The organism is Corynebacterium sp. MSK047, from assembly GCF_030232285.1.
GTDB lineage: Bacteria > Actinomycetota > Actinomycetes > Mycobacteriales > Mycobacteriaceae > Corynebacterium > Corynebacterium jeikeium_D.
Genome location: NZ_JASPJI010000008.1, coordinates 1 through 109,267, shown reverse-complemented (window position 1 = coordinate 109,267; position 109,267 = coordinate 1). Strand labels below are relative to the sequence as shown.

Genomic DNA, 109,267 nt, shown 5'->3' with positions numbered 1-109,267 from the left:
GAGCATATACTTTCCGGAAACCTACAGGTCAATCCGTGAAAATCCGCGATTCCGGACACACTTTTTGACCCTTAACCCGATGCTGAGCTGACGTTGTTGGCTTGTCCTTTAACTCTCCTTTAACCCTGTCCGGCACTTATGGCCAGGTTTCGGGGACTTGTCGATGTATTCCCCTGACTTATCGATGGTTTTTCGGCACTTATGCGCACGCTGTGAGCCAGGCTCTCTCACTTGTCGATGCGCTATTCACTTGTGGATACGCTGTAGCGCATCGATAGGTGAATAGCGTGGCCATAAGTCGTCGGATGCGTCGGCCAGCGGGCATTGCAACTGGCTCGCGAGAAGAAATGTAGAAATCTCAAAACTCATTTTGTATTGAAAGTAGAAGAAAACTTGAATAGTTTTGAGATGTGCATGAGGGCAGTCGGCCCCCATCTGGGGCATTGATATAGCGGTGTTCAGTCATGAGCTTGGCTCACGGCCATATTTTGACGATCATTTGGTACCTGTTTATATCGTGAAAAAGCAACTCAAGAATGTGTAAGAAGTATTAAGAGAGAGCTTGCATGGTGAGGAATCTTCTTCCGAGGAAAACCTGCCAATTCATAATCGGAAGGCAAACATGAAAATTGTATTTAGAGCAATGCTGGGTGCCGCAATTATTTTTGAAGGAGTTCTTTTCCTTCTTATGAATGTGGTATCTGGTTTGCCGGGTTGGGTATTCCTGTTACCACTTGCCGTGGTGGTTGCGGCTTTTCTCTTACTGTTTGGAGGTATGTGGCAAGACTATCTCAGAAATGGCAGGTCATGGGCTTCTTCGCTGTCCGAGACGTCAAAGAAATTTGGCGTACCTCGAAAAATACTAGCGTTACTCGTTTCGGAAGTTGGTTCGCTGCTAGCTGCTTTCACCTTTTTTAAGCCTCAGAGAAATGTCGACAGTGAAGTCAGGTCCTTCACAGCATATAGAAACCTTCGAACTGTTGTTTTTATGATACTGGCGCTGAGCGTTGCAGAAATAAGCATAGTGCATTTTGCTATTTCTAATGCGTTTTGGCGATATTTATTTCTGGTAATTAGTGTTTATGCCGTAGTTCTTTTATCTGGATTTTACGTAACTGTTCGGGATCATCCACATCTAATGACACCGCAAGGACTCGTACTGCGAAATGGGCGAAGGCTTATTTGCGAAATTCCGTGGTCACACTTACGTCATGCGAGCTCCGTAACGGCAGGTGAAGGAGGGGACGTAGCAATTGACGAGCACGGCAATCTCAGGGTGCCTGTTTTGAGTGAAGTGAACGTCAAGTTAGAAGTCGATTCGCAGGTCGTGGCAGAAGATCTTTACAAGGGACCAATGATGGTTTCCTCGATTGAGATTTACTGCGACGACAAAGACACATTCCTGCGTGATCTCGCTGAGGAAAGGAATGCTCATTAAGTGCTTGGCAGCTTCCAGGGCTGGTAATCAACCCCGACCTACCGCCAGAACTTGGTCATCCCGCGCTTGTCCTCGATGTTGAACTCAATCATTTTGGCCAGCAGGTCGAGCGGCATGGACTCGGCCTTGCCATCCTTTGGCCAGGGGAAGCGGACCATCATTTTTCCGTAGGAGAGGCCGCGGGCATCGAACTCGTCGGAGAACTTTTCAATACCTGCGCGGGTCGAAGATGGACGGCCTTTATTGATGAGGATGCCCTGGCGGATTTAGCGATGTAGGTAGGGGCTAGCGCTTAGCGTACTTCTCCAGGTGAGCTGCGAAGCGAGCGGCGAAATGTTCAATTGTCTCGACCTCAGGAAGAAAAGTAATCCGGACATATGTCCCGCCTTTCACATTGAAAGCGCTGCCTTGGACGATGTGAATGTGTTCTGCTTCCAGAAACGAGAGAACGAAGTCCTCATCCTTATCAATTTCGTAAATATTGCCGTCTAGTCGAATGAAAATGTACAGCGCCCCTTGCGGCTCGATGAACGAGATTCCGGGAATCTTGCTGAGTGCTGTAGTGGCAGCAACTTTTTGTTCGAAGAGGCGGCCACCGGGTCGTACTAAATTGTCGATGCTGTGTTCTTTGCCCAGCACGGCAGCAATCGCGTGCTGGGCTGGAATTGAGGCGCACATCCGCATTGAGGCCAGTAGTCGAATTCCTTTAAGCAGGGTGTCCTGTTCGCGAAATCCAGTTGCAGTCACCCATCCAGCTCTCAATCCGGCCAAGCGATGCGTCTTGGAAAGGCCGGAGAACGTTAAGCAGGGGACATCCTGCGCTAGGCAAGCTGTTGGAGTGAACGAGGCTCCAGGGTACACAATGCGGTCGTAGATTTCGTCGGAAAGCAGCACTAGATTGTGCTCACGTGCGAGCTGGGCAATCTGGGAGAGAGTCTCCGGTGAGTAGATGGCGCCTGTGGGATTGTTTGGATTGATGATGACAATCGCCCGAGTTTTGGCTGTGATGGACTCGCGTATGGCATCGACGTCTGGCTGCCAATTATTTTCTTCTAGGCAGGAATAGTGCACGGGGACTCCGCCGGCGAGGGTGGTGGATGCGGTCCAGAGTGGATAGTCGGGTGAGGGGATGAGGATCTCATCACCGTCGTTGATGAGAGCTTGTAGACATAGGTTTACCAGCTCCGAGACACCATTTCCGACAAGAACGTGATTGCTATCGAGGTCGGGGAAGTCCTCATTCTGCGAGTAGTAGTCCACGACAGTCTGACGGGTGTCGCTCAGGCCGAGGGAATTTGAGTATCCAGAAGTTTCCTCGAGGCCACGGTGCATAGCGGAAAGTACCTCTGCAGATGGCCGGAAGCCGAATGGGGCAGGATTTCCGACATTGAGGGGAATGACCTTTACGCCCTGGCGCTGTAGCTCGTCGGCCTTGTCCTGAATTGGTCCGCGCAGGTCATAGAGAACATTATCGAGGTGATGCGAAAAATGGATTGGGCAGGATAGCACTGCGCGCTTCGATACGATAGCGCTACTATGTATATTCATGGTTAACAGTAGCACGTCTATGTTGGTCGGCGAGCTGGAAACGTGGATTGCGCAACACAAAGCCGGAGAAAAGCTGCCATCCAGCCGTGAAATCACACGGTCGTATTCGGTTAGCCCGGTGACAGTGCGAAACGCTATCCACGAACTGGCTACCCGCGGACTGGTAGAAGTGCGAGTCGGCGTGGGGGTATTCGTCAGGCATCGCCAACAACTCCCACGGGCGGACTTTAGCTGGCAAGTCGGAGCGCTGGGACCTCAGCCCAATACCGGAAGGGTTCTGGCCGCCACCCAGAGAGCTTCCACTGATGAGGCAATCAGTCTGCATTCCGGTTATCCGGATGAATCTCTGCTGCCAACGAACTTGGTACGAAGAGCGCTTACCAGAGTCAGTAAATCGTACGATGCCTATCGACGAGCACCGGTGCGGGGGATGGCAGAACTGCGGCAGTGGTTTGCTTCGCAACTGGTACGGGCAAATGAGCGCGATGTGGTTATTGTTCCGGGCACACAGAGCGGGCTCGGTGCCATTTTTCGTGCCATTTCACCGAAGGAACTCATCATTGAGTCGCCTTCATATTGGGGTGCAATCCTGGCTGCTCGGCAGGCTGGGATTTCTCTACTACCAGTGGAAAGTGATGATGAGGGGCCAATCCCCGAGAGTTTGGAGAGGCTGCTACGAACGAGTTCTGCACGAGCTTTTTATGGTCAACCCACGTTCGGTAACCCTCATGGGAAACGGTGGTCGACAGCTCGTCGTAAAACAATTATTGAAATCATAAGAGCGTTCAACGCTTTCCTCATTGAGGACGATTGGGCACATGATTTCGCATTCGACGCACCTGATGTTCCGATAGCGGCGGATGATGCCGAAGGGCATGTCATCTATCTGCGATCGCTGACAAAGGTGATTTCGCCTGCAGTTCGGGTAGGGGCAGTAATTGCCAAGGGGCCGGTTCTTCAGCGGATACTCGCAGAAGTTTCAGCCGAAGCGTTGTACACCAGTGGAATTTTGCAGGCCGTGGCGCTGGACGTCGTCAAGCAAAGTGCGTACGCGACGCACCTCAAAAATATGCAGGTCGCACTGCGACAGCGACGAAATGATTTGCTTGAAGCTTTATCCAGATATGCGCCGTCGGTGGAAACTCCACACGTGCCTCAAGGAGGACTCAACTTGTGGTGCAGGCTTCCCGATGGCACAGACCCCCAAGAGGTTGCCGAACGTTGCGAAGGACGGGGACTGATAGTTGCGCCAGGACGGGACTGGTTTCCCTCCGAGGAAATCGGCCCGTATTTACGCCTGAACTTCGCGGGTCCCCATCCCGAGAGATTTGTTGATGCTGCGATGATTCTGGACAGCGTGGTTTCGGGCTAGCCACTAAATTCGACGGAGACCTTCCTACCGCCAAAACTTGGTCATCCCGCGCTTGTCCTCGATGTTGAACTCAATCATTTTGGCCAGCAGGTCCAGCGGCATGGACTCGGCCTTGCCATCCTTTGGCCAGGGGAAGCGGACCATCATTTTTCCGTAGGAGAGGCCGCGGGCATCGAACTCGTCGGAGAACTTCACAATGCCGTCGCGCTCTGGGGCGATGGACATGTGTTTCTTGGCGTAGGAAAAACCGATGATAAAAGTGCCATCGAGCGTGAACATCGGCTGATTCCAGGCAATGCGAACGCCGAGTTCCGGGTACTTTTCATGAACCCATTCCAACACCTCGAGAGCGACAGCGCGCTGCGTGTCATCATCTACCCGCGAGAGGTGATTGGCGAAGAACTCGGCGATGGTTTCATCGGTCATATGCTGAACAGCCATAGCCTGGATTTTACTGTGCCATCAACTAACACCCGAGCCATCAACTAACATAACTCCGAGTGGCTACAGATTTGAATACTCAGTTTGATCCCAAAAAGGCGTGGCCAGCGCTATGGACCGTGTTACTCGGCTTCTTCATGATCCTGGTCGACGCCACCATTGTCACCGTTGGTATCAACACCATCCAGCATGAACTGGGCGGTGAGCTCAACCAGGTCATGTGGGTGACCAGTGGTTATCTGCTGGCCTATGCCGTGCCGTTGCTCATTACTGGCAGGCTCGGTGACCTCTGGGGAGTCAAGCACACCTATGTAGCGGGCCTGGTTATCTTCGTGTTGGCGTCGCTGGCGTGTGGGTTGGCGCCGTCGTTAAGCATGCTGATCATTGCCCGCGTGGTGCAGGGACTGGGGGCCGCGCTGCTGACGCCGCAGACGATGGCGCTGATTACGCAGATGTTTCCGCCGGCGCATCGCGGTGCGGCGATGGGCCTGTGGGGTGCGGCGGCCGGAATTGCCTCGCTGACGGGGCCGCTGGCCGGTGGCGTGTTGATTGAGCTGCTGAGTTGGCGCTGGATTTTCCTCATTAATGTGCCGATTGGGCTGATCGGGCTCGTTTTTGCGTTCCGCTATCTGCCGACCTTTGAGACGCACCGCAACAAGATTGATTATCTCGGTGTTGTACTCAGCGCGATTGGTATGTTCCTGCTGGTCTTCGGCATTCAGGAGGGGGAGAGTGCCGACTGGTCCGGTTGGATCTGGGCACTGATTGCCGGTGGCGTGGTGGTTCTTGGACTATTCACCGCGTGGGAGGCCAAGACCACGGCCGAACCGTTGATGCCGCTGTCCCTTTTTAAGGATCGCAACTTCACCATCTCCTCGCTGGCGATTGCTGTGACGGGGGCGCTGGTGGTCGCGGTTGGTTTCCCAATCATCCTCTTCGCCCAGAATGCCCGCGACCTATCGACCATCCAAGCCTCACTACTGCTCGTGCCGCAGGCGGTCATCTCCGGTGTCATGGCACCGTGGACTGGGCGAATGCTAGACCGGCTGAAGTTCCGTGAGTTCGCGCTGATTGGTTTTGGGTCCTCACTGGTGGGCATGCTCGGGTTCCACTACCTCATCCACGAGGACCTTTCCGTGCTGTGGCTGCTGCTGCCGGGCGCCGCATTCGGTGTGGCAAACGCGTTTATTTGGGGCACGCTGTCGACGGCTGCCACCCGCAACATCGACCCGTCCCTCGCCGGTGCCGCCTCTGGTGTGTACAACACCATCCGCCAGATCGGCAGTGTGCTGGGTAGCGCGCTGATTGCCACCGTCATGGCTGCGGCGCTTAGCAGCAACCGTGGCGACTTCACCACCGCCATGAGTGACGCGATGTGGTTGCCGGTGGCACTGTCGGCCGTGGGTGTCGTGGCGGCGCTGGGGATTAAGAATCCGAAGTAAAACGCTCCACCATGTAGTCCGCGATGCCGACGGGATCGGCTAGGAAGTCCCTGGTTGCCCGTACCGCGAGGGTGTCTTCGAAGTGGGTGGTGTCGGCGTCGTCAAGCGAAATAATCGTTGCTTCTGGCGCGGCGAGCAGGATGGGGGAATGCGTCGCCATGATGATCTGTGCGCCGGCTTCCGCGAGCGCGCCGAGGCGGCCGAGGAGCTCCAGTTGGCGTAGGACCGACAGGCCGGCTTCGGGTTCGTCGAGGAAGATCAGTGATTCGGCGCTGAGGCGGCGTTCGGCTAGCGCCATGATGGATTGGCCATGGCTCATTTGGGTGAGGTCGGCCAAGGAGGGGTCTCCAAGCGACTCGTAATAGCGCGTGAGGTTCAGGTGCGCGTCGCCGCGAAAGAAGAACGTGTCCGGGGGATTGCGCCTGGTCAGCACCAGCGGGACCGGGGAGGTACGCTCTTGCGTCTTGTACCGCGAGCCGCCGTCCGTATCGACGCCCATCGCCGATGCCAACGCCTCCAGCACCGTCGACTTTCCCTTGCCGTTTTCGCCGGTCAGGATGGTGATCGGCGTGGTGAAGGTCATGGGGAAGGGCAGGGCGAGCTTTACGACGTACGCCGGGAGCTCGGCATCATCGTGAATACGGGCATGGCGGAGGTAGATCATGGTTGCAGCAGCTGGTCAATCTGTTTGAGCAGTTCATAGCCGTCGGCGCCCTCGATGAACGGGACCTCCTTGTTCTCCAGCTTTTCAATTGGCACCGCCGTGCCGTGAGAGAGCACGTGCTCGCTGGGAGTGAGGTTGCGGATTGCGATGGCCGCGACCTTGTCGGGATGCTCCGCCGCGGCCGTGCCGTAGATGAGCGGGTCGTACTGGCCATCATCGCCGACGAGAATCCAGTTGATTTCGGGGAAGTCAATAAACAGGTCGCGAAGTCGCACCTTCTTGTGTTCCTTGCCCGAGCGGAACAGGCCGGTGGGCGTTGGCCCCCAATCGGTGAGAAGCAGTGGGCCCTTCGGCAGGTTGTTGCGGTGTAGGAATCTTTTTAGTGTGCTGAAGGTGTTCCACGCTCCGGTGGAGAGATAGATGACGGGAACGTCCGTGTCCTCGTCGGTTTTGCTCGCGTAACGACGGCGAAGCTGCGCATAAAACTCGCTGAAGCCAGCGACGGCCTTGCGCTCGTCTGTCTCCTTGACCCAGGAGTTGTAGGCGGCGATGAGGGCGCGCGGCAGCATGGTGACCAACACGGTGTCATCAATATCGGAGACGATGCCGTATTTGGTCTCCGGGGAGAGGATGAGGACCTCTGCAGGAGTGTCGTTGATGGTAATTTCGTGCCAGCCGGGTTCGAGGCCGTGATTCCTGATTAGTACCTCGATATAGCCGTTGCTATCCGTGGTGGTTTCCACCGTGCGGTCGCCGGCAGTGATGGTGACGGGAAAGTCCGCGAGTTCGACGGTAAAGAACTGCCAAAATCCGCGTTTTTTGTTTCGTTCTTCGTCTCGTTTTTTGGCCGGATCCTTCAGGAGGACACGGCCGAATACGCGCACGCGCTCTGCATTTCCGTACCCGGTGAAACCGATGATTTCCGGTTCCCAACCAGCGTTTTTGGAACGCTTGGCGGCCAGCGCGTTGATCCTTCTCTCGGTCTTGCGGACGACATCTGCCACGGACATGCTTTCCAGGATACGGGTTGACAGGACGGGGGAGGGTGCGCGTAGGTTGGTCGCCCAAGAGAAAAGTCAACCCTTTAGGAGTGTTCTCTTTTTATGCGTTTTTCCGGTAAGTTCATCGCATCCGCCGCTGTGGCAGCAGGCATGATTGCTGCCCCGACCGCCGCCGCTAACGCTGCATCAGTCAGCGCCTGGGATCAGGTTGCGGCATGTGAGTCCGGCGGAAATTGGCAGACCAATACCGGTAACGGCTACTACGGCGGACTGCAGTTCTCGCAGCAGACCTGGAGTGGCCACGGCGGTGACCAGTACGCACCGACAGCTGACCAGGCCACTAAGGAGCAGCAGATTGAGATTGGCGAGCGCGTGCTTGCCTCCCAGGGTGCTGGCGCATGGCCGAACTGCGGTGGCCCGCTGGGTTAATCCTCCCCATCATCAAAGACCAGATCTGGCACAGCCGCGAATGACAGCCACCACTTCATGTAGTGGTCATGGCGTGCTTTCGTCTTCTGGGTAGCGCGTTTGTCAAATGTCTGTCGCCCGAACCCGGCTAATGGTCCGGCCGGGACGGTCGCCGCGGTAATACCGTCGGCAGAGGACCACACCTCTGAGCCGTCCTCATAAGCGGTGATATCCCAGAGCTTGTGGGTTTTCAGGTTGTGGTGCTTCCTGCATAGGCAGTGCAGATTCTGTGTGTCGGTGGGGCCACCGGCTTCGGGGTCTTCCTGGTTGTACGGCGCGATATGGTCAATATCGCACTTGTACGCTGGGACTTCGCAGCCGGGGAAGCGACATGTTCCATCGCGACCGTGGACGCGGGCGACCTGCGCTGGAGTTGGACGGTAACCATTGGTGGCGCTGTCTGCTGAGAGGCGGACATGCGTCACTTTTTGCATCCACTCCTCCGTGACCAGCGCGCCTAGCCAGCCGGCGCCGTCCAGCCAGGCGTCATCACTGTGGGGCTCGCGGAAAACATTGAGCACAACTTCCGCATTGGTGCGCTGGTGGATCAGTTCCACAAATGCATCCGCCTGCGTCATTTCCTCATTCGTGCGGAAGACCGTTTCAATCGCGCACATGGCAAAATAGGCGCGGTCCGGCCGCAGTGTGAGAATGATTTGGGAGCAGCTGTCGGGACGTTCCACCAGAGTCACCGATTCCGTGTCGGTGATGGTGGGAATTGTGCCGTCGGCGCGAGCACGGTCATCCAAGTCCGCAGCAATATCACCAATTTTGGTGGTGAGAGTGCGAGGACCAATCATTGTTTGACGACGCTTCCGTGGCGTAACCAATGCCAGAATCTTCTTCTCTGCATCGGGTATTTGATCAGGCTCGATGCCGACTACGCCATGTGCAATGATGCCGAGTTGCCGCATGGACAATGCGCAGCTTTCCCGGGCATATTCCGCCAACTGTGGCATTTTCTCCAGCAACAGGCCAATGTCACAGATACGCAGTGCCTCACTGCGAGTGATTCCCAACCGAACGCTGATGCGAGCGGCATGGTTTTCAACGTCATCATCACCTGCAGGGCAGCAGGCTTCAAGTAACTCAAGTTGGGCGCGGTTGGTAGCCCGCGCGAGTGCTGAGAGCTCATCTTCAGGATTTTCGTGAGCCCAATATGGTTCGGGTACTTGTTCGGACTTCATTGGATCCCCCTGGTGCTCCAATGGTTGTCGGTTTTCTTTCGAACTTACTTGCTATCATACGGGCGCTTTTCTGGCTTGTAAAGAGGAATGAAAGAGAATTTTGAGGAGTTTTCGAAGATGTTTAGCCGACTATAAAAGCACATTTTACCTGGGTGTTTGTGGGTTGTTCGCGGGGTGGCGTACCAAAATACAAATAAAACACCCGTTCGAAAACGAAAGCTTGGTAATCTCGCTTTCATAAAAGCGGAGCTGTAGAAAACAGCACAGAAACAGCGCAGACAATGGGGAGCAAAACCGTGATCATCCGGCACGCAACGCGGGAGGACGCCGCAGCAATCGCGGAGATCTACAACGAGGCCGTGATCAACACCGTCGCCATCTGGAATGATGACACTGTCAGTGCGGAGGATCGCATCGCATGGATGGCGGCGCACTGTTAAGCGCGACCATCGATGCTGCTCGCGAGGCGGGAAAGCATGTCTTGGTTGTGGCGATTGAAGGCAGCAACGAGGGGTCGATTGCGCTGCACAAAAAGTACGGCTTCCAGCGTGTTGGGCTACTGCCGCAGGTGGGGACGAAGAACGGGCGCTGGTTGGACATGATGCTAATGCAGGTCATGCTGACAGACGGGCAGCCACCCGCTCGGCCGCGCGTTTGGCGAAGGGGCCAACACCCATGATCGTGGCGGCGCCGGGGCCAACCCAGTCGCCGTAGCCGACGAACTCGATGAGGTCCGAGTCGATGCTGCGGAAAGGGCCGAGCGCTGGGCGGAAACCGGTGCACCAGATGAGGTGGTCCGCGTGGACGTCGTCAAGCGAAGAAAACATGGGCGTCCAGGTGAGTGCGCCGGAGTCGCGGGCTTTGCGGACGGGCGGTAGGACGACGATGTCGCCGATGCTGTCGGTGGAGCCCTGGCGGTAGCGTTTGAACAGGACGCGGCCGTCGACGTCGTTGGGCATCCAGCGTGGTTCGTGGCGGGTGAACCAGGTGGTGTCGATGTTGGAAAGTACCAGTTCAGAGGCTATTTGTGCGCCGGAGTTCGCCGCACCGACAACGGCAACGCGGGAGCCTTCGAAGGGCTCGGGACCTGGGTAGTTGGCCGAATGCCACTGTTTTGCGGCGGTCGTGCCGGGGTAATACGGGACGAAGGGCCGGTTGCCGGTGGCGGCGATGAGCTGGCGGGATTCGAAGTCACCGGCATCGCTGGTGAGGTGGAAGGTGCCGTCGTGGGAGACGTCCGTGACGGCGACCGGGCGCTGAACGCGCAGTTCGTAGCGCTTTTCGTAGGAGCTGAGGTAGTCAATCACGTGGGAAGCGGGCGGGAAACCGTCATAATTGGGCATCTGGATGCCCGGAAGGTTGGAAAAGTCCGGGGTGGAAAAGAGCGTCAGTGAGGGCCAGACATTGCGCCAGGAGCCGCCGGGAGCGGGCTGATTGTCCAGAATGAGCGGATCAATGCCGCGTTTGTGCAAGTAATAGGCGGTAGCGAGGGCAGCTTGGCCGCCACCGACGATGATGACATCCTCAAGCATGCTCCCAGCTTAACGACGAGTGCCGCACCTCGAGCTGTACTACCGTGGAGCACCATGAGCTCGCTGTTTGATCTTTCGGACAAGCCCATCGACGAACTACCCGGTTACCAGCGCACATTCGCGCCGGGCCGACTCACGGTAGGGCTGAGTCTGCCCATCGAGCAGGACGCCGAAGCCGAGCCCAAGGACGCGCTGAGCAACCAGATTCGGCTGATTCAGAAAGTCGAACGCGCAGGCATCGCGGCGGTGTGGGCACGCGACATCCCGCTGCGCGTGGAAACATTCGGCGACGTCGGCCAGGTCTACGACCCCTGGATGTACCTCAGTTACATCGCTGCACACACCACCGATATCGCGCTCGGCACCGGTGCAGTCGTCGTGCCCTTCCAGCATCCGCTGGTGATGGCCAAGCGCGCTGCCACGCTGGACAGGCTTTCCGACGGCCGTTTCCTCTTTGGCGTTGCCACCGGCGATCGCCCCGAGGAGTTCCCCGCCTTTAACCAGGACAAAGGCAAGCGCGGTGAGCGTTTCCGCGAGCATATCGGGGTCTATGAAAAGGCCCTCAGCACTAGCTACCGGCCCATCCGCTGGTCCGAGGGCAAGATGGGCGGATCCGATGTGGTGCCCAAGCCGCTGGCCCGCCGAGTTCCGCTGTTGGCCACCGGCTCCTGTCAGCAGAGCCTGGAGTGGAAGGCCGCGAATACCGACGGGTGGTTCATGTACCACAAAGGCCTGGAGATGCAGAAGAAAAATATCGCCAACTGGCAGGAAGCGGTGGCCCAGGAGTGCGGCGAGGGCGTGTTCAAACCCTTCCTGGAATCACTGTGGATTGACCTGCATGAAGACCCCGACGCCCCCGCGCAGGGCGGCCACTTCGGGTACCGGCTTGGACGCAACAAGCTCATTGAACTGCTGCAATCCCAGCGACAGCTCGGCATCAATCATGTCAGCATCAACTTCCGCACCTCAAAGCGGGATGCGGAAGAGCAGATTGATGAGCTGCTTGAGTATGTGCTGCCGGCGCTCGATGAGTCACCTACACAGACTCCGTAGCCCCCTGCCACTGATTGATCCCGCGGTCAACGGCCCACTTGTCAATCTCTGTGAGTTCTTCATCGCTAAACGGCGCAGCCTCCAAGGCGCCGAGGCTGTTCTTCAGCTGCTCCACCGAGGATGCACCAATCAGGGCGGAGGTCACTTCGTCACGGCGGAGCACCCACGAGATGGCCATCTGTGCCAGGGACTGGCCTCGTCGTGAAGCAATGGCGTTGAGCTCGCGGATGGCGGTGAGCGTGTCGTCGTTGAGGAACCCCGAGTTCATCTTGTGCGCCCCGAGACGCGAGGACTCCGGCACGCCATCCAAGTAGCGGTCGGTGAGAAGCCCCTGCGCAAGTGCAGAAAAGGCGATGACGCCCATGCCTTCGTCGGCGCAGGTTGCCAGCAGTTCGTCCTCGATCCAGCGGTTGAACATGGAGTAGCTCGGCTGGTGAATGGTCAGCGGTGTGCCCAGCTCACGGGCAATTTTCTGCGCGCGGCGAGTGAGCTCGGGGGAGTAGGAGCTCACGCCGACGTAGAGCGCGCGACCCGACCGGACGAGGAAATCGAGGGCGGCGACGGTTTCCTCGATAGGCGTATCCGGGTCGGGGCGGTGGTGGTAGAAAATGTCCACATAATCCAGGCCCATGCGCTTCAGCGAGGCATCGCAGCTGGCCACGAGGTACTTCCGCGAGCCGCCGAAGCCGTAGGGGCCATCCTGCATGTACCAACCGGCCTTGGAGGAAATAATCATTTCGTCGCGGTAGGGAGCGAAATCCTTGGCCATGATGCGACCGAAATTCGCCTCCGCAGAGCCCTGCGGTGGGCCGTAATTGTTGGCGAGGTCGAAGTGCGTGACGCCGTGGTCGAACGCGGTGCGCAGGATTTCACGCTGCGTCTCGAGCGGTCGGTCATCACCAAAGTTATGCCAAAGTCCCAGTGTAATGGCTGGAAGCTTCAGCCCTGTACTGCCGGAGCGGTTGTACGGCATCGTCTCATAGCGGTTTTCATCGGCGCGGTACACGTCTGGGTAAGCCATGTCTACGAGGGTACGCGTGCTTAACGACGGGTAGTTGCGCACAAGGTGGCCGACAACGAGGCGCGTGGCCGAATGGCTACCCCTGGAAGTAATAAAAGTGAGCTTGCTGGGGAACAACTGAGGCAATTCGTCCGACTAATAAGGCATGACTTCAATAGCCACAGGCGATGCCGCTGGAACGCCAGCCGCAAACCCCGTCGCACAGACTCAGAAAAATGGTGGGCCACGAGCATTACTGCACCGAATCCATGTCGTTGCAGGCATCCTCGTTGCGCCACTACTCGTTATTGCAGCTATCACAGGCGTGGCGTATGCCCTCGCCCCGAGCATAGAAAAGGTGGTTTACCACGAAGAACTAACTGCAACATCAAGCCTTCCCGCACAACCACTGGAAAAGCAGGTTGAGGTCGCGCAGCGTGTGCACCCTGACCTGCCGGTGACCGCAGTGCAGGTCCCGGAAAAGCCGGGGCAGACAACGCGAGTCATGTTCAATGACGAGCAGCTGAAGTCGGAGTCCTACCGACATGCGGTGTTCGTTGACCCAGGCGACTTGAGCATCAAGGGTGACCTGGTGCAATACGGTTCCTCGGCGGCGCTGCCACTGCGGGCGTGGATCTCGGAAGGGCACCGCAGGCTCTGGATTGATAGCAACTTTGGTCGCCTCTACTCCGAGACGGCAGCATCCTGGATGGGCGCACTGGCTATTGGTGGCCTCTGGCTCTGGTGGGACCGTTCGCGTCGCAAGCGGACACAGGGAACAAGTAAGAGGGCGCATCATATGCGTCGTCACGCGAATGTTGGCGTGGCGGTTAGCGTTGGACTTCTGTTCCTGACTGTCACCGGCCTGACGTGGTCGTGGGTGGCTGGAACGGGCATCGCAAAGCTGCGCGAGACGATGGACTGGTACGCACCGAAACCAGCCATGACTGCGACTGCACCAGCGAATTATGACTGGTCAGAGGCAGATAGTGTTATGAACCTCGCACGTGCCGAGGGGCTGGCCGGGAAAGTCGAACTGACTCCACCGGAAGCTGGCACGGTGTGGATGGCCAAGGAAGCCCGCGAGGAGTGGCGGATGGGTATTGAGACCGTCACCGTTGACGGGTCGACCGGAACGATGGTTGATCGGATTCACTTTGCGGACTGGCCGCTGCCGGCGAAGCTGACCGAATGGCTGATCAACGCGCACATGGGCATCCTGTTCGGGTGGGTGAATCAGCTGATCCTGGCGCTGATTGGTGTCGCTCTGTTGGCGATGATTGTGCGCGGTTACGCCATGTGGTTTGGGCGCGGTCGAGGTGGCCGTCCTGGCAGGCTCCCGGCGCCGACGCGTTGGCGGGACATTCGCCCGGGAGTTGCAGCGGCCGTTGTGGCGCTGCTGATTGCCTACTCGGTGGTTGCACCACTGTTCGGTGTGACTCTCGTTGGCTTCGTGATCGTTGATTGGGTCTGGCGGAAGCTGCGGAGAGGTTAGTGTAGGTTCTGTCGCCTTCGGGTTCCCTGTACCTAACGGCGTGGTAAGACCCATGAAAAACACTCAGGAGGGTAAACGCATGACAAGGTATTGGGATCACAGTGGCAGTATCTACAAAGACGACGGCCAGGAAGACTGGTGCGTTTACAATCCGTCTTTGCGTGATTGGGAGCGCACCCCGCGCGCTAAGGAAGCCTACGACAAGGCAGGACAAGACTCGTTCGACCCCATCACCGAGCAGCAGGCACTCGCTGAGATCGCAGAGCAGCAGGAACGCTACAACAAAAAGATTGAGAACAAAGTCAAGGAACTGCGCGCGAGAATGAAATCGGTCGGCGCGCAGGCCAGGCAGGCTGACGAACAGCCGTATCCAACTTTTTCTCAGCAGTCCGCCGCATACCGTGAGGGCGCGCAGGCCTACAACGAGGGAAAATCTTGGCGCGATAACCCGCATGCCCCCGACTCAGGTCTAGCCGCCCCGTGGCGCATGGGTTTCAATACCCGCAAGCAGCAGGTAGCGGAGATTAGGGCACAGCGAGCCGCCGCTGCGAAACAGGAATTGGCGCAACAGGAGAACTAGGTCCTGGCCGCAAAAACGCTCAACCAAAGCTCTAAATTCCCCGCAAATTCCCGGTTCCAGCCCCGCTCAATCTGTTACACTTAGCAAAACGAAACTCAGGAGCTTGGTGTGCAGTACTTTTTCACGGTCCATGGCCGCAGAGATATCAACGCGTATGACTCTGATGAGGAAATGCACGCTGCCTTTGAACGGATTGGGCGCTTCAATCAGAAGCTTCAGGACGAAGGCCACTGGGTTATGTCCGGCGGGCTGGTCCCACCAGAGGATGCCATGACGGTGCTGCCGGATGGTTCGCACAGCGATTTGCCGTACTACAACGCGATGACGTTCCCGTCAGCTTTTTGGATTGTCCAAGTCGCAGACGAGCAAGAGGCCATCAATCTAGCCCACGAAGCCGCGGAGGCGTGCGCGCAGGCAGTCGAAATGCGCGCCGTCGCCGATTAACTCACCGCAGCCCGTGCACCCGGCGCATGATGGTCAACATCGCTTGCGTCGGGATTCGCCGCATGAAGGGCACTGCAACGCTTGCCGACGACCCCCGCGCCACCAGAGCCAAAGGTCGCTCGGCGGTCACCTCGCGCATAACCACCTCCGCAATCTCAGAAGCGGGAATGCCGCCTTTCTCATTGGCGTTCAACTTCGTCAGCATGCGGTGGACATCAGCAGCGTAAACGGAACCCTCATCGCCATACGTTGTCCGACGTGTAGAAATCCCCGTGTTGATGGCACCCGGTTCGACAACCGTCACTCCAATACCGAACTGCGCGACTTCACCGCGCAACGAAAGCCCAAAGCCGCGGATAGCGGCCTTCGTCGCCACATAGGAAGAACGGTAGGACAGCGGCAACCCGCCGAGCATCGATCCAACCAGTACAATTCGGCCACGACCGGCCTCGCGTATGCCGGGCAGCAGCTGCTGTAACAGCTCCACCTGCCCCAGAACATTGACTTGGAAGAGACGCTCAATCGCCTCGCGGGGTAGCTCCTCGAAAGCGCCCGACTGGCTCTCACCGGCGTTGGCGACGACGACGTCGTAAGGCCCGTGGGCGACCACAGCAGCGATGTCGTCGGCGCTGGACATGTCGAGCGCCACCATCTGCACGCCCTCGGGGTGCGGCGCCTCCGCGCCCCTGCGGGACGTACCAACGACCTCGAAACCGGCCTTGACCAGTGCCTCTGCGCATGCCCAGCCGATGCCGGAGGAAGCGCCGGTCACTAACGCACGGCCGCCACCTACACTCGGCAGTTTCGGTCCGCGGGTGAGATTCGCAAAAGCACCGGTCAGGCCGCCAATCATCGAGCCTGCACCGCCTCAATGGTCATGCCGCCCGCGCGGAGACGGCGGGACAGGGCGTCGCCAAGCGCGACAGTAGGAGTGAGCACGCCGGTAGCGTCCGGCAGATCGTCGTGGACGAGTGCGAGGGCGGCGCTGGAAATCATAATCGCGGTGCCTGCGTACCCCGGGTCTTCCTCGAGAGACACCTTGGAACGCCAGTGAATGCCGGAGGTATCGACAGTGTAGGCCTCGATGGTGAAGCGACCCTCGGCCTGTTCTTCAGCGCTCGGGCCCTCACCCGGCTTCGGCAGCTTCTTATCAATGAGCTTGGCCGTCGGCCCGAACGCCATCGCCGCCAGCGCCAACCTGCAGACAGCCGCGAAAATATTTGCGCGCACGAAAGCCCTCGGACCACGGCCGACATTGAGTAGCTCGCGGTAGCGGAAGGAATCACCGTAATCCGCCAGCATCGCCGAGCGCTGAACAATGCGGGTGTTGAACGGCGACATGAAGAAGGGCGCTCGCCAGTGGCGGCGGAAGCGCGCCGGGCGCAGGTCGACGCCAAACTTACCCTGGTCGGGACCCGGCTCAGCCAGGGCGTACTGATCCGCGATGATGCGACGCAGCTTGGGGTCCTTCTTGGCCTGTGCAAGCTGGACGCGGACCGAATCGATAGTGCCGCCGGAGACCCCGCCCTTGACGTGCTTGAACAGCAGGGTTGTCTCACCGAGCTTGGTGTGGGCCGCCTCGTGGAGCTCGCGGACAGCGACGTCGGAAGGAATCGAGTCGAAGCCGCAAGAGTGAACAATCTTCGCTCCGGTCTGCTGTGCCACCTCGTGGTTATTCGCGATGGAGTCGTGGACGAACAGCACCTCGCCACACAGGTCGACGTAGTGAGTACCGGCCTTGGCGCACTCGGCCACCAGGGTGCGACCGTACTTCGCATACGGCCCCACAACGGTCAGCACCACCTTTGTACTGGCCGCAAGCTGAGCCACCGCCGGCTGGTCGGCAGCATCCGCAACAATGACCGGCCAGTCCGATACGCCTGCGTTCTCCGCGACGTCGGCAAGCTTCTGAGCGTTCCTGCCTGCCAGCGCCACCTTCGTCTGACCGGCGTGTTTAGCCAGATAGTCCACAATCAAGCGGCCCACGAAACCCGTGGCACCGTAGACGACGATGTCGTACTCGCGGTCGTGGTTGCGACTCTGTGGCTGTGCGGAAGAAGTAGTCATGCCTACGAAACTAATAAAACGAAAGCGATACCGCGGGCGAATTAAAAAGGTTTTCTGAATCCGTGTATTCAGCGAGGGGTTTGGAGGGAGGGCTAACGTAGGACAAGTGACTAGCGCTAACGAAAACCCCGAACAGATCGAAGGACTGCGGCCAGAAGATCCCGGATTCCGTCGCGCGCTTATTGCTGTGCTTTTCGCTGGCCTGGCATCGTTCCAAGCGCTCTACGCAACGCAGGCGCTACTGCCCACGCTTTCCGACGAGCTATCGGTCGACCCCGCCACCGCCGCGCTGACGGTATCCGCCACCACCGGTGGCTTGGCCTGTGCGATTATCCCGGTGTCCATTTTGTCGGAACGCTTTGGGCGCAGGCGCGTCATCGTCATCAGCGCATTTGTGGCAACGCTACTGGGGCTCGTGGTGTCAATCGCGCCGGGCATCGGTTCGATGATTGCGCTGCGCCTGTTGCAGGGCATTGTCATTGCCGGTGTGCCCGCAGTGGCTATGGCGTATGTCAGTGAGGAAGTCCACGCCGACCACGTCAGTCGCGTGATGGGGCTGTATATCTCGGGCACGACGGTCGGTGGCCTGCTCGGCCGTATCATTCCGTCCATTGTGCTGGAGTTCGCCTCCTGGCGGGTGGCGATTGCGGTCTCGGCGACGGTGGCGTTCATCTTCGCCATTCTGACCTGGTACTTCCTGCCGCAACAGCGCAGGTTTAAGCCGAAGAAACTGTCGTTTGCAGGGGAGGGGCAGGCCATTGCGCGACACTTGCGCGACCCGCGCATCCTGGCGCTGTGCGCCCTGGCGTTCCTGTTTATGGGAGCGTTTGTCTCCCTGTACAACTACCTGGGCTTCCGGCTGGGCGATAAGTTCGGGCTCTCCCCGGCACTGGCAGGGTTCGTATTTATTCTCTACCTGTCGGGCACGTGGTCGTCGGCACGCGCGGGTGTGTGGGCGAAGACGGTGAGCCGCCGTCGCCTCATCGCCATTGCGACTCTGGCGGCGTGCATGGGCCTGGGGCTGGCGCTGCTGCCGTGGCTGCCCGCGCTGATCGTGGGCGTGCTCGTGTTCACGGCATCGTTCTTCGTGGCCCACTCGCTGTCCTCGTCCGGTGTGGGGCTGGTGGCGCAGCGCGACCGCGCCGAGGCATCATCGATGTATCTGTTCAGCTACTACGCGGGCTCGTCCATTGTCGGTTGGGTATCCGGCATGGTGTTCAGCCGCTTTGAGTGGGCAGGGCTGATTCCGTGGCTGGTGGCGCTGTCCTTCATCGCGGGCGCGTGTGCCGTAGCGGGGTTGAAGCCGAGGCGCTAAGGGTAACGCGGTAGGGGGAAAATCGCCAGCAAGGTACATTTAGACACCAAGAAACGAACCCTTAATGTAAAAAACGGTGATTTTTTACATTAAGGGTTCGTTTTTAGGGCACTATATGTAGAAAGCATCATGTAAAAAGCATTGGAAACAGAAGGGGGAGACTCGCCGTGAAGCGCTATCCGCTTAAGAGGATCTTCCACATGGCTGCACACGATGCGGAGCAGGCAGTGGAGAGCGAGTACCAGTCACGCAAAGACTCCCCGTCGACGATTCAGTGGCACTTTCCGCTGGGGCAGTGGCCACTCTTTTGCTGCATTACAAGCGATCTCGCAGCCAGGGTTGAAAAGATTCTGTCTCTAGAGCTGCAGATTTCACAGTTGTGGAATCGTCTGCCGGGTGCCGCGCGGACTCACTATCTCTTCAATCTGCTCCTGGCCGAGGTGGTAGCCACCAATGAGATTGAGGGGATTCACTCCACACGGCGAGAAGTCGCCGAGGCGTTGGACAACACTTCGGGAACCCAGCACAAGCGCTTTCATGAGTTCAGTCAGCTCTATTTCCGGCTGGCAAACGATGAGCGGATTGAGTTTCCGACAACGCTCACAGGGATCCGGCAGCAATACGATCAACTTCTCGGCGATGAAATTGGCGCCGAGGATGAGTTAGACGGTGAACTCTTTAGAGCATCAACGGTCACAATTATCGATGGGCAGCGACAGATTCATCGCGGTGTTGAAAGTGAAGCTGCCATTCACCAACTTCTCAATGAGTTCCTGGAAACGGTGAATTCCTCAGAGGACAATCGGCTTATTCGAATTCTGGCAAGCCATTTCATGTTCGAGTTCGTTCACCCGTTTTATGACGGCAATGGTCGGATGGGGCGTTTTCTGCTGTCAGTGGCTTTGCGGGAGACACTCTCACCTGCCACAGCGCTGACTATTTCTCGCCAACTCGCTGAGGATAAAGCGAAGTATTACAAGGCTTTTACCACTACGGAAGACCCAATGAACCGGGGCGAAGTCACGTTCTTCGTCGAGGTGATGGCTGATGTCATTCTGAATGCTCAGCAGTATTTGCTGGAAGAGCTGCAGATGAAGTCCCACCAGTGCGAGAAGCTTGAACAGCGGGTAGCTGAGCTAACCAACTCGCCCGAGCAGGCACTGTCCGTGTCGCTGACAGACAACGAAATCGGGACGCTTTTTGTCCTGGCACAGGCTCGGTTGTTCGGACCTGATTATGGAATCAAGCTCGAACACGTCGCCGACACCATCGGCAAGGAGAAGCGGACAGCGCGAAAGTATCTCGCCGAGTTAGAGGCTCAAGGACTGGCAACGCCGACGAGCCGCCGCCCGCTGCGATTCCAGCTGGCGCCGGCTGGCGTAGACCTTCTAGGCCTTGAACCCACCGAACACTAATCTGCTTCCGGAACCTACTTCTGGCCCACAATCAGCTCAGTGCCTTCGGCTGAAAGCGATGCCTGGCCAGCGGGCTTACGCGAGGGGCCAGAAACAACCTCACCAGTAGCAATGTCAAATTGGGAGTTGTGGTTCGGGCAAATCATCACACCATTGCTGACCTCAGTGATGCGACCATTCTGGTGCGGGCAGGAACTGGAGAAAGCGGCGAACTTGCCTTCCTCCGGCTGCGTGACGACGTAATTGCCGATCACCACACCGCCGCCAACCGGAATGTCGGCAGCGTCAACCTTTTCCACCGCAGACTTTGGTGCACAAGCGGCTACGAGTGCGCCAGCTGCAGTGGCGGCAGTTCCCAGGAGGAAACGACGACGGGAGCACGGGGAGACATCAGAACTCATGGCATTGAGATTACCTCTATTTCGCGACCTTTATTTCTGATAGGAGCGCTCACCGAAGATGGCGCGTCCCACACGGACGGTGGTCGCCCCCTCGGCGATGGCTTCGCGGTAGTCGCCGGACATACCCATTGACAGTTCGTTGAGGCTGACACCGTCCGGCAAATCCCCGAGCAGACTGTCCCGCAGCTCCCGCAGCTCCGCGAAGGTCTCGCGCACATTCGGATCATTCTGGGCCGCGATGGTCATAAACCCGCGCAGACGCAGGTTCGGGTATTCGCCATCGGGGCCAAACATGCGGACAAACTCCGCCGCGTGACTCGGCGCCAGACCCGACTTCTGCGGCTCGCGGGAGGCATTGACCTGAATCAACACATCGAGCGTGCGCTCGGAATCGGCCAAGCGACGCTGCAGCGCCCCGGCCACCTTCGGGCGATCCAGCGCCTGAAACTCATCAGCACAGCTGACTAAGTGGCCGGCCTTGTTCGTCTGCAGTGGACCAATGATGGCCATATGTGGTGCCTTGTCGCCGAAGGCCTCCCGGAATGCCTCCGCCTTGGCCACCGCTTCCTGGACGCGGTTTTCCGCCAGGCCAGCGCAGCCGGCTGCTGCGAGCTCCGGCCAGGATTCCACCAGGGCGTCGACAGGCACAGTCTTGCTGACGGGCAGCAGGCGGACCTCGGAGGGCTGGCGCCCAGCTCGTCGGCAAGCGTCGTCGATCTCGGAGCGAACCTTGCGATAGTTTTCCACGAACATACCTCCCACTCTAAGGCCTGAGTAGGAAGAACTGTGCGGTAGTGTCGAATCATGCTCATGGACAGACTCTCGACGCTTTCCGTCATGCAGAGACGGATCTTGGCAATTGTATTTGGGCTGGTGTCGCTGGTCGTTGTCATCGACTTCATCTATCTTGCGGCAACTGCCTACATGATGGACCTCGAGGTCTTCCAAGACGCCGGCTGGGCACTACGACGAGACCAGGATCTCTACTCACCAGAGTTTCCCACCAGATCGGGTTTCCGCTTCATCTACCCACCGTTTGCGGCGCTGCTGTTTTACCCGCTGACCTGGGCGGGGCCGGTGACCCTGCAGATCATCTGGACGTTCGCCACGCTGGCGGCGGTGTGGGCGATGCTGTGGATGGTCTTCACTCGTCTCGGCTCTGAGCGTCCGAAGCTGATGGCTACCTGCGTGCTCGGTGTTGTGATGCTGCTCGACCCGCTGCGCGCCAACGTGCTCTTCGGGCAGATCAACGTCTTCCTCGCGCTGCTGGTGGTCTCCGATGTGCTGGGCTTTTTGCCCAAGAAACTGCGTGGACTGGGCGTGGGTATCGCGGCGGGAATTAAGATCACCCCCGCGGCATATGCGCTGGTGTTCCTCATGCGCCGTGACTTTGCGGCCGTGGCCAAGAGCTTCTGCTGGTTCCTGGTGACCGTCGCTATTGGTTTCGCCGTGCGCTTTAAGGAGTCCATCTACTTCTGGACCGATGAGTTCTTCGCCGGCAACCGCGGTGGCGCCCCGACCTATGAGGCCAACCAGGCGTTCAGTGGTCTGCTCGCCCGCGCCGGGGTGGAGGGTACCGCGCTCGATATTGGCATCTACGGTTTCTTCCTCATCGGTGCCATCGCTGCTGCTTTCGTGGCGTGGATCTACCACCGCAACGGCTATGATGTCGCAGCCCTTGGTTTCGTTGCGCTGGCGGTCAGCTTCGCCGGGCCATACGCGGTCAGCCACCACTGGTCGATCGTCATGGTCTTCGTGCCGCTGGTGCTCTTCGTCCGCGAGATCGGGCACATTATTGTCGGTGTCCTGTTCATGATCGCCCACTGGTGGGCACCGTACGAGGTGTTCGTGGGCAATGACTTCGGCCACGCTGCCAATGTGGGGCAGTGGTTCTACGGCAACATGCAGGGAATCATGGGCGGCGTGCTCTTCTTCACCTGCCTGGGCTACGCAATCTACCTCTGGCGCAAGCCCAGTCGCGTGCGGGCACAGGCAGCTGCTTAACGACGGGCTTGCTTAACGACGACGCTTCGTTCTCGCAGTAGCCTGCTCCTCCCACGGGTTCTCCGGCCACGGGTGCTTGGGGTAACGGCCCCGCATCTCGGAGCGAACCTGTGCGTAGGCGCCATTCCAGAAACTTTCCAAGTCCTGAGTGACCGCGAGTGGTCGCTGAGCCGGTGACAGCAAATGCATTGTCACCGGCTTTTCCAATACCTGCGGGGTCTCCGCCAGGCCGAAGCACTCCTGCAACTTCACGGCGAGCACAATCTTTGCCTCAGGGTTCGTGGGGTCCTCCGGGTACTCCAGGCGAATCTTCGAACCGGAGGGGACCTCCAGGCGTTCGGGCACCAGCCGGTCGAAGTCCGTGGCCTCCGGCCAGGGCAGCAGGCGGCGGAGGTGTTCGGCATCTAGCTTGGGTGGGGTCGGGCGGTCCAGCTCGCCAGCAAAGAGGAGCTCGGCCTGGGCCGCCAGCCCTGCGGGGGAGACATCCGGCCATGGGGCACCGCGATGAGTGTGGAGAAAGGCCATGCGGCGGCGGAGCTGTTCGGTGTCGCGGTCGAGGTTGGGGGAGGCGTCGGTAAGCGCGGTGGCAAGCCAAGCGGAGTTGGCGGCGATGCACTGCTCGGGCGTCGGGGAGACCTGGCGGGAGGACAGTTCGATGGCACCGAGCAGGTCGCGCGCGCGGGCGCGAACGCGGCCCTGTTCGACGCGCGCCGTGGTCTCCGTGCGGGCGAGGTGGCCGGCGGCGAGCATGGCGATTTCCAGGTCGATCGCCTCGCCGGTGCGGATGAGCGCACGACCGTGGGAGAGCCGCGAGATGTCGGCGGCCGCAATCCACTCGTGGCCGTGTAGGTCAGAACCGCGGGCGAGTTCCGCTGCGGTGCCGCCGGTGAAAAGGTACTCGTCGGAATTCGCACTGCGCCGTCGCCCGATGAAATCCGGCCACGCCAGGGCCGTGACCAGCGCGGAGATGTCCGAGGGCAGCAGGTTGGCGGGGGCTTCAGTATCCAGCTCAATGCGGCGCACCTGCTTGGCCAAGCCGCGGGCGTCGGTGAGTTTCTCCACCGCGCGTGCGACCGCGCCCGCGTGCTGCGGCATCATGGCCGTGGCGGTCAGCAGCGCGCGTCCCATGCGCGGATGCACCGGCAGGGTAGCCAGGGTGCGGCCGAGTTCCGTGATGTCACCGGCCTCATCAACAGCGCCCAGGCCAGCGAGAATGCGGTTTGCAGCCTCGGCGTGGTGGGGTGGTGGGGCGTCGAGAAGCTTCAGTCCCTGCATCCCCGGCGTGCCCCACGCGGCGGCGTCGAGGAGCGCTTGGGTCAGGTCGGCGACCTCGATTTCCGGCGCGGGCCAGGCGGGAAAGGACGCGAATTCCGACTGGGAGACGCAGCGCACCACGATGCCTGGGCCCTCACGTCCCGCTCGGCCTGCGCGCTGGTTCGCCGAGGACTGTGCACACGAGCTGGTGACCAGGCCGGAGAAGCCACGCGCAATGTCGAGTCGCGGTCCGCGCGCGAGGCAGGCGTCGACAACGGCGCGCACGCCCGGCACGGTCACGGATGATTCCGCAATCGCGGTGGACACAATCACGCGCCTACCGTCCGCTTGCCGACGGAACACGCGGTCCTGCTCCTCGGAGCTCTGCTGGCCGTGCAGCGTCAGCACCGCCACCTCCGAGGAATCCGCGATATAGCCTGCGCAGCGTTCCACCTCGCGGATGCCGGGGAGGAAAACCAGCACATCACCGGCGGCTTCTTCCGCGAGTGTGCTGGCCTGGGCGGCAACGTGCTGCAGGAAGTCGTCGGTCACACCGCGTGCATCCAGCCGCTGCGGAAAGGGCGCGTAGCGGATGTCCAGCGGAAAGATCTCCGCCTCCGCCGCCACAATGGGGGCCGGGGTGGAGGCGCCGAGCAAGGCCGAGAACTTCGGCGCGTCCACCGTCGCCGACATAGCGACAAGGCGCAGGTCATCGCGGATATCCCGCAAGTCGCGCACCATCGCCAACACCAGGTCGGTGTCCAAGCCGCGCTCGTGCACCTCGTCGATGAGCACCGCGCTGGCATCCACGTCGCTGTCGCGCAGCAGTCGGCGCAGCAGCACACCGGGAGTGACAAACTCAACGCGGGTGGCGCGGGAAACTTTTGCGTCGCCACGCACCGAGTAGCCAACTTCCTCACTGAGCTTCGTGCCCGACAACTGCGCCAACCGCCGCGCCGCCGAGCGCACCGCCACGCGCCGGGGAGCCGTGACCACAATGCGGCCGCCCAGGGTGTTGGCCACCGCCGGTGGAACCAAAGTGGTCTTGCCGGTACCCGGTGGGGCCTGGACTACTACGTCGTGGTCGCGCACGGCGTCGGCAAGCGAGGCGAGCTGCGACGCGAACGGCAGGCCTGCAGAAATGTTCTGCAAATTGAACTGGAAATCGGTGCTCATAGAACTGGTAGTAACTCCGGAAAGGCGGGTAAAATGCCTGCATATGCAGGACTTATCTCGTTTTGGTTGGCTTTCAGTGGGGGCGGCGGTCGTCACCATCGCGCTGAAGTTTTGGGGCTACACTCTGACCGGATCGGTGGGCCTGCTTTCCGACGCGACGGAGTCGATTGTCAATCTGGTTGCGGCAGTTGTCGCAATTATCGTGCTCAAGGTTATCGCGCGGCCCGCAGACCGCGACCATGAGTTCGGCCATTCCAAGGCAGAGTACTTCTCGGCCGGGCTGGAAGGTGCCATGATCTTCGTGGCGGCGGCGGCCATTATTTATGTCTCCATCGAGCGGTTGGTGAACCCGCAGCCGATTGAGCAGATTGGCCTGGGCCTCATCGTGACCGTGATTGCCTCGGTGATCAATGGTGCGGTGGCGCTGATTCTGCTTAAGGCCGGGCGCCAACACAACTCCCTGGCTCTGACCGCCGACGGCAAGCATCTTATGACCGACGTGTGGACCTCCGCCGGCGTTCTGGCGGGTGTGGCGCTGGTGTGGGCTACCGACCTGTGGTGGCTCGACCCGATTATCGCGCTGGCCGTGGCTGTAAACATCCTGGTCGCTGGCTACAAGCTGCTGCGCGATTCCGGTAACGGCCTGATGGACAAGGCCATGGAGGGCGACGACCGCGTGGCGGTGGATGAGATTTTGGCCTCGCACCGTGACCGGAGTCGTGGCATTGACGTCCACGAAATCCGCACTCGCGAGTCGGGGCATCAGAAGTTCATTGAGTTCCATGTGCTGGTGCCGGGCGCGTGGAGCGTGGAGCGCGGTCACGATGTGCTTACCGCGATGGAAAATGAGCTGCGGGAGCGTTTTCCAGGTGTGCATATCTCCTCGCATCTGGAGCCAATTGAGGACGAACGCGCCTATGGGGATGTGCAGTTGTAGCGCGAGTGAGGCAAATTCCACGAAAGCGCTGAAAGTGATGAGCCTTACACTTTAAGATTGTGTATACAAAATCATGCACTGTTTAAGTCCACTCGAAGGAACTGCATAAATGACCTCCGAAGCCTCAACCACTTCCACTGGGGATAGCCGTTTTTCCGCGAAGAGCCCGAAGTTGCCGGAGCCGTGCCCTCGGCAGGACATCATTATTCCGGCTAATGACCGCGTCCTGCTGCGCGGAACCATGTTCCGCCCGAAGGAGAACCCAGAGAACATTCCCAACGGCATCATCACCGTTCACTCCGGTACCGGTGTGCCGCAGGGTTTCTACCACCGTTTCGCTGAGACCGTGGCAGAAAAGGGCTACGGCGTTATCACCTATGACTACCGCGGAATCGGCCAGTCCGCTCTGAAGACTGACCAGAACAATGAAGACATCCGGATGTCGGACTGGATTACCAAGGATATTCCGGGTGTGATCGAGTGGGCCAAGGAGACCTACCCGGACGTGCCGCACTTCGCTGTCGGCCACGCGGTTGGTGGTCACGGCATCGTCTACGCCGGCTCCGAGGGCACCTATGACGCAGCGGCGTTGGTCAACTGCCGCGGTATGCGTATTTCCAAGGTGCCGTCAGTGGCGGGCAAGGTCCGCGCATTCTTCATCTTCAATATTCTCGGCCCGATTAGCGGTTTCATTACCGGCCACATTCCGGCGTCGGCGTGGCGTCTGGCTGTTGAGCCGCCGAACGGTGTCATGCGTCAGTGGGCTCATTGGGCTCGCAAGGAAGGCTACTTCTTCGACGATTCCGAGTTCGACTTCGCTAACCGCTTCTCCAAGGCTCCGCAGCCGTTCCTGTCCATCCGCGTTCCAGATGATTACTGGACTGAGGAGTCCTCGGCAGACCTGATTACCAATGTGATGAGCTCTGCTGAAAAGATTGAAAAGCGCCAGGCTCAGCCGGCTGGTGGCAAGGGCGTGGGCTACGGTGGTTACTTCCGCTCCGGTCACGAGAAGGAATGGGACGAGCTGCTGGCCTGGTTCCAGGCCAACAAGGGCTAAGTAGGAGGTTTCATGGCGGTTGCCCAGGTAGAAACGCCCTTCGGGGCGCTTGGAATCGCCACCTCCGCTCGCGGGGTCGTCGAAGTCAATCTCTTAGGCCCCGTGCTTGACGACGACCCCAGCGCCGCCGACCCCGAAGCGCAGGCGGTGGCGGAACAGGCAGCGCAGCAGTTCCGCGAGTACTTTGCCGGGCAGCGCCGCGAGTTTGCGCTGCCGCTGGACTGCGACATATTCACCCAGGATTCTTTCCGCGCTCGTGCGCTGACGGCACTGCGCGACGTGCCGTATGGCCAGGTTGTGACCTACGGTGAGCTCGCTGAAATGGCCGGCTCACCCCGTGCCGCCAGAGCTGCCGGCTCGGCCTGTGCCACCAATCCGCTGGGCATTCTGATTCCCTGTCACCGCGTGGTGCCCGCCAGTGGGGGAGCGGGGTCTTTCGGATCTTATGCCGGCGGCCGCGAAATGAAGCGCTGGCTGCTCGAACTCGAAGGTTGGCAAACAGTTATTCTTTAATGCATGACTTCGCATTCTCCGCGTGACCAGTTCGCCACCGAATTTGAGAACATCATCCGCAACCGCCGTGCCACGCGCGTCTATGCTGACGAACCGCTTGACGACGCTGACGTGCGCCGCCTCCTGGAGCTATCTCTGGAAGCTCCCAGCGCCTTTAACATTCAGTCTCGGGCTATCGTGCGCATCGAGGACCCTGAGGTGCGCCAGCAGGTAGTGGAAGCTGCCGGTGGTCAGAAGCAGGTTGCCAATGCGCCGCTGCTGCTCGCCTTCATTGGTGAGCCGACCGGCTGGAAGCGCGGTATTCCACGCCTGGTTGAGGCCAACAAGGCGACTGGCCTGTGGGACGAAGTTGCCGCTGCCGATCGGGAAGCCTCGATGACCTCCTTCCATAAGGCCCGCGAGGAAAAGGGTCTCTCCCGCGAGTTCGCAATCCGCGACGCCATGATTGCCGCTTCTTTCGCTATGGTCACTGCCAGCGCCTTTGGTTGGGCTAGCTCCCCGATGACGGGCTTTAGTGAGCAGAAGGTCAAGGAAGCTATCGGTGCTGGTGACACCGATGTGGCGGTAGCGCTGTTGCTGGCCATCGGTGTCCCGGGTGAGTTCCCGGCTCACCCGGGACGTTTCGAGTTCGAGCAGCGCGCCTACACCGACCGCTACGAGGCGTAGCAGCCCTAGCCCTACAGCGCGAGCGCTACCTCGACGGCCTGGCGGATGGCACGCTTAGCGTCCAGCTCAGCGGCCACGTCCGCGCCACCGATGATGGTGACATTGGAGTTATCGCCGGTGACGCTCTCGCGATCCTTGCCGCCCAGGCAGTCCAGATTGGATACCTGACCAGTACAGACAATCACGTTGTCAACTGCGATGACCTGTGGTTTTTCATCGATGGTGATGTGCAGGCCCTCGTCATCGATACGGTTGTAGGTGACGCCGGTGTACTGCTTGACACCGGCCTTCTTGATCTCCGCACGGTGAACCCAACCAGTGGTCTTGCCCAGGCCCTTACCGATGCGGGAGGTCTTGCGCTGCAGCAGGTGCACCTCGCGCTCGACCTCAAACTCCTCAGCTGCGCCAGAGACTGTGCCCGGCTTGGTCAGACCCGCGCGGAACTCCGCAGGGTCACCGACGCCCCAGGCGTCCTTCCAGGCTTCGATGGTCTGGTTCGGTTTGCGAGTGAGGTATTCACACACGTCCACACCGATACCGCCAGCACCGATGACGGCCACCTTGTTGCCGGCCTGCTTCGCACCCGAGAGCAGTTCGTCGTAACGAATGACCTTCTCGTGGTCGATACCGTCAATGCCCGGGATACGCGGGGTAACACCCGTGGCCACAATCACGTGGTCGAACTTGGCCTTGAGCTCGTCGACGTCGGCACGCGTGTTCAGGTGAACCGGAACTTCGAGCACCTCCAGGCGACGGGAGAAGTACTTCAGCGTCTCGCCGTAGTCCTCCTTGCCCGGAATCTGTGCGGCGAGGTTGAACTGGCCACCAATCTGGTCGGCGGCTTCGAAGATTTCCGGGTGGTGACCGCGCTGAGCTGCGGCTTCCGCGAAAGCGAGTCCGGCCACACCAGCGCCGATGACGGCGACGCGCTTGGCCTTGTCCTTTGACACCGGCACGGATACCAGCTCGGTTTCGTAAGCCGCCTTTGGGTTGACCAAACAGGTGGAGCGCTTGGCCGCGAAGGTGTGGTCCAAGCAGGCCTGGTTACAGGCGATACAGGTGTTGATCTGGTCAGCTCGACCATCGCCCGCCTTGATGGCGAAGTCTGGGTCAGCCAGCAGTGGGCGGGCCATGGAAATCAGGTCCGCATTGCCGTCAGCGAGGATCTTCTCCGCAACCTCGGGGCGGTTGATTCGGTTGGAGGCTGCCACCGGGACGTCGACAAGCGAACGGAGACGACCCGTCAGGTCCGTGAATGCGGCGCGCGGCACGGACGTAACGATGGTGGGGACGCGTGCTTCGTGCCAGCCGATACCGGTGTTGAAGACATCGACGCCAGCCTCGACCAGACGCTGCGCGAGTTCAGTGGTCTCTGACCAAGTCTGGCCGTCTTCCACCAGGTCAAGCAGCGAAATGCGGTACTGCAGCAGGAAGTCCTCGCCCACCTCGGCGCGAATGCGACGGACAATTTCGATGGGCAGGCGCATGCGAGCCTCGGCGCTGCCGCCCCAGTTGTCCGAGCGGTGGTTAGTGCGCTCGGCCAGGAACTGGTTGAGCAGGTAACCCTCGGAGCCCATAACCTCGATGCCGTCGTAACCAGCACGTTTCGCGAGCTTCGCGGCGCGGACATAAGCGCCGATAGTGCGCGAGACATCAAAGCCGGTGAGGCGATGAGCCTTAAACGGGCTAATCGGCGACTGACCGGTATTGGCGGAGCGAGCCAGCGGGCTGTAGCTGTAACGACCGGCGTGCAGCACCTGCAGCACGATGTGGCTGCCGTGGGAGTGCACGAGGTCAGTAACGCGGCGGTGATTGTCCGCCATGCGCTTCGACGCCATCATCGAACCGGCCGGAGTCAGCCAACCTTCGATGTTGGGAGCATAACCGCCGGTGACGATGAGCCCCACGCCACCTTCGGCGCGTCGACCCAGGTAGGCAGCCAGCTTGGGGATATCACGGGTGCGATCTTCCAGGCCGGAGTGCATTGAGCCCATGATGATGCGATTGCGCAGAGTTAGAGGACCGACGTCGAGAGGGGAGAGAAGATGTGGGAAGTGAGGCTGGTCAGACATGCAACCAGTATCGCGGTTTTAGCGGCTGTGTATGAGGTGAATCGGAAAAATTCCGGCACAGTTTTATATACGTTTCACGTGGAACATCAGGTGTAAAGCACACGCAGTCTTCGGCGCAGGAGGGTGTCGTATGACTACAGTCGGGGATATTAGTAGACGCATGTAGCAAGGAGTTGAGCCCCCATGACCTCTGAAACTTCAACTAATGGCAAGAAAGTAGCTGTAGTTACCGGTGCTTCTTCCGGTATTGGTGCAGCCACTGCCAAGCAGTTCGCAGCTGAAGGTTTCCGCGTTGTGCTGGGAGCCCGCCGCGAGGACAAGCTGGAGGCTGTCGCGGAGGAGATTCGCGCTGCCGGTGGTGAAGCGACGGTCTACAAGGTTGACGTCACCTCTGACGCCGATGTGGCGGCGCTGGCTAAGGCCGAACCGCGCGTCGACGTGCTGGTTAACAACGCCGGTGGCGCCTGGGGCATGGAATCGGTTGAAGGCGCTGTCGAGGAAAAGTGGCGCTGGATGTACGAGGTCAACGTGCTGGGCACCCTGCGCGTCACCCGCGCGCTGCTGCCCGCATTGAAGTCCACCAGCGGCATTGTGCTCACCGTCGGCTCGATTGCCGGCCGTCAGGTCTACACCGGCGGCGCCGGTTACAACGCAGCCAAGCACGCTGAGCGCGCGCTGGTGGAAGTCCTGCGTCAAGAGGTTGCTGCCGATGGCGTGCGCGTCACCGAAATCGATCCGGGGCGCGTCCACACCGACTTCTCACTCGTGCGTTTCGACGGCGACGAGACCAAGGCCGCAGCGGTCTACGATGGCGTTGAGTCGCTGACCGCCGATGATGTTGCCGACATCATTGTGTTCGCGGCCACCCGTCCGAAGCGCGTCAACATTGACTTCCTGCAGGTGACCCCCATCGACCAGGTGGGTGGCGCGAAGCCGAAGAAGTAAACCCAAAACCAAAGTCACGTACATATCGACTAAATAAAGGAGCCGTGCATGAGCATCGATATTGCCGCTGATACCAAGATTGCCCTGGTCACGGGCGCAAGCCGTGGTATCGGCCTGGCGGTTGCCAAGGATCTCTCCCGTGATCACCACGTCATTGTGGCCGCTACCAGTGCTGAGTCTGCTGAGAAGGTGGCGTCGCAGTTGCCGTCGGCAAGCGTATTCGTTGCTGACCTGGGTGATGCCGACGCCGTAAACGCGGAAGTGGCAAAGCTGTTGGAGGCGCTCGGTGGGCGCGGGCTGGATGTGCTCGTGCACTCGGCGGGTGTGTACGTCGATGGGGACGTGGCGGAGGTTTCGCGTGCGGACTGGTCGCGGATCATGGACATCAACGTCGTCGCCGTCGCCGACCTGACCCGCCAGCTGCTGCCGGCGCTGCGCAAGGCGGAGGGCACGCTGGTGACCATCAACTCGGGCTCGGGATTCCGCGCTTCAGCTGGTACTTCGCCGTATGCAGCGTCGAAGTTCGCGCTACGGGCGTTCACCGATGCGCTGCGCGAGGAAGAGCGTGGCGCGGTACGAGTCAGCTCCGTGCACCCCGGGCGCGTCGACACCGATATGCAGGTTCAGCTGCAGTCGAATTGGCACCGCGATGATGCGGATTGGCGTTACGACGGCACGCAGTTCATGCGGCCTGAATCGATTGCAGCCGCAGTACGCCTGGCCGTTGATACCGGAGCGGATGCCAACGTGGATGAAATCCAGGTGCGCCCGCGCAAATAGCCGTGTAAAAGGTAGCGAAGATAAGCAAAAAGTGTGCCCACGCGGCGGAAAGCCGGTGGGCACACTTTCGTGTACACGCTTCTTACTGAGCGTCCAGGTTCAGGCGCTCGTGCATTGCCTTGACCTCGCGCGGAACAACCTTGCCGATGGCGTTGCGCGGCAGGGAGTCGACGAAGAAGACGCGGTCCGGAGTGGAGTGCTCGGCCAGAGTTTCACGGACGTACTCGCGCAGCATGTCCTCGGTGAGGTTCTTGCCGGCCTCATTGTTCTCGCGGACAACGTAGAGGAACAGGTCAGCGAAAATCTCGTCGTTTTCGTTGCTGCCGTGGCAGAAGACGTCGGCGATGCCCGGCACCGGGCCGAGAATTTCTTCGACCTCGCGTGGGAAGACGTTCTCGCCGCCCTTGATCACCATGTCGTCGGAGCGACCACAGATGTACAGGTAGCCGTCCTGGTCGATACGGCCGAGGTCACCGATCTGGAACAGGCCATCGACGGTGGTGAACTTGTCCTTCTTGTTCAGGTAACCGATGAAGGAGAGCTCCTGAGCGGTGTGGATCATGCCAACCTCACCCGGCTCGACTTCCTTGCCGTCGTCCCCCAGGATGCGAACCTTGGCGCCAATTGCCGGGCGACCTGCGGAGTCCGGGCGGGCTGCGAGGTCCGCGCCGGATGCGATGGAGCACAGGCCGGCCTCGGTGGAGCCGTAGAAGTTACAGATAACCGGACCGAAGCGGTGAGTCAGCGCGGAGACGAGCCAGCCCGGGATGGCGTTACCAGAGGAGACAATGAAGCGGAACGGGCCAATCTTGCGGTTCGGCTCCTCATCCAGAACATCCTTGATCTGGCGCAGGAAGAAGGCCGCGGAAATCATGCCGTTACAGCCGTACTGTTCACACTGGTCAACAGCCTTCTTCGGGTCGAAGACACGCATGGTGACAATGGTGGAGCCGGTAGCCATGCCAATCAGCACATTTGCCCAGCCCCAGGCGTGGAACATGGATGCGGACTGGTGAATGACCATGTTGCGGCGCCACGGAATACGATCGGCGATTGCACCCACGGTTGCCGGTGTCTTGGGCTCATTGCGCAGGACACCCTTCGGGATGCCGGTGGTGCCGGAGGACATGATGATGATGCGTCCCTGCTCCGGCTTCGGATCTAGCTTGGCGTTCGATGTACGACCTTCTTCAATGAGGTCTTCCATGAACACGAAGTTCTTGCCCGCGTTCTTGCGGGTCTCCGGCTTGGTCACGGAGGTAATAACGACGGTGACATCGTCGAGGTCTTCTGGCAGGTTGCCCAGGAACTCGTCATCGACGAACAGGAACTTGGCCTTATTCTGGTCAACGACGCCGCGAATCTGAGTCGGGCCGGAGCCGATGTTCATCAGCATAATTTCGGAGCCGATGAAGCCCTTGATAGCCATCGGCAGAATAATGCCGCGGCCGTTACGTGCGATAACACCGAAGCTGGACTTCTGAGTCATGCCACGGTCCATCAAGGCACGAGCCAGGGCGTGGGCGTTGTCCAGCAGCTGAGAATAGGTCAGTTCGCCGTCATCATCGACAAGGGCGAGGCGATCCGGGTAGCGCAGCGCACCCATGGAAATCAGGCTGGCGACGGAGAACTTCAGGCGACGCAGGTAATCGAGGACCTTCGGCGCCGTCTTCGGAGTCATGTACAGGGCGCCGGTACGCAGGAGCGGTGGAATCGACTGGGCAAAAGCCTTGATTTGCAGCCCAAGTGGTACTTGCGGAGCCTTCATTTCAGCTGCCATGGGTGAGAATCCTCCAAGGTGATGGACAAGCGGCTAATAGCGCCAAGCGACTCTTCAGTCACATTGACACCATCAGTCACGGTAGTGCGATTTTGTAACAACCAGACTTTAACAAACCTGTGCCGCGTCAAAAAGTAGTTTCCACGAAGAAAAGTAAAAAATACGCAGTCGGCGTGCGCAATGCTTTACGACGGGTACCTTTTCGCGTACGGGCTAGAGGATACAGTGTTATCAAACAGTTATAAACCGACAGAAAGCAGTGAATATAACGAAATGATAACACTGCGGTAACGAATTCAATTCTGATATTGACGTATATAACTCTATGAACCCAGGGGTTTTCGGTTGGTTTGTTTGACGGGGCGGGCAGTAGCTGAATGGCGGTCGCCCCCAGAAATTAGGGGGCTAGGAATCTTCAGAAAAATAGAAATGTTCGCGACTAGGAGGGGCGGAGGTTGCGAACACGTAGCTAAATAGGTGACATATTCGCCGGCTTGAGCCTCGGTGTGTGGCATCGGTGAGCGCCTGAGGAAGTTGCCCTAATTCAGGGTTAGGGCGGCAAGTGCGGGCTCATCCTCTGGTGTGCAGGTGGAGAGCCAACGGTCGATGGCATCGTACTCCGCCTGTGTGAGCCACAGGTGGTATTTCTGTTTTACTGCCACCTGGCGAGCGACATACTGGCAGCGAAATGGCTTATTGGCGGGTACCCAGGATGCGGCATCGCTATCCCGCTTCTGTTGATTGGCGGGGCCATCGACGGCCAAGAGGTTGAGGGGGTCATTGGCAAAGTCCTGCCGAACCTCGGGCGGGAGTTGCTGTGCCCCCTTTTGCCAGGCGTCGCTTAAGGCTACGACATGGTCGATTTGAACGGCAGAAGAGGTATCGCGGCCACGCTGGAACTCAATCATCGTGCCGGTATAGGGATCCAGTAATTGCCCTGAAAGCACGACGCAATCGTGGCTATTTGGTTTGTACTCCTTATTAATAAGGTCACGATTCAAAATATCGTTTCGCGTGTCACATCCGTTGTGCCCAAACTCGGCAGAGACGTCGTCACTCCAACGTTGTCCGAACTCATCGCGCGCATAGCCGGTTTTCGGTGCGCGCCCTTTTACCTCCAGCTGGTTGAGGGCGCTACGGATGCCGTCGATAGGCGATGTGCCGGGCGCTGGGGTGTCCGGGACGGCGGGGGTGTGGGGCGCTTCGGGGATCTCGGGCGCGGGTTCCTCTGGCTCGGGCGTAAATGCGGGTGCCGGTGCCGGGCTGTACGACTGGCTCTCTGGTGTGGGGGCTGTGGGAGCCGTGCAGCCGCTGAGGATTGTCGCTGCGCCGATAAGGAGGGCGAGGCCCTGCAGTGGCGAGCGGAAACGACGGTTGGCGAGCATGGAGCTAACCATAGCGGTGGGGGCGGATTGGGTATGGAGGGAGGTTTGCTAAAGAATCGAACAATTGTGCGTAGTTAGCGGGGGTGGTAGCTCGATTAGGGGGTTATGGCGTTAAAGCGGGTAGTAAAAGCCCGGTTTTAGTCGAACGGGAAGGGTGTTCTAGCTCCTTCGGGGGTGGGTAAATATAGCTAGTTCCCTAAATACGTATTGCAATACGCCTAGATGAAAGTGCATTGTTAAAACAGTTGGAAATATAGATAACCCGTGTCCCCCAATTGGCACATTGCACCTACAAGGGGAAAACAGCCATGACAGCTAAGACAGCCATGACTCTGACCGAAACAGCGACCACATTGCCTCGTGGTCCTCAGAGGGAAGGTCTCTACCACCCGTCGAACGAACATGATGCGTGTGGCGTGGCCTTTGTTGCCGACATTTACGGTCGCCAGACCCATGACATTGTGGAAAAGGGCATTCAGGCACTGGTCAACCTCGACCACCGCGGTGCTGCCGGCGCTGAGAAGACCACCGGCGACGGTGCCGGCATTCTCATTCAGGTTCCGGATGCCTACTACCGCGCTGAGCTGAGCAAGGAAGGCGTCATTTTGCCGCCGGCTGGCACCTATGCCACCGGTATTGCATTCCTGCCGCAGTCGCGCATGGCCACCCTCGATGCCATCCGGGCTATTGAAGACATCTGCGCCGAAGAGGGCATCGAGATCTTGGCATGGCGCGATGTGCCGATTAACGCTGACGGGCTTGGTCAGATGGCTCGCCAGGCTATGCCGGTGCTGCGTCAGCTCTTCGTTACCGCGAAGAACTACGAGGGTCGCCAGCTCAGCGATATCGATCTCGACCGCAAGATGTTCTTCCTGCGTAAGCGCTGCGAGCGTGAGCTGGGTGAACAGGGCGCTGGCGAGGGCTCTGGTGGCGACACCGTGTACTTCCCGTCGCTGTCCAGTCGCACGATTGTCTACAAGGGCATGCTGACTACTCCGCAGCTGAAGGATTTCTACCTTGACCTGCAGCAGAAGGAAGTCACTTCCGCGCTCGCCATCGTGCACTCACGCTTTTCCACGAACACTTTCCCGTCCTGGCCGCTGGCACACCCGTACCGCTACGTCGCTCACAATGGCGAAATCAACACCGTGCGCGGCAACGAAAATTGGATGCGCGCCCGCGAGTCGCTGATTCGCTCTGGCAAGCTGGGCAACATCGACCGCGCGCTGCCGGTGTGCGATCCCAACGGTTCTGACACTGCGCGTTTCGACGAGGCCCTGGAGTTACTGCATCTCGGTGGTCGTAGTCTCCCGCATGCGGTCATGATGATGGTTCCGCAGGCCTGGGAGCACGACGACAATCTCAGCCCGCAGGTGCGCGCGTTCTACGAGTACCACGCCTGCCTGATGGAGCCGTGGGACGGCCCCGCTGCCATCTGCTTTACCGACGGCCAGGTCATCGGAGCCACCCTGGATCGCAATGGCCTGCGCCCGGGGCGCATCTGGGTGACCGACGAGGGCCTGGTGGTGATGGCCTCCGAGGCTGGCGTCCTGGATATCCCGCCGGAGCAGATTGTGCAGCGCACACGCGTGCAGCCGGGGCGCATGTTCCTGGTGGACATGAAGGCCGGTCGCATTATTGAGGACAAGGAGATTAAGTCCACGCTGGCCGCCACCGGTCCATACGAGGAATGGATCAAAGAGGGCCTGGTCGACATCACCGACCTGCCACGAGAGCGTTACCAGTACATGCCGCACGCCCGCGCGGTGTTGCGGCAGCGCGTCTTCGGCATCACCGAGGAAGACGTTGACCTGATCATCCGCCCGATGGCACTCACCGGCGCGGAGGGCCTGGGTTCGATGGGCTCGGACACGCCAATCGCGGCACTGTCCAACCGCCCCCGCATGCTGTTCGACTTCTTCTCGCAGCGGTTCGCACAGGTGACCAACCCGCCGCTGGACTCGCTGCGCGAAAAGTCCATCACCAGCATGAATACGTTGCTGGGGGCAGAGACCAACATCCTGGAGCCCACTGCCGATGCCGCGCGTCGCATCCGGCTTGAGCATCCAATCCTGGACAACCACGACTTTGTCACCCTGTGCCAGGCGGGCAAGAACGAGGAGTACTCCGAGTTCCGCGCCGAGGTCATCTCTGGCCTGTACCCGGTCGCCCGCGGTGGCCGTGGCCTGCGCAACGCTATCCGTCGTGTTCGCCGTGAGGTCTCTGAGGCCATTGACCGTGGTGCCCGACTGATTGTGCTGTCTGACCGTGAGTCCAACGAGCGCTTTGCCCCTATCCCGTCGCTGCTGCTGACCTCCGCGGTTCACCACCACCTGGTGGAGGAGCGCACTCGCACGCGCGCCAGCCTCATCATTGAGGCTGGCGACGCCCGCGAGGTGCACCACATGGCCATGCTGCTGGGCTTTGGTGCCGATGCCATTAACCCATACATGGCTTTCGAAACCATCGATGAGCTGCGCATGAAGGACCAGCTCGGAGCTCTGACGTTGGATCAGGCCTGCTCGAACTACTGCAAGGCTGCCTCCAAGGGCGTGCTGAAGGTCATGTCCAAGATGGGTATCGCCTCACTGCAGTCCTACCGTGGCGCTCAGCTGGCCGACACCGTCGGTCTGTCGCAAGAGTTCCTGGACGAGTACTTCACCGGCGCTGTTTCTCCGCTGGAAGGTATTGGTCTCGACGAGGTCGCAGAAGATGTTGCCGCCCGTCACCGCAGCGCATTCCTGCCGCGTCCGGAAGAGCAGGCACACCGTGAGCTGGATCTCGGCGGCGAGTACAAGTGGCGTCGCGAAGGCGAGTACCACCTATTCAACCCGGAGACAATCTACACGCTGCAGCATGCGACCCGCACTGGTCAGTACGCGGTCTTCCGCGACTACACCAACAAGGTTGATGAGCAGACCAAGCAGCTGGCAACCCTGCGCGGCATGCTCGAGTTCGCCTCGGACCGCGAGCCAATCGACATTGATGAGGTCGAACCGGTCTCGAGCATCGTCAAGCGTTTCTCCACCGGCGCAATGAGCTATGGCTCCATCTCCGCGGAGGCACATGAGACGCTGGCCATCGCTATGAATCGCCTGGGCGCCATGTCCAACTCCGGCGAGGGCGGCGAGGACCCAGACCGTTTCGAAATGGAGGCCAACGGCGACTGGAAACGCTCTGCCATCAAGCAGGTCGCATCGGGCCGCTTCGGTGTGACCAGCCACTACCTGTCCAACTGCACCGACATCCAGATCAAGATGGCCCAGGGTGCAAAGCCCGGCGAGGGTGGCCAGTTGCCACCGAACAAGGTCTACCCGTGGATCGCGGAAGTCCGCATCACCACCCCGGGCGTGGGGCTAATCTCGCCGCCACCGCACCACGACATCTACTCAATCGAGGATCTGGCACAGCTCATCTACGACCTCAAGAACGCCAATCCGCGCGCCCGCATTCACGTCAAGCTCGTCTCCGAGCAGGGCGTGGGTACCGTCGCCGCTGGTGTCTCGAAGGCGCATGCCGACGTCGTGCTGATCTCCGGCCACGATGGCGGCACTGGTGCCTCGCCACTGACCAGTCTCAAGCACGCCGGCGGTCCGTGGGAGCTGGGGCTCGCTGAAACCCAGCAGACCCTGATGCTCAACGGGCTGCGCGACCGCATCCGCGTGCAGTGCGATGGCCAGCTCAAGACCGGTCGTGATGTCGTGGTCGCGATGTTGCTGGGTGCTGAGGAGTTTGGTTTTGCCACCGCTCCGCTGGTGGTTGAGGGCTGCGTCATGATGCGCGTCTGCCACCTGGACACCTGTCCAGTCGGTATTGCCACCCAGAATCCGAAGTTGCGGAGCAAGTTCACCGGCCGTGCCGAGCACGTGGTCAACTTCTTCACCTTCATCGCCCAGCAGGTCCGTGAATACCTCGCTGAGCTGGGTTTCCGCACCATTGACGAAGCGGTCGGACATGCCGAGTGCCTGCGTCCGCGCAAGGATCTCGACAACCTTCCGCGCGTCGCAAAGCTTGACCTGGAGCGAATCCTGCACGTTGCCGAAAGCCCCTTCTTTGCGGACCAGGATTCCTACTGCACGAAGGCGCAGGACCACGGCCTTGAGGGCGCGTTGGATGAGCGCCTCATCGACGAAGCGCAGCCCGCGCTGCGTACGGCGCGCGCGAATGGGCTGGCGCCGACACCGGTATCGCTGCACCATGCCATCAGCAATGTGAACCGTTCCGTGGGCACGCGCCTGGGGTATGAAGTCACCAAAGTCGCAGGTAAGCAGGGGCTTGCCGACGACTCCATCGTCGTCAACCTGCTCGGTTCCGCCGGTAACTCGCTGGGTGCGTTCCTGCCGGCCGGTGTGACCATCAAGCTGGAGGGCGATGCCAACGACTTCGTCGGCAAGGGCCTGTGCGGCGGCAAGATTGTGGTCCGACCTTCACGTTCGGCCCCGCCGACCGCGGATGTGGCTACCGACACCATTGCCGGCAACGTCATTGGTTTCGGCGCCACCAGCGGTGAAATCTTCGTTCGCGGCACTGTCGGTGAGCGCTTCTGCGTGCGTAACTCCGGTGCTACGGCCGTGGTCGAGGGCATCGGTAACCACGGTTGCGAGTACATGACCGGTGGCCGCGTCGTAGTGGCGGGCCCGGTCGGTCACAACTTCGGCGCCGGTATGAGTGGCGGTATCGCTTACCTGCTGGATAACGAGGCGACGCGGGCGAACATCAACACCGAGCTGGTCGATATTGTGCCGCTCGATGATGAGGACATCAGCTGGTTGGAGGCCACGCTGTCGAAGCACCGCAAGCTCACGGGTTCTAAGACTCGGTTCCCGGCTGCACAATTCATCAAAATCATGCCGCGTGATTACGCCCGAATTCTCGACGTAGTCGCGAAGGCAAAGGACAACGACGCTGACATCAACGAAGCAATCATGGAGGCAGTAACCAATGGCTGATTCGAAGGGTTTCATGAAATTCCAGCGCGAAGAGCCTGCTCATCGCCCGGTTCCGCTGCGTCTGATGGACTGGAAAGAGGTCTATGAGGAGGCTAGCAACGAGCAGGTGCAACAGCAGGCGACCCGCTGTATGGACTGTGGCGTGCCGTTTTGTCACTCGGCCTGCCCGCTGGGCAACATCATTCCGGAGTGGAATGACCTGGTTCGTCAGAACCGCTGGCACGAGGCTTTCGAGCGCTTGCACGCCACCAACAACTTCCCCGAGTGGACCGGTCGCCTGTGCCCGGCTCCGTGCGAGGGCGGTTGTGTGCTCGGCATCAACGACGATGCCGTGACCATTAAGAACATCGAGCTGGCCATCGTTGAACGCGGCTTCGATGAGGGCTGGGTTCAGCCAATTGTGCCGACTTTCGACACCGGCCAGCACATCGCTGTCATCGGCTCCGGGCCAGCGGGCCTTGCTGCAGCACAGCAGCTGACTCGCGCCGGGCATGATGTCACGGTCTTCGAGCGCGACGACAAGATTGGTGGTCTGATGCGCTACGGCGTGCCGGACTACAAGATGGAGCAGCGTTTCCTCGACCGTCGTCTCGAGCAGATGGAAATCGAGGGTACTGAGTTCCGCACCAACGTCTCACCGACAGCAGCTGACCTGGCCGATTTCGACGCAGTTGTGCTGGCTACCGGCGCATCGCTGGCCCGCGACCTGCCCGTCGATGGCCGTGATTTGGAGGGTATTCACCAGGCTATGGAGTACCTGCCGGGTGCCAACCGCGTTGCCGCAGGCGAGCTCGACACCCCGCCGATTGATGCGAAGGGCAAGAAGGTCGTTGTCATTGGCGGCGGTGACACCGGCATTGACTGCTTCGGTACCGCGCTGCGCCAGGGAGCGGCGTCCGTCACGCAGTTCGATATTCGCCCCCGTGCACCGAAGTCCCGTGCGGCGTCGACTCCGTGGCCGATGTACCCGCTGGTCTGGCGCGTGGCGACTGCTCACGAAGAAGGTGAGTACACCATCACCGGTTCCGAACCGCCAGAGGTTACCGAGGCGCTCGGCCTTAACGCTCGCGTCACCGGCGAGACCCTGGGCAAGCGCGTCTTCAACGTCAACACCGTCTCCTTCCACGGCGAGGACGGTCACGTGACCGGCCTGTCCGCCAACGAGGTCGAGGTCATCGATGGCAAGCGCGTGCCCATGGAGGACACGGATTTCGAACTCGATGCCGACCTAGTTCTCATCGCGCTGGGCTTCTCCGGTCCGGAGCGCGGCGGTCTGCCCCATGAGCTGGGGATTCAGTTCAACGATCGCGGTGTGATGATGCGTGACGACGACTACCTCGCCGTGCGCAGCGACATCGAGCAGAACTTCGACGGTCCGGTGTTCGTGGCCGGTGACAATGGCCGCGGGGCCAGTTTGATTGTGTGGGCTATCGCCGAAGGCCGCGCCTGCGCCGAGGCTGTGGACCAGTACTTGATGGGCGAGTCCAATCTGCCGCGCGCTGTCGAGCCGGAGGATGCTCCAATTAAGTTGTAAGCCCTGGTTTAGTTCACCACTATGTTGCCGCGTGCCCCCATTTCGGCATGCACCATCTGGTGGTCGACAAAGCGGTACGTGCCTGGCTCCGGGAATTCGGCCTCAACATAACCACCCTGCGCGGCACCGAGGTCAAGGGCTTGGGCACCGCCCACGCCGTCGTCAAGCAAAAGCGCGCCCTCCTTGTACACGCGATGGAACTGCGTGCCGACGATATGGAAGCTCGTGCCCTTGTTGGGGCCGGCGGCAAGTACCCAGAAACGTACCGTCTCACCTGCGCGAATGCGAATTGGGTGGGTGAGATACTGGTCGGGGTAGCCGTTGAACTTGTAGATATCGGGGTCCTCGGCCATGGTCTTGTCGGCGTCGGGGCTGTCCTCGCCCCAGTAGCTTTCCGACTGCACCAGAAGAACCTCGTGGTCAACATCAGTGAGATTCGGTGGGTCGATGATGACGGCACCGTGCATACCGGCAGCGATGTGCATGGACATGGGCATGGTTGCGCAGTGGTACATCCAGATGCCCGCGCGGTCAGCACGGAAGCGGTACTCAAGCTTCTCACCAGGGGCGATGTCGCGCATTGGCTCGTCCGGCGAAACAATGCCGGCATGAAAGTCGATGGAGTGACTCATGGTGCCGTCATTAATGAGCGTGACGACGAACTCGTCGCCCACCTTGCCGCGCAGAGTTGGCCCCAGCGGTTTGCCGTTGTAAACCCAGTGCTGCTGCTCGACGCCAGGGGCAGCGTAGCCAGTGAATTCGCTGGCCCGCAGCGTGACGTGGTGAACCGTGGCGTCCTCGGCGGGTTCTAATAGCGGGTTGATGGTGGGGGAATCCCGGCCGGGTAGCTCGCCGACATTCCCGAGTGCGCCTGGCGTGGCATGGCCGGAGTGGCTGCCGTGCTCGGTGCGGTGTGAATGATTCGAACCACCTGCATTAACTGTGAGCGTCATGCCCATCTGGCGGTGGCCAGCAATGGTGCACCAACCGTCAATGTCGCCAGGGACGACCGGCACTTCGATGGTGGCGGAGTCGCCGGGGGAGACTCGGCCGGTGTCCTCGCCGGTGGCCAAGCGCAGATCGTGGACTTGGGAATCCGCGTTGACCATGGTGATGACCAGGCGGTCGCCGGGGTTCGCCTCAATGACGTTCGGGGTATAGGTCATATCGTTGGCAGTGACCGTGACCTCGACGGTTTCTCCGGTGGGCGCAACATCACCGGTGGTTTCCATGCTGCTCGTACCACCACCGCTACCGCTCAGCGCAACGCCGACGGATACTACCAGGCCTAATACAGCCAGAGCAGCGGTAGTTTGAGCACCGAGACGACGCGCGGTTGCTTGCAGCTCGACCAGCTTCGGCGATGCTTCCTTGTTAGCTCGTGCCTTCTGGCGTTCCTTCAGCGCACCAATCTGTGCCTTTGCGGCCCGGCCGACCAGCGGTAGGTAGGACACTAATGCGAGGGAGACCAGCGCGGAGACCGCCACCTTGGTCCACGACGGCAGTGGTAGCAGCCACAGTGCCAGACCAATATTGATGGTCGACCAGCGGAATGCGCCCGCACGGTCAAGTTCCTTCATACCGGCTGAGACTGGACCAGCACCTCCGCCGATGGTTGCGGGCAGGAGTTGGCTCATCATGCCGATTAGCAGTTGTGCACCGAAACCGATTACCAGCGGCAGCGTGAGGGATGAGATTACGAAGCCGTCGTCAAGCGCCTTGACTGTGGCGACTGCGAGTGTGCCGATTAGCCATACGATGGCGGCCGCGACAGACAGCGCCGGGTAGCTGAGGCGGTCGCGGGGGTCTTTAGCGACGGTCATGACGTTGTGCGCCCACGGGATGGCGGCTATGACCCAGCCGATAGTGATGATGCCAAGGCCGACCGAGGCGATCCAGTTGATGCTGGTCAGTGCACCGATCGCGGTAATCGCGATACCTATGAGCTGTATTGCTAGTGCCAGCTTCGGGCGGGAATGCGGCGACATCTGGGTTCGCCACAGCGCTGGGAACATGGTGACGAGCGTGCCGCAGGCCGCGAGCCCGAGGAAGCCAATGAGGTTGACGGCTTCGTGTGCCAATAGGAGGTCGTCGTGAAGCGCTTTGCCCTTCGGAGATGCGAGGATGGCGCCGAGTGCAGCGCCGATGGGCAGTAGACATGCCGACGCGACGTAGTGCGCAACGGAAATGGCGAATGGCCGATCGCGCTTCGCCATCAGGTCGCGGCCGAGGGAAATCGCATGCCATGCGACGGCGACGCCGACGACCGCCGCGCCGACGGTGGTCACCGGCCACCAGTCACCGAGCTTGCCGACGACCGTTGCGACAATACCTACGTTGAGCAGGTAAATATTTGCCAACTGAATCTTCCGATTGCCAACGGGCACGTCGATTTTCAGTAGCTTTTCGGTGAAGTGGCGGCCCCAGATGAGGATGGAGTTGGTGACGGCGCCGAGGGTAAAGAGATGCACCAACAGCCAACGGCCATCGGTGACGAAAGGGTGAATGAGTGCTGCCACAATGATGGAGGCGAACCACCAGCGCACTGGCATACCGGCCTTGCGATGCCAGGACATGCGGCGCTTCTTGCCAGGCTTAGTAGGCGGTTTGGTTGTGGGGGATTGGGGTTCTGGTGTGGCGTGCGACGACATATATCAATAATACGCATACTGGGTGCGCATTTAATATGGGCGCATGTAAGAGTGCTTTTAATTGGTCGGGTCTTCGCCGTTTTTGTGGGCCTGCCAGAACTGTGTGGTCTTCTGTGTCTGACCCATCCGGTTTTGAATCAGCATCAGGGCAGCAAGGAAGGGCTTCCGGGTGATGAAAGCGCGTGCCCGACGCATTGATGATGTGCTCACGGGGAAGTGTAACCCTTTTGTCAAAAACGATTGTTTGAGTATTCACGCAAATACTTCCTTGAATAAATATCTCAATAAAGAGGTGATTGTGCATTAATTGCAATCGTCAGGAAGTGGTTACGTTAGAAGCTAGTTTGTACAGCTAGTTAGATGAATGTAAACAGATTGAAGCTTCAGTAAACAGTTGGTGAAACGTTGTTTTACCAGGGAGAATGATGAGTGGTAAAGGTGGCTTTTGGCTACCCGAACGATGGGGTAGCCCTTTGTAGTAGGGGGCTGTAAATGTAGTTCATATCGCATAGTATGCCAAGCCTGTGGAACGCATTGTGCGTAAGAAAATTTAACCAGCAATAAAAGGCATAAGAATGTTTATCCGAGACTGGAAGCAGCTCGCCTGGTGTGTATTTGATGTACTCGCCTGGCTGGTTGCGCTGTCCGCCGCTAATGGAATCGTCCGCGGTGAATTGGTATCTTTCTCTGAAATATCAGGCACTAATTTTTTGGTTGTCGCTGTCGCCGTGGCCGTCATCGTCCTGCTCGGCCTGCTGCTCGGGGAGTACACCAACCCACAACGCGTATGGCCCGGCAGTCGAACTGAAGATATTGTTCTGCTGAGCATCAGCATGGGCGGCGCTACCGCAGCCACTGGTTTGGCTCAAATTCTGAAGACCTTCCCGGAAATTGCGTGGTACGTTCCGTTCGCCGGTGGCTGTGTCGCAACTTTGGCAAGTATCTATACCCGAACTCTCGCTCGCTGGATTACCGATAACTTTGGCACCCGCCAGACGGATGATCGCTTGATTGTTCTCGGTGCAGGCCGTCGAGCCAAGTTTTTTATTAACAGCCTTACGGATTCCGGTATTTCCCGTGAGAACCGCTTCCACTTGGTTGGAATCGTCGATCCCGAAGAAAGCGGTGAGAACCATATTTCTCGTATCCATGGTCTCCGCGTGATTCGTGGCATTGATCAGTTGGGCGAAGTCGCATCGCGCACTTCGGCGCAGTCGGTCATCATTGCGACTAATGAGCCACTGTCCACTGAGTGCATCAATGTCCTCAACCACATTTGTGAGGAATCGTCCCTGCGCCTGCTTATTCTGCCGCCGGTGGAGGAGTACTCGCGCCACCGTGGTGCTGTCGCTACCTCGCAGGTGCGCGAAATTAACATCGCCGACCTCATCGGCCGCCAGCCGCTGCACCTGGATGAATCCAAGGTCGCTTCGATAATCCGCGGTAAGAAGGTGCTGGTCACAGGCGCTGGCGGTTCTATCGGTTCCGAGATCTGCCGACAGGTTCACCGCTTTGAGCCGGCAGAAATTATCATGCTGGATCGCGATGAGGGCGGCTTGCATGCCACGCAGCTGTCGCTGACGGGTTCGGCGCTTCTCGACGGCTCCGATACCGTCTTGGCTGATATCCGTGACGCGGAAATGCTGACGCAGATCTTCACCGAGCGCAAGCCCGATGTTGTCTACCATGCTGCAGCTCTCAAGCACCTGCCGCTGCTGGAGAGCTACCCTGCAGAAGCAGTGCAAACCAATGTCATCGGAACCCAGAACGTCCTGGATGCAGCCGCTGCGGCCAATGTTTCAACCGTTATTAATATTTCCACGGACAAGGCTGCGAACCCAGCCTCGATTCTGGGTGAATCCAAGCGCGCCGCAGAACGTCTGACTGCGCACATGGGGCAAACTCACGAAGGTGTCTGGGCATCTGTCCGCTTCGGTAACGTGTTTGGCTCGCGTGGCTCGGTCATTACGACTTTCCAGCGTCAGATTGAAGAGGGCGGCCCGGTTACGGTGACGCACCCTGACGTTCAGCGCTACTTCATGACCATTCCGGAGGCATCGCAGCTGGTGCTGCAGGCTACCGTTATTGCAGAGTCCGGTGAGACTCTGGTGCTGGAGATGGGTGAGCCGGTCAAGATTGCTGAGCTGGCGGAGAACCTTATCAGGCTCCATGACGCAGACGTAGAGATTGTCTACACGGGTCTTCGCGAAGGTGAGAAGATCTCCGAGGACTTGGTTGATGACCGCGAGGTTCCCAAGATTGGTGATCGTCATCCGCTGATTACTGAGGTACGTGTTGAGCCGGAACGGCTGAATTCGCGGATTCTCCCGTGCACACATAATCACGATGCTGCACGTCGTTGGCTTGCAGAGCACGGTGGGGCGCAAAGCAGTATTGCGGCGTATCCCGCTGGTGCACAATCACTTGCAACCGCTAGCTCGAAGGCAAAATAGTTAGGATGACTCCCCACCGTGACAATCACCAGCTCCTCTAACTCCGGGCAGCTGGCGCAAAGAGTTCGAACAGTTGCGACGATTTCGGCAGCTTCAGCGCTCGCCGCAGTCGTCGCCTTTGTGGTCAGTATTCTTTCCGCGCGAGTGCTGGGGCCCGCCGGTCGAGGCGAGGTCGCTACCGTTTTGCAGTTCGCCTATATTGTGGCGCCATTCGTCGGATTTGGGGCCGATCGGCTTTTGCTGCGCCGCGATGATTACGACCACGGTCTCATTCCGAGTGGTTTCGCCATGACTGTGGTCGCTCTGATTGCCTGTGCCATCGCAGGAGTCGTCTACGGACCGTGGACGGCAATGGCCGGCGTCGTCGCCTTGGTTACCGTGTCATTTTCCATGGTTCGTGCGATGGCTATCAGCCGCCATCGAGTGTCCTTCTTCGTCGCAGTATTCGTCGGTTTTCAGGGCTCAGTACTGCTAATAAGCGCTGCGCTCTATTTCGCCGGAGTCGAGGACTGGCGCTGGTGGGCTGCGGCCTATATCTTCCCGGCACTGCCACTGGCAATCTGGTCGCTAGCGAAGTCACGCAAGCACACCGATTCTCGTGTTGGCGGAGTGGTAGAGACGGCACGAACAAATGCCCCATTCATCGCATCGGGTCTGGGGCCGTTGACGACCACACGCTTGGGTCGCGTTTTGCTGCCGGCGCTGGCCTCACCGGCGTCGTTAGGTCTTTTTGTAGTCGTGGCGACGGCGACGGAACCGCTGTACTGGATCGCGCAGTCAGTCGCCGATCAGCGCACCAGCGACCAGAGGGGTCGCGAACTCACCCCATCTCGTGTGCTCCGACACCTTGGCATAGTCACTGCAGCGTACGGAGCACTTGGTGCGCTCGGTGGGGTGGCACTCTACTTCCTTATCGTGCCGGTATTCGGCCATGAGTTTGAGCCTGCCCGGGAGTTGGTGCTGCCACTGACTATCGCGGCCGTGGTGCTCGGCTGCTACCGACACCTGTGCGGTGAAATTCTCGGCAGTGACAATCCCCGTCGAATTGGCCGAGTGGAACTTATTTCCGCCGTCATCGCTGTCATTTGTTACCCGATTGGCATTCTTCTCGGAGATGCCCTCGGTCTCGCGTGGACCAGCGCAGTTGTCTATTTTGCAGCAGCCGTGGTCGCGGTAGTGGCGCTAATGCGGCCAACCGGAGGCCAGAAGAATCCATCAACTACCACCGAAGAACTCCCCGTCGACGTAATCGAGGAAGCCTAAACAATGCGAATCACTTATATCCACCAGCACTTTGTTCTCCCCGGTGAGCCGGGTGGTTCCCGACCCTACGAGTTTGCGCGCCGAATGGCCGCCGCAGGCCACGAGGTGACAATGATCTGTGGTCGCGATGAGGCCATGGATAAAACTGTTGATGGTATCCACGTGCGTCGTCTAGCGATTCCGTACCGCAATGAAATGTCGAAGCGCGAGCGTATCGTCAGTTTCTTGAACTTCCTGGTGCGCGCCTCCGCGGTTGCTGCCCGTGTGCCTGCCGACGTGATCTACGCGTCCTCGACCCCGCTGACTGTGGCGGTTCCGGGAATTGTGGCGAAGTTTACCCAGCGTACGCCGTTGGTGGCGGAAATTCGTGACCTGTGGCCAGAGGTGCCGATCAAGTTGGGCTACCTCAATAATCCGGTGGCAATTTTCCTGGCCAAGCAGCTGGAGAAGGCATTTTATGCGGCATCGAGCGAGGTCGTGGCGCTGTCGCCGTCGATGGCCGATGGCGTCAAAGAGGTCGCTCCGAAGAAGCGCGTGACCGTGATTCCGAATGCGTCGGACTTTGAGCGTTTTGATGTCCCGGCCGAGCAGCGTGCTGCTTTCCGAAAGGAGCAGGGCTGGGGCGATGACGTGGTAGCTGTCTATGCCGGTGGTTTTGGCATGTCCTACCAGCTGGAGTGGCTTGTGGATTTGGTGGCGCAGCTGCGTCGTGATGGCGTGGAGAATGTGCGTTTTGTCCTGCTGGGGCAGGGAAGCGACTCGGACGCGTTGTACCAGCGCGCCAAGAACGCTGGCCTCAATGCCGATGCGATGTTCCTTGGCCGTCAGCCGAAGGAAGATGTCGCCAAGTACGTGTCTGCCGCCGATATCGCGCTATCGCCGCTGCGTGATGACCCCTGCCTGGAGGGCAACTCCCTGAACAAGGTCTTCGATGCCATGGCCGCATCGCGTCCGGTGGTGTTCAACCACGGTGGCTGGCTGGAGGAAGCTGCAACCGAGCACGATGCCGGTTGGCGTCTCTCGCGCGATATTCCGACCGCGGCCAAGCGATTCGCTGAGATCATCTCCGACCGCGATGAGCTGCGTGCAGCTGGACAGCGCAACCGCGAACTGGGTGAGAAGCGTTTCGCTCGTGACAGCCTGTACAACCAGCTCATCGAGGTGCTCAACCGCGTCCGAAAGGTGCAGAAGTAATGACTAACGCCGACGCTAACAAGCCCAATGAGCGGATCTTTCTTTCGCTCGCGACAGTCACCGAAGCAGAAGAGCAGGCCGTCGTTCGCGCACTCCACTCTGGTTGGGTGGCTCCGTTGGGACCCGAGGTAGACGCGTTTGAAGCGGAGATTGCCAAGCGCTGCGGTGTTGAGCACGCGCTCGCGCTGTCTTCCGGTACCGCTGGTCTGCACTTGGCGCTGCTTGCGCTGGGGATCGGTGAAGGCGACTACATTCCGGTTTCCACCATGACCTTCGCGGCCACGACCAACGCCATCGCTTACGTTGGCGCTACGCCGGTGTTTGTCGATGCGGCAGAGGACGGAAACATCGACCCTGAACTGCTGCTCCGCACCGTCGATGAGCTGCTCACCGAGGGCAAGAGCGTTCCCGCCGTGATGATTGTGGACCTCTTTGGCCGCTGCGCCGATTACCCGGCCTTCGCGCCACGCCTGGGAGAACTCGGCATCGCGCTCATCGAGGACGCCGCCGAGGCGCTCGGTGCCAGCGTCGATGGTCAGCCGGCCGGCAGTTTCGGCCATGCCGCCGCGCTGTCTTTCAACGGCAACAAGATTATGACCACATCCGGCGGTGGCATGCTGCTGTCCAACGATGCTGACCTCATCGCCCGCGCGCGCTACCTCTCCACGCAGGCGCGTCAGCCCGTCGCTTGGTACGAGCACACTGAAATCGGCTACAACTACCGCCTTTCCAATCTGCTTGCCGCACTGGGACGAGCGCAGCACTCGCGTCTGGACGACATGATCGCTCGCCGTCGCCAGATTCGCGATGCGTACATCGATTTGCTCGCCTCGCTTGACGACGATGCCCCTGGTAAAGGTACCCGCTTGCTCTCTGACTCCGATGAGCGTTTCACCGAGAACTGCTGGTTGACCTCGATCGTGCTGCCACAGGAGGCCGTCGATAAGGGCGTGCTGAACCCAGACAGCGTCATTGCAGCACTTGGTGAGGCCAACATTGAGGCTCGTCATCTGTGGAAGCCGATGCACCTGCAGCCGGTGTATGAGGGCGCGCGGGCGACCATCAACGGCACTGCTGAGAATCTTTTCTCCCGTGGCATTACTCTTCCTAGTGGTCCTGCGCTGGACGATGACGACGTCGCCCGGGTGATTGGTGTTTTGAAGGAAGTGCTGGGATGACTTCTACAGAGGTAGCTGGAGAAGCTGTAAAACAGCGAAAACCAAAACTGCAGTCGCTGTTTATTGTGGTGGCCGCAGGAATGTTTGCTGGTGTCCTCTACGTTGGCGACACGACGATGAAGGACGTCTCTTCGGCGCTTCCTGATCTATCTTTGGCATTGCCGATTTTGGTGGTTGTTGCAATCCTTACCGCCTTCGGCACCCCAGAAGCGCAGCGCCAGAGTTGGCTGAATGCGATGAAAGGCGCTGGCAATGTAAAGCAGTGGCCGATGGCCGTGTGGGCATTAGTGGCTTTCTATGCCTGGTTGTTCTGGATGATGCTGTCCGGACTGTGGGCCCCCGAAGCTGCCGAAGTTGCTCCTGTCGTTACTGCGTTGATAACGCTTGGGCTCATCGCCACGATGTCAGCAATACTGTTCTATTTGCATCCTCAGGCACTGGTATGGCTGTGGTTAGCAGTAGCCATTTGCTCGCTTATTTTTCTCTACGGTGGCATTACTGGTCCGAAATATGTCGGACGCATGACGGCGTTCGGCGGTGGCCCGAATGTCTTTGCCCGTTTCATGCTGTACGGCATCGCGGCAGCTGTGTTTTTTATGCTGTGGCGCAAGTTCATGTGGGCAGTTCTCTTGTTCGCTGCACCATTTGCTTACGGTCTCGTTGCGTCGGGAAGCCGCGGTGTACTGGTTGCTACCACCGTGGTAGTCCTCTTTACCGCTATAGCTGTGTTTTTTCACTGGGGTTGGAAGTGGGCGACTGTTTTTTACGTCGCAGTCGCCGCAGCGGTCGCGTATGGATACTCGCGGTTCATCGCAGGTACCGAGATTGAAGAGTACTTTAAGACGCGCTTTATCCAGTTGACCTTCGAAAAAGAACATGATTCCGGACGCGGTTATCTCCATGATGAAGCTTTCCGAATCATGGGTGAACACCGCATCTTTGGTGGAGGCCTGCATAGCTTCGTTGTGCTGTCGACACCGAGGTCTTCACGTCCACTGGAGCATCCGCACAATATCTTCTACACAGTCGGGTCTGAAGCGGGTGTCATTGGTATCGGCCTGCTTGTGATTGCGTTGGTTGTATTGGCAATCGCCTGTCGCCACCTATTCAAGTTTCTTCAAGCTGGTCTGACCGCAGCCGTGGCATTCTCGGTTCTTGTGGCACAGGTTTTTTCCGGCTACTACTACGATTCCCGTTCGCTATGGCTATTTGGCTTTGCAGCAGCATTTGCGATGCTGAGCCTACGGCGCAAGGACAAGGCATCGGCAGAACCAGAGCTGGAGCCGCAACCAGGACCCGCAGCCGAGCCCGCACCAGTCATGGTCACCGATACCGCGGAGCCGGTTGTGCCGGAGCCGGAGCCAGCGGTGGCCGTCGTCAAGCAAAGTGCGTCTGACAACAAGAACGACCACAAGAAACTGCGCGTTGCGGCAGCGTCGTTTGCCGCGGCCGGTGCAGTGGGTGCGATCGGATGGCTGGTCAGGAACCGTTCCAATGCGGAAGTCGATGCGCGTGCCGAAAAGCTTCTGCGCGAAATGTTCAACGAAAAGTAGGAGATGACCAATGGATTCACTGAGCATCCGCGCGCAACGGGTAATTAAGCGTGGCGTCGACATCGCGGCATCTGCAGCAGGCTTGATTGTGCTGTCGCCAGTTATGGGCGCTACGGCTCTGGCAGTGCGACTTTCCATGGGAAAGCCAGTCCTATTCCGCCAGGAACGCCCGGGCCAGGATGGTGAGCCGTTTAATATCCTCAAGTTCCGGACGATGCACCACGTCAATCCGGCAAAGGGGCTTGTCGACGATGCGTCCCGCCTCACCGAGGTGGGAAAATTCCTGCGTTCGACAAGCTTGGACGAGCTCCCGGAGCTCTTTAACGTCCTGCGTGGAGACATGAGCCTCGTTGGCCCACGTCCGCTGCGCATGAAGTACCTAGAGCGCTATTCGCCGCGCCAAGCACGCCGCCATGAGGTGCCACCGGGGATTACGGGGCTTGCCCAGGTCTCGGGCCGCAATGGCATCACCTGGGAAGAACGTTTCGAGTACGACGTGCAGTACGTGGATAATTGGTCGCTACTGCTCGATGCAAAGATTCTGCTTGACACGATCTTGGTGGTGCTCAAGCGTGAAGGGATCTCGGAAGAGGGGCAAGTGACTATGACCGAGTTCACCGGTTCGTCGGAGAAGGACGTCTCGGCTAGCGCAGGTTCTTAATCACACTTGCAGGAACACCGGCGACAACGGTGTAGTCATCGACATCGCTAGTAACTGCGGCTCCGGATCCGATGTACGCTCCCTCGCCAACGGTGAGGCCGGGGTTGATTACGGAGTTGGCGCCTAGGGTGCAGGCTTCGCCAAGCGTGACAAAGCCCGACACGGCATTGAGCGGGAAGATTGTGCAGTAGTCCCGCAGCACCGCATCGTGGCCAATCGTGACATTCATATTGATTTGGGCGTGCTTGCCTACCTCAATATTGCAGGTCAGGCGCGCTCCGGGGCAGATGACGGTGCCCTCGCCGAGCGTGACCAGCGCGCCGATGCTGGTGTCTGGGTGGACCAGAGTCGCAGGCACGAGCCCTTCGGTATCTGCGCGTTGCGCAATCGAACGTCGAGCTGCGCCGCTGCCGATTGCGACTGTGTAGTAGACCCCCTCGGGCAAGTCCGCGAGGATTTCGGTTTTGCCCAAGAGTTGCACGCCCATTTTGTGGAAAAAGGTCATATCTGGGGTGCCATCATCAATAATGCCTAGGATTTCCCACTGCGGTGGTAGGCCGTTGGCTGCTGCGTAGTCGTTGATGTCCTTGATGAAGCTGACCACGTTTCGGCCAAAACCACCAGCGCCGACGATGACAATCTTTTCGGTCGTCGTGTTGTTAATCCACTGCTTTGGCATGAGTGTCATTATCCCACTGATAGCCGTATTTAGCCGGAGTGCGTGACTGCGAATTCACCTACCACCAGTAGGTGGGATACCGAAGGCCGCGCAGTCGATTTGCGAGGATGCCAAGCACCACGATCATGATTGACGAAGCGAAAATGAAGCCTATGAAGCGGAAGTCGTTGGCAAGCCCATGGCCGTGTGGCATCAGCACGGTGACCATAGCGGTAGCGGTGGCAGGGGAGTGAGCCGCGCGAGCAAGAAGCATGAGCGCGAAGGCAACGCCGGCGGCAACCGCTGCAGCAATGATGGTCGAACCCAACATGTGCAGAATTGCGATGCCAGTCGTGCAGCCGATGAGGTGTCCGACCACGACATTTCGTGGCTGAGCCAGAGGCAAGTTGGGCGCACCGACAATAAGCGCCATGGCAGCGCCAATAGGAGGCAGAAATAGCAGGTCAGAGACAGAAGTTGAGATGAGTGCCAGGGTCATCAGCGGCAGGCTCACGGCTACCGAGGCGGCGATAACATGGCGCAGCGGCGGGCGGGGTGGCGCTTCGCTGGCGATCCGGGGCCACTTCGGAGACCGTGAATTAGACATGAGAACGATGTTAGGGTGTGCAGCCTCATCTGCGTCGCGGTTCGAGGTTTTTATTGAAATAGAAGTTTAAATGGGGTGGCGCCCAGGTCTCCCAAGCCTCCAAACCCGAACCAGACCCGAACCAAACTCCGACCATTTTCACCGGGTATGACACACTTAAGGACATGGAGCCTATCGATGTCGCAATCCGGGACGAGTCTATCCGTCTCGGGCAATTCCTGAAGTTGGCAAACCTGGTGGAAACGGGCGGTCTGGCCAAGGAACTCATTGCCGAGGGCCAGGTCAGCGTGAACGGTGAGGTCGACACTCGCCGTGGCAAGGTGCTGCGTCCAGGGGACGTCGTCTCTGTTGCCGGTATGTCGGCACGCGTGGCCACCGCCGATGAAGTCGATGATGACTACTTTGATGAGGCCACCGCCGACGATGACTTTGATCCTGAAAAGTGGAGGAACTTGTAACTCATGCCCGCATTTCCCGCCGAATTTGGCATGCCCCTGCGCGTAGATCTGCTCTCCGCCGCACCGCGTAAGACCGAGCGCTTCTACCGCGGCGTTCTCGGGTGGGCTTATCGCAATACCGCGCCAATCCATGAGGATGCCCGCGAGGCATCCGCTGGTCGCCGCGTTGCCATGCTGTCCGGAATGCCGGTGTCGGTGCTGCTTGAGGCCGATAAGGACGCTGAGGATGCCTTCGTCAACCAGTGGCGCGTGAATTTCCATGTCGACTCCGCCGCTGGTGCCGTCGAGAAGGCGCGCGAGCTCGGAGCTGAAGTCTTCCAGGAACCGACCCCGCTTGTCGACGGATCCACGATGGCCGTCGTTTCCGACCCCGCCGGTGGCCTCATTGGACTTTTGGAACAGCCGGGTGAGCAGGCCTTCATTGCAGCGGGCGAGCCCGGCACCCCGGTGTGGTTCGAGCTGGTCGCAGGCCCAGAGGAGACCTTTGAGCAGGTCGCGGACTTCTACCACAGCTTCTTTGGCTGGGAAATCGCAGTGCGCAACAAGAACGAGCACGGCACTTTCGCAGTTGCGATGGAAGACGGGGCGCCGTTCGCTGGCTTGGTAGCCAGCTCGGTTGCTGCACAGACCGATGCGGCAGATAAGAGCTTCGTTGGCTGGCTGGCCTACCTTGGCGTGGAGAACATCGACACCGCTGTCGCCAAGGCTGAGGAACTGGGCGGTTCCGTGCTCGTTGCCCCGCAGGCCACCGAGTTCGGCCCGCTGGCAACCGTGCAGGATGCGTGTGGTGCGGCAGTTGTGCTCTGCGAGGTGCCGCTGCCACCGGAAGAAGATATCCGCGAGTCGGACCCACTGGAAGGCATTGACCTCAGCCAGTTCCAGTAGGAGTTAAAGAGGCTGTGGTGCGTTCGGGGGCTGTGGCTGTTCATTCGAACGTAAGGCGTACGTTAGAATCGAATGTCAGTTCTATCGGAATCCGTACCTCATGATAAGTTTGGCATATGCGAAGCATTGAGCTTTTCGCCGGTGGTGGTGGATTGGCCCTTGGAACCCACTTGGCCGGCTTTTCGACTGAAATTGTTGCTGAGTGGGATCGATGGGCCTGTGATACCCTTCGCGAAAATAAGGCTGCTGGACATCCCCTTGTTGCTAATGCTGAAGTAATTGAAGGTGATGTGCGTGACATTGATTGGTCGAGTGTTGCCGAAGGGATTGATTTAGTATCTGGCGGTCCTCCATGTCAGCCATTTTCTGCTGGAGGGCGCGGCCGTGCAGCGGACGATAAGCGAGATATGTTCCCCGCGACTGCCGAAGTAATTCGGCAAATCAAGCCTCGTGCTTTCATTATTGAGAACGTAAGGGGGTTAACGCGTCCCGCCTTTTCGGACTATTATTCTTACATCCAACTTCGGCTAGGGCATCCAGAACTTTCCTCCCGCGAAGGGGAGTCATGGGGTGACCATTACGCACGATTGCAGGCTGAACACACATCGGTTCGGTCAGACCTCCAATACAATGTGCTTCCCACTCTCGTGAACGCTGCAGATTACGGGGTTCCACAGCAACGTTGGCGAGTATTTTTTGTAGGTTTTCGTTCGGATATCGATGCTGACTGGTCTTTTCCTGCGCCTACGCACTCTGCGGCAGCTCTTCGTCTCTCTCAAGATAGCGGAGAATATTGGGAGCGATATCAAATTCCAAGTTCTCAACGAGTGTCGGTCAGGGCATCATTAACGCGCACTGATCCGTCTCTCCAGCCGTGGAAGACGGTGCGAGATGCGCTAGCAGATCTTCCTATCCCCGGTGAAAACGGAACGCCAGGTGTTTTTGATCATCGTTTTCAACCTGGTGCGCGGTCATATCCCGGCCATACTGGATCGTATATTGACGCTCCAGCAAAAGCGCTAAAGGCAGGAGTTCATGGTGTTCCTGGAGGTGAAAATATGATGCGTTTTCACGACGGCTCGGTAAGATATTTCACTCTTCGAGAAGCGGCCAGAGTGCAAACGTTCCCAGACTCTTATCGTTTGCACGGGGCTTGGTCGGAAGCAATGAGGCAAATTGGAAATGCTGTCCCTGTAATGCTGGCGGAGACTGTAGCGCTGTCAGTTCGGGAGCATCTGGAGCTAGCTGGAGCAAGACAGAAATTTAGTGATGCAATATCTAACGGATCTCATTTAAAGGCAATATCATGACAGAACCATTTAATCCGCTGGCAATGGAATCGCTGGCATCGTCTATAGTTCAACAGTTACTCCGTAATCCGCCGGTTCCGCTGAGCAATATTCAAAAATTCTACGGGGCTGGACTTTACGCCATTTATTATGCAGGTAGCTTTCCTGCTTACGAAGTAATTCGTGAACAGAATATCAATGGTAAATGGTCGTTACCAATATATGTCGGTAGAGCTGTATCCCCGGGGTCCCGTCGAGGTCTGATAGTCGGTGAGGGCATTAAGTCCACAGCACTTTATAGCCGCATTCGGGAGCATGCGAAGTCGATTACCGCCGTAAACAATCTTGATATTGACGATTTTTATGTGCGGTGGCTTGTAGTTGAAGATATTTGGATTCCTCTTGGAGAGACTGCATTGATCCGGGCAACGAAACCTGTTTGGAATGCTGTCTTAGATGGATTTGGGAATCATGATCCAGGAAAAGGTCGTCGAAAAGGAGCTGTTTCTCCCTGGGACACAGTTCATAGAGGAAGGAAATGGGCAGAAAAGCATGAACCTGCCGATAAACTAGTTGAGGAGGCTCTCTTGAAGGATATCATTCAATACTTGCGTGAGAGACATCGTTAGGGTGATAACTCGCTTTGAACGACGTGCCTGAATAGGTAATCCCAGTCATCGGCGCTCTCCTTATCGGCGGAGGGTCAACGGCTGGGATTGATAGCAACCACTTTAATTGCGCTTCGTAATCGAGTCAATGCCTACAACCCCAGCTCCGCTCGCACCGCAGCCACAAACTCGCTGGTAGTCGCAGTGCCGCCGAGGTCTGGCGTCGGTGCAGTGCGCGTCGCGGCGTAGACGGCCTCGCGCAGCTTGGCAGCGGGCGCAAGTTCTGAGGTCGGTGCCCCAAGGTGCTCCGCGCACATAGCCGTAGAGAGCAAAAACGCAGCCGGGTTGGCAATGCCATGCCCCGCAATGTCAGGTGCCGAACCGTGCACCGGCTCGAACACCGCGAAGTTGTCGCCCACATTCGCCGATGCCGCCAGCCCCAGCCCGCCAATCAGGCCTGCGCCGATGTCACTGAGGATGTCACCGATGAGGTTCTCCGCGATGATGACATCAAAGCGCGCTGGGTCGGTCACTAGCTGCATTGCCACGGCATCCGCATTGGCAAAATCGAATGTGACCTGCGAATACTCCTCAGCCACCTGCTCAACTGCCCCGCGAATCACACGCGCAGAGTCCCGCAGGATATTCGGTTTGTCCGCCACCGTCACCGTCGGCGTGGCCTCCGAATCGAGGTTTGCCGCCTGCCGCGCGAGAGCCAACTTGGCCGCCTGTCGCGCAAGGCGGTGCCACGCAAAGGACGTCGTCACGCGCAAAGAAACCGCAACGTCGCCACGCTTATCGACGGCGCGGGCCACCGTCGAGTCCTCTGCCACCTCTGCCCACAGGTGGTGGTGCGGGGAGTCGGCCGGGGCGTCGTGAGGCGGAAGGAGATAGTCGTGGCTGTAGAGGCCCTCGGTGTTTTCGCGAACGATGGTGAAGTCGGCAGTCGCGCCGGGCAGGGTGACCGGGCGGATGTTGGCGAAGAGGTCGAGGCGCTGACGCAGCTGGAGAACAGGGGAGCGGTAAGTCAGGCCGGTACCACGCAGATGCGGTGCTAGTTCTTCCTCAGCCTCTCGAGCGGGCTTGGAGGTAATCGCCGCGAGCAGAGCGGCGTCGCTGCGTCCGAGTGTTTCCCAAGTTTCCTGCGGGACGGGATTGCCGTGCGCGCACCACTGGGACCAGCCAATTTGTGCCTCTGTCAGCTCCCAGTGTGGGAAGACATCGGCGATGAGTCCTCGGCAGGCATCGGTGATTTCAGGGCCGATGCCGTCGCCGGGCAGGAGTGTGATGCGGCGCGGTGCCGCTTCTAAAGCAGTCGCAGGCTGGTCGGTTTCCATGGCTCTTAGCCTAGGACTGCGACGCCTGCGCGTGTGTGGTTTGGCCTACTTAGCGAAAGTAACCGGGATCTCGGTGATGTCCTCGAAGCCCTCGCTGTGGTCACCGAAGAGCTTCAGCACGCAGTCCTGCTGGGTGCAGTCCACGGCCTCGCCGGTGGGCACAACGCTGAGCTCGAAGTGTGCGGTGTTGTCGTCGGCGATGGTGGTGGTGCCGCCGGACTTCTTGGTAATCCACTGCTGCGACTGGGTGCCGGCACTGCGGTCACCGGTGCAGTCCGGGACGGGGTTGCCTGGAGCCTTCTCGGCGGCGCAGAGTGCGGCGTAGTAGCCGTAGTCGGGGTCGAGACCAGACAGATCGACGGAGATGACATCGCCCTCGGACAGGTCGTTGACCGGCTCGGCCTCCATGGTTACTTCGCCGGCGCTGGCGTCGGTTTCTTGATCTGCAGCCGAGCTGGTGGTTTCCGAGGCGTTGGTAGCATCCTGTGCGGCATCGTCCGCGTCATCTGTGCCACAGGCGGCGAGAAGTGGAAGTGCGGCGACGGCCGGAACAGCCAGGAAAGCCGCGCGACGCTGGAGTGTACGAGTAGTCATAGGAGGTAACGTCCTTCCGAAAAACTGTAGAGATTACTATCTTTATTTAAGGGTAGGCTAACCTAGAACTAAAAGATAGCCTAAGATTCTTTGGGTGAGTAGAGCAAAGTCCTTTCTAAGCTCTTTGTTACTAGTGTTAGTCGTTATTTAGTCATTCTTTTTGTCGTCTATCTCCGTGCAGCGTCAGCTCACAGAGGGGGAATATGTTCACCGTGCCTGCCTGTCGCGTTCGCAGTCTTGCCGGAACACTGCTGAGTGTTGTCCTAGTCGCAGGACTAGTCGCCTGTGGTTCCGATGATGCCGCGAGGGAGGGGGCATCGTCGTCAAGCGCTGGCGTGACGACGGTTCCGCGCGCCGACAACATTTCCGCTCACGGTGCCGCGCATGCGAACCTGCCTTCGGAAAACCCCGAAGTGCTGCTGAAAGACCCGAAACCGGCGGCGGACAAGGACTACCAGCGTATTCTCACGCTTGACCGGGCGGGAGCACTCAGCCGAGCGGTCTACACGCTTGGCCTCGGAGACCGTCTGGTGGGGCGCGACTCCACCTCCGATTTCCCGGCGGTAAAGGATTTGCCGAACCTCACCATCGGCGGGCATGCAGTCAATGCTGAGTCGGTGATGAAGCTGAAGCCGGAGCTCATCATTACCGATGGCACGATTGGCCCTAGCCGTGTCTTCGACACGTTTGAAAAAGCGGGAATCACTGTCGTCCATGTGTCGGACGAGCGCACTCCTGAGACGATCAACACGCTTATCGACGAAGTCGCGGGCGCAGTCGGCCTGGCTGACCAAGTTGGCCCGGTGAAGGAGCACCTGGACACGGAGCTGGCGGCTGCGACCGAGTACGCGCAGGCCAAGGCCGATGGCCGCAAGATGATGATTCTCTACGTGCGCGGAACCGGTGTGGCCATGATTGCGGGACCGGATTCTGGTGGGCGTTCTCTGATCACTCGTCTCGGCGGTGTCGATGCCGGTGAGGGCGTGGGTATTGAGGGTGCGTTCACGCCGATTACGCCAGAGTCGCTCATCGCTGCGGCTCCAGACACCATCCTGGTTATGTCTGGTGGCCTGGAGTCCGTCGGCGGGATTGAAGGCTTGAAGGAAATCCCGGGCATCGCACAGACCCCGGCGGGCCAGAATGAGTCCGTTGTGGACGTGCCCGATTCGCAGCTGCTGTCCTTTGACTCGCAGTCGCCGCGTGCGATTCGCGCCATTGCGGATGCTCTCTACGGTGGCGGTGCTGGTGATGGTGCAGGTGATGGCGCTGGTGCAGGCTCTCGTGTGAGCGCTGACAAGACTGCGGGGAAGTGACTGGCTGAGCAATGCAGACAACCGCGAACAAAACTAGTCCGTTCAGACAGGCGGCCGTTTTCATTGGGCTCGCCCTAGCGCTTGTGCTGGCAATAGGTTGGTCGGCCTCCGTGGGGCAGTTCGGCGCCACCATCGGCGAATCACTGAGCTCAATGGTGAGGCTAGTGTTCAATGGCGGTCTCGGTGACGCGCCAGAGCCCATCGACACCGTGCTGTGGCAAGTGCGATTGCCGCGCATCGCGCTGGCCTGCCTCGTTGGTGCGGGACTAGCCCTCGCGGGTGTGGCGCTGCAAGCGGTGTTCGGCAACCCGCTTGCCGAACCCGGCCTCATCGGCGTTTCCTCCGGCGCCGCGGTCGGCGCTGCCACCGCCACAGTTTTGGGCACCGCCGCCGGGCTTTCCGGAGTGCTCGGCGGAGTGTTGAGTGTCTTCGCCAGCAGCTGGGCCATTGCGGTCTCAGCTTTTATCGGTGGTGCTGTGGCCACGGCTATTGTGGCCGCCAATGCGCACGGTGGCCGCGATATCGCCCGAATCATTCTGGTCGGTGTGGCTGTGAACTCCATCTGCGGTGGTCTGGTGTCGCTCCTGACATTCGTAGCCTCCACAGCTGCCCGCGACCGCATTGTGTTCTGGCAGATGGGCTCGTTTGCCAGCGCCACCTGGACGCAGGTTGTCATCATTACGCTGGTGACAGTTCCGGCCGTAATTGCCATGTGGGTCAGCTACCGCAAGCTGGACATTCTGAGTCTTGGTGAAGCGCAAGCCCGCCACCTGGGTATTAACGTCGTCACGCTGCGTCGCGCCATCATTTTTGGCACGTCCCTGGTCGTGGCGGCTGGAGTGGCATTTTCCGGCATCATCGTCTTCATCGGCCTGGTCGTGCCGCACGCTGCACGACTGCTGCTGGGACCAGCGCATCGCACGCTGATTCCCGCATGCATCCTCGGCGGCGCGCTAGCCACAACGCTGGCCGACCTCGCGGCCCGCACCATGATCACCGGTGCGGACCTGCCGCTGGGAATGCTCACCTCGATCGTCGGTGGACCACTGTTCTTCTGGCTGCTCCTGCGTTCGAAGAGGGCGGTGCACTAATGGAAATTCACTCTGGCCTGGGTATTTCTGCCGAAAATGTCAGCATCACCCTGGACGGTCACCGCATTCTCAACGATATTTCCGTGGTCGCCGAGCCCGGAAAAGTCACCGCGCTGGTCGGCCCGAATGGTGCTGGAAAGTCGACACTGCTCGCAGCGCTTTCCGGCGACCATGAGCTGAGCGGCGGCGACGTCCGGATCGGCGAGCACTCCATTACCGAGCTCTCCATCGCCGACCTGGCCCGCTACCGCGCCGTCCTGGTACAGAGCCAAGAACTGTCCGTGCCATTCACCAGCCGCGAAGTCATCGACTTCGGACGCAACCCCTGGGGCGGCCCGAACGAAGAGCTGCTCGAGGAAGTCATCACCGAATGCGACGTCGCGCACCTCCTTGACCGGGAAGTCCCGACCCTCTCCGGCGGCGAGCGCGCCCGCGTCCACAGCGCCCGCGTGTTCTACCAGGACACTCCCGTCGTGCTTCTCGACGAACCGACCGCGGCCCTGGACCTCCACCACGCCGAAAAAATCATGGGAATGATGCGCGCCCGCGCGGCGGCGGGCAAAGCCGTGGTCGTGGTCCTGCACGATTTGTCCGCCGCAGCGGCGTATGCCGATCACGTTGTGGTGGTGGCGCAGGGGCGCGTCGTAAAGCAAGGCCCGCCTGCGGAAACCCTGGATGCACAGACCGTCAGCGAAGTCTACGGCATCGGTGTGGAAGTGCTTCAGGACTCCGCGGGCAACTCCGTGCTGGTGCCTCAGCGCGCGAGCCACAATCTCTCACCCCAGTCTCCGAACCTCACAGAGAAAGAAGAAAACCATGGTTGAAAACACGATTAAAGAAGGTGACAAGCTGGCTGCTCAGCCCCTGGCAGATCGACTCAAAGTGGAGACTGCGGGTGTCCACAGTGAAGCGGAGAACTCCGACTTCATGTCGAGGCTGCTTGCGGGTGAACTGAATGCGCAGGCGGCCATCGATTTAACTGGTCAGCTCTACTTTGTGTACGAGGCGTTAGAGCAGGCAGTGCGGTCCACTGCGGAGTCGCCGCAGGTCAGCGCGGTCTACGATACGCAGCTGGAGCGCCTGGAAGCGCTGGCAGCCGACCTTGAGCATTTGGTGGGGCCCGACTGGCGGGAAAAGATCTCGCCTGTGGAGGCGACAAAGAACTACGTGGCCGAGCTTCGTGAAATCGAAAGCAACGGTAACGCCAACGCCGCATTGGCACACCATTACGTTCGCTACCTGGGCGATCTTTCTGGTGGTCAGGTGATTGCGTCCATGCTGGCCAAGCATTACGGCATCGGTGCGGAGGGAACCCGATTCTATGACTTCTCCGCGATCGGAAAAATTAAGCCCTACCGCGACGGCTACCGACAGAGTCTGTCTGAGCTGGGCATTTCGGATGCCGACAAAGATGCCGTGGTTGACGAGGCGAAAAAGGCATTTCGTCTCAACCGGGCCATTTTCCACGACCTAGCTGGCGGCCTAGACGACGCAGTGGCGTAGGTCGCGGACTGGAGTGCTGTGACCGTGGCGGTGGGCGGTATGCGTTAGCCGATGTACACCACTGCGTTACGGCCGCCCGTGCACTTGATGTTGCCGCCAGCAGGACGGCACCACATGTTGTAGGTCAGGCCAGTCGTTGGGCTGTAGGCCGTGATGGTGCCGGATTCCGCACCAGTGGAATTGCGATAGCGGACGTAGGCGCTGTGTACATTTCGAACGAACGGATCGCTCGTTGAGGACGTGCCCTTCCATGCGCTGGAGAGGTTGCCGCCAGCCAGGCCCGATGAGCGAGACGAGCCCGAATTACCGGATGAGCCACTCGAATCTTGAACAACCACGGTCTCAGTCTGTGTGACCGGTGGGTTGGGCTGGCTCGAAGCATCGGCAGCGGCCTGTGTAGTGGCAGCCGTCTGTGTGTCGGCCGCAGTTACCGAGTCATCTTTACTCAGGGTGACATAAAGTACCGCGCCAACCAGGCCCAGCAGGACCACGACCAGCACTGAAATGAGCGCAATCATTGCGCCGGAAGTACCTGATCTTTGCTGCGGATACGCCGGGGCTGCGTAAGCGAAAGTTGGTGCCGGCTGCGCAGCGAATTGGGGCTGCGGCTGTGGTTGGGGTTGAGGTGCCTGGTTCGGGTACACGGGGCCGAAAGAACCGGTGGAAGGATTCGAATTGTAGTTGGGGTCTGAGCTGGGGAACTCGTTATGCGACATGCTGGACGTACCAATCACGAGGAGGAAGTGTTCCCCCTGTGATGAGCCCAACCCGCGTAGCGAATGGTGCTCCATCCCCTGGGGACACGGTTAACGGCTTTTATTGTATTACTGGGAAAACTGTAAAGCATGTTAGGAGACGCATGTCGTCCGCAAAATGCGGCCAGGACGGGTTTAGCTAGACCCGAAATGAGGTGGTGAGCTTCAAATGAGGTTGTGACCATCGAGAAACTGCCTAAGTTTATGTCAGTTTCGGCACTAATTTCTGCTTGTTTTTGTCATAAACCTAGTCAGTAACTTGTGAGCCGGCCCAAGACTCCGGGCTGCACATGCGAAACTGGGGTGCGCGTGAGACTTCACGGCCATTTTTCGGCCGTTTTGTTCATGCGCACCCCAGTTTGTTGCGAGGTGTAGCTGGTAGCTGCCTATTGGTTAGCTGCTTAGTGGCTACATCCCCAGGATTTCCTTGAGCTCGGCCTTGATCTGGTCGAGCCGCTCGGCCGCGGCCACGTGCGGAATCGCGGCCGAAGCGGCCGGCAGCACGACTTCCAGGTAGCACTTCAGCTTCGGTTCCGTGCCGGAAGGCCGGGCAATGACGCGGTCGTTGGCCTCGGTGAGGATGAGAATGCCGTCGGTAGGCGGGATGTGATAGCTCTCGCCCTTGGCGTCGACCATGTCTAGGCCATCGTTCATGTCCGTGACCTGCGTGACCTTCGCTCCGGCCAGTTGTGCAGGCGGGTTGGCGCGCAGAGTGTCCATGCCCTTGGTGATCAGCGATCGGTCCTCGACGCGGAATGTCAACGGGGCGGTCTTGTAGAGACCATGGGCGCGGGCGACATCATCCAGCAGGTCCTGGATGCCAAGACCCTGGCCCTTCAGTCGCGCCACCGCGTCGGCGACACGCACCGCCGCAGATACGCCGTCCTTGTCTCGCACGACTGCCGGGTCAGTGCAGTAGCCAATGGCCTCCTCGTAGCCGAAGACGAGCCCGTCCACACCAGCAATCCACTTAAAGCCGGTCAGTGTAGCGCGATAATTCAGTCCGTGACCTGCAGCAATCTTGCTCAGCAGGCGTGAGGACACAATCGAGTTAGCCATTGTGGCCGGGAACTCTGCGCCCTCATCATTGGTCACGGTCGCAATCCCACGGGCCTCGGCATCTGCAGCGATGACTTCACCCAGAAACGCACCGATGTCGTCGCCGGAGAGCTGTCGCCAGCCGCCATCGACGCCGCTGTCCGGAATAGCTACCGAGCAGCGGTCCGCATCCGGGTCAGCCGCGATGATGACATCCGCGTCTTCGGAACGAGCCAGCTCAAACGCAAGATCCAGCGCACCGGCTTCCTCCGGGTTCGGGAACGATACCGTCGGGAACTCCGGATCCGGCGCGAACTGCTTTTCGACCACGCTGACATTCGAGAAACCTGCCGCGTTCAGTGTGCGCACGATGGTCTCGCCACCGACACCATGCATCGGGGTGAGAACAATCTTCGCTGCCTGCTTCTCTTCGCTTGACGACGTCGTTGCGAGCGCAGCCGCCCGTTTCACATAGGCGTCCAGTAGTTCAGGACCAACCTGCTCGACGGCGTCGAAGTTACGTGGGACCTCATCAGCTGGTGGAGCAGCGGCGATGGCTTCCGCAATTTGCTTGTCATGGGGCGCGATAATCTGGACGCCTCGGCGGGAATCAGACTCCACCGCGCGGCCACCGAGGTAAACCTTGTAGCCGTTGTCCTTCGGTGGATTGTGGCTGGCCGTGACCATGATGCCGGCATCAGCATTGAGGTGGCGCACGGCAAAGGCGGTCACCGGTGTGGGCAGCTGCTGTGGCAGAGCCAGGGCCTTGCCACCGGCTGCGGCGACAACCGCGGCGGCATCTCGGTGAAAATCAGCGGAGCCGTGGCGGGCATCGCAACCAATGACCACGGTGAAGTCGTCGCCCACAATGTTCTTCAGATGCGCAACCAGGCCAGCGGTGGCACGGATGACCGTGGCACGGTTCATGCGAGACTGACCAGCGGCAACGACACCGCGAAGACCTGCAGTGCCGAATTCGAGTGGCCCGGCGAAACGGCTTTCCAGCTCGGCAATCGCATCGGGGTTGGCGGCCTTGGCTTCGTCGTAAAGCGAGGAGAGCTCAGCGGCGGTGGCCTCGTCCGGATCGTGGGCGATCCAGTCGGTGATGGTGGCTTGTAGTTGTTCGGAGAGCATCGGGGTTCGCCTACTTCAGACCATCGAGGACGGCGGCGGAGGAGGAAAGGCCCAGGCGGGAGGCGCCAGCGGCGATCATTTCCTCAGCAGCAGCGGCATCGCGGATACCGCCAGAGGCCTTGACGCCCAGGCGGTTGCCCACGGTTTCGCGCATGAGCTTCACGGCGTGAGCGGAAGCGCCGCCGGCCGGGTGGAAGCCTGTGGAGGTCTTGACGAAGTCTGCGCCTGCGGACTCGGAAGCCTTGCAGGCTGCGATGATTTCCTCATCGGTTAGGGCGGCCGACTCGATGATGACCTTCAGGATCTTGCCCGGAATGGCATCGCGAACAGCCTTGATTTCAGCCTCGAGGTCGTCGAAGCGGTGCTCCTTGGCGAAGGCGATGTTAATGACCATGTCGACTTCTTCAGCGCCGTCGGCCACAGCGCGAGCGGCTTCAGCGGCCTTGACCTCGGCCTTTACCGCGCCGGAGGGGAATCCGACGACAGTGGCGATGTGTAGGCCCTCAGGCACCTCGACTGGGAGCTGCGAGGGGGAGATGCAGATGGAGTAGGTGCCGAGCTTGGCGGCCTCGGCGATAAGAGCCTTGACTTGGTCAGAGGTGGCTTCTGGCTTAAGCAGGGTGTGGTCAATCATCTTGGCAACGTCAGCGCGGGAAGTCATGGGAGAAATCAAGTCCTTTCGGAAATTTGGGAGAGAGCGTCAAGGTAGGGAGGTGGCGGGCTCGGGGCGGGGAAGTGGCGCCGACGCGAGCCCATCAGTAATTTTTCTAGGACACGCGATCGAGGATAATCTCGTGCTCGGCTGTCGGCGCGGTGTCGCCGATTTCAATGCCTGGCTCGATGGACTCGAGAGCGCGCTCGAACTTATCCGGAGTTTCAGTGTGCAGCGTGAGCAGCTTCTGGCCCTTGACCACCTTGTCTCCCGGCTTGGCGAAAATCTCAATACCGGCAGTGGCCTGCACCGGATCATCCTTACGAGCACGTCCTGCGCCCAAGCGCCAGGAACCAACGCCGAGAGCCAGTGCATCCAGCTTGGTCAGGTAACCGTCAGCCTGCGCAACCACATCGTGCGTGTGAGGTGCCACCGGCAACGCGGCATCCGGATCGCCGCCCTGAGCGCGGATCATCTTCTTCCACGAATCCATTGCGCGGCCGTCCTTCAGCGCCTGCTCCACGTCGGCATCGTGCACGCCGGCCAGCTCCAGCATGTTTCGGGCCAGTTCACAGGTCAGCTCCACGACGTCTGCGGGGCCGCCGCCGGCGAGAACCTCCACCGATTCGCGGACCTCGAGGGCGTTGCCGATGGTCAGGCCCAGCGGCGTGGACATGTCCGTCAGCAGCGCGCGGGTGTTCACGCCCGCGTCGTTGCCCAGGTCAACCATGGTGCGGGCCAGTTCGCGGGCCTGATTCAGATCCTTCATGAAGGCGCCCGAACCGACCTTGACATCCAGCACCAAGCTGGAGGTGCCCTCCGCAATCTTCTTGGACATGATCGACGAGGCAATCAGTGGAATACAGTCGACCGTCGAGGTGATGTCACGCAGCGCGTAAATCTTCTTATCCGCAGGTGCCAGACCCGCACCGGCTGCTGCGACGACCGCGCCGGAATCCTCCAGGATCTGCATCAAGCGGTCATTCGGAACATCAGCCTGCCAGCCAGGAATGGATTCCAGCTTGTCCAGGGTGCCGCCGGTGTGGCCGAGGCCGCGGCCGGACAGCTGCGGGACGGCCACGCCGTAGGAGGACACCAGTGGGCCCAGCGGCAGCGTGATCTTGTCACCGACACCACCGGTGGAGTGCTTGTCCGTGGTGGGCTTGCTCAGCGATGCGAAGCTCATGGTCTCGCCCGAGTCAATCATCGCCTGAGTCCAATCCACAATCTCGCGACGGTTCATGCCGCGGATGAAGATGGCCATGTTCAGCGCCGCCATCTGTTCATCGCCCACGACACCGCGAGTGTAGGCGTCAATGACCCAGGAAATCTCTTCCGGACTGAGCTCACCGCCATCACGCTTTACCTTGATGACGTCAACTACATCGAACTTTTCAGCCATTGTTCGCTCCTTTTATAGGCGATTGTGCTTAGCGATATTGGTCTTGTGAACTCTGCTGATTCCGATTATCATCAGCACTAGAACAAATGTCAACAGTTAACTTTCCATTTGTACCCACATAAGTATGTTTGCATAAACACCTCGAACAGGCTCGGGGAGGGAGAGCACAATGTCCCACATCTCAGACGAAGAACTACTGGCTAAGGCCTACGCAGCCACGGAAAACTCGTATGTCCCCTATTCAGGTTTTCCGGTCGGTGCCGCACTTCTGCTTGACGACGGCACGGTGGTCACAGGCTGCAACGTGGAAAATGCATCCTATGGCTTGACCAACTGCGCAGAGCGTACAGCCGTGTTCCGCATGGTCGCGGAGCACGGCGGCAACCATAAGATTGCGGCCTGTGCCATTGTCGGGCGAAAGGCGGCACCGTGCCACCCCTGTGGTGCCTGTCGGCAGGTCCTGCACGAATTTGGGTGCAAGCGTGTCATTGTGGAATCCGAGCGCCCGGAAAATGGTGGTTTAGGCGCTCCGGCCAGCATCGACTTCGAAAAAATTCTCCCTTACGCCTTTGGTCCCGAGGACCTGTAGGCATCATCACCACAGCCTCTTTTATCAAGAAAGAAGACCTTAGTCATGGATAGACTGCAAGGCTTACTGGGCATCATCCTCGTCATCGGATTTGCCATTGCTATCTCAAAGAACAGGAAAGCCATTAACTGGCGCACGCTCGGCGTTGGCCTGCTGCTGCAAGCGGTGTTCGCGCTGGTAGTGCTGAAGTGGGAACCCGGCTTCCAGGCGTTGAAGAGCGTCGCCGGTGCCATTGAGAAGATGATCGACTTTACAAATGAGGGCACCTCATTTGTCTTCGGTAATCTTTTCGACGGCACGGGGAAAAACTTCGTCTTCGTGCTCAACGTGCTGCCAGTGATCATCTTCCTGAGCGCGGTCCTCGGCGCCCTCTACTACCTGCGGGTAGTGCAGTACTTCGTTGAATATGTCGGGTCCGCACTGAAGTTCATTATGGGAACCTCGAAGGTGGAGTCCGTCTTCGCTTCCACGGTGATTTTCCTCGGGCAGTCGGAGGCTCCGCTCGTCGTTAAGCCGTATATTCCGAAACTGACCAAGTCGGAGCTGTTCGCATGTATGTCGGGCGGTTTTGCTTCGGTGGCCGGATCGACGTTGATTGGTTACTCCCTGCTCGGTGCGCCATTGGAGTACCTGCTGGCGGCATCGGTAATGAACGCGCCGGGCTCGCTGCTGATTGCGAAGACTTTCTGGCCGGAGACGGAGGAATCCGATCTGGATGCGTCGGTGAAGGATGTCCGCGACACTGAGTCGAAGAACGTCATTGACGCGCTAGGATCGGGTGCGTTGGCCGGCGGTCGTATCGCTGTGGTTGTGGCATGTCTGTTGATTGCGTTCATCGCTGTGATTGCGATGCTGTCGGCCATGATTGGCGGCATCGGCGGCTGGTTCGGTCAGGAAAACTGGTCACTGGAGGGGCTGTTCGGTCTGATCTTCGCGCCGATTGCCTGGCTGATTGGTGTGCCGTGGGAGAACGCAGGGCTGGTCGGTAGCTTCATTGGTGAGAAGACGATTCTGAACGAGTTCGTCGGCTACACCTCGTTCTCGGAGCACGTCGACTCGCTGGATCCGAAGTCCATCATGCTGGCGACCTTCGCCCTGGCTGGCTTCGCCAACCTGTCTTCCATTGCAATTCAGATCGGTTCCTTCGGTGCGCTATCGCCGGAGCGTCGCGGTGAGATTGCCAAGAACGGTCCGCTGGCGCTGATTGCGGGCCTGTGCACCAACCTGCTCAACGCTGCAATTGTGGGTGTGATTGCGCTATAGCTCTTCCTCAGTTCGGAATTCGGCCGCCTGCTTTTCTAGATTCTGATGGATCTTCTGCTCGCCCTCGGCGGCCGCGGTAGCTCGGGGTGGAAGCTGGATGTATCGCTCTGCGGGCAGGCCGGCGCGCAGTTGGCGCATCCTCTCAACCTCGGCATCCAGCTTGAAGCCGAAGACCACGACGACATTAATGCCCCAAAGTGCAGTCATGAGAGCAATGACGGCACCCATGGCGCCGTAGGGGTTTGAAGCCGCAAAGTTGAACAGGTAAAGCTGCAATGCCTTGCCAATACCCAGCGAGCTGATAATTGCCAGTGCCGAACCGGTACTGAGCCAGCGGAATTTGCGCATGCGCACGTTCGGTGTGAAGTAGTACAGCGAGCCAATCAGGATCATCGACATGACGATAATGACCGGCCAGCGCAGCCAACTCCAGACGGAGATGCAGAAGTCAATGACCTGTCGCGTGGTCGATTCAATGCCCAACGGGCGGGCAACCGGTTCGACGATGGTGATAACTAGCTGGTCATTGACAATAATCGCAATAAGCAGCACCACCGTGCCAATGAGCAGCAATAGCGTAATGGCGACCATGAGCAGGTGGTAGCGAATTAGCGTGCGACCTTCGGAAACGCCATAGATGGAGTTACCCGTGCGCGAAAATGCGCGTGTGTAGGCCGACGACGAAATCAGCGCAAGAACAATACCGATAGTCAGTGCGACAAGACCGCCCGTGGCGGAGCCGATAATCGTTGAGATGACATTGCGAATCGGTTCGGCATACTCAGCCGGGATGTAGCTGCGGATGAAATCCTCGGTCAGTCGGTTGAGGTCTTCTGTATAGCCGGCCAGCATCAGCGTGGCAATTGAGTAAATCGCAAGCAGTGCAGGCGCGAAGGTCAGCACCGTGTAGTAAGTCAACTTCGCGGCAGCGTCGAAACCGAGCTCCAAGAAAAACTCGATACCCGCACGCTTGAGAGCGTAGAGCGCTCCTTTCCATCCCACGGATGGCAATTTCTTCGCGGACTGAGCAAAAGATGCGTCTGCCGACTCGTAGGCCTGAAGTGTGTGCTTGATCTGCTGTGCTGGTGACACCTAAAGAATCGTCCTCTCCGACCTGACAGCGGCTGCAACATCTATGCGGACATCTGCGCTCGCTTAAGTCTATCGGTCGAAAAGGACAAAGACGCTTCTCAGGCCCGGGTGTCAGTTCTTTGTACTGATGCGTCCCGAGACAGCTAATCCGTGGCAGAGGGAGGGGTGGAGCTAGGGGGTGAGTCTGGCGAGCCCAGTGAGTCCGATGAGTCGAGCGAAAGTAGGCGCTCGGCGGTGGCATCGTCAATGACCAAGTGAGTGGCCAACTTTGTTCGAAGGGCCACATCGATAGCCTCGGCCTTGTGTGCGCCACCGGCCACAAGTACCCGAGTGGGGATCCGGCGCAGGTCAGAGAGGCTGATACCTACCGTGCGGGCATCGACCTCTGGCAGCGCAATGCCACCGTCCGGGCGGTAGAAGCGTGAGCAGGCATCGCCCACTGCGCGCTCCACGAGTAAGTCCTTTTCGGTTGCCGACAGCTGCCCCAAGTTCAAGGCCAGTGAATCATGGTCGACTGCGCCGACAGTGAAAACGGCAATGTCCACCGTCCGGCCAAGCGCCAATACGCTGGCGATGAACCGATCCTGTTCCACGATGCGCTTGGTCTCGACCGAATCGAAAATCACCGGCAGCGGCAATGTGCGGGCATAGGCATGGAAAGCGTGGCAGAACCCGCCAATAGTGCGGATGTCATTCGTCGACTTATCGGAATGACTCATTCCGCCCTTGAGCTGCACAATTTCCACGCCCGAGACATCCTTGGACTTCAGTTGCGTGGATACGGAGTACATGGTCTTGCCCCACGAAACACCGAGAAGGGTACCGTCGACCACCAGCTCGTCGAGAAGCTCGGCGCCCACACGCCCCAACTCGCGGAGCAAGACCGCGTTGCCAGCGCGTGCCGGTTGCGCCAGGCGCACATCGTTCAACTTGTAGCGATCCCGCATCTGCGTAGCGGTCTCTGAGGCTTCCTCTCGCGGATCGTGGATCTCAATGCGCACGTAACCACGCTCGCGGCCAAGGTTGAGCAGTTTAGAGACCGTTGGACGGGAAACCCCGAGTTCGGCTGCAACCTGAGACTGTGTGAGCCCCTCGCCGTAATAGAGTTTGACGGCGGTGAGTGCTTGGATGTCGCGAGTGTCCACAGCGGCCTCCTCCAGCAAGAGCACTTAGCAAGCGCACTTGTAACAGGAACCTCGCTTGATTGGGGCCCTGCCCGATTTGATCATCGGGAAAGCGTGCGCCTCACCTGTGATTTTAGTTCCACGTTTGCAAAAACAAAAAGTCAGCTTTTGCATTTGTAGTAAACGGTGAGGCGTTGGCTTTCCCCGGAGGCTGCTGGAACGCGTCGGAGAGCCCGGAAAGCATCGGAGGGTAACGCAGCGCAGGTTGGGTTCCCGCAGCGCTACCAGATATTCACGCGCTCATTCGGCTCACGCCACATGCCGTCCCCCGCTGAAGTGGCGAAGGCCTCATGGAACTCATCGATGTTGCTGGCAATGACGTTGCAGCGGAACTCCGCTGGCGAGTGCGGGTCGATGGCAAGCAGCTGGCGTGCAAACTCCGGACGAATCTTGGAACGCCAGACCAGTGCCCACTGCTTGAACAGGTCACGGTAGGTCTCTGGGGTGTCCTCCAGCCCAAGTTCCTCTCCGCGGGCAGCGAGGAAACGTCGGAAAGCAACGACGGCAATACCGAGCCCGCCCAAGTCACCGATGTTCTCGCCCAGGGTGAAGCGACCGTTGACGCCGGGCAGGTCAGCACCCTCCTCGGCCTGCTCGCGCAGTGCCTGCGGCACCAGTCCCTCGTACTGATCCACCAGCGCGGCGGTCAGCTTCTCAAACGCTGCGCGATCCTCATCGGTCCACCACTGGTGAAGATTGCCGTGGCCATCATACTGCGAGCCCTGGTCATCGAAACCATGACCAATCTCATGGCCAATCACCGCACCGATGCCACCGAAGTTCTCCGCCGGGGAAGCGTCCGGTGAGAAGAACGGAGACTGCAAAATCGCAGCCGGGAACGTGATGTCATTGACCACTGGATTGTAGAAGGCATTGACCGTCTGCGGAGTGCCATGCCATTCATCGCGATTGGCCGGGGTGCCCAGCTTTGCCACCTCATAATCATGCGCAAAAGCGCTGGCAGCGCGAGCATTGTTCATCAGTGAATCCCCGAGCTCCATGGCCGAGTAGTCACGCCAACGCTCCGGGTAACCAATCTTGGCCTTAAACAGCGACAGCTTCTCCAGTGCCCGCTCCTGCGTCGCCTTCGTCATCCACGGCAGCTGCGAAATGCGCTCCCGGTACGCCGCCAGCAGGTAGTCCACCAGTTCCAGGACCTGCTCCTTGTACTCCGGAGGGAAATGCTTTTCCACATACAGCTTGCCGACGTCATGTCCAACCGCCCCGTCCGCAAAGGCAACACCACGCTTCCAGCGTGCACGCTGCTCGGTCGAACCCTGCAAGGTGCGGCCGTAGAAGTTAAAGCTCTCCGCAGAGAAGTCATCCGACAGGTAGGCGGCACGCTGGTGGAGGACGCGCCACAGTGCCCACAGGCGCAGATCTGCCAGGTCAGTGTCCTGCCACAGCTTGCTTAAGTGCTCGAAGTACGACGGCATCATCACCACGATGGTGTCGATGGCAGTCTGGTTCGTCTCATTGACACCGGTGGCCGCGAGCCACTCCGCGACCGGGAAGCCGGTGGGGAGGTCAGCAATGACCGTCTTGTTATAGGTCTTCAGTGCATCGCGGGTATCGACCACATTCCAGTGACCAGCGGCAATTCGCTTTTCAAAAGCCACGATGCGCGCCGCCGCAGCGGCCGGGTCCACCAACTCGAATGCAGCAAGCGCGGTGGAGAGGTCCCCCGCGCCGTCGTCATGCGAGGAGAGGAGCTTCAACATAGCGGCAACATGCTGTTCATAGGCAGCGAGGGTGTCGGCGTGACCCGGCTCGCGGTAGTAAGCCTCATCCGGGAGGCCGAGACCCGACTGCAACAGATAGAGAGCGTCCAGGTCCGAGCCAGAATCCTTCTCTACCCAGTACCCGAGCGCACCACCGACACCGAGACGGTCGAGGTGGCCGAGCGCCAACGCCAGCTCATGCGCGTTCTCGGCGGAGGCAATCATTTCTAGATCCTGCGCGAGAGGAGCTGCGCCGGCGTTATTAATAGCGGCTTCGTCCATAAAAGAGTTGTACAAGCGAGCGACGCGGGAATTCGGATCCGCATCGGCGGCAGTGGTGATGAGCTCGCGGACGTTTTCCTCCGCCTCATCCCTCAGCTTGTAAAAGGCGCCATCGATGGGGCGGTCAGCCGGGATGACGTGATTGCTAATCCACTCACCGTTGGTGGCCAAGTAGAGGTCATCCTGCGGGCGAGGAGTTGTTGAGAATTGGGGCGTTGCGGACTGGGTCTCAGTATTAGTGCTATTTGTCATGCCGCCAGTCTAGGGGCAAGGGCGGATTGAAGCTGTGACTGGAGGGGTGGAATAAGTTTAGGCTTACGAATGGGGCTGAAGTGGTTTAGGGGGTAAGGTGCAAACCATGAAATTTCTTCCACTTTCCGCGAACGCGGTGTTGAAGCGACGCCCGGGACGCGCCACTTTGGCAAGTATCGTGGCCGTTGCGCCGCTGACCTTGGGTGTTATTGCACCGGCAGACGCACAAACACAGGACGCATCTGCACACTCCAACCAGTCCGCTGCTGATTCCAAGGGGTCGCTCGACTTTTTGACTGTTCAGGAGTCGCAGGGCTCTGATGCCAACGGTTCGTCCACTAACTCTGAGTCGAGCGCTGAGTCTCAATCCACCGAGAATGCATCGTCTAACTCGGCTCGCACCGGCTTCCACATGGGGCCGACCGGTGTGGACGTCTCCAAGTGGCAGCGCCCAGGTGGCGTCGCGCTGAAGTGGGACGAGGTCGCAGCCAGCGGCCAGAAGTTCGCTTTCATCAAGGCCACCGACGGTGTCGAAGGTGACCAGAAGTACTTCCTCGAGGACTCCATTGCTGCAGCGAAGGCCGGTCTGTATGTGGGCAGCTACCACAAGGCACATCCGGATCGCTCCGCAATTGCGCAGGCTGACCAGTACGTAGAAGCACTGCAGCAGCGCGATGAGCAGATCTCCACAGACAAGACTCTGCCACCGGTGCTGGACATCGAGCTGGACAATGGCCTCAACCCGACCCAGCTGCAAAAGTGGACCAAGGACTTCCTCGAGCGCGTAGAGGAAAAGACCGGCGAAACCCCGATGATTTACACCTACCGTTGGTTCTGGCAGAACCCGATGGGTAACTCGACCGACTTCACCGACTACCCGCTGTGGCTCGCCGCCTACGAAGACAGCGCTCCGACCTCGCTGCCGGGCGGTTGGGAGAGCATGGCCTTCTGGCAGCGTTCCTCCACGGGCCGCGTCGATGGCATCCCGACCAACGTGGACGAGGACGTCTTCAACGGCACCGAAGCTGAGCTGCAGCAGCTGGCTGCTGCTCACTAGCAGGATGTTGTGGGGTCTGGGGTCGGGCTAAAACTTCGTCCGCCCCGCACGCCACGCAATCAACGCAGGCAGGAGCTTGTCGACGTCGTCGACGACAATAAGCGCATCGAGAAGCTCCGGCCGCACAAAACCCGCATCCACAACGTTGCGGAGCAGAGCCAACAGCGGCTCCCAAAAGCCCGAAGGGCCCAGCAACGCCACTGGCTTGGCATGAATCCCCAGGTGCTGCTGGGTCCACACTTCGAAGAACTCCTCCAGCGTGCCCGCGCCGCCGGGGAGCGCAACAAAAGCATCGCCAAGCTCATACATGCGCGACTTGCGGTCGGCCATAGTCGCAACAGTTTCCAGGTGAGTCAGCCGCGGATGGGCAATTTCCTTCTTGACCAAGACCTCGGGGATGACACCTGTGACACTGCCGCCGTCGTCAAGCGCTGCGTTAGCAACCGTGCCCATAAGACCAATCGCCGCGCCACCGTAGACGAGCTCCACCCGATTTTCCGCGAGTGTCTGGCCGAGACGTTCGGCGGTGACGCGCCAGGCGGGATCGTTGCCGAAGCCGGAGCCGCAGAAAACAGTTAGTGACGACAGTGCGCGCTGTGGCTGTTCACGGCCAGCGGCAAGCTGCGGCAGCTCTTCGCGGAGCTTCGGCAGAGTAGTCTCGGCCAGCATAGGGGCGATTTTCCCGGTCGGCAGCCAGGGGTCGAGCCAGCGGACCTCTTCAATCTCGGCATGGGGCTGAACGTTTGCCAACTCGTCGGTGAACTCTCCGACATAGCGCACATGGTGGCCGACGACCTCGAAGCCCGCCTCGTTGGCGGCGGCTGCGCGGGCGATATTCCACGGACGCAACAGCGATAGCTCGATGTCCACGCCGAGCTCCTCGGAGACCTCGCGCGCGGCGGTGACCTCCGGGTTATCGACGGACTCACCCGGCTCGAACTTGCCGCCGGGCAGCATGAACGTATCCGTACCCCGCTTACGAACGCACAAAACCCGCCCCACCGGGTCAGTCACAACCATTGCGGCGACAACGATGGAACGGGTTTGTGCAGTCACTCGGGCTCCTTAGGTGAAGGAGGCACCGAGGCTCTTTCGCCTAGGGATCCTTCACAATCATCTTCCCGGGCGAGTATAGACCCGAGCGAGTGATATCTTCATACTCAATTTCGGCGACATCCGGCTTGACCTTGTCCTTATTCGGACGTGGCGAGAGCTTCTCGACGGAACCCCAGTCGCGGCGCCAGTCGTTCTTGAGGTAAGTCGGTACGGACGTAGCCTCATTCACAGCGTCGGAGAATCCGAGCGGACCACCGCCATCGACCGACTGCCAGACATCTGCACCGACGACCTTCAGGCCACGGTCCGGAGTGATGCGGTATTCCGGAAGCTCTGCGACACCTGCGTAGTGGTCGAACGGACGCTGGCACGGGAACTGGAAGGCAACCGGCCAGTCCGGGATAGTCGCAGTTTCCGGCGAAATGACATCAGTCATCGACTGCAGCTCGGCCAGGCGCGGCGGGGTCAGTGCCAGCCACTGATCCTCGGAGACGTCATTGTCCTCCGCGACCAGTCGCACAGCGGTCGCTCCCTCTGGGATCTCCTCGGTCAGGAAGCGCAGGTTACGCCAGGTCGGAGCAGGGCCGATATCAATCGGCTCCGACTCGGAGAGGACCTCGAAGCCATCCTCGTCGCCGCCCTTGCGACCGTACTCTGCCACCAGCTTGCGACCCTGCTGAGCCACACCGTTGATGTCGTGGTGGAAGATACGGCCGGCCGCCGATACGACGAGTAGCGGGTGGTCCTCGTCAATCTCAGGCAGCTGGAACCAGGAAGTTTCCAGGCTTGCAGGACGCTGAATGTCCTCGGAGTAGGAGCCAAGCACCGGCACCTTATCCGGATCCAAGCCAAATGGCAGCTCGACCTGCGAGCCGTTGACACCCTTGTCGGCGCGCTTGCCGCCGTCGGTGCCCGACGCGGAACCGCCCTCAACTGTGGCTTCCGGATCAGTAGATTGATCATCAGTGTCGGCAGTACTTGCCTGGCTCTGGCTGGTGTCCACAGCTTCGGCCTTCATGTTTGACGGGACGCCGTTCGGGTCGAAGCCACGGCTCTTGCCGCCACCGCGCAGCGATTCCGCTAGCGGCTTGCCATCGACGGTATTCAGGAAGCCATCGTTCGGATCGGTTTCCATCAGCACATCGCTCGCCAGATTACATGTCTGACCAGCCAAGGAGCGGATATTACCCGCGGCGACCGAGTAGGCCGGGTACTGCGATACTGCGCCCTTGCCCAGCGAAGCCACCATGAACATCGTCACCAACAGTGTCGTCACCGCAATCGGGGACGATGCAACTGCATTGATGCGGCGCACGCGTGCCGACTTTTCCTGCGACTTCGGCTTGGTACGGAACTCCTGGACGAAGTTCATTACTGCACCAGCCAGCAGCAGTAGCAAGGCCAGAGCCAATACTGCTGAACCCAGCTGGTGGCCGCGCAACTGAATGGTCTTGTCGAACCACGGCACACCGTAGGACGACACATACCACCAGCCGTTAATACCCATCAGCGAGAAAGCGAGGATGAAGGTGAAACCACCGGCAAAGAACAGCTGGTTGCGCGGGTTACCTGCTACCCAATGGCTAATGGCCATAGCGGCAAGTGCTGCCAGGGAAGCCGCGATGCCCGCGTACACACCGAAGTGGTGCGTCCACTTTGTCGGCGTGAAGGTCAGGAAGAACATGGTGCCGATGAACATGAACACCAGGCGTGCCGACGGACCGGCCAGAGCCCCCGGAACGGTGCGGTGACGAAGCAGCGCGGCAATCGTGATGCTCAAGCACGCCAGTGCAATCAGAACCGGGAAACGACGCGGGAAGGCGCCGTCGACTGACTGCAGCACCAGCCAGTAGTAGCGGACGTACTCGTTGTACCAAGGCTCCGACGGGCCGATGATGCTGCGGACACGAATGGACTCGCGGACCGTGGCCAAAGTCTGGTCGCCGAAGACACCGACCAAGATGGCGGTGCCCGCAGCCAGGAACGGTGCAATCTGCATCAGTGGGGCCTGCCAACCACCACCGAGAGCCTTATGGCGCTCAACGACAATGCGCACCAGCATCGGGATGCCTGCGAGCAGGGCAGCAACTGCCATTAGGCCCGTTGGGCCCGAGCCCAGTGCCAGCGTGGCGATAACCACTGCGACTGCAGCTGGCAGCAGGCGTCGAGTTAGAATTGCGCGCTCGATAAATACCCAGGTCAGCAGGGATCCCAGAGCAATGACCGGCTCCGGGCGCAGTCCGTTGTTGTACGGCAGCCAGAAGGCCAACAGCACACCAGCAGCAGACCAGTAGGCCACCCGGCGCTGGGCGATCTTGTCGCCGAGGCGCGGGATAACCATTCGGGAGATAATGAACCACACCAGCAGTGCGGACAGCAGCGCCGGCAGTCGCATCCACAGAGATGAGGTGGACACCTTCACCATTAGCGACAGCAGGTCGTAGTAGGGGCTGCCGAACGGTGACTCAGGAGCGCCGAACCAACGGTAGTAGTTCGCCATGTAGCCCGACTCGTCGGAGACGCGCGCCATGGTGAAGATGTAACCGTCATCGGAGGTGTTGCCACCGATGAAGTGCCAAACAACCAAAATCGTGCCGACCAGGATGTCCAGCGGAGTCGGCTTCAGCGCACCGCGCTTGAACAGCGGAGTGAAGGGGGAACCATCAATACGGTCAATGCGAGCCAACGCGACCAGGGAAGCCAGCGTCAGAAGCAGGCCCAAGTACATGACGATGTACTTCACCACTGTCGGGTGTGAGGTGTAGCGGGAGTCGATGTTCATGTGGACATCGAGTCCATCGGCTACGGCCTTGGCCGCGTCGCCGTCAGCGGGCAGGTCAGTGTAGATACCGGTGACCTGCGGACGGTAATCGCCGTGTGTGGTGGCGGTGAGCTTCTCACCATCTGAGTTCTTGGCGCCGTCGATGTTGACGGTGGTTTTGTGCTCGGTGGAACGGATTTCCAGGATCCTGCCCTTGTTTGCGGCAAGCTCCTTCTTATCCAGGCTCATCACCACGCTGTCGCGCAGAATGACGTCGAGGCCGTCCTTGCCCGAACGCACCATCAGGCCCCGTTTGGTCGGCTTATCCGCGGTCGGGGGGATAGTCGACAACAGGGTCGTCCGTTTGTCGGAGAGTTCATCCGTCAGCGACAGAGGCAGATCGATGCTCAGATCCAACGGTGCCTGCGCCATAAGCGGTGCATCCACTGAGTTCAGTGTGTCGCGCTGAGGCCAAGACACGGAGGACTGAGTATTCACGACCGGGAGGAACGGTGTGATGACAAAGCAAATGAAACCGACGATTCCAGCGATAATCGCTGTCCAACGAGTCAGTGTCGTAGGAGAGGGGCCGTCCATAGGCGGTCTCTCCACGCGGTCGATGGTCACTTCGGGTGAGCCGTCGACACTTTCTTTGATTTCTTTAGTTTCGGCAGTCACAAGGAAAGATACTACGGTAATTGGCGTTTTTCTTTGAGTTTGCAACGCGAAAGTTACATCACAGTTTCCACATTAGTAACAGGAATCACGTTTACAGCAGGGGATAGCCGCCCAATACCTACTTGCGAATACCTACTTGCGAACCGCCACTACGAACGGGCCGACCTGGTTTAGCTCCCAGTGCTTCTCAAATGCAGAGCGGGCAAAATTCAGGCTCCGGAAGACCACATTCGGATTGTTCGGATAGATATCATCCGCGATGTCCAACGTCAGTGGAGCGGCATCCTCGCCATCAGGTGTCTCAACCTCGCCCCGCAGCACAATGGCATCCGGTCCGCGCCACGGCGTTTCATCCATGGCCTGCACGAGCTCATCGGGGTCGCGAATCTCCGACCATTCCTCCAATGCCTGATTACGGCGGTCGAACTCACCCAGAGGGTTAGCGTAGTGGCTGGTCAGCGCCTGGAATCCGTACCAGGGATAGAGTGCTTGGAAATTCTTCTCATCCGTCAGCACCACTGTCTGGGCCGGATCGAGCCCGGCCTCCTTCAGCGTTTGGTCCACCGCTGAGTACCACGCCCCGGCATTCGGTGGGAAGCGGTCCGCGCGCTCGCCGTTACCGTCGGTGTCGGTATGCGCCAAGTCGATGGCACCATGCAACTTATTCGGAATCGACTGCGCGTAGCCAATGCCCGCCAGCAGCAAGACTGCCGCCATTACCGCGGAGACACGCTTGGCAATGTGAGCTGGTGCCGCCTGCGGCCAATACTTCTCGATGCCGTTGAGACGGGCGTCGGCAAGCGCGACCACACCAGCCGCGATCAGCATGAACGTAATCGGTGCGGTGAGGCGGAACCCCAGCAGCGTGCGTCCGAGCAGCGTCGCCACCATCGAGGCCACTACCCAGCCATAGAGCACCAGCGTGCCCAGGCCGAGCGCGCGGGCATCCGGCTCCGTGGCGCTGACCAGCATGCGCACGACACCGATGAAACACAGCACACCGATCACGCTGGCGGCGAGCATCGGCAAAGGCAGCTGCGCGCCCTCCGGGGGCAGGTAATGCGTCGCTGTCGCGCCCGAGCGCGGTGCCCCCGTCGCAACCGCCAGCATGTACGGCCCCCACACCGTCGCCGCAATCAGCATCGATCCCACGCCCATAATGATCAGACGCACTACAGGCATCCAAGAGCTTGACGACGTCCACGCGACCACGGCCAACACGACCACAATAAGCGCGCCTACGGCAGTGTAAAGAGTGTAGAAAGTCGCAGAAATACCCAGGAAGACGAGCACGCCAAACATGGCGGACCAGGCGCCGGTGAGACCGCGCCAGGCCATCACGGTCATCGCCGGAAGCCCCATAGCAACGACTGCGGCGTAGGGCTCATCGGCGACAGTCGCCAGGGCGACCGCCGTGGTTGTCAGCGCAATGCCAGTGGCCACGGGCAGGGAACCACTCAGGCGTTGCCACACCGGGACCAAAACACAGCCAGCAGCGGCGAGAGTAATCAACGCCCAGGGCTGGAAGACCTCCCAGCCGGCAATGCCAAGAATATTGGCCAGGCGTCCGCCCAGGAAGAACCAACCAGCGGGGTAGAAAGACGGGATGTCGATGTACGACATGTCATGCAGGCCAGGCTCCGCGGCCATCCTGGTGAGGTACTCAGTGCGGAACTCCTGGTCGACAGACAGACCGTCTAACCACAGTCTGGTCGAGCCAAGCGGCAGGCCGACGGCAGAGACCACCAGAATGGCCGGTGACATGTAAGCCATCAGGTATGTCAACCACGTTAGCCACCGGGGGCGATTGTCTTTGCCCTTGGTGGCGAAGAAATACAGCAGGACGGTGGTGAGCGTCAGCGTGATGACAATCAGCGCTGTTGCGACTGCCCTGGTCAGCTGCGAGCCGCCAAAGGCCGGCAGCGACAGGCGGTGGAACACAAACCAGGACGCCAGAGCGATAACTGAACCGCCCACAAGCGCAGCAACTAGGTAGAGGAAGGCAGCCTTGAGGGAGAGCTGGTCATCATTGAAAATCTCGTAACGGTCTTCGTCGGTGAACTCGCCTGCGAGCCGGTTTGTGGAAAACTCTGTAGTTTCGTCAAAAGCTGGCGAAGCCTGTTGGGCTTCGCTGCATGATGAGGTGTCGGCCTGCTTGTCAACCATGCTTTTAAGTGTTGCACACGAACGTGAACGACCGGATACCTGCGACGTGGATATCGCTTTGAGGGACGAGTTCTTTAGAGTTTCACGGTAAGGTCTTTACGCGTCGCGAGAAGGAAAGCTCTCCAAAGGATTATTGAAGAACTGGCAAGCCCGATGACCAATCCCCACCACACCCCGTGAGGCCCTAGACCGATGGGAAAAGCAAGTATTAAAGCAGCTGGCAAACCTATAATCCAATAACCAGTGAGGGATGCCTTCAAACCAGTAGTGGTGTCGCTAATCCCGCGCAGGAGACCGATAGCTATGTTTTGTGCAGTATCGACAAATTCCATCACTGCGCCAATAGCCAACAACCCCAATGCGATGCTTAATGTCTCGGTGGCATTGGATTTCTCGGAGCTGCTTATAAATGGGGAAAGTACGAGGCGGGGAGCGCAAAGAAAGCTGACGGAAGCAACAGCAACGATGGCAGCCATCATCGTTTGAGTTCGAATGCCGACTTGGCGTGCAAGGGAGTTGTCATTCAGACCCCAAGCGCGACTCACAAGAATAGAGCTGCCGTGGGAGAACCCAACACCAATCTGGAAAACAATAAAGGTTATTTGATAGACGACGTTGTGCGCTGCGAGTGCTTCTGTGCCAAAGGATCCCATGACCATCGCCAGCACAGAAAACATGCCCGCTTCGGCTCCGTAGGTTGCTGAGACTGGAAGCCCCAGACGAAGCTGAGTGCGGACGAGGTGACGGAGCCTTCCGTGCATCGTGTCTCCGTCGGCACTCCAGAAATCGAGGGCAAGAAAAGTTGAGAGGTCGGGATCTCGGATGGTGATTCGCAGATAAATTAGGGCCGACAATAAATGAACCAGTGTGGTGGACAGTCCAATGCCTAGCAGACCCAATGCAGGAAACGGCCCGAATCCAAAACCGAGCGCGTAGTTCAACGCTGCATTCACTACGATCATCGCCACGGTTATGTGTAGTAGCGATTTTGGTTTGCCGAGGCCTACACAAAACTGACGGGAGACTTGGAACCACAAACAAGGAACAAGACCTGGCGCGAGCAACCACATCATGGAAGTGGCTGCGGAACTAATCTCAGCGGACTGGCCGAAAAATGGCAGCGCGTAGGCAATCCCGATTAGCACTAGTGCTCCCACGAGGCCACTGGCAGTTGCTAGGAACCAGCCGGTGCGTGAAAGATTGCGAATTTCGCCTTGCAACGTAGTAACAGATAGTTCAGAGTCCGCTCGTTCGCGAGATTTGCTTTCGTACAGCGCATGAGCCGACGCAATCCTATTGCCCAGTGGTGTTAATAGGCCCACAGCCATTGTGCGTACCTGGTTAAACCACACCACTGCCAAGCCTCCGCCAGCCAGAGCCTCGAGGCTAAGTTGACCCATCATGAGAGTGTCCGTGGTTGAGATTGCGATGTTCGCAAGCTGTGTGCCGGCGAGGGGAAGAGACATCGCCAAAAGCTGACGATTTAAGTTCTGTAAGGTAGTACCGGGCACTACTTTTCCTTCGACCATGAAATTCGTGTTGAACCTAGCGGAATTGAACTTTTCCCAGCGCGCAATGACGTAATTTGTGCCCAAATTTTGTCCTCGAGGGCGACATCGAGTAAACCACGTTCGGACATCCACTCATCGTTGAATACGGTATCTAGATACTTTTCCCCTCCATCGCACACCATGGTCAACGATGTAGAGCCAGCGGGAAAGCCCGGCAGGAGCTCGAGGGCTGCTATTACGGCTCCGCCAGCAGATCCTCCCAGTAGAAGCCCCATGTGCTTTCCGATTGTTCGGCATGCAGCGAAAGCTGCTTTGTCGGATACCTTTGCTCCGTAGTCGAGTAAGTCATAGCGAACTGAAGTGCCGATAACTGCACCTTCGGGGGTGCCCGTTCCAGATTGCCAATAGTCGTGTCCAGGAGCACCGAATGCAATGGAACCTTCCGGTTCGACGCCTATAATAGTGGGACGGTGTCCCAATTGATGGAGACGTTCAGTAACTCCAAAGAGGCTTCCACCTGTGCCTACGGCACTAATGATATGAGTCGGACTTTCCCCAAGATCATTCAAAATTTCATCAGCTGCAGGGTAATAACCCATCGAGTTTGCGACATTGTCATGCTGCTTCATGAATACCCAGCCGTGTTGTTTGCCGAGCTCCTCAGCATGGTTTTCTCTAGCCGATGTGGCGAGCGAATCGTCATCTTGATTGGAAACGAAGCACATCTGTGCATTCATTGCACGCATGGAGTTCAATTTATCTTTACAAGAATGATTATCGACGACTGCTACGAAGTCGTATCCGCGCTCAAGTGCAAGAAGTGCTAAGCCCTGTCCAGTATTACCGGAAGTCGATTCAACGATAGTGCCATGCTCTTGAAGTCGGTTATCCTGCTCTGCCGCCTTAATCATCGACTGGGCCATCCGGATTTTCGCACTTCCAGTTGGGTTGAATTGCTCGAGCTTAAGCAAAACGCGACTTTTCTGGGGAGTACAGACAAGCTCGAACAGAGGAGTATTGCCAATGAGTTGAGACATCTGCGTATAAATTCTTTTTGGCATCTTTATTTGGCCTCTGTTCTAGCGATCTTCCGTGATGGTCATGGTGACAGGATTAAAGGCGTATTTCTGAGGAATCCGATATCCGTGGAAAGCAGACTCGTTCGAGTCCATTTGATACCCGGCTGTGTCGGGATAGACTAGGAAATCTCCAGGTCGAGGCCTGTCGGGGAGTTGAATCATTCTTTTGCTGAGATAATCGCTGTCTAAGCACGTTGATCCGGAAACTGCTGTTGCGGTAGCTACTCCCGAGTCGATAATGACTCCGTTACGCACAAGGTATGGGTCCGGATAATACTCCGAGTTGAACCATTGCTCTGAGAGGCTGAGACTAGTTCCACGTACGACAGTTACTGTCCGTGCAGCATTGGGCAATGCGTGACACGAAAGAACAGGAAAGAAACTAGCACCCGCGAACTGGCATAAAGACCGTCCAGGCTCTGCCAAAATCTTTATGTTGTGACGATGAGCGCGCTGAGCCATGGAGTCCGAGCTGCGTCGAGTGGACTCCATATCTCGACGTGTCAGTGGGCGATGTTGATTAGCTATAAACCGTAGTGAGTATTGTCCGGATAAAGGTGATCCGAACGGATACTGGTCTTTAGGTTTATCCGAATCTATGAACATTTCGTTTTTTAGTCGAGATTGCAGGTTTCGCCAGACTCCATACTCGACTGAGCTTGTGGGAAATCCACCTCCAATGGAAATAGTGTCGGCCCGTGGAGACAGGGAGCGCACCTTGAGTAGGGTGTCGATTGCCAGATGCGACATGTTTATCCTCTCGTGGAGGTCATAACCGTTGCAGTGGAAACTTAGGCCGGTAATTTCGATGTTGGCACGGCCTTGGCTAAGACGAGCGGTTAGAGACAAGGCGGTATCGATGCTCATACCAAACCGTGTGGAGGGGGTTTGGTTCGCAATCCGGAGAAGAACTCGGAGCTGATTAGGCGTATCGATTTCGTCGACAAATTGGGAAATTATTCTTGAATCTACTTCATTGGAAATAGTTAGAGTTGCATCGTGGCAAACTGCCAAATGGATAAGTTCTCGACTCGGTGTAGCACCAGTAATGATTAATTTATTTCCTGGTACACCAGCGGCCAGAGATGATTGGAACTCTTCGACGCTGGCGACATCGATTCCACTGTCGAAACCACGAAGAGCACTCAGTGCTATCTCGCGACTGAAGTGCGCGGACTTATTTGCCTTTTTGCCAAACCGGATACCGAATTTAATGCCGACTTCCTTAGCGGTTGTATGCCAGGCTGAAAGTGTTTGAGCAAATTGGTTTGGGCAAAGGACATGAAAAGGGGTGTCGGAAAGCTCAGCAATGAAGTCAAGTTTCCCTGAGCCAATCAGAGCCGTTTGCCAGCTTGGAACATCAATCTTGCATGATATGGCACTTACCACAGGGATATCTCCGTCCCGAATCCCTGCTTAAGACCTTCCTTGGCGAGGATTTGGCCGACAGCGATATCGGTTAGAACTAGTCCGCTGTTATAGCAAAACGTAGTTTCGTCAATACGAGGAAGTTTGCGCCCTTTGCGGAGCAAATCGGATAGTTCGGCATGGACATTCGGCAACCGACCATCGGTGTCAGCGTAATCGCGACCGGTAACATTCATCTGTTCGATACTCGTCGTGATGACTCTGCTCGCTTGATGACAGATATCAGGGGCGATTCCGTAGCCCACAACAACGACGGTTGCGTGCCGGGGAATATCGGATGCTGTGACAGTACAACGAGTCTCAGGTCCAGCGGCCCCGATAATGAGATCACAGTTTGAACTCACAGTTGTAGGATCGTCTACAATCTTGATTTTTATTTTTCGGCCAAGCTTCACTGCTGCTGTTGATGCAATCTTGGCGCCTTTCTCTAGTCCCACGCTGTGGCTGCCGGCGAGATAAATCGTGTTTAATGTTTCAAAGGTTTCAAGGAGAAAAGGGGCTGCGTTTTGTCCTTGGGTTCCCGAACCGATGATGAGAGCGCTCTGAGGAATTGCACCAGCATACTGTGCCAATAGCGCTGAGACTGCCGGGGTTCTGAGAGTTCCCGCCGCAGCGCCGTCGAGAAGTGCAATAGGATATCCGCTGGAATCGTCGTACAGTGTGAGGGTCGTGTAATAGCTTCTATCCCTGGCGCTTTGTTGGTGAGTTTTGCTCCAATGGGTATAGGAAGTCTTGAATCCGACGGAATTTGAAGAACGACTTCTGCCGACCATCGAGTAACTCACGCTTTCAGGTACTTCAACTTTGATTTTCCCTGGGCACAGAGTTCCTGGCTGGTCGAGCTCGATGAGAGCGGATTTCACCGACTCGAGTACGGACTCGGGTGAAATTTTTATTTGAGCTAATTCTGATCTGCTGAGGACGGTCAGGTTAGTTCGCTGTTTCATAGGATTTCACCATCCATAAATCGGATGTGTTGGCCGTAGCCGGGTTCGTTGATTTCATTGATGGGGCGTGTGTTTTTGGTTCCCATAATGTTGATGCGTAGCATCCAGCGGTCGGTCCCGTCGTAGTTGGCTACGAAAGGTACTCGTCCGTGGGCGCATCGGTCATTGTTGATGATGACCATCTGACCTGGCTTTATAGGCACCGTATAGGTGACAGTGTGAAGAGCCTGTTGAAGCTTCTCAAATGCCTCCCACCACTGTAAGGTTCCAGAATTTTTGTCTGTGTAGGCGGGGTCAAACCTCATGCCTAAATTGCCATCAGTTTTCCAGATTGATGTCATGGCAGTAGGAGCTGCATATTCGTAATCACCGTAAGATGCATCTGGAATAATGATGGCTCCGTCCCCGGTTAGAATTTTTTTCGAATCTACATCGAGTAGATGCCATGCTTCATCGATGGGGGCCAGCGTAGTGCCGACATTTTTGGGGTTACGAAGACCAAATAAAGCGAAGTGCGTCGCGCGCCGCGGATGAAAAGCATCTTCCGTGTGCAGAGTCAATGTGGTGTTGCTGCTGGCGCCAACTTGCTGGTTCTCCTGGCCGCGGGTCGGCACCAAGTCTGTGGTGATACGGCCTTTCTGCTGTCCGAACCATCCGAATGGGCGACCGACAGCGCTAGCGATAATCGCAAGAACGAATCTCCAGGTTCGGACCTTGCCAACGCATTCCTGCCACGTGGCTGGGGTAGGTCCGTGAACTGCAGGGAAGGGAAGTCCATGGATGGAAGTGGCATGGGCAGTAGGGGAGAGCAGAATTAGTTCTTTCAGTTCCTCCAGCTCATCAGTCAAAAGATGATTGATGGCATTGTACGAGTCGGGAGAGCTAATCTTCTGTGTCGCAGCAAGTTCGTCGGCAGCTTTAACGATCCTGTGTGAGAGTTCTTGGCTCAGGTGCAAATTCTGCATGACAAAGAGATTAGGTGAGGGTAACCTATGCTGTAAAGGGTGGCCTAGATAATTATTCTTAAAAGAATTTCGTTAGTAGGCTTGCCTAAGCTTTACTGCTGCTGTAGTTGTTAGCAATGTCTTTTTTCCTGTGGGCAGTCTTTCTTAGAGATTAAGGAACCATCATGACCAATTTTTCTCGACGCCAATTCCTCGCTGCAATGGCAGTTATTGGGACAGGCACTTTTCTGACGGCGTGTACGTCACGAGAGTCGACGGCAGGGGATGGGGCTGCCAGTGGGGATGAAGTCGAAAACGTTAATGTGCTGCGTGTTGGGGCTCTCGGGAAAGCGGCAAGCGCTCAACGAGACCCTTACCAGCTTTTGCCTAATGATTCAGATATGCTTATTAGCTCCCTGATCTGGGAGGCTCTGACGGTGCCGGGCGAGAAAGAAACTGTAGTGCCACGCCTGATGCAGGAATGGAAACAGAATAATCCGACTGAGTGGGAATTTATGATTGCCGACGGTGCTACCTTCCATGATGGTTCCTCGGTCACATCTGAAGATGTCGTGTGGTCGTTGAAGAAGATGCTTTCGGATGAGGAAAACTCATTCCGGCTTCCAGTGATGCCTGATAGCATTCGTGCTGCTGGAGCCAACGTCGTTGTGATGGAAACTGCGGAACCGAATTCACAGCTTCCGATGCTTGCGCGATTGATGACCTTCGTGATGAAGAAGGGTTCTTCTGCTGAAAAGCCCATTGGATCGGGGCCGTTCCAGCTGGTCAGTTGGGAAAATGGTTCTGCTAAGCTCAAGCGTTTCGATAACTATCACGGAACAGTAGCAGGAGTTGCTGAGGTCCATGTCATTCCATTTGAAGACTCCACCGCAATGACTAATGCGCTGTTGTCCGGGCAAATTGACTTAGCTCAAGCTGCGGGTCCTATTGCGGCCCGATCCGTCGAAGGAAATGAAGATATAAAGATTGTGCGCCGGATGAATGACTCGGTTATTCCACTAATCATGCGTACCTCAGATGGGCCTTTCTCAGATGTGAAAGTTCGTCAGGCGCTGCGCCTTGCAGTTGATCGGGAGCAAATCATCCAACGAGCTCTCTCCGGTTATGGAACCCCTGCAAACGACATTCTTGGAACGGCAGATTCGAACCTGGATTCTTCGTTAGTGCGTAAGCGTGACGTTGTGAAAGCGAAGAATCTCCTCCAAGAGGCAGATTTTGACCTTGAGAAAACGTATGATTTGTACGTTACCCCTGAGGCTCCGGGTCAAGTAGAGGCGATGAAGGTTATCGCTGATCAGGTGAAAGAAATCGGCATGACTCTCAATGTAGTGGAGCAGGATTCGGGTACTTTCTACGACGAGACATGGACCAAGGCAGACCTATATTGTGGCTATTGGGGAACTAATGATTCTGTGCTCTTCTTCGCTGGGAAGGTTCTCGACGGTGACGCGGCCTCTAATGAGACCGCATTTGATGATGCTGAATTCAACGAGATCTATGATCAGGTACTGGAAAGCACCGATACTGAGAGAATTAACCAGCTAAGCCGCCAGCTGCAGAAGATTGAGTTCGAGCGATCCGGGTATCTGGTCTGGGGTGCATCTGACGGAGTCGATATTGCGAGAGCTAATTTGAGTGGTCTGCCTAAGGCTCCAGGCTATGGTCGTGTCCTTCTTGAAACCGTCCAGAAGGCTTAGTGTGCCAGCGGAAATCGCGCGTTGGCTTATTCCTCGGCTGATAATTCGTGGAGGCTTACTTTTCGCAGTTCTCGGACTTGTTTTTGTAGCGATTGATTGGCTGCCCGGTAATGCTGCCTCCGCAATCTTGGGCGCAAACCGGACCCCGGAAGCTCTGGCAGCGCTAGAAAGAAACCTGAATCTTGATAAGCCGCTTATGGCCCGCTTCCTGAGCTGGCTGGGAAGTGCGTTTGCGGGCGACTTTGGTACTTCCGTAAACGGAGTACCGATTATTAATCTGCTGAGTTCAGCGCTGCCTGTGACGCTGGCAACAACTGGTATGGCATTTTTAGTCACTGCTGTTCTTTCGGTAGCAATCGCCATTTTTTGGGCTTCACGTGCTGAAAGACCCTGGATTTCGCACATTATTGACCGATCGACAGTGGCATTAATTGCGCTACCAGAGTTTGTCGTTGGTGTGTTTCTGGTAGCGGTATTCTCTCTCTGGCTTGGTTGGTTTCCCGCGGTCACTATTACCGCGGAAGGCTTGCCAACCCAGATAAGTATGTACGCATTACCGGTTATGGCGCTGGTAATTCCTCAGGCGGCCTGGAATTCGAGAATGCTTTTCGCAGCGTTCGAGGATGCTTCTCACAACACTGCGGTCCGCAATGCTGAGCTAAACGGAATCGTGGGAAATCAGCTGGCACTTCGACATATCCTGCCGCTATCCGCACCGACATTTGCTACTTCAATGGCTACAACAGCAGGTGTTTTGATAGCAGGGACAGTCACAGTCGAAGCGTTATTTAACCATCCTGGAGTGGGGCTTTTGGTGTCTAATGCAGTCGCGCAACGGGATATCTCGGTGATTCTTGCCGTACTTGCTGTAACAGGGGCGATCATATTGGTGTTGCTGACTGTGGCAGATGCAATAAAAGTCGCATTCACCCCGAAGGTGCAACTATGATTCGAAGGTTTTTAGCGGGGGCCTTTATCGCCCTAGTGTTAGGCGGACCGGTCGCTGCTGGTTTGTTTGGCATTGAACTGTCGGCGCATGGCGTGCCCTTCGCTAACGGTAACGAGGAGGGTTTCCTAGGAACAGAACACCTGGGGAGAAGCGTGGGCGCTGCAGTGCTTGTCGGTGGCCGGTCCTTGGTCGTAACTGCAATTATCGTCGGTTCTTTGACCACGGCATTTGGCGCTCTATTCGGTATCTTGGGGTCGCTAAAGCCAAAACTGGGCTTCTTTATTGAAGCAGTGGCGGATGTCACCATCTTGGTGCCCGCAGTAATTCTTTTGCTTTTAACTGCAGTCTTGTATCCCAATGGTGGGCTACCAGCGCTTATTGGTGTTTCGGTTGTGGTGGGTACGCCTTATGCTGCCCGTGTGGTCGCCGCCGCCACCTATCCCGTTGCTAACGCTGGTTATGTTCAGGCTGCGCTGGGCAGTGGCGTATCGACCGTCTCGATAATCTTGCGGGACATCATTCCCAATATTTCCGCAGTACTTCGTTCGGTATGGAGTCTTCGCATTATCGAAGCGCTGTATGTGCTGGCTACGGCGAGCTTCCTTGGGGTCGGGAGAAGCCTCGGTGAGTTTGCATGGTCAGCGATGGTGCGGGATAACGCGAGTGGAATATCACTGAACCCCTGGTCAGTACTTGCACCAGCCGCCGCGTTGGCAGCGACATCGATTGCTGTAGTGGCCCTGATTAATGGGAGGCAGAAGGAACCGAAGGATGTGCCGAGCTCGTGATTGATGTAGATATTTCCGTGATGCAAAGCGGGCACGTTATCCTACCCCGCACAGTGCTCACTGCCCGAGCGGGTGAGATTACGGTTTTAACTGGGGTGAGCGGCTCCGGGAAGACCTCACTTTTAAAGGCATTGATTGGTGCGGTACCGGAGAGATCGGAAGTAATTGGTGGGGTTTCTGTCGAGTCCAGTGAGTGGCGAGATGTAAACCCGCTGGAGCTTCCATCATGTGAATTAGCTCATTTTCGCCGTGAGCACATTGCTTTCGTAGGACAGGATCCGGGCGCCGAGTTGCCACCATTGATGTCAGTAGCCCGGATGCTCCGGGAGCTAGCTCCAGCGGCCGACGTTGCAGCGTTGCTGCAGCGTGTAGATCTTCCAGCCAGCATTGCTTCCCGACGTATTCACCAGCTTTCTGGTGGACAGCAGCGACGGGTGGCACTGGCTCGGGCACTATCGCGTTCGCCTGAAGCCATCGCTCTTGATGAGCCCTTCGCCGGCCTTGACTCCGATACTTCGACGGTAATCGCTCATCTGCTAAGAGGCATCGCGGATAGTGGCGTTACGGTCATTTTCACCGCCCACCAGGTTCCTAAGCTTGCGATTTGCATTGACTCGGTCGCGGCTGTCGGGAATGGAACGGAAAAAAGCGATTCGATCACCCAGCGCGTGGAACGCCAGAGTGTAGAGACGACTTCTGGCCACAGCCCGCGTTCAGTAACGAAAGGCATCCAGGTCACAGAACTCTCCAAAGCCTCGATTGGTGAATCTATGCCGGGGGCGGGGGCAGGGGCGGGCGCGTCTCCAGTCTTAAGAGTTTCCAACCTGAGCTGCGTGAATAATGAACGCGTGACTCTTTTTCAGGGCCTCTCTTTCGCTGTACAGCGTGGCACTATGGTTGGGGTCAAGGGACCGTCGGGAAGCGGAAAGTCGACACTACTTCGGTGCCTAATCGGGCTAAACCACGCAGAGTCGGGTGAGATTGAATGTGCTGGTGTAACTCGTGAAGCTAAGCGTACATGGCCACGGAAGAATCGTTTGATGATGCAGATAGTTCCGCAGGATCCTGCCTCTACGTTGAACCCGAAAATGACCGCACTCGATGCCGTAGCGCGTGCAGCCCGGGTGTCGGTAAGGGGACGCCGTGACGCACGCCGAGCGGCAATAGATTTGCTCGATAAAGTCGGTATCGATAAGCAGCTCGCACAGCGTAAGCCAAGTGGACTCTCTGGAGGGCAGAGGCAGCGTGTTGCAATCGCACGTGCTCTAGCCGTGCGCCCAAAGCTCCTGCTCTGCGATGAAATTACCTCGGCGCTTGATTATCAAGCAGCGACCAAAGTGATGAGCGTTCTGCAAGAACTCAACAGCGAGGGAATGGGCATAGTTCTAGTCAGTCACGATGATGAGCTGCTGCAATCGTATTGCTCCACGGTTATCCCAATTGGAACTGCAGCTGTGGGTTGAGACCAAAGCCCTGCTATTCGGGTCTTGGTCCCCTCCAGACCTTAAATAGGCAGCTTCTTGAAGATCGGGCGCGGAATGTGCTTCAGCACCATCATCACCAGCTGGAATGCTGGCGGAGCCCAGACCAGGGTCTTGCCGGCCTCGACGGACTTCACCGCGAGCTTGGCGACATCTTCCTTATTCACAGTCAGTGGCGCCTCGTCCACGTCAGCGGACATACGGGTACGGACCTGGCCCGGGCGGATAACCAGGGTCTTGACGCCGTACTCCTCCAGGGCCTCACCCAGGTTCAGGTAGAAACCATCCAGGCCGGCCTTGGTGGAACCGTAGACAAAGTTGGAGCGACGTACGCGCTCACCAGCAACGGAGGACATGGCAATGAACTGGCCGTGGCCCTGCGCCTTGAACTTCTGACCAACCAGAACACCCATCGACATCGCACCGGTGTAGTTGATGTTCGCAGCCAGGACCGCCTTGCGCTGGTTCTGCCAGAGCTCCTCGGCGTCGCCAAGCATGCCGAACGCGACGATGCAGATATCCACGTCGCCGTCAGCAAATGCCTTCTCGACGACCTCCGGGTGGGAGTCGAAGTCCGTTGCGTCGAAGTCGAGGGTGACCACCTCGGAAGCACCGGCGGCCTTCATCTTCTCAGCGGAGGCCTCGCGCAGCGGATCGTTCGGCAGGGAAGCCAGGATGACCTTGGCCGGGCCCTTCTTCAGGAACTCGGCGGTAATAGCCAGGCCGATTTCACTGGTGCCGCCGAGCAGCAGGATGGACTGGGCAGCGCCTACAGCATTAATCATTGGGGCTTAAATCCTCTCGGTTCTTTTAGTGCAGTTCCAGTCGACGCGACATGTCAGAGGCGAAGACACCGTGCGGGTCGATCTCGTTGCGGGTGTCCAGCCAGCTCTGCATCTCGGGGTACATCTGGTGGAAGTTAGCGGCGGAAGTGCGCGACTCCTTGGCCAGGTAGAGGCGGCCGCCGAACTCCATGACGCGACGGTCGAGGTCGTCCAGGAACTGGCCGAGACCCGGCTTAATCGGGAAGTCCACGCAGACGTTCCAACCCGGCATCGGGTAAGACAGCGGAGCGCGATTACCCTCGCCGAACAGCTTGAACACATTCAGCGCCGAGTAGTGGCCGGAGCGCTGGATATCGCGGACAATCTCCTTGAACGGCTCGACGGCCTCGCGCGGAACAACGAACTGGTACTGCAGGAAGCCCTTGGAGCCATAGCCACGGTTCCACTCACCGATGAGATCCAGCGGCTGGTAGAACTGCGTGAGGTTCTGCACCTGGTTCCGGTAGGTACCGGACTTCAGCCACCACAGCTCACCAATGCTGATCATGGTCAGCTTGTTCATGGTGAAGGACGGGAAGATATCCGGCACGGTCACCAGCTGCGGAGCGTTGAACTTCAGCGGGTCCTTGGCCAGCTTCGGGGCGTATTCCTCCAGCTGAGCCAGGGTTGCCAGCGAACCGCGGGAGATTGCGGCGCGTCCCAGCTTCGGCTCCGGCGAGATGGCATCGAACCACGCGGAGGAGTAAGTGAAGTTCTCCTCGGAGCCATCGGAGTGGAACTCGATGGTTTCGTCCAGAGTGTGGGTCATGTCGCCATCGGCGATGAAGTAGGCCGTCTCGGTCTTGGTCATCTTGATCCGAGCGCGGACAATAATGCCGGTCAGGCCCATGCCACCGACAGTTGCCCAGAACAGCTTGCCGTCCGGGTCATCCGCGGAGCCCTCCGGCTCGAGGTGCAGAATACGGCCATCAGCGACCAGCAGCTCCATCGACAGCACATGGTTGCCGAAAGAACCTGCGGAGTGGTGGTTCTTACCGTGAATATCCGGACCAATGGCACCACCGATGGTGACCTGGCGAGTACCCGGCAGTACCGGCACCCACAGGCCGTAGGGCAGCGCGGCCTTCATCAGCTGATCCAGTGTGACACCGCCGTCGACATCAACAATCGCCGACTCCTGATCAATGGAGTGGATCTTGTTGAGCTTCTGCATGTCGATGACCAGACCGCCCGAATTCTGGGCGGGGTCGCCGTAAGAGCGGCCCATACCGCGGGCAATCACACCGCGGCGCAGGTGGGCAGGCTTGTCGGAGTTCTGGTCTGCGACAGCCTTGACGGCGTTAACAATTTCATCCAAGTCCGGCGTCGACAGCACCTGGGACTTAGCGGGGGCAGTACGACCCCAACCGGTCAGGGTCCTGGCTTCTGTGTGTACGGCTCCGTAGGCACCGTTCGAAGCATCGGTGCTGGACTTGCCGTTAGTGTTAGTGGACATCAAGGCTAGGCTACCCCTTTGCACTGGCTCCGTCGCCCGTGACGCTCCGAGGTGTTGGTCACGCTTGGGGCCGCGCACGGGTCGTCGGAAAGCGAGCGAAATGTACGGAGAGGCTATAGATCCATAATTTTTCGGATCTCTTCCGGCAGCATTTCCTGCGAGGTGATCTGCGGGCCGTCGTACGCCTCAAGTGCGCGGTAGACCTGTGCGCGCTCTGCGCTGTCGAGGATGGGCAGTTCCTCGGCGAACAGCATGACCATCTGGTTCGACAGCGGGGTATTGGTGTACTCGGCGGCCATGTTGATGGTTTCGCGCGGCTTCTTCTTAAAAAAGTCGAACATGCGATACAGGCTACCCCGCTTCGAATCCGCCACTCGCGATACCATCAACCTCATGACGTCCACGCCCGCTGCTACTCCGCAGACCCTTGCCGTATGTAGTTCCACATCGCCCGTTGTCATTTGGCATGTGGAGCTCTCGCCGTCCTTTGCAGGCGAGAGGTTGTCGGGTGCATGGCTGGTGGATCCGCTTGACGACGGAGCCCTGGAGACCGCCACCAATCTGCTCACCGGTTGCTTTGTTGCAACTGTGACCGCGGGCGATGGTGACGGTGACGCTGCGGCAGAGAGCGCTGAGGGTGCTGAGGGTGCGGACTTGCTATCGCAAGCGATTGAGCAGGCGGGGGCCACGGTGATTGACCTGCCGGCATCCGTGGCCGGCATTCGTGACCACATCGGACAGCTGCGCGCCGCCGCGAAGGAAGAGAAGGCCAAGCCCGGCAAGGGAAATCTGACGGAGCCGCGGTTTCCCAAGGTCAACGACGTGGAGGTTATTGATTTTCCGCATGTTGGCGAAAAGGTCGCAGGGCCGGTGCTGGGGCTTGCCCGCGGGGTAGAAGAGCTGGTGGCGCAGTGGACCGCGGTGGAGTCGCAGCGCCTGCGTCGCAAGTACTTGGTAGAGCCGTGGGGTGCGGAGCCGCGCCAGATTCCGCTGGTAAAAACGCGCGCATTGTAGCGAGTTTTTGCCATCCAGGCCACATTGTTTTTCCTGCGTACGCTGTGAGGTATGGCAGCACAGACCGATAACGTAGTCGCCTTCCCAGGCGTTCGCGTGGCCACGGAACCGGCCACGCTCATTATCGGTGCCTCTTTAGAGGAAGAACCGTGCAGTGCCCACCGCGTCTTCGGGGTCAATGACCAGATGGATCTGCGAAGCCTGTCCCGCGTGTTAGCAGTCATCTTTGGGTGGGGCGAGGAAAGCGTGCCGACGAAGTTCCATTTGCCCGGCTCTGCGGTGGAGTCTGCGGCGCAGCTGGTGACTGGCGGCAGACCCGCAGCGGTCGGAGTCGTCGATGTTCCCTTATCCACCACAGTTGCCGAGGTGCTGCAAAGTCCCGGCGATACTCTTATCTGGCAGTGGGGGCTGTGGAAACATACCTTGCAGGTCAGGGAAGCTTTTGCCCGCGATGAGGCCACCCCGGATGCCCTGTGTATCGGTGGCTCGGGCTCTATCCGCGCACTGGGGGATATGGACGCGGAGGAGCCGGTAGATATTGCCGCAATCAATAGGGAATTGACCGGGCGGGACTCTATTCAAAATACGCTGGCCACCGCTCGTGCCGATATCGTGGACATCATCGAGAGGTCGGGGGTGTTTGAATTCGTGCCCCTGTTACAGGCTCTGGACCTGCAGAGGTCGGAATCAACCGCGCTTGAATTGACCGGGGAGGCGGGGGAGAGCGTCGTTAAGCGATTGCGTGCATTGCCTATAGAGGACGCCGAGAAGGACCCAGCCGGGCACGATGCGGCATTGGTGGAGCTGCTGTGCTTGGCGGCGCTGACCTCGGATGAGCTACGGCATGATGTGGCGGCGCATGTCATGGAGCGCCTCGGCTGGGAGAGCGACGAGGGCATCCCACTATCCGGCGAGGACGTTGAGGAATTGGCGGCGGCTAGCTGGGCGGAGATGAGCGCGCTGGGGCTAGCTGGGGAGGATACGCTCTCGCCGGTGGAGCGGCTGGATCTACTGCGTGAGGCGCTGCGGCGTTAGTTCTTTTCTCCTCTTTATTGCCTGTTTATGTTCGCGCTGGCTGTTTGTTAGCTGGCCGGTGGCCTAGAATTCCTAGGCGTGTCAGCGAATGAAACAGCAAATGAAAACCCGAACCGCGACAACGGCAAGCTCGGAAACGGCTCCCACGAAAACGGTTTTGTCGTAGAGGACTCGGCCGCAGTGCCAATGGCGACGGAGACCAAGGACGAGCACGGACTGAAAGTGCAGATGATGCGCTTTATCATCTCCGGCGTCATCGCGGCGGTGGTGGACTTCGGCCTGACGTTCATCATGCTCAACGCCTTCGGGGCGACCAACTTCTGGGGTAAGACGGTCGGCTGGGTTTTCGGCACGATTACGGCGTACATCATTAACAGCCGCTGGACCTTCAAGTCGAAGTCCTCGGCGAAGAAGGTGCTGGCAGTTGCGGTGCTGTACCTGATTACCTACGCCACCCAGGTCGGCATCTTCAACGTGTTGCAGCCCTGGCTCGTCGAATCCTGGGACTGGAACGCGCAGTGGGCACAGTTCGGCGCATTCGTCGTCGCACAGGGCGTTGCGACGGTAATTAACTTCATCATTCAGCGTGTATTCATCTTCCGTGTGAAATAGCGCGATACGCTGGGGGACGTGACTTCGACTGCTTCTAATAAGGAATCCACTCAGCTGACCGCCGAAACCGATGTTGACATGCTGACTATTCAGCGCGTGCTGTTTGCTCCGCCCGCAGACTGGGTGGAGCCGGATTTGTACTACCGAGTCGAAGGCGTTGGCGCCTACGACAGCTCGGTGCAGGCCACCCGTAACTCGATCACGCTCGGTCGCCACACCGTAGTGCGCACTGACACCTACTTCGGGCGCTTCCGAGCTTCTTACTGGCAGCGCTGGACCTCAATTAAGCAGGTCGAAATCCGTGCGCGCGTGGTCGGTTCCGCGCGTGTGCTGGCCTACACCGAGGATATTGGGGGCCACCTCCGATTGGAGGACTCCTGGGCAGCGGGTGGCTCGGATGCCGACGGCAACTGGACCGGTGAGCACTCGCCGATGTCGGGTTCTGCCAATGAAGAGGTTCGCCTGACCGTCCCGCTGGACCGCTTCGCCGATGGCGGTGCCATTCACCTGCGCTTCGACACCGAGGACGCAGGCGCAAAGATTTCCGATGTCCGCTATGTTGTGCCCAAGTCGGCTATCAAGCGCGATATTCCGACTGACCTGGTCATTTGTTCCTACAACCGACCGGTTGACTGTGCTCGAACCGTCGCCACGCTGGCTGAGGACCTGCCAGCCCTTGAGCGCGTTCGCACCATCCGCGTCGTTGACCAGGGCGAACAGCACCCGGCCGACGAAGCCGACTTCATCCAGGCCAAGGAGATCCTCGGCGAGCGCCTGAACGTTGTCCACCAGCCGAACCTCGGCGGCGCCGGCGGTTTCTCCCGCGGCATGCGCGACGCCACCGCTGCGGGCGACTGCATGGTTCTGCTTACCGACGACGACATCCGCCCCGAGCCCGAAACCACCCTGCGCCTATCCGCCCTGGCCGTATGCGCGGAAAAGCCGATGCTGCTCGGTGCGCAGATGCTCTTCCTGTTCAACCCGACCAGCCTCTTCCGCACCGGCGAGACCTACAACTGGAAGGCGCTGACGGTCGAGGAGAACGACCCCAAGTTCGGTTACGCCGACGTGGACGTGCGCAAGTACCACCAGCTGCGTCGCCTGGGCGTTGACTACAACGCCTGGTGGACCTGCCTGGTGCCGTCCGAGGTCATTAAGAAGATTGGCCTGGCGCTGCCGCTGTTCTTCCAGTACGACGACATCGACTACGGTTTCCGTGCTGCCAAGGCCGGTTACCCGACCGACACCATTCCGGGCGCAGCCGTCTGGCACGCCGATTTCTATTGGAAGGACATCGAAAACGCCGCCCAGTACTTCGGCCTGCGCAACTCCCTCATCGCCGCCACCATGCACGGCGATGTCACCGCAAAGGACATGGTCAACGTCGCTTCACGACGAATCCTCTCGAACCTGGTCTCCATGCGCTACGGCCTGGCCTGGACGCAGATGGAAGCTGTGCGGGACCTGCTGCGTGGCCCGGAGGTGCTGAAGAACGCATCGCAGGGCGACTTCGCACGCATTTCTGCTGGTCGAAAGAACTTCCCGGAGACCGAGCTGCTGCCGATGCACGAGATGCCGGGTGGTCTGACCCCAGTTCGTCCGCCGTCACACGAGATCTCCAGCGAAAATAAGACGATGGCAAAGCGTTTGGCTTATACGCAGATGGGTAAGAAGCGCCCGGGTCCGGTGGCTGTGGCCTTCGAGGACTCCTTCTGGTGGCACATTTCCACCTTTGACGACGTGTGGGTTACCGATGCTTCCCAGAACGGTGTGCGTCACCTGGTCCGCGACCTGGATAAGGAAAAGTCCATGCGCGCCGAGACCATCAGCCTCATGCGCGAACTGTCCTCCAAGTGGGACGACCTTGCAAAGCAGTGGCGGGCCGCCGTGCCATCTTTGACCAGCGAAGACAACTGGGAAAAGTTCTTCCAAGGCGAGTAGTTCTTCAATCATGACCACGCACACACCCACGCCTTCGACTAGCTCAGGTGGCAAAACCCGCAAGCAGCTCATCGCCATTTTGGTGCTATTGGTGCTGATTATCCTGTTGCTGGCTCTGTTCCTTTTCCTCCAGGTTTCTGGGGATCGAGGTGGCGATTCGGCGGCTGCCGAGGGCAGTGTGTCGTCGTCACGCGAAAATGGCGATGCGCAGGTGCAGGCGCAGGCGGAGAAGGCCGTCGTTGTGTACAAGCAGGTGCTGGCGAACCCGGCGCCACTGCAGACTTTTGTCGGAGAAGTTAGCCCCGGTGGGGCGATGAAATATGCGCTCGTGCATCTTGATGATGGGTGCGTGCCCGAGCTGGTGCTGAACTATGGCACAAGTGCGATGAGCGCCGAAATTGATGCGATTGGTGTCTACGGCGTTGACGAGAATGGTCAGGAAATTCAGTTTCAGAATTCCTACCATGACGGCGTGACTTCTGTGGGCGGTGTACGTCGCGCTCTTCAGCGAGCTACTGGTCAGCCGGGTATGTTCTCGTTTTCTGCAGAGAGGATGGGGCGCGATCAGGAAGATTTGCTGGTGACGCGCCAGGGCAATGAGCTGGTGGAAACGCCTGCGAATCCGGGTGCCGGGGAGTTCGAACAGTTTAACTGGATTCCGGCTGACAACCTGGATGTCGTCGAGGCCATTGCTGCTGGTAATGACTGCGCGCCGGGCTCGGGCTCGAATGGTACTGGCGCTGATGGTGGTAACGGTGGCAACGGTGGCAACGGTGGCCCGAATCCGACGGCGGGGCGGTCGGCTTCGGGGTCGGGGTCTGGTTCGGGTTCGCAGTCCGGGGCTTCGGGTTCGCAGTCTGGGCCTTCGGACTCGGATTCTTCGGCGACAACGTCTGGAGCCAATTCGCTCACGGGAACCGTGAAAGTGTTCCAGACCAGAGCGGAGGTTCTTGCCTATGAGCAGCGACAGGATCCAAATCCTGGTGCGCAGGATAAAGGTCCCTATGCCATCTTGGTGTTGGATCAGCCGACCGAGGTAACGGCGAAGCTATCTGGGCAAGGCGGGCCGGATACGCGTGTGATTGAAAAAGCCGTAGTCAATCCCGCTCTGCACAACGATGGTGAGCACACAACAATTACCTTCGCCGACGACGAATACTACTGGCCATCTGACCCGGGAGTTCCTTCTGGAATCGTTCTCGAGAATGCGCCGCGGAATTAGCCTGAACTAGTCTCTACGCAGTTATCCACAGCCGCCAAATTGTCCACAGATACGGGCAGTTCGGCGGCTTTTCCGCTGCCAATTTTCACGGAGTCGGCCATAAATGAAGGCACTGAACCCAATGCGTGAATTCCTGTAGCAGACCTCGGGGAGCGTGCCTAAACCAATGCCTAACTGGACTTACGATTCCGATGGCCTCATCCACGCGGCTTCGCAGAAACAAATCAAGCATCCTTGTGAATATGTCAGTGCCAAGTCAGAGCTGGATAATCTGCACGGGCACGTCGGAAGTGCAAATATTCGAGATGGATCCCTGCTCAGACTGGCGTACGGCACCTACATCGAGTGCTCTCGCTGGAATGCGCTGTCAGCATTCGAACGTTTTCAACTACAGATAAAGGCACTGGTCAAGCCAGGTTCCGGGACAATCATTACGGGCGAAGCAGCCGCTGCGTTGCATGGCATCCCGGTGCTTGTTCGAAATGCCACAATCGCGCTTGCCAATTCCGGCCTGCGCCGACCTGGCGGCGGATTGCGCCATGTCAGTGGCAGAATCCTCGAACAAGACATCGTTCGCATTGGTGGGCGCTGCGTTACAGATGTGCCGAAAACCGTCATCGATATCTGCCGCACCGCCGAGTCCGAAAACGGGCCAATCATCGTTGACACCGCACTGCGACAGTGGTGTGACCTCGACGAATTGCGTACAGTCTTCACAAATTACCCACGTTCGCCGGGGACCCGTCGCGCCCGCGAGCTACTTCGAACTGCCAGCGAACACAGCGAAACCATCGGTGAGTCGATCACAAAGAAATGCATAATCGACTCAGGAATTGCCACGCTTTACGACGAAAAATGCGTGCTCATGCAGCAAGTCGAGTTCTATGACAGTGAAGGATTCATTGGGCGCGTCGATTTTTATGTGCCTCATCTGAATTTGATCATTGAGTTCGATGGGCTGACTAAGTATTCCGGTGGCGGGGTAGCAGCTACGGAGACTGTGCTTCTGAAAGAGCAAGCTCGTGAGAAGCGTCTGCGAAACCTCCACTTAGATGTACTCCGCTTCCAATGGTCACAGGTCATTAATGGGGACTGCGTGGAGGTCTTGCGACAGTTCGCTATTCGGCAGAGGCAGCGCATTCAGGCAGGTGGGTTGGTATTTTCGTCCGAAGTTGGGCGTTTTCGTCAAGCCACTGTCCCGTATAAAGATCGGCAGCTCCGTGAGTCCAGAATCCAGGAGCGTAAGCAGCGTTTGCAGCTTCTGGAAAATGCATCGACCTCGCGTGGCGCCCGCTAAGTTCAGCTGCTGACCTGTTGCTATTGTGCTGACCGGACTTGGAACGATTTCGAGGAGCGATTTCGAGCGGATTGGCTCGGATTTCCAGCGACTTATGGCCAGTTTCACTTCACTCATCGACGGTTTTTCAAGACTCATCGACGCTTTTTGGCCGTCGTGCTCACTTATGGCCAACTTCTCGCCACTTGTCGATGTTTTTCCGGGACTTATGGCCAGCTTCCCGCCACTTATCGATGACTTTTCAGGACTTATGGCCACGCTGTTGGCCTGGCCCGCGCACTTATCGTAGGACTATTCACTTATGCGCAGGCTGTAGCGCATCGATGAGTGAATACCTCATCGATATGTCAGTGGAGGAAAAGGGAACCAGGGGTTAGGTAACACTTTTGCGCACTGAGCACTCGAAATGCGGACTACATGACCCGGGTGAGGCCAAATATGCAGGCCAGCGCCGCAACGCCAGCCCGAACTACTTCGACTTTGGATCGAAGCGCTCGAAGTTCTCCGCGCGCCCCTGCTTCAGTAGCTTGAACCAGCGGTAGAAGCCGCGGACATCGCGGCGCTGGACCAGGAAGAACCAGCCGAAGCGCAGGAACTCCTGTGGCATGAGCTTGCGCATGCCGGGCTGGCTCATCAGGTAGCCGCGGTTGCGGTAGGTGAAGTAGCGCTTGAAGTCATTGGTCGGGTACTGCGTGTGCATTTTGCCGCCGAGAATGGGCACAAATTCACCCGAACCGGAGGGGTGCAGGTAGGCCGTCGTCAAGCATGTGCCGAACCGGAGACCGGAGCGGACCAGGCGGCGGTGGAATTCGACCTCGTCGCCGCGGATGAATAGGCGGTAGTCGGGAACGCCGAGCTGTTCCAGCGAGCGGGCGCTAAACAGCGCGCCGTTGAACAGGGATGCGATGCCGGGCAGGAGGTCGTGGTTGCCGTCGATGGTTTCGAGGTCGCTAGGCAGTTCGAGCCCGGTCGCAGCCTTCTGATCTGCAAAGTTGGTGAACCATCTCCGCCCCTCAGAGTCGTTCACTGCCGGGAGTTTGGGGTTGATGCCGCTTTCGAAAAGCTCCTCGCGATGACGGCGCCACACCAGCCCGCGGCGCAGGGGGAATGCCAGCTTGTTCGGGGCCTTAATATCGCAGACCACCGGCGAGACAGCGTCGAGCTGGTGGCGTCGCGCGCAGCTGTGCAGCGCCTTCAGCACGTAGGAGTCCTCCGGGCGCCCGTCGTCATCGGCGCACCAAATCCACTCCGCGCCGAGCGACAGCGCGGTCAGCATGCCCAGTGCGAAACCACCAGCGCCGCCCAGGTTTGTCTTGGAGCCGAGGTAGTGAATTTCCGGCGCCGATCCGCTTTCCGACGACTGCTGCGCCGCCACCTGCTCGGCGAGTTCCTTGACCTTCGGGTCGTTGCCGTTGTCGACGATGATGAGCCACTTCGGCATGTGGGTCTGGCTGGCAACGATGGGAAGCGATTGACGCAGGTCCTCGATGCGGTTGTGAGTCACCACGATTGCGGCCGTTGCTGCTTCATCGTGCTTTGGGTGGTCAGCCGAGTTTTCGCTCACTTCGTTCTCCATCGGGGGAAGTACCGTTTATTACTGTTTTTATTGCTGTCTATCTTGCCATGTTGCTCCGGGTGGGCAATTCCAAGCATCCGTGCCGCCCCGCTAGTCGCCCGCCAGCCGCCCGCTCGGCCACGTTGGGGCAACTGCACCCGGACTCCCGGCGAAGCTGTTACCGTCGCTGCGCGAGCACGCGGCGCACCTGGTCGGCGGCCTCTTTACCTTCGTAGGCTTCGACCACTTCGTCGACAAGCCCTGCCTGTCGAACCGTACCGTGATCAATCCACAGCGCCGTGTCGCACAGCTGCGCCAGGAACTCATTCGAGTGCGACGCAAACACCAGCAGACCGGAGCGGTCGACCAATTCGGTCAACTTCGTCCGGGCCTTTGCCATGAATGCGGCGTCGACGGCTCCGATGCCTTCGTCGAGAAGCAAAATCTCCGGCTCAATGGACGTGACCACGCCGAGCGCCAGTCGCACGCGCATACCGGTGGAGTAGGTGCGCAGTGGCATGTGCAGGTAGTCGCCGAGTTCGGTGAATTCTGCGATTTCGTCGAGCTTGGATTTCATCTGCTTGCGCGTCTGCCCCAGGAACAGACCGCGGATGATGATGTTTTCCAGACCTGAGATCTCCGGGTCCATGCCGACACCGAGGTCGAACACCGGAGCCACACGGCCGCGCACATCGGCGGCACCGCGCGTGGGCTCATAGATGCCCGACAGCAGTCGCAGCAGCGTGGACTTACCCGCGCCGTTGTGACCTACCAGGCCGACGCGGTCGCCCTCACGCAGGTGGATGTTGATGTCCTTCAGCGCCTCAATAACCACGACGTTGGAGTCATTGCGGCCAATCGCACCACCCGCGGCGCCGAGGAACGCCTTCTTCATCGACCGCGATTTGGCGTCGAAAATGGGGAAGTCAACGCACGCGTTGTAAGTATCAATGCTGACCATGCTTATCCCTTGCTAGTTCTATTCGCTTTACGACGGCCCTTGCGGCCTAAACCCAGTAGCTCACGCGGGAGCGCCACAGGCGCATAGCCCCGAGTGCCAGCAGCAGGCCGACTGCGGTGCAGGCGAGGACAATCCACCAGTGGTAGGTATCCACCGGCTCGCCGGTCAATGGGGCGCGGATGATTTCCAGGTAGTGGAACAGCGGGTTGATCTCTGCGATGCGTGCGCGTTCGGCGACGGCACCGCCCTGTTCCTCCAGCGTCTTGGTGGTCCACACAATCGGAGTCATGTAAAACACCAGCTGAATTAGGGAATCCAGCAGTGGTGCCACGTCGCGGTAGCGCGTAGCGATGATGCCGAAGAACATCGTCACCCACACACCGTTGACCACCAGCAGCGCCATCGCGGGGATGACCAGGAAGAAGTTCCAGCCCAAATCCGGACGGAAGACCAGCACGAGAATCAGCCAGATCACCATGTTGTGGGCCAGGAAAAGCAACTGACGCCACACCAGCCTGTAGACGTGAACACTCAGCGCACTGGGCAACTGTTTGATGAGGCCTTCATTTTCAATGAAGACGGTTGCGCCCTCGCGCACGCAGCCGGAGATGAATCCCCAGATGATCAGGCCAACGGTCACGTGTGGCAGGAAGAACGCCAGCTCCTGCTGGAACAGCAGCGAGTACAGCAGGCCGAGAGCGAGGGCCATGGCGCCGGTGGCAATGGTGATCCACAGTGGACCAAGCGTGGAGCGGCGGTACCGCTGTTTGATGTCCTGCCAGCCCAGTTGCAGCCACAGCTCACGCTGGCCGAAGCCGGTAACCAGATCCTGCCAGGCAGCGCCCATGGTGCGGGAACGCGACTTGAAAGCCGGTGCCTCACCCGTTGCGTCAGTTATGCGCGCAATGTCGCGACGGAGAGTTTCCTCCGTGCGGATAGCGGAGCCATTGCGCACAGTATTGGCCGACTGGTCGGCTGCAGCTGCGGATTGGCGATCATTTTCTGCGTTAGTCACGTCTCCAAACTACTAGCTAGGGCGGTTTAGATTGAATACCGACGGCACCGGGCGAGCCATTATTCCACGTCGTGACGGCGAACAACCGTCGCGTGGGGTGGTCGTCCTTGGTGGTGACGTGGTGCTTCTGAGGCTGTTTCCACGGTTGGTTATGTGACTGGTTATGTGACCCTGGAAAACTTACATACAATCGCCGCTGTAACTGCTTTATGGCATGCAGCTGGTGCATATGGTTCACGCATCGGGAGTGCTTGCGCATGGATACAGGCAGGAAAAGTTCGGCCAATTTTAAGCAACTGCTAAAAAGGGATAAAGATTATCCTATAGGGGGTTGCTTCGATAGAATTGGCTCCAACTAAGATGTGCAATCGATACACGGTTCGGGGCATGGATGCTCGATTCGTGGGTGATTGCACAGTTAACTCTGAAATAGATATCGCAGCTTGAATTCGAAACCGGGAAAGGGTTTTCATGGCCTTCGATGTGCCGACAACCAGGGGTGCTTACTCGTCGCTTTCCGACGGGTGGACATACCTCAATGCGGGTCAACGCACCCAGGTACCCGAGCGTGTCCAGGCTGCGATGATTTCTGCATTTCGCAATGCGCAGAAGTCCCTTCCTGGTGAGACTGGGGCGGGGGCTCATGGCCAGTCGCGCAGCTCGGGCGTTCCCGCTGCAGCGGAACTAACCGCCAGTGCGCGCCGGGCTTTTGCCGATCTCACTGGTGGCCCGGTCGCCGGCGTGGTGTTGGGATCTTCGCGTGAGGTGCTCATGGAGCAGTTCACGTCCGCAATGAGTCGACGCTTGACGCTCGGCTCTAACCTGGTGATTTCTCGCATTGGTTCGCAGGTCGTACACGCACCACTACGCCGAGCAGCCAATCTCTACGGAGCTCAAGTCCGCATTGCTGAGGCTGACTTGTCCTCGGGTACGTTGCCGTCCTGGCAGTTCGACGAGCTCGTAGACGAGCACACTCGCCTTGTTGTCGTCCCGGCCGCAGATCCGTTCGTTGGCACCATTGCCCCGGTAGCTGACATTTCTCGGCGGGTGCATGAGCACTCCAACGCCTGGGTTTTGGTTGATGCCTCGGATATTGTCGCCTACCGCGATGTGTCGATGAGCAAGCTGGGCGCCGACATCATGCTGGTTGATGCCTCCGTGCTGGGCGGGCCTGAGGTCGCAGCATTGGTGTTCAAGGATCCCGAGATGTTCGAGCGCATGACGTCGTTAAGCTATGTGCCGAATGTGCGCGGCGTCGAGCGGATCGAGGTTTCCCCGGTGTCGCCGGCATTGCTCGGCGGAGTGTCGGAATCGGTGCTGCACCTGGCATCGCTGGATAGCACGGCGAGGGGGTCACGTAGGCATCGCATTGAAACGGCGATGCCGCAGGTTTCTCGCTACTTGACGACGTTGTCGGAACGCCTGATTGCGGCGTTGATGACCCTGCCGCGGGTGTACATCATCGGCATGGATACCGAAGATGATTCTTTCGCGAGTGTGTCGCGGGCACAGCACATTCCGCGCGTTAGCTTCCTCGTCGATGGGGTGTCGGCGAAGGTGGTCGTGGATAGGTTGCTGGATAATGGCCTCGTGACCAGCATTGTTGATGCATACGAATCGCCACTGCTGGAGGCCATGGGCATCGATGAGGCTGGAGGCGCCGTGGGAGTTGGCCTCCAGCCGTTCAATACGCCGCACGACATTGACCAGCTCGTGCGCGCAGTTGCCTCGCTCGGTTAACTAGGTAGTCAGCTAACTAGACGGTCAGCACAATCTTGCCGCTGACCGCGCCGCTGTCGAGCAGCTCGTGGGCCTTGGCTGCGTCACGCATATCCATGACCTCATGAATTTGAGGGGTGACGGTGCCGTCGGCAAGCATTGGCCAGATGGTGTCCTCTGTGGCGTTGACGATGCGAGCCTTGTCAGCGAGATCGCGGTAGCGCAGGCCGGTGGCGGTGATGGAGCCGCGCTTGCTCAGCAGGCGGCCGATGTTGAGCTCTCCCTTAACGCCGCCCTGCATGCCGATGATGACCAGGTGGCCGTCCTTCGCCAGGGCCTTGACGTTTCGGTCGAGGTATTTTGCGCCCATGATGTCCAGAATGACGTTGGCGCCACCCTCAGCTGCAACGATTTCCTCGAAGTCCTCTTCCTTGTAATTGATGAGGATGTCGGCGCCGAGCTCCTTGCACTTAGCCAGCTTCTCCGCCGAACCGGCGGTGACTGCGACGCGAGCGCCGAGCCGCTTGGCCATCTGAATAGCGAAAGTGCCGATGCCGCCCGCGCCACCGTGGACCAGCAGCAGGTCACCTTCCTTGAGGCCGGCAATCATCACGACATTCGAGAACACCGTGCAGGCAACCTCGACGATAGATGCGGCCTCGGTGAAGGAGTAGCCATGTGGCAGGGGGAGAATCTGGCCGGCCGGGACTGCGACCTTTTCGGCGTAAGCGCCACCGGAGAGAAGGCAGCAGACCTCGTCGCCGACTTTCCAGCCCTGAGAGTCGCCCTTGACCTCTTCAATGACACCCGCGCACTCCAGGCCGAGGGTGTCGGTCACGCCTTTCGGTGGCGGGTAGTGGCCAGCGGCCTGCAGTAGGTCAGCACGGTTTACGCCAGCGGCTTTGACCTTGACCAGCACCTGCCCATCCTCGAGAGTCGGTTCCGGAGCATCGGCCCATTCCAGGGCGCGGGGGTTGGAAAGATCAGTCTGAATGATTGCCTTCATAGTCTTCAAAGGTAATGCAAAAACTGGTTATGCACGCGGTATTTCAACCTCTTTTGCAATTAGCAAAAATAGTTATGTCTGTAGAGGTGGATGCTTGGGGTGTGGTTTCCGATGAAGGGCTTGCGAAAGGTGCTGGCAAGGGGTGTTATGAGGGCGTTTGCTGCCTTACGGCGGTATGCGGTTATGATGTTGGCGTTGGAAGTATGGCAGAGCGGCCGAATGCACTGGTCTTGAAAACCAGCGAGGGTCACACCTCCGGGGGTTCAAATCCCTCTACTTCCGCAGATGAAACCCTCGGTAGATTTTCTACCGGGGGTTTCTTCATTTCTCTTAAAAGTTGGGTTAAGTAAAGAAAAGTGTGTCTTTTCCGGGCGTGTTGCGGTTATTTGATCCAGCCTTTTTGGATGCCGAGGTTGTGTTGGTAGCTGGTGTCGATGGCGGTGTCGTATTCTGCTGGTGCACCGATGTCATT

The 109,267-nt window shown here is 58.8% G+C and carries 93 protein-coding genes, 1 tRNA gene and 1 pseudogene; 51 read left to right on the top strand and 44 right to left on the bottom strand.

Going from position 1 to position 109,267, the window contains the following annotated elements:
• The first annotated feature begins 622 nt into the window (after positions 1 to 622).
• Entirely contained in the window at positions 623 to 1,438 is an 816-nt protein-coding gene (locus tag QP981_RS04900; RefSeq protein WP_284857548.1) for a hypothetical protein, read from the top strand.
• A gap of 38 nt (positions 1,439 to 1,476) precedes the next feature.
• On the opposite strand, the gene QP981_RS04895 is transcribed toward QP981_RS04900, so the two are convergent.
• Both QP981_RS04895 and QP981_RS04890 read right to left on the bottom strand, forming a co-directional pair.
• Positions 1,477 to 1,599, bottom strand: a complete 123-nt coding sequence (locus tag QP981_RS04895; protein WP_255351592.1) for a hypothetical protein — start codon at positions 1,597 to 1,599, stop codon at positions 1,477 to 1,479.
• Between the two features lie 124 nt (positions 1,600 to 1,723).
• Positions 1,724 to 2,986 (bottom strand): aminotransferase class I/II-fold pyridoxal phosphate-dependent enzyme, encoded by a 1,263-nt coding sequence (locus QP981_RS04890; RefSeq protein ID WP_284857547.1) that lies wholly within the window; start codon positions 2,984 to 2,986, stop codon positions 1,724 to 1,726.
• Here QP981_RS04890 and QP981_RS04885 point away from each other — a divergent pair.
• Positions 2,985 to 4,358, top strand: coding sequence for an aminotransferase-like domain-containing protein (locus QP981_RS04885; protein ID WP_048731913.1), 1,374 nt, complete (start codon positions 2,985 to 2,987; stop codon positions 4,356 to 4,358). The two genes, QP981_RS04890 and QP981_RS04885, sit on opposite strands and share 2 nt — an antisense overlap.
• 24 nt (positions 4,359 to 4,382) lie before the next feature.
• Here QP981_RS04885 and QP981_RS04880 read toward each other — a convergent pair whose 3' ends face one another.
• Positions 4,383 to 4,799, bottom strand: coding sequence for an iron chaperone (locus tag QP981_RS04880; protein ID WP_070602180.1), 417 nt, complete (start codon positions 4,797 to 4,799; stop codon positions 4,383 to 4,385).
• A 59-nt stretch (positions 4,800 to 4,858) separates the two neighbouring features.
• Between QP981_RS04880 and QP981_RS04875 the strand changes: the two genes are divergently transcribed.
• On the top strand, positions 4,859 to 6,241 hold the full coding sequence (locus QP981_RS04875) for a DHA2 family efflux MFS transporter permease subunit (protein ID WP_284857545.1): 1,383 nt from the start codon (positions 4,859 to 4,861) through the stop codon (positions 6,239 to 6,241).
• Here the strand turns inward: QP981_RS04875 and QP981_RS04870 are convergent.
• Both QP981_RS04870 and QP981_RS04865 read right to left on the bottom strand, forming a co-directional pair.
• The gene (locus QP981_RS04870) at positions 6,225 to 6,905 is read right to left on the bottom strand and encodes an AAA family ATPase (protein WP_284857544.1); all 681 of its coding nucleotides are present in this window, start codon (positions 6,903 to 6,905) and stop codon (positions 6,225 to 6,227) included. The two genes, QP981_RS04875 and QP981_RS04870, sit on opposite strands and share 17 nt — an antisense overlap.
• Positions 6,902 to 7,915, bottom strand: coding sequence for an App1 family protein phosphatidate phosphatase (locus QP981_RS04865; protein WP_048731921.1), 1,014 nt, complete (start codon positions 7,913 to 7,915; stop codon positions 6,902 to 6,904). Before QP981_RS04865 ends, QP981_RS04870 begins: the two co-directional genes overlap by 4 nt.
• A 93-nt stretch (positions 7,916 to 8,008) precedes the next feature.
• On the opposite strand from QP981_RS04865, the gene QP981_RS04860 reads away from it, so the two are divergent.
• Complete coding sequence (locus tag QP981_RS04860) at positions 8,009 to 8,335, top strand: transglycosylase family protein (RefSeq protein ID WP_005511827.1); 327 nt, start codon at positions 8,009 to 8,011, stop codon at positions 8,333 to 8,335.
• Here QP981_RS04860 and QP981_RS04855 read toward each other — a convergent pair.
• Complete coding sequence (locus QP981_RS04855; RefSeq protein ID WP_284857543.1) at positions 8,332 to 9,561, bottom strand: HNH endonuclease signature motif containing protein; 1,230 nt, start codon at positions 9,559 to 9,561, stop codon at positions 8,332 to 8,334. The two genes, QP981_RS04860 and QP981_RS04855, sit on opposite strands and share 4 nt — an antisense overlap.
• 296 nt (positions 9,562 to 9,857) lie before the next feature.
• Here QP981_RS04855 and QP981_RS11240 point away from each other — a divergent pair, with 296 nt between their 5' ends.
• Positions 9,858 to 10,001, top strand: a complete 144-nt coding sequence (locus QP981_RS11240) for a GNAT family N-acetyltransferase (protein WP_342585536.1) — start codon at positions 9,858 to 9,860, stop codon at positions 9,999 to 10,001.
• On the top strand, positions 9,980 to 10,240 hold the full coding sequence (locus QP981_RS04850; protein ID WP_350309467.1) for a GNAT family N-acetyltransferase: 261 nt from the start codon (positions 9,980 to 9,982) through the stop codon (positions 10,238 to 10,240). Before QP981_RS11240 ends, QP981_RS04850 begins: the two co-directional genes overlap by 22 nt.
• Here QP981_RS04850 and QP981_RS04845 read toward each other — a convergent pair.
• The gene (locus tag QP981_RS04845; RefSeq protein ID WP_284857542.1) at positions 10,176 to 11,093 is read right to left on the bottom strand and encodes an FAD-dependent oxidoreductase; all 918 of its coding nucleotides are present in this window, start codon (positions 11,091 to 11,093) and stop codon (positions 10,176 to 10,178) included. The two genes, QP981_RS04850 and QP981_RS04845, sit on opposite strands and share 65 nt — an antisense overlap.
• 54 nt (positions 11,094 to 11,147) lie before the next feature.
• Between QP981_RS04845 and QP981_RS04840 the strand changes: the two genes are divergently transcribed.
• Positions 11,148 to 12,146 carry an LLM class oxidoreductase gene (locus QP981_RS04840; RefSeq protein WP_284857541.1) on the top strand — a complete coding sequence of 333 codons (999 nt, stop codon included), beginning with the start codon at positions 11,148 to 11,150 and terminating at the stop codon, positions 12,144 to 12,146.
• On the opposite strand, the gene QP981_RS04835 is transcribed toward QP981_RS04840, so the two are convergent.
• Positions 12,130 to 13,167, bottom strand: coding sequence for an aldo/keto reductase (locus QP981_RS04835; protein ID WP_284857539.1), 1,038 nt, complete (start codon positions 13,165 to 13,167; stop codon positions 12,130 to 12,132). The genes QP981_RS04840 and QP981_RS04835 overlap by 17 nt on opposite strands.
• 145 nt (positions 13,168 to 13,312) lie before the next feature.
• On the opposite strand from QP981_RS04835, the gene QP981_RS04830 reads away from it, so the two are divergent.
• The 3 genes from QP981_RS04830 (at position 13,313) to QP981_RS04820 (ending at position 15,665) form a co-directional block, all read left to right on the top strand.
• Positions 13,313 to 14,641 carry a PepSY-associated TM helix domain-containing protein gene (locus QP981_RS04830; RefSeq protein WP_070642772.1) on the top strand — a complete coding sequence of 443 codons (1,329 nt, stop codon included), beginning with the start codon at positions 13,313 to 13,315 and terminating at the stop codon, positions 14,639 to 14,641.
• Positions 14,642 to 14,720: 79 nt separating this feature from the next.
• The gene (locus QP981_RS04825) at positions 14,721 to 15,221 is read left to right on the top strand and encodes a hypothetical protein (protein WP_284857538.1); all 501 of its coding nucleotides are present in this window, start codon (positions 14,721 to 14,723) and stop codon (positions 15,219 to 15,221) included.
• 108 nt (positions 15,222 to 15,329) lie between these two features.
• On the top strand, positions 15,330 to 15,665 hold the full coding sequence (locus QP981_RS04820) for a YciI family protein (RefSeq protein WP_049189837.1): 336 nt from the start codon (positions 15,330 to 15,332) through the stop codon (positions 15,663 to 15,665).
• 1 nt (position 15,666) lies between these two features.
• Here the strand turns inward: QP981_RS04820 and QP981_RS04815 are convergent, their stop codons facing one another.
• A complete protein-coding gene (locus QP981_RS04815; protein ID WP_284857537.1) occupies positions 15,667 to 16,518 on the bottom strand; it encodes an SDR family NAD(P)-dependent oxidoreductase in 852 nt (283 codons plus the stop codon).
• A complete protein-coding gene (locus QP981_RS04810; protein WP_070547004.1) occupies positions 16,515 to 17,732 on the bottom strand; it encodes a saccharopine dehydrogenase family protein in 1,218 nt (405 codons plus the stop codon). Before QP981_RS04810 ends, QP981_RS04815 begins: the two co-directional genes overlap by 4 nt.
• A gap of 106 nt (positions 17,733 to 17,838) precedes the next feature.
• Here QP981_RS04810 and QP981_RS04805 point away from each other — a divergent pair, with 106 nt between their 5' ends.
• Positions 17,839 to 19,047 carry an MFS transporter gene (locus QP981_RS04805; RefSeq protein WP_049193393.1) on the top strand — a complete coding sequence of 403 codons (1,209 nt, stop codon included), beginning with the start codon at positions 17,839 to 17,841 and terminating at the stop codon, positions 19,045 to 19,047.
• A 200-nt stretch (positions 19,048 to 19,247) separates the two neighbouring features.
• Positions 19,248 to 20,462, top strand: coding sequence for a Fic family protein (locus QP981_RS04800; protein ID WP_284857536.1), 1,215 nt, complete (start codon positions 19,248 to 19,250; stop codon positions 20,460 to 20,462).
• A gap of 14 nt (positions 20,463 to 20,476) precedes the next feature.
• Here QP981_RS04800 and QP981_RS04795 read toward each other — a convergent pair whose 3' ends face one another.
• Both QP981_RS04795 and QP981_RS04790 read right to left on the bottom strand, forming a co-directional pair.
• The gene (locus QP981_RS04795; protein ID WP_049193391.1) at positions 20,477 to 20,863 is read right to left on the bottom strand and encodes a Rieske (2Fe-2S) protein; all 387 of its coding nucleotides are present in this window, start codon (positions 20,861 to 20,863) and stop codon (positions 20,477 to 20,479) included.
• A 30-nt stretch (positions 20,864 to 20,893) separates the two neighbouring features.
• Positions 20,894 to 21,616: a YggS family pyridoxal phosphate-dependent enzyme gene (locus QP981_RS04790; RefSeq protein WP_069359345.1), complete on the bottom strand. Its 723-nt coding sequence runs from the start codon at positions 21,614 to 21,616 to the stop codon at positions 20,894 to 20,896.
• 84 nt (positions 21,617 to 21,700) lie between these two features.
• Between QP981_RS04790 and QP981_RS04785 the strand changes: the two genes are divergently transcribed.
• A complete protein-coding gene (locus QP981_RS04785; protein WP_224433604.1) occupies positions 21,701 to 22,867 on the top strand; it encodes a glycosyltransferase 87 family protein in 1,167 nt (388 codons plus the stop codon).
• Between the two features lie 12 nt (positions 22,868 to 22,879).
• Here the strand turns inward: QP981_RS04785 and QP981_RS04780 are convergent, their stop codons facing one another.
• The gene (locus QP981_RS04780; protein ID WP_284857535.1) at positions 22,880 to 25,297 is read right to left on the bottom strand and encodes an ATP-dependent RNA helicase; all 2,418 of its coding nucleotides are present in this window, start codon (positions 25,295 to 25,297) and stop codon (positions 22,880 to 22,882) included.
• Between the two features lie 43 nt (positions 25,298 to 25,340).
• On the opposite strand from QP981_RS04780, the gene QP981_RS04775 reads away from it, so the two are divergent.
• The 4 genes from QP981_RS04775 (at position 25,341) to QP981_RS04760 (ending at position 28,470) form a co-directional block, all read left to right on the top strand.
• Positions 25,341 to 26,234: a cation diffusion facilitator family transporter gene (locus QP981_RS04775; RefSeq protein ID WP_187405000.1), complete on the top strand. Its 894-nt coding sequence runs from the start codon at positions 25,341 to 25,343 to the stop codon at positions 26,232 to 26,234.
• A 109-nt stretch (positions 26,235 to 26,343) separates the two neighbouring features.
• Complete coding sequence (locus QP981_RS04770; RefSeq protein WP_147719279.1) at positions 26,344 to 27,291, top strand: alpha/beta hydrolase family protein; 948 nt, start codon at positions 26,344 to 26,346, stop codon at positions 27,289 to 27,291.
• 12 nt (positions 27,292 to 27,303) lie between these two features.
• Positions 27,304 to 27,804, top strand: a complete 501-nt coding sequence (locus QP981_RS04765; protein ID WP_150961297.1) for a methylated-DNA--[protein]-cysteine S-methyltransferase — start codon at positions 27,304 to 27,306, stop codon at positions 27,802 to 27,804.
• Positions 27,805 to 27,807: 3 nt separating this feature from the next.
• Complete coding sequence (locus QP981_RS04760; protein WP_187405001.1) at positions 27,808 to 28,470, top strand: nitroreductase family protein; 663 nt, start codon at positions 27,808 to 27,810, stop codon at positions 28,468 to 28,470.
• Positions 28,471 to 28,481: 11 nt separating this feature from the next.
• On the opposite strand, the gene QP981_RS04755 is transcribed toward QP981_RS04760, so the two are convergent.
• The gene (locus QP981_RS04755) at positions 28,482 to 30,542 is read right to left on the bottom strand and encodes an oxidoreductase (protein ID WP_284857533.1); all 2,061 of its coding nucleotides are present in this window, start codon (positions 30,540 to 30,542) and stop codon (positions 28,482 to 28,484) included.
• Between the two features lie 183 nt (positions 30,543 to 30,725).
• Between QP981_RS04755 and QP981_RS04750 the strand changes: the two genes are divergently transcribed.
• Both QP981_RS04750 and QP981_RS04745 read left to right on the top strand, forming a co-directional pair.
• Positions 30,726 to 31,487 carry an SDR family oxidoreductase gene (locus QP981_RS04750; protein ID WP_049193380.1) on the top strand — a complete coding sequence of 254 codons (762 nt, stop codon included), beginning with the start codon at positions 30,726 to 30,728 and terminating at the stop codon, positions 31,485 to 31,487.
• Positions 31,488 to 31,535: 48 nt separating this feature from the next.
• Positions 31,536 to 32,267 (top strand): SDR family oxidoreductase, encoded by a 732-nt coding sequence (locus QP981_RS04745; protein WP_284857532.1) that lies wholly within the window; start codon positions 31,536 to 31,538, stop codon positions 32,265 to 32,267.
• A gap of 82 nt (positions 32,268 to 32,349) precedes the next feature.
• On the opposite strand, the gene QP981_RS04740 is transcribed toward QP981_RS04745, so the two are convergent.
• Entirely contained in the window at positions 32,350 to 34,047 is a 1,698-nt protein-coding gene (locus QP981_RS04740; RefSeq protein ID WP_088611816.1) for an AMP-binding protein, read from the bottom strand.
• Between the two features lie 539 nt (positions 34,048 to 34,586).
• Positions 34,587 to 35,444 (bottom strand): HNH endonuclease family protein, encoded by an 858-nt coding sequence (locus tag QP981_RS04735; RefSeq protein ID WP_284857530.1) that lies wholly within the window; start codon positions 35,442 to 35,444, stop codon positions 34,587 to 34,589.
• A gap of 314 nt (positions 35,445 to 35,758) precedes the next feature.
• Here QP981_RS04735 and gltB point away from each other — a divergent pair, with 314 nt between their 5' ends.
• Positions 35,759 to 40,381: a glutamate synthase large subunit gene (gene gltB / locus QP981_RS04730; protein ID WP_284857549.1), complete on the top strand. Its 4,623-nt coding sequence runs from the start codon at positions 35,759 to 35,761 to the stop codon at positions 40,379 to 40,381.
• Complete coding sequence (locus tag QP981_RS04725) at positions 40,374 to 41,915, top strand: glutamate synthase subunit beta (protein ID WP_284857529.1); 1,542 nt, start codon at positions 40,374 to 40,376, stop codon at positions 41,913 to 41,915. Before gltB ends, QP981_RS04725 begins: the two co-directional genes overlap by 8 nt.
• An 8-nt stretch (positions 41,916 to 41,923) precedes the next feature.
• On the opposite strand, the gene QP981_RS04720 is transcribed toward QP981_RS04725, so the two are convergent.
• Entirely contained in the window at positions 41,924 to 44,491 is a 2,568-nt protein-coding gene (locus tag QP981_RS04720) for a multicopper oxidase domain-containing protein (RefSeq protein WP_284857528.1), read from the bottom strand.
• Between the two features lie 132 nt (positions 44,492 to 44,623).
• Positions 44,624 to 44,776 carry a hypothetical protein gene (locus QP981_RS04715; RefSeq protein WP_284857527.1) on the bottom strand — a complete coding sequence of 51 codons (153 nt, stop codon included), beginning with the start codon at positions 44,774 to 44,776 and terminating at the stop codon, positions 44,624 to 44,626.
• A 365-nt stretch (positions 44,777 to 45,141) separates the two neighbouring features.
• Between QP981_RS04715 and QP981_RS04710 the strand changes: the two genes are divergently transcribed.
• The 6 genes from QP981_RS04710 to QP981_RS04685 are packed head-to-tail and all read left to right on the top strand — an operon-like array spanning position 45,142 to position 52,868.
• Positions 45,142 to 47,019, top strand: coding sequence for a polysaccharide biosynthesis protein (locus QP981_RS04710; protein WP_284857525.1), 1,878 nt, complete (start codon positions 45,142 to 45,144; stop codon positions 47,017 to 47,019).
• 18 nt (positions 47,020 to 47,037) lie between these two features.
• On the top strand, positions 47,038 to 48,282 hold the full coding sequence (locus QP981_RS04705; protein WP_284857524.1) for a lipopolysaccharide biosynthesis protein: 1,245 nt from the start codon (positions 47,038 to 47,040) through the stop codon (positions 48,280 to 48,282).
• A 3-nt stretch (positions 48,283 to 48,285) separates the two neighbouring features.
• Positions 48,286 to 49,476: a glycosyltransferase family 4 protein gene (locus QP981_RS04700; RefSeq protein ID WP_070642752.1), complete on the top strand. Its 1,191-nt coding sequence runs from the start codon at positions 48,286 to 48,288 to the stop codon at positions 49,474 to 49,476.
• On the top strand, positions 49,476 to 50,654 hold the full coding sequence (locus QP981_RS04695) for a DegT/DnrJ/EryC1/StrS family aminotransferase (protein ID WP_070642750.1): 1,179 nt from the start codon (positions 49,476 to 49,478) through the stop codon (positions 50,652 to 50,654). The genes QP981_RS04700 and QP981_RS04695 overlap by 1 nt, the downstream gene beginning before the upstream one ends.
• The gene (locus QP981_RS04690; protein ID WP_070642749.1) at positions 50,651 to 52,207 is read left to right on the top strand and encodes an O-antigen ligase family protein; all 1,557 of its coding nucleotides are present in this window, start codon (positions 50,651 to 50,653) and stop codon (positions 52,205 to 52,207) included. Before QP981_RS04695 ends, QP981_RS04690 begins: the two co-directional genes overlap by 4 nt.
• Positions 52,208 to 52,217: 10 nt before the next feature.
• The gene (locus QP981_RS04685) at positions 52,218 to 52,868 is read left to right on the top strand and encodes a sugar transferase (protein WP_070642747.1); all 651 of its coding nucleotides are present in this window, start codon (positions 52,218 to 52,220) and stop codon (positions 52,866 to 52,868) included.
• Here the strand turns inward: QP981_RS04685 and QP981_RS04680 are convergent.
• Positions 52,852 to 53,547 (bottom strand): NeuD/PglB/VioB family sugar acetyltransferase, encoded by a 696-nt coding sequence (locus QP981_RS04680; protein WP_049172520.1) that lies wholly within the window; start codon positions 53,545 to 53,547, stop codon positions 52,852 to 52,854. The genes QP981_RS04685 and QP981_RS04680 overlap by 17 nt on opposite strands.
• 58 nt (positions 53,548 to 53,605) lie before the next feature.
• Positions 53,606 to 54,133, bottom strand: coding sequence for an HPP family protein (locus QP981_RS04675; protein ID WP_070642746.1), 528 nt, complete (start codon positions 54,131 to 54,133; stop codon positions 53,606 to 53,608).
• A gap of 164 nt (positions 54,134 to 54,297) precedes the next feature.
• On the opposite strand from QP981_RS04675, the gene QP981_RS04670 reads away from it, so the two are divergent.
• From QP981_RS04670 to QP981_RS04655, 4 genes are all read left to right on the top strand, one after another.
• Positions 54,298 to 54,591 (top strand): RNA-binding S4 domain-containing protein, encoded by a 294-nt coding sequence (locus tag QP981_RS04670; protein WP_005510922.1) that lies wholly within the window; start codon positions 54,298 to 54,300, stop codon positions 54,589 to 54,591.
• Positions 54,592 to 54,594: 3 nt separating this feature from the next.
• Positions 54,595 to 55,476, top strand: coding sequence for a VOC family protein (locus QP981_RS04665; protein WP_284857522.1), 882 nt, complete (start codon positions 54,595 to 54,597; stop codon positions 55,474 to 55,476).
• Positions 55,477 to 55,592: 116 nt separating this feature from the next.
• Positions 55,593 to 56,786: a DNA cytosine methyltransferase gene (locus tag QP981_RS04660; protein ID WP_083308384.1), complete on the top strand. Its 1,194-nt coding sequence runs from the start codon at positions 55,593 to 55,595 to the stop codon at positions 56,784 to 56,786.
• Positions 56,783 to 57,394: an Eco29kI family restriction endonuclease gene (locus QP981_RS04655; RefSeq protein WP_083308385.1), complete on the top strand. Its 612-nt coding sequence runs from the start codon at positions 56,783 to 56,785 to the stop codon at positions 57,392 to 57,394. The genes QP981_RS04660 and QP981_RS04655 overlap by 4 nt, the downstream gene beginning before the upstream one ends.
• Positions 57,395 to 57,525: 131 nt before the next feature.
• Here QP981_RS04655 and QP981_RS04650 read toward each other — a convergent pair whose 3' ends face one another.
• Complete coding sequence (locus QP981_RS04650; protein ID WP_284857521.1) at positions 57,526 to 58,710, bottom strand: isocitrate/isopropylmalate family dehydrogenase; 1,185 nt, start codon at positions 58,708 to 58,710, stop codon at positions 57,526 to 57,528.
• A 45-nt stretch (positions 58,711 to 58,755) separates the two neighbouring features.
• On the bottom strand, positions 58,756 to 59,304 hold the full coding sequence (locus tag QP981_RS04645; protein WP_049172509.1) for a neocarzinostatin apoprotein domain-containing protein: 549 nt from the start codon (positions 59,302 to 59,304) through the stop codon (positions 58,756 to 58,758).
• 203 nt (positions 59,305 to 59,507) lie between these two features.
• On the opposite strand from QP981_RS04645, the gene QP981_RS04640 reads away from it, so the two are divergent.
• From QP981_RS04640 to QP981_RS04625, 4 genes are read left to right on the top strand one after another with little or no spacing between them, the layout of a single operon-like run.
• On the top strand, positions 59,508 to 60,617 hold the full coding sequence (locus tag QP981_RS04640; protein WP_284857520.1) for a heme/hemin ABC transporter substrate-binding protein: 1,110 nt from the start codon (positions 59,508 to 59,510) through the stop codon (positions 60,615 to 60,617).
• Positions 60,618 to 60,628: 11 nt separating this feature from the next.
• Positions 60,629 to 61,708: a FecCD family ABC transporter permease gene (locus tag QP981_RS04635; protein WP_016421808.1), complete on the top strand. Its 1,080-nt coding sequence runs from the start codon at positions 60,629 to 60,631 to the stop codon at positions 61,706 to 61,708.
• Positions 61,708 to 62,532: a heme ABC transporter ATP-binding protein gene (locus QP981_RS04630; protein ID WP_126107797.1), complete on the top strand. Its 825-nt coding sequence runs from the start codon at positions 61,708 to 61,710 to the stop codon at positions 62,530 to 62,532. Before QP981_RS04635 ends, QP981_RS04630 begins: the two co-directional genes overlap by 1 nt.
• Complete coding sequence (locus tag QP981_RS04625; protein ID WP_126107798.1) at positions 62,525 to 63,211, top strand: biliverdin-producing heme oxygenase; 687 nt, start codon at positions 62,525 to 62,527, stop codon at positions 63,209 to 63,211. The genes QP981_RS04630 and QP981_RS04625 overlap by 8 nt, the downstream gene beginning before the upstream one ends.
• Before the next feature lie 44 nt (positions 63,212 to 63,255).
• On the opposite strand, the gene QP981_RS04620 is transcribed toward QP981_RS04625, so the two are convergent.
• The 4 genes from QP981_RS04620 to QP981_RS04605 form a co-directional block, all read right to left on the bottom strand.
• On the bottom strand, positions 63,256 to 63,945 hold the full coding sequence (locus QP981_RS04620) for a hypothetical protein (RefSeq protein WP_232623131.1): 690 nt from the start codon (positions 63,943 to 63,945) through the stop codon (positions 63,256 to 63,258).
• Positions 63,946 to 64,374: 429 nt separating this feature from the next.
• Entirely contained in the window at positions 64,375 to 66,138 is a 1,764-nt protein-coding gene (locus tag QP981_RS04615) for a phospho-sugar mutase (RefSeq protein ID WP_284857518.1), read from the bottom strand.
• Between the two features lie 10 nt (positions 66,139 to 66,148).
• Positions 66,149 to 66,799 (bottom strand): deoxyribose-phosphate aldolase, encoded by a 651-nt coding sequence (gene deoC / locus QP981_RS04610; protein ID WP_284857516.1) that lies wholly within the window; start codon positions 66,797 to 66,799, stop codon positions 66,149 to 66,151.
• Between the two features lie 106 nt (positions 66,800 to 66,905).
• Complete coding sequence (locus QP981_RS04605) at positions 66,906 to 68,192, bottom strand: thymidine phosphorylase (RefSeq protein ID WP_070862555.1); 1,287 nt, start codon at positions 68,190 to 68,192, stop codon at positions 66,906 to 66,908.
• Positions 68,193 to 68,361: 169 nt separating this feature from the next.
• Between QP981_RS04605 and QP981_RS04600 the strand changes: the two genes are divergently transcribed.
• Entirely contained in the window at positions 68,362 to 68,781 is a 420-nt protein-coding gene (locus QP981_RS04600) for a cytidine deaminase (RefSeq protein WP_049189792.1), read from the top strand.
• A 45-nt stretch (positions 68,782 to 68,826) separates the two neighbouring features.
• Positions 68,827 to 70,044, top strand: coding sequence for a NupC/NupG family nucleoside CNT transporter (locus QP981_RS04595; protein ID WP_284857515.1), 1,218 nt, complete (start codon positions 68,827 to 68,829; stop codon positions 70,042 to 70,044).
• Here the strand turns inward: QP981_RS04595 and QP981_RS04590 are convergent.
• From QP981_RS04590 to QP981_RS04580, 3 genes are all read right to left on the bottom strand, one after another.
• Positions 70,039 to 71,136 (bottom strand): YihY/virulence factor BrkB family protein, encoded by a 1,098-nt coding sequence (locus QP981_RS04590; protein WP_284857514.1) that lies wholly within the window; start codon positions 71,134 to 71,136, stop codon positions 70,039 to 70,041. The genes QP981_RS04595 and QP981_RS04590 overlap by 6 nt on opposite strands.
• A gap of 143 nt (positions 71,137 to 71,279) precedes the next feature.
• Complete coding sequence (locus QP981_RS04585; RefSeq protein WP_256886960.1) at positions 71,280 to 72,281, bottom strand: sugar-binding transcriptional regulator; 1,002 nt, start codon at positions 72,279 to 72,281, stop codon at positions 71,280 to 71,282.
• 260 nt (positions 72,282 to 72,541) lie between these two features.
• On the bottom strand, positions 72,542 to 74,575 hold the full coding sequence (locus QP981_RS04580) for a M13 family metallopeptidase (RefSeq protein ID WP_284857513.1): 2,034 nt from the start codon (positions 74,573 to 74,575) through the stop codon (positions 72,542 to 72,544).
• Between the two features lie 106 nt (positions 74,576 to 74,681).
• Here QP981_RS04580 and QP981_RS04575 point away from each other — a divergent pair, with 106 nt between their 5' ends.
• A complete protein-coding gene (locus QP981_RS04575) occupies positions 74,682 to 75,632 on the top strand; it encodes a glycoside hydrolase family 25 protein (RefSeq protein WP_284857512.1) in 951 nt (316 codons plus the stop codon).
• A 27-nt stretch (positions 75,633 to 75,659) separates the two neighbouring features.
• Here QP981_RS04575 and QP981_RS04570 read toward each other — a convergent pair whose 3' ends face one another.
• From QP981_RS04570 to QP981_RS04535, 8 genes are all read right to left on the bottom strand, one after another.
• The gene (locus QP981_RS04570) at positions 75,660 to 76,688 is read right to left on the bottom strand and encodes a TIGR00730 family Rossman fold protein (protein WP_284857511.1); all 1,029 of its coding nucleotides are present in this window, start codon (positions 76,686 to 76,688) and stop codon (positions 75,660 to 75,662) included.
• A gap of 40 nt (positions 76,689 to 76,728) precedes the next feature.
• Positions 76,729 to 80,127 carry an arabinosyltransferase domain-containing protein gene (locus tag QP981_RS04565; RefSeq protein ID WP_284857510.1) on the bottom strand — a complete coding sequence of 1,133 codons (3,399 nt, stop codon included), beginning with the start codon at positions 80,125 to 80,127 and terminating at the stop codon, positions 76,729 to 76,731.
• A 132-nt stretch (positions 80,128 to 80,259) separates the two neighbouring features.
• Positions 80,260 to 82,293, bottom strand: coding sequence for a galactan 5-O-arabinofuranosyltransferase (locus QP981_RS04560; RefSeq protein WP_076772189.1), 2,034 nt, complete (start codon positions 82,291 to 82,293; stop codon positions 80,260 to 80,262).
• A 74-nt stretch (positions 82,294 to 82,367) separates the two neighbouring features.
• Positions 82,368 to 83,822: an MATE family efflux transporter gene (locus QP981_RS04555; RefSeq protein WP_187401412.1), complete on the bottom strand. Its 1,455-nt coding sequence runs from the start codon at positions 83,820 to 83,822 to the stop codon at positions 82,368 to 82,370.
• On the bottom strand, positions 83,804 to 84,865 hold the full coding sequence (locus tag QP981_RS04550) for a PLP-dependent cysteine synthase family protein (protein WP_076772192.1): 1,062 nt from the start codon (positions 84,863 to 84,865) through the stop codon (positions 83,804 to 83,806). Before QP981_RS04550 ends, QP981_RS04555 begins: the two co-directional genes overlap by 19 nt.
• Positions 84,866 to 84,883: 18 nt before the next feature.
• Positions 84,884 to 86,272, bottom strand: a complete 1,389-nt coding sequence (locus QP981_RS04545) for an alanine racemase (protein ID WP_076772194.1) — start codon at positions 86,270 to 86,272, stop codon at positions 84,884 to 84,886.
• Positions 86,266 to 87,258 carry an ornithine cyclodeaminase gene (locus tag QP981_RS04540; protein WP_070429116.1) on the bottom strand — a complete coding sequence of 331 codons (993 nt, stop codon included), beginning with the start codon at positions 87,256 to 87,258 and terminating at the stop codon, positions 86,266 to 86,268. Before QP981_RS04540 ends, QP981_RS04545 begins: the two co-directional genes overlap by 7 nt.
• On the bottom strand, positions 87,255 to 88,223 hold the full coding sequence (locus tag QP981_RS04535; RefSeq protein WP_070851609.1) for a TauD/TfdA family dioxygenase: 969 nt from the start codon (positions 88,221 to 88,223) through the stop codon (positions 87,255 to 87,257). Before QP981_RS04535 ends, QP981_RS04540 begins: the two co-directional genes overlap by 4 nt.
• A gap of 164 nt (positions 88,224 to 88,387) precedes the next feature.
• Here QP981_RS04535 and QP981_RS04530 point away from each other — a divergent pair, with 164 nt between their 5' ends.
• The 5 genes and pseudogenes from QP981_RS04530 to QP981_RS11285 all read left to right on the top strand — a co-directional run bounded on the left by QP981_RS04530 (position 88,388) and on the right by QP981_RS11285 (position 93,120).
• Positions 88,388 to 89,920 carry an ABC transporter substrate-binding protein gene (locus QP981_RS04530; RefSeq protein WP_035010183.1) on the top strand — a complete coding sequence of 511 codons (1,533 nt, stop codon included), beginning with the start codon at positions 88,388 to 88,390 and terminating at the stop codon, positions 89,918 to 89,920.
• A gap of 1 nt (position 89,921) precedes the next feature.
• The gene (locus QP981_RS04525) at positions 89,922 to 90,869 is read left to right on the top strand and encodes an ABC transporter permease (RefSeq protein WP_069359686.1); all 948 of its coding nucleotides are present in this window, start codon (positions 89,922 to 89,924) and stop codon (positions 90,867 to 90,869) included.
• Entirely contained in the window at positions 90,866 to 91,657 is a 792-nt protein-coding gene (locus QP981_RS04520; protein ID WP_070429118.1) for an ABC transporter permease subunit, read from the top strand. The genes QP981_RS04525 and QP981_RS04520 overlap by 4 nt, the downstream gene beginning before the upstream one ends.
• 20 nt (positions 91,658 to 91,677) lie before the next feature.
• Positions 91,678 to 92,164, top strand: a pseudogene (locus QP981_RS11290) (ATP-binding cassette domain-containing protein); the annotation flags it as partial.
• A gap of 263 nt (positions 92,165 to 92,427) precedes the next feature.
• Positions 92,428 to 93,120: an ABC transporter ATP-binding protein gene (locus QP981_RS11285; RefSeq protein WP_255468947.1), complete on the top strand. Its 693-nt coding sequence runs from the start codon at positions 92,428 to 92,430 to the stop codon at positions 93,118 to 93,120.
• A gap of 41 nt (positions 93,121 to 93,161) precedes the next feature.
• Here QP981_RS11285 and dprE2 read toward each other — a convergent pair whose 3' ends face one another.
• The 3 genes from dprE2 to QP981_RS04500 all read right to left on the bottom strand — a co-directional run bounded on the left by dprE2 (position 93,162) and on the right by QP981_RS04500 (position 95,759).
• On the bottom strand, positions 93,162 to 93,923 hold the full coding sequence (gene dprE2 / locus QP981_RS04510) for a decaprenylphospho-beta-D-erythro-pentofuranosid-2-ulose 2-reductase (protein ID WP_069359684.1): 762 nt from the start codon (positions 93,921 to 93,923) through the stop codon (positions 93,162 to 93,164).
• 25 nt (positions 93,924 to 93,948) lie between these two features.
• The gene (gene dprE1 / locus QP981_RS04505) at positions 93,949 to 95,418 is read right to left on the bottom strand and encodes a decaprenylphosphoryl-beta-D-ribose oxidase (protein ID WP_005510894.1); all 1,470 of its coding nucleotides are present in this window, start codon (positions 95,416 to 95,418) and stop codon (positions 93,949 to 93,951) included.
• A 113-nt stretch (positions 95,419 to 95,531) separates the two neighbouring features.
• Positions 95,532 to 95,759: a hypothetical protein gene (locus QP981_RS04500; protein WP_048761551.1), complete on the bottom strand. Its 228-nt coding sequence runs from the start codon at positions 95,757 to 95,759 to the stop codon at positions 95,532 to 95,534.
• Positions 95,760 to 95,811: 52 nt separating this feature from the next.
• Between QP981_RS04500 and QP981_RS04495 the strand changes: the two genes are divergently transcribed.
• The 6 genes from QP981_RS04495 to QP981_RS04470 all read left to right on the top strand — a co-directional run bounded on the left by QP981_RS04495 (position 95,812) and on the right by QP981_RS04470 (position 102,539).
• Positions 95,812 to 96,432: a hypothetical protein gene (locus tag QP981_RS04495; RefSeq protein WP_246819594.1), complete on the top strand. Its 621-nt coding sequence runs from the start codon at positions 95,812 to 95,814 to the stop codon at positions 96,430 to 96,432.
• Positions 96,433 to 96,483: 51 nt separating this feature from the next.
• Positions 96,484 to 97,467 carry a hypothetical protein gene (locus QP981_RS04490; protein WP_284857506.1) on the top strand — a complete coding sequence of 328 codons (984 nt, stop codon included), beginning with the start codon at positions 96,484 to 96,486 and terminating at the stop codon, positions 97,465 to 97,467.
• A gap of 78 nt (positions 97,468 to 97,545) precedes the next feature.
• Complete coding sequence (locus QP981_RS04485) at positions 97,546 to 98,079, top strand: GtrA family protein (RefSeq protein WP_053087276.1); 534 nt, start codon at positions 97,546 to 97,548, stop codon at positions 98,077 to 98,079.
• 18 nt (positions 98,080 to 98,097) lie between these two features.
• The gene (locus QP981_RS04480; protein ID WP_016421829.1) at positions 98,098 to 100,020 is read left to right on the top strand and encodes a glycosyltransferase; all 1,923 of its coding nucleotides are present in this window, start codon (positions 98,098 to 98,100) and stop codon (positions 100,018 to 100,020) included.
• A gap of 10 nt (positions 100,021 to 100,030) precedes the next feature.
• Positions 100,031 to 101,242, top strand: coding sequence for a hypothetical protein (locus QP981_RS04475; protein WP_284857505.1), 1,212 nt, complete (start codon positions 100,031 to 100,033; stop codon positions 101,240 to 101,242).
• Positions 101,243 to 101,408: 166 nt separating this feature from the next.
• Entirely contained in the window at positions 101,409 to 102,539 is a 1,131-nt protein-coding gene (locus tag QP981_RS04470) for a PDDEXK family nuclease (protein ID WP_284857504.1), read from the top strand.
• Positions 102,540 to 103,008: 469 nt separating this feature from the next.
• On the opposite strand, the gene QP981_RS04465 is transcribed toward QP981_RS04470, so the two are convergent.
• The 3 genes from QP981_RS04465 to wzm form a co-directional block, all read right to left on the bottom strand.
• A complete protein-coding gene (locus QP981_RS04465) occupies positions 103,009 to 104,115 on the bottom strand; it encodes a glycosyltransferase (RefSeq protein ID WP_070604719.1) in 1,107 nt (368 codons plus the stop codon).
• Between the two features lie 157 nt (positions 104,116 to 104,272).
• The gene (wzt, locus tag QP981_RS04460) at positions 104,273 to 105,055 is read right to left on the bottom strand and encodes a galactan export ABC transporter ATP-binding subunit Wzt/RfbE (RefSeq protein ID WP_005510871.1); all 783 of its coding nucleotides are present in this window, start codon (positions 105,053 to 105,055) and stop codon (positions 104,273 to 104,275) included.
• A gap of 46 nt (positions 105,056 to 105,101) precedes the next feature.
• Positions 105,102 to 106,010, bottom strand: a complete 909-nt coding sequence (wzm, locus tag QP981_RS04455) for a galactan export ABC transporter permease subunit Wzm/RfbD (RefSeq protein ID WP_049189853.1) — start codon at positions 106,008 to 106,010, stop codon at positions 105,102 to 105,104.
• Positions 106,011 to 106,541: 531 nt separating this feature from the next.
• Here wzm and QP981_RS04450 point away from each other — a divergent pair.
• Complete coding sequence (locus tag QP981_RS04450) at positions 106,542 to 107,810, top strand: aminotransferase class V-fold PLP-dependent enzyme (RefSeq protein ID WP_187405033.1); 1,269 nt, start codon at positions 106,542 to 106,544, stop codon at positions 107,808 to 107,810.
• Positions 107,811 to 107,826: 16 nt separating this feature from the next.
• Here the strand turns inward: QP981_RS04450 and QP981_RS04445 are convergent, their stop codons facing one another.
• A complete protein-coding gene (locus QP981_RS04445; protein WP_048732059.1) occupies positions 107,827 to 108,795 on the bottom strand; it encodes an NAD(P)H-quinone oxidoreductase in 969 nt (322 codons plus the stop codon).
• A 197-nt stretch (positions 108,796 to 108,992) separates the two neighbouring features.
• On the opposite strand from QP981_RS04445, the gene QP981_RS04440 reads away from it, so the two are divergent.
• A tRNA-Ser gene (locus QP981_RS04440) sits at positions 108,993 to 109,077 on the top strand.
• Positions 109,078 to 109,267 lie beyond the last annotated feature (190 nt).

Excerpts from the sequence above, each read along its gene's own strand:
- QP981_RS04900 (WP_284857548.1), top strand. The coding sequence starts at position 623 with ATGAAAATTGTATTTAGAGCAATGCTGGGTGCCGCAATTATTTTTGAA.
- QP981_RS04895 (WP_255351592.1), bottom strand. The coding sequence starts at position 1,599 with ATGATGGTCCGCTTCCCCTGGCCAAAGGATGGCAAGGCCGAGTCCATG.
- QP981_RS04885 (WP_048731913.1), top strand. The coding sequence starts at position 2,985 with ATGGTTAACAGTAGCACGTCTATGTTGGTCGGCGAGCTGGAAACGTGG.
- QP981_RS04890 (WP_284857547.1), bottom strand. The coding sequence starts at position 2,986 with ATGAATATACATAGTAGCGCTATCGTATCGAAGCGCGCAGTGCTATCC.
- QP981_RS04880 (WP_070602180.1), bottom strand. The coding sequence starts at position 4,799 with ATGGCTGTTCAGCATATGACCGATGAAACCATCGCCGAGTTCTTCGCC.
- QP981_RS04870 (WP_284857544.1), bottom strand. The coding sequence starts at position 6,905 with ATGATCTACCTCCGCCATGCCCGTATTCACGATGATGCCGAGCTCCCG.
- QP981_RS04865 (WP_048731921.1), bottom strand. The coding sequence starts at position 7,915 with ATGTCCGTGGCAGATGTCGTCCGCAAGACCGAGAGAAGGATCAACGCG.
- QP981_RS04860 (WP_005511827.1), top strand. The coding sequence starts at position 8,009 with ATGCGTTTTTCCGGTAAGTTCATCGCATCCGCCGCTGTGGCAGCAGGC.
- QP981_RS04855 (WP_284857543.1), bottom strand. The coding sequence starts at position 9,561 with ATGAAGTCCGAACAAGTACCCGAACCATATTGGGCTCACGAAAATCCT.
- QP981_RS04850 (WP_350309467.1), top strand. The coding sequence starts at position 9,980 with ATGGATGGCGGCGCACTGTTAAGCGCGACCATCGATGCTGCTCGCGAG.
- QP981_RS04845 (WP_284857542.1), bottom strand. The coding sequence starts at position 11,093 with ATGCTTGAGGATGTCATCATCGTCGGTGGCGGCCAAGCTGCCCTCGCT.
- QP981_RS04840 (WP_284857541.1), top strand. The coding sequence starts at position 11,148 with ATGAGCTCGCTGTTTGATCTTTCGGACAAGCCCATCGACGAACTACCC.
- QP981_RS04835 (WP_284857539.1), bottom strand. The coding sequence starts at position 13,167 with ATGGCTTACCCAGACGTGTACCGCGCCGATGAAAACCGCTATGAGACG.
- QP981_RS04830 (WP_070642772.1), top strand. The coding sequence starts at position 13,313 with ATGACTTCAATAGCCACAGGCGATGCCGCTGGAACGCCAGCCGCAAAC.
- QP981_RS04825 (WP_284857538.1), top strand. The coding sequence starts at position 14,721 with ATGACAAGGTATTGGGATCACAGTGGCAGTATCTACAAAGACGACGGC.
- QP981_RS04815 (WP_284857537.1), bottom strand. The coding sequence starts at position 16,518 with ATGATTGGCGGCCTGACCGGTGCTTTTGCGAATCTCACCCGCGGACCG.
- QP981_RS04810 (WP_070547004.1), bottom strand. The coding sequence starts at position 17,732 with ATGACTACTTCTTCCGCACAGCCACAGAGTCGCAACCACGACCGCGAG.
- QP981_RS04800 (WP_284857536.1), top strand. The coding sequence starts at position 19,248 with ATGGCTGCACACGATGCGGAGCAGGCAGTGGAGAGCGAGTACCAGTCA.
- QP981_RS04795 (WP_049193391.1), bottom strand. The coding sequence starts at position 20,863 with ATGAGTTCTGATGTCTCCCCGTGCTCCCGTCGTCGTTTCCTCCTGGGA.
- QP981_RS04790 (WP_069359345.1), bottom strand. The coding sequence starts at position 21,616 with ATGTTCGTGGAAAACTATCGCAAGGTTCGCTCCGAGATCGACGACGCT.
- QP981_RS04785 (WP_224433604.1), top strand. The coding sequence starts at position 21,701 with ATGCAGAGACGGATCTTGGCAATTGTATTTGGGCTGGTGTCGCTGGTC.
- QP981_RS04780 (WP_284857535.1), bottom strand. The coding sequence starts at position 25,297 with ATGAGCACCGATTTCCAGTTCAATTTGCAGAACATTTCTGCAGGCCTG.
- QP981_RS04775 (WP_187405000.1), top strand. The coding sequence starts at position 25,341 with ATGCAGGACTTATCTCGTTTTGGTTGGCTTTCAGTGGGGGCGGCGGTC.
- QP981_RS04770 (WP_147719279.1), top strand. The coding sequence starts at position 26,344 with ATGACCTCCGAAGCCTCAACCACTTCCACTGGGGATAGCCGTTTTTCC.
- QP981_RS04765 (WP_150961297.1), top strand. The coding sequence starts at position 27,304 with ATGGCGGTTGCCCAGGTAGAAACGCCCTTCGGGGCGCTTGGAATCGCC.
- QP981_RS04760 (WP_187405001.1), top strand. The coding sequence starts at position 27,808 with ATGACTTCGCATTCTCCGCGTGACCAGTTCGCCACCGAATTTGAGAAC.
- QP981_RS04755 (WP_284857533.1), bottom strand. The coding sequence starts at position 30,542 with ATGTCTGACCAGCCTCACTTCCCACATCTTCTCTCCCCTCTCGACGTC.
- QP981_RS04750 (WP_049193380.1), top strand. The coding sequence starts at position 30,726 with ATGACCTCTGAAACTTCAACTAATGGCAAGAAAGTAGCTGTAGTTACC.
- QP981_RS04745 (WP_284857532.1), top strand. The coding sequence starts at position 31,536 with ATGAGCATCGATATTGCCGCTGATACCAAGATTGCCCTGGTCACGGGC.
- QP981_RS04740 (WP_088611816.1), bottom strand. The coding sequence starts at position 34,047 with ATGGCAGCTGAAATGAAGGCTCCGCAAGTACCACTTGGGCTGCAAATC.
- QP981_RS04735 (WP_284857530.1), bottom strand. The coding sequence starts at position 35,444 with ATGGTTAGCTCCATGCTCGCCAACCGTCGTTTCCGCTCGCCACTGCAG.
- gltB (WP_284857549.1), top strand. The coding sequence starts at position 35,759 with ATGACTCTGACCGAAACAGCGACCACATTGCCTCGTGGTCCTCAGAGG.
- QP981_RS04725 (WP_284857529.1), top strand. The coding sequence starts at position 40,374 with ATGGCTGATTCGAAGGGTTTCATGAAATTCCAGCGCGAAGAGCCTGCT.
- QP981_RS04720 (WP_284857528.1), bottom strand. The coding sequence starts at position 44,491 with ATGTCCTGGCATCGCAAGGCCGGTATGCCAGTGCGCTGGTGGTTCGCC.
- QP981_RS04710 (WP_284857525.1), top strand. The coding sequence starts at position 45,142 with ATGTTTATCCGAGACTGGAAGCAGCTCGCCTGGTGTGTATTTGATGTA.
- QP981_RS04700 (WP_070642752.1), top strand. The coding sequence starts at position 48,286 with ATGCGAATCACTTATATCCACCAGCACTTTGTTCTCCCCGGTGAGCCG.
- QP981_RS04695 (WP_070642750.1), top strand. The coding sequence starts at position 49,476 with ATGACTAACGCCGACGCTAACAAGCCCAATGAGCGGATCTTTCTTTCG.
- QP981_RS04690 (WP_070642749.1), top strand. The coding sequence starts at position 50,651 with ATGACTTCTACAGAGGTAGCTGGAGAAGCTGTAAAACAGCGAAAACCA.
- QP981_RS04685 (WP_070642747.1), top strand. The coding sequence starts at position 52,218 with ATGGATTCACTGAGCATCCGCGCGCAACGGGTAATTAAGCGTGGCGTC.
- QP981_RS04680 (WP_049172520.1), bottom strand. The coding sequence starts at position 53,547 with ATGCCAAAGCAGTGGATTAACAACACGACGACCGAAAAGATTGTCATC.
- QP981_RS04675 (WP_070642746.1), bottom strand. The coding sequence starts at position 54,133 with ATGTCTAATTCACGGTCTCCGAAGTGGCCCCGGATCGCCAGCGAAGCG.
- QP981_RS04670 (WP_005510922.1), top strand. The coding sequence starts at position 54,298 with ATGGAGCCTATCGATGTCGCAATCCGGGACGAGTCTATCCGTCTCGGG.
- QP981_RS04665 (WP_284857522.1), top strand. The coding sequence starts at position 54,595 with ATGCCCGCATTTCCCGCCGAATTTGGCATGCCCCTGCGCGTAGATCTG.
- QP981_RS04660 (WP_083308384.1), top strand. The coding sequence starts at position 55,593 with ATGCGAAGCATTGAGCTTTTCGCCGGTGGTGGTGGATTGGCCCTTGGA.
- QP981_RS04655 (WP_083308385.1), top strand. The coding sequence starts at position 56,783 with ATGACAGAACCATTTAATCCGCTGGCAATGGAATCGCTGGCATCGTCT.
- QP981_RS04650 (WP_284857521.1), bottom strand. The coding sequence starts at position 58,710 with ATGGAAACCGACCAGCCTGCGACTGCTTTAGAAGCGGCACCGCGCCGC.
- QP981_RS04645 (WP_049172509.1), bottom strand. The coding sequence starts at position 59,304 with ATGACTACTCGTACACTCCAGCGTCGCGCGGCTTTCCTGGCTGTTCCG.
- QP981_RS04640 (WP_284857520.1), top strand. The coding sequence starts at position 59,508 with ATGTTCACCGTGCCTGCCTGTCGCGTTCGCAGTCTTGCCGGAACACTG.
- QP981_RS04635 (WP_016421808.1), top strand. The coding sequence starts at position 60,629 with ATGCAGACAACCGCGAACAAAACTAGTCCGTTCAGACAGGCGGCCGTT.
- QP981_RS04630 (WP_126107797.1), top strand. The coding sequence starts at position 61,708 with ATGGAAATTCACTCTGGCCTGGGTATTTCTGCCGAAAATGTCAGCATC.
- QP981_RS04625 (WP_126107798.1), top strand. The coding sequence starts at position 62,525 with ATGGTTGAAAACACGATTAAAGAAGGTGACAAGCTGGCTGCTCAGCCC.
- QP981_RS04615 (WP_284857518.1), bottom strand. The coding sequence starts at position 66,138 with ATGCTCTCCGAACAACTACAAGCCACCATCACCGACTGGATCGCCCAC.
- deoC (WP_284857516.1), bottom strand. The coding sequence starts at position 66,799 with ATGACTTCCCGCGCTGACGTTGCCAAGATGATTGACCACACCCTGCTT.
- QP981_RS04605 (WP_070862555.1), bottom strand. The coding sequence starts at position 68,192 with ATGGCTGAAAAGTTCGATGTAGTTGACGTCATCAAGGTAAAGCGTGAT.
- QP981_RS04600 (WP_049189792.1), top strand. The coding sequence starts at position 68,362 with ATGTCCCACATCTCAGACGAAGAACTACTGGCTAAGGCCTACGCAGCC.
- QP981_RS04595 (WP_284857515.1), top strand. The coding sequence starts at position 68,827 with ATGGATAGACTGCAAGGCTTACTGGGCATCATCCTCGTCATCGGATTT.
- QP981_RS04580 (WP_284857513.1), bottom strand. The coding sequence starts at position 74,575 with ATGACAAATAGCACTAATACTGAGACCCAGTCCGCAACGCCCCAATTC.
- QP981_RS04575 (WP_284857512.1), top strand. The coding sequence starts at position 74,682 with ATGAAATTTCTTCCACTTTCCGCGAACGCGGTGTTGAAGCGACGCCCG.
- QP981_RS04560 (WP_076772189.1), bottom strand. The coding sequence starts at position 82,293 with ATGGTTGACAAGCAGGCCGACACCTCATCATGCAGCGAAGCCCAACAG.
- QP981_RS04555 (WP_187401412.1), bottom strand. The coding sequence starts at position 83,822 with ATGGTCGAAGGAAAAGTAGTGCCCGGTACTACCTTACAGAACTTAAAT.
- QP981_RS04550 (WP_076772192.1), bottom strand. The coding sequence starts at position 84,865 with ATGCCAAAAAGAATTTATACGCAGATGTCTCAACTCATTGGCAATACT.
- QP981_RS04540 (WP_070429116.1), bottom strand. The coding sequence starts at position 87,258 with ATGAAACAGCGAACTAACCTGACCGTCCTCAGCAGATCAGAATTAGCT.
- QP981_RS04535 (WP_070851609.1), bottom strand. The coding sequence starts at position 88,223 with ATGCAGAATTTGCACCTGAGCCAAGAACTCTCACACAGGATCGTTAAA.
- QP981_RS04530 (WP_035010183.1), top strand. The coding sequence starts at position 88,388 with ATGACCAATTTTTCTCGACGCCAATTCCTCGCTGCAATGGCAGTTATT.
- QP981_RS04520 (WP_070429118.1), top strand. The coding sequence starts at position 90,866 with ATGATTCGAAGGTTTTTAGCGGGGGCCTTTATCGCCCTAGTGTTAGGC.
- QP981_RS11285 (WP_255468947.1), top strand. The coding sequence starts at position 92,428 with ATGCCGGGGGCGGGGGCAGGGGCGGGCGCGTCTCCAGTCTTAAGAGTT.
- dprE2 (WP_069359684.1), bottom strand. The coding sequence starts at position 93,923 with ATGATTAATGCTGTAGGCGCTGCCCAGTCCATCCTGCTGCTCGGCGGC.
- dprE1 (WP_005510894.1), bottom strand. The coding sequence starts at position 95,418 with ATGTCCACTAACACTAACGGCAAGTCCAGCACCGATGCTTCGAACGGT.
- QP981_RS04500 (WP_048761551.1), bottom strand. The coding sequence starts at position 95,759 with ATGTTCGACTTTTTTAAGAAGAAGCCGCGCGAAACCATCAACATGGCC.
- QP981_RS04495 (WP_246819594.1), top strand. The coding sequence starts at position 95,812 with ATGACGTCCACGCCCGCTGCTACTCCGCAGACCCTTGCCGTATGTAGT.
- QP981_RS04490 (WP_284857506.1), top strand. The coding sequence starts at position 96,484 with ATGGCAGCACAGACCGATAACGTAGTCGCCTTCCCAGGCGTTCGCGTG.
- QP981_RS04475 (WP_284857505.1), top strand. The coding sequence starts at position 100,031 with ATGACCACGCACACACCCACGCCTTCGACTAGCTCAGGTGGCAAAACC.
- QP981_RS04470 (WP_284857504.1), top strand. The coding sequence starts at position 101,409 with ATGCCTAACTGGACTTACGATTCCGATGGCCTCATCCACGCGGCTTCG.
- QP981_RS04465 (WP_070604719.1), bottom strand. The coding sequence starts at position 104,115 with ATGGAGAACGAAGTGAGCGAAAACTCGGCTGACCACCCAAAGCACGAT.
- wzt (WP_005510871.1), bottom strand. The coding sequence starts at position 105,055 with ATGGTCAGCATTGATACTTACAACGCGTGCGTTGACTTCCCCATTTTC.
- QP981_RS04450 (WP_187405033.1), top strand. The coding sequence starts at position 106,542 with ATGGCCTTCGATGTGCCGACAACCAGGGGTGCTTACTCGTCGCTTTCC.
- QP981_RS04445 (WP_048732059.1), bottom strand. The coding sequence starts at position 108,795 with ATGAAGGCAATCATTCAGACTGATCTTTCCAACCCCCGCGCCCTGGAA.